Source organism: Arthrobacter sp. B1I2 (assembly GCF_030816485.1).
Classification (GTDB): Bacteria; Actinomycetota; Actinomycetes; order Actinomycetales; family Micrococcaceae; genus Arthrobacter.
The window spans coordinates 3,575,486-3,690,828 of the sequence record NZ_JAUSYC010000001.1; the positions used below are offsets into that span (position 1 = coordinate 3,575,486).

Below are 115,343 nucleotides of genomic sequence, written 5' to 3' on the forward strand. Positions count from 1 at the left end.
CGCCGTCGGACCCGGCAAACTCGTCCGCGAGGATGATCACCGGCCCCCTCGGGGCGTGGTGCGGGTACGTTCGCGGCTTCTCCCCCCGCGGCATGCTCCATCCGGTGACCTTGCGGCCGATCAGTTCCGCGACAAGCTGCGAAGTGTGTCCCCCACGGTTGCGGCGCACATCGACAATCAGGCCGTCAAGGGCTGTTTCCGTGTCAAGGTCGCGGTGCAGCTGCGCCCAGCCGTTGGCCATCATGTCCGGAATGTGCAGGTAACCGAACGTTCCGTTCGAGGCCTCCCGGACGGTCCGCCGGTTACCGGCGACCCATTCCTGGTAGCGCAGGCGCTCCTCATCCTTGACGGGCACGACGGCGACACGGCGCTGGGTGCCTTCAGCACCACCGTGTCCGGGGCCGTTGAGCAGCGTCAGCTCCACGGCGCGGCCTGCTGCCCCCACCAGCTGCATGGCCGGGGTGACGCCTTCGGAAAGCACGACGCCGTCGATGGCAAGCAGGATGTCTCCGGCCTTGGCACCGACGCCCGGCCTGGTGAGCGGGGAGGTGGCCAGGGGGTCGGAAGACTCGCCGGCCAGGATGCGGGTGATTTCCCAGCCCCGGGCGGTGTGCGCGAGGTCCGCGCCGAGCCTGCCCTGCCCACGGCTGCCGCGTTCGGCGACAGGCGCGGGTCGCACGTAGGCGTGGGACGTCCCCAGCTCGCCGTGCAGTTCCCACAGAAGGTCCACCAGGTCATCATGCGAACCGAGCCGTTCAACCAGCGGACGGTAGCGGGCATGGATGGAGTCCCAGTCCTGCCCCGCCATGTCCTCGGTCCAGAAGAAGTCACGCTGCAGGCGCCACGCTTCGTCGAACGCCTGTCCCCAGACGCTGAGCGGGTCCATCAGGACGCGGATGCGGCCAAGATCCACCTTGACCACCTTGCCGGAGTCCTCGTCCGCCTTGGCGTCCGACGGCACCACCGTAACCTGCTTGTCAGAAACCAGCACGACTTTGCTGCGGTCACCGGACAAGCGGTAGCTGTCCACCGCATCCACCAGGGTGGCCTGCTTGCGCCGCGCGATGTCATAACGGACCAGGCTCGGACGGGCGTCCTTGTCCTCCTGGCTGGCCTTTCCGTCGCCGGTCACGCCGGCCAGGGCCGAATCGAGCCAGAGGAGCGCGCCGTCTACGGCTTCCAGTGCGCTGTAGTTACCCTGCGGGACGGGAACAGCGATCACTCGGTGCGCCAGGCCCTCCGCATCCACACGCACGGCCGGCACGGCATTGTCGCGGGCATCACCGGTGGCCGTGGCCTCCAGGTCTGTGTGGGCCTCCGGCTCACCGCCCGCCGGATCAACGGAAGGGCCAAAGGGCGACGGCGTCTCGGCCGCGAGTGCCACCAGGTACGGCTTGATGGGGCTGGGGAAGGAGAGGTCGAATGAATGTCCGTCGTACACAGGGTCGAAACTGCGGTTGGACAGGAAGGCAAGGAACTTGCCGTCCGGAGTGAAGGCCGGAGATGCGTCGCGGAAGCGGCCGTCGGTAACGTCCACCGGCTCGGCGTCGAGCTTGTCCACGGTGGCCAGCCGCAGCCGGCTGCGCGAACCAAAGGACGTGACCGGCTCCGACCATGCCAGCCAGCGCGAGTCCGCGGACCACGCCAGTTCCGAGATGCTGCCTTCGCCGATGCTGGCCACCTGCGAGAGGTCTCCGCTGCGGGTATCCACGACGTGCACGTCGCCAAAGGAGGTCCCCAAGGCAATCCAGCGGCCGTCGGGGCTTGCTTCCAGTGAACTGGCGCGTGACGGCGTCGCGACGCTGATGCCTGCCTGTGCCGCGGGTGCCTGGGCGTCAGCTGCGGGAGGTGCGGCCGACGGTGCAACGTCTGCCTGCTGCTCGTCGTCTGCGGCAACGTGGGACGCGCCAGCCAGCACTGCCGCGCCGGATGCGGGAACAGGCTGCGGCAGGGTGACCGTTTCCGGCCCCGCCGCGGCGGCGGCCGGAGGTGCCTCATCCGACAGCCTGCCCGCTCCTGTGTCCTTGCCGGCCGGCGGCTTCACTTCACCGCTGTGCGCAACAGGTGCGGCGATGTCCTTGATGTGCAGTGCTTCGACACCGTCGTGGTCGGCGATGTAGGCGATACGGCCGTCCCCCAGGGGCCTGGGCAGCCGGCCGCGAACCCCCGGCGTAGCCTCGATGATGCGGGACGGGCCGTCCTTGTGCCGCAGCCAGTGGATGGTCCCGTGCGACTCCACGGCACTGGCGGCACCTGCCACATCCGGCGCCACCGAACCGAGGTGCTTGACGGCATCAAGGAGCGCGGGACGCCTGGTCTGCGAGGCGGAGCCAAGGGTGATGTCCAGCTTGACGGCATCCGAGCCAAGGTCATGGAGGACCCAGAGTCCGCCGGCGGATTCGAAGATGACCCGCTTGCCGTCCGTGGCGGCATGCCGGATGTAGAAGTCCTGGTGGTCGGTGTGGCGGCGCAGGTCCTTTCCGTTGGGAAGGACCGAGTACAGGTTGCCGTAGCCCTCGTGATCGGACAGGAAGGCGATCCGCCCGTCCACCCACAGGGGATCGGTGAGGTTGCCGTCCAGGTCCGGCAGCAGGCGCTCAAACTCACCGTTGCCGTCGCGGTCGATCCACAGCTTTCCGGCGGTACCGCCGCGGTACCGCTTCCACCACGCCGGTTCGCGGGACAACACGCTCGCCAGCACCACGGGGCGTTCATCGCCCACTTCGGGACCGAAGGCAACGGACTCCACCGGTCCGTAGGGGAGCTCCTGCGCCCAGCCACCTTCGAGGGGGACGCTGTAGGCGTGGGTGTGCCGGCTTTCGGCCTGGCGGAAGGCGCTGGTGACCAGCACGGATCCGCCGCTGGTGAATCCCTTGACCTTTGTGGTGCCGTGGCCAAAGTAGGTGAGCTGCCGGTACCCGCCGCCGTCGACCTGTGCCGACACAACTTCCGGAGCCGTTCCCTGCACCACTGTCCACACCAGGCGCTTGCCGTCCGGGGTGAAACGCGGGTTGCGGGCAGGAAGCTGGAGCGACGAGACACGCCAGGCCCGGCCGCCGTCCAGGGGCGCAATCCACACGTCATCCTCGGCCACGAAAGTGACCAGATCGCCGTGCAAATGCGGGAAACGGAAGTAGCTCGAAGAGGTCATCGTTCGATCATAGTCAACCCCTTCCCTGCGCCGCGGGAGGCACACAACCCGCGCTGCCATGGTGAGATGGACCATGCATATCGTCATGGCCGGCGCCTCCGGGCTCCTCGGCACCTCCATGTCCGCAGCCTTCCGCAGCGCCGGCCACTCGGTGGTGACCCTGGTCCGCCGGCCGCCCGCCAACGCCGCCGAAATCCGCTGGGACCCGGCGGCCGGCGTCCTGGATCCCGGCGCGCTTGCCGGCGCCGACGCCGTCGTCAACCTTTCCGGTGCCGGCATCGGGGACAAACCCTGGACGCGGAAGCGGGTGGAGGAGCTGTTCAGTTCCCGGCTGGGACCGACCAGGACGCTGGTGCAGGCCATGGAGCAACTGGATACGCCGCCGGCAACGTTCATCAGCCAGTCAGGTTCAAACTACTACGGCGATGCGGGCAATACGGTCCTGCGGGAGGACGCACCGCGAGGCACCGGAACCCTGGCGCAGATCTGCGTTGAGTGGGAGCAGACTGCCCTGATGGCGCCGGCAGGGGTACGCGTTGTGACACCCCGGACCGGAGTGGTGTTCAGCCGTTCCGGTGGCGCACTGGGAAAGCTGCTCCCGCTGCTGCGCCTGGGCGTTGGCGGTCCGTTCGGCAACGGCCGCCAGTTCTGGCCCTGGGTGACGCTTCCGGACGTTTCCGCCGCCTTCCTGTTCCTCCTCGAGTCCCCGGTCTCCGGCCCGGTCAACGTGGCTGCGCTGGAGCAGTCGGACGTCAACACCATCGTTTCAGCACTGGGCCACGCCGTGCACCGCCCCGCGGTACTGCGGGTGCCGGCGCCTGTGCTGCGCACCCTGATGCCCGGCCTCGCCGAGGAGCTTCTGCTTTCAAGCCAGCGGATGGAGCCGGCGATCCTGTCATCTGCCGGGTTCCAGTGGCAGCACGGACGCTTGGCAGACGCTGTCCGCTGGGTAACCCGCAAGGAAGGCTCCGCTTAGCCGGACCCGTGGACCGCAAGGATGTCGCTGACCCGCCACTGGCCATCCACCGACACCAGGACCAGCCGAAGCGGCTGTGGCCGGCTGGGAGCCCCGGCACCCAGCACAGCACCGTCCGTGTCTACCATCTGGTAGCCGGTGGTGGCTGACACTACCCGTACCACCGCGTTGACCGGCGTTGCGCCTTCCTCCACTGCCACCTCGGACAGGGTGCTGCGGAATCCGGCAAGGCGGTGCCCGGAGGGGCGGAGCGGGCCGGCGGTGCGCTCGTCAGCGGCAGCTGCAGAGGAACCGGGGGCGTTCACGTCCGCCAGCAGCTCCAGGCTGCCGCTGCTGAAGGCATGATCCCGCAAGGCCGCCAGGCCTTGTACGGCTACGACGGGATCAGCTGCCCGCGCCCGCTTTCGTGCTTCGTCAACAGGAACCTCCCCTCCCGTCCCACCGCCGGCAACGGCCACCGATGGGTCGATGGAAACCGGCGGCGACCCGGTTGCAGCGTTCCCGGGCCACAGCCCCTGCCCGGGGGCCGCCGAGAGCCACCAAATTCCGGCTGCGGCTGCGGCAACGGCCGGCAGGACGGCATGAAGCAGCACCCTCCTCCCGTAGGTAACAGCAGGCCCGTCCACGTGTTTCCCGCGGGACGCCGCCGTGGTTTCTGCTTGCGGCAGGGTTCTTTTCCACGCTGGTGCCGGCTGCTGGGACCAGCGGGACGTTGCCGCCCGGCGGCGCAGGCTTTGGAGTCTCATCCTGACGCCGTTGCCTTTCGACGCAGCGGGAACGTGACGCCGCGTCAACAGCTCGGGCATGACGGTGGGATGGACGGCATCGGAGAGGTCCACGGGCTGCGGTTCCGCGCTGCGATAAACGGCTGCGGGCCAGCGCCAGCGCGTCAGGGCGCAGCCGCCGGTCCTCGTTCAGTCCTGCTTCCAGGGCGGCCGCGAGCTCTTTGGGGACGCCGGGAACCAGGAGGGACAACGGCGGTCGGTCGGAGGTGCGCCCGGGCGCTTCCCCTGTGAGGCAGAACCAGCCCAGGGCAGCTGCCGAGTAAACGTCGCGTCCCGGCTGGAGGCCGGCGCGGACGGCATCAACCGGTGACGGATCCAGGAAACCGCCCGTTCCGGCGGTGCCCGCGCCATCCGGGTCGCCGAGCATCCTCGCAACACCAAGGTCGGACAACATGGGTTTCCCCTGCCCGGTGAACAGCACGTTCCCCGGGGAGACATCCGAGTGCGTGAACCCTTTCCCGTGCAGGTAGCCCAGGGCCTGGGCGATGGGCGTCAGGACTGTGACTGTCTCCCCCACGCTGAGCCTGCCCCGTACCGCCACCAGCTGTGCCAGGGAGCCGCCGGCGGCGTAGTCCATGGTCAAGGCTGCCCCGCTGCCGGAGCCCGCCACGCGCACCGCGTCGTGGGCCCTGATGAGGTGCTGGTGGTCCAGGACGGACAGGATCCGGATCTCCCGCCGCACGTCCTCCTCACTGATGACTGCGTCACTTATGACTGCGCCGCCGGCCGTCGTGCTGCCCGGGGTGCGGAAGCACTTGAGCGCGAATTCCCTGCCGGTCCGTTGGTCCCTGGCCAGCCACACGTCGGCGCTGCCGCCCCGGCCAAGCAACCGGCCGATGTCGTAGCCGGCAACCTCCGGCACCTGTGCAACATCCATAGTCCATGTCTAGCCGAGATCGGGCTGCGCTGCAGAAGTTATCCACAGCCTTGGCTGCTGCGGTCATTAACGGTGGCCCCGGTGAGATTGGACACTAAAACAGGGCGGCGCGGCTGCGGGGTCTAAGCTGGATGCCATGACTCTTGAGTTTTCACAGCTGGGTCTTGCCCCTGACTTCATTGGTTACATGGAAGGCTGGGATGCCCAGCGCGAACTCCATGAGAAGGTTGTCGCCGGGGATGCCCCCAGCACTGTCCTGCTCCTGGAGCACGCCGCCGTCTACACGGCAGGCAAGCTTACCGAGGACCATGAGCGGCCCTCTGACGGTACGCCGGTCGTCCCGGTGGACCGCGGGGGCAAGCTCACCTGGCATGGGCCCGGCCAGCTGGTTGCCTACCCCATCCTGAAGCTGAAGAACCGCGCCGGAATCCGGGATTACGTGGATCGCCTTGAAGAGATCATGATCACCGTCATGGCGGACTACGGCATCAAGGCCGAACGCATCAAGGGGCGCGCAGGCGTGTGGATCAAGGCTGACTCCAAAGGGCCCGACCGCAAGATCGCTGCTATCGGCATCCGCGTCCTGAACGGCGTCACCATGCACGGCATCGCCATTAACTGCAGCAATGACCTGGCGCCCTACGGCCAGATCATTGCCTGCGGCATCACCGACGCGGGAGTGACCAGCATGTCCCTGGAGACGGGCCGGGAGATCCGGCCCGCGGATATCGCGGACCGGGTCGTGGAGGAATTCCGCAAACATGAAGAAGCATTGGTTTCGAGCCCTGAAGGAGCTCTACTGTGACATTGGCACCTGAAGGCCGGAAGATGCTGCGGATCGAGCAGCGCAACGCTGCGGTCCCGGTGGAGCGCAAACCGGAATGGATCAAGGCCAAGGTCCAGATGGGCCCGGAGTTCGTCGGGCTGAAGAACCTGGTGAAAAAGGAAGGCCTGCACACCGTCTGCGAAGAAGCCGGCTGCCCCAACATCTTTGAGTGCTGGGAAGACAAGGAAGCCACGTTCCTGATCGGCGGCTCCGAATGCACCCGCCGGTGCGACTTCTGCCAGATCGACACCGGCAAGCCCTCACCCCTGGACCGGTTCGAACCCACGAAGGTGGCCCGCTCCGTCCAAGCGATGCAGCTGCGCTACGCCACCGTCACCGGTGTGGCCCGCGACGACCTCGAAGACGAGGGCGTCTGGCTCTACGCCGAAACGGTCCGCAAGATCCACGAACTGAACCCCGGCACCGGCGTGGAACTGCTGATCCCGGACTTCTCCGGCAAACCCGACCACATCAAGGCGATCTGCGACTCCGCCCCCGAAGTCTTCGCGCACAACGTCGAAACCGTCCCCAGGATCTTCAAGCGGATCCGCCCCGCGTTCCGCTACGAACGCTCCCTGGACGTCATCACCCAGGGCCGGAACCTGGGCATGGTCACCAAGTCCAACCTCATCCTGGGCATGGGCGAAACCCGCGAAGAAATTTCCGAAGCCCTCCGCGACCTCCACGAAGCAGGCTGCGACCTGATCACCATCACCCAGTACCTGCGCCCCTCCGAACGGCACCTGCCCGTGGACCGCTGGGTCAAACCCCAGGAATTCGTGGACCTCCAGCACGAAGCCCAGGAGATCGGCTTCCTCGGCGTCATGAGCGGACCCCTGGTCCGCTCCTCCTACCGCGCCGGCCGCCTCTGGGCCACCGCCATGCGCAAAAAGGGCCGCGACATCCCCGCCGAACTCGCCCACATCGCCGACGGCATCCAGGACTCCGGCACCACCCGCCAGGAAGCCGCCACCCTCCTCGCAGCCCATTCCTGACCTCCCCTTCGTGAAGTGCCCAAAGGCCGGACGCCGGAAGATTCCAGCGTCCGGCCTTTGGCTTTAAGTCACGTAGAATTGAGGCACTATGGCTAAATCCCCTGACTCCAGCAACTCCACCCCGGCGGGCTCAAGCGCGGTGAAGCGCGGCCTGTTCACGCGCAAGCCGAAGGAAGCAAAGGCCAAGAAGCCCAGCAGGCTTAAGCAGATCGGCGAGGTCTTCACCATGACCCGCCGCCATGACCCCATGGTTCCGTGGCTGATGCTGCTGGTGTTCCTGGGCGTTGTAGCCGTGAGCTTCCTGGTGGGCTTTTGGCTGGACAACTGGATCACGGGCCTGATCATCGGCATTCCGCTTGGCCTGCTGGCGGCCACCTTCATCCTGTCCCGCCGTGCCGAACGTGCTGCGTTCGCCCAGATTGAAAACCAGCCGGGCGCCTCCGGCGCTGCCCTGGGCACGCTCCGCCGTGGCTGGATCACCGAGGAACAGCCTGTGGCTGTCAACCCGCGCACGCAGGATGCCGTGTTCCGCGCTGTTGGGCGTCCCGGCGTCGTCCTTGTCAGTGAAGGCCCCTCCCACCGCGTGAAGCCGCTGCTCGATGCTGAGCGCAAGCGCCTGGCGCGCATCCTGCCCAACGTTCCCGTCCACACCATCCAGACCGGGCGCGGCGAAGGCCAGGTGCCGCTGGGCCAGGTGGCCAAGAAGATGGGCAAGATGAAGAACGAGCTGACCAAGCTGGAGGTCAGCACCGTATCCAAGCGCATTGCCTCGATGGGCACGAGGCTCCCCATTCCCAAGGGCATCGACCCCTACAAGGCCCGTCCCAACCGCGGACGCTAGCTGGTGGAACGCCCCGGTACCGGCCCTGCCGGCCGGGGCGTTTTTTCTTGCGCCTGAACCGCTCGCCCCCGAACGGCATCCGCAATGGCTGACAACAACCACCGGACCCGTGCCTCAAACCTGCGTCAGGAGATGACCATGCCCCTCAGGACAACAGTGATCCGCGCCTTCCGCATCCTTGCCGTGGCCGAAGCCTTCAGTTGGGCGGCGCTCCTGGCCGGGATGTACTTCAAGTGGATTGCCGGCACCACGGAGCTCGGCGTCCAAGTGGCGGGACCTGCGCACGGTGCGCTGTTCGTCGGCTACGGGGTGGCCGCGCTCATGCTGTGGCGCGTGCAGCGCTGGCCGTTCCTGGTGGCCGTGCTGGCCGGTTTCTCCGCCGTGTTCCCGTTCGCCACCCTCCTGTTCGAGCGGTGGGCAGGGCGGCGCGGCTACCTTAGCGCCCCGAAGGTAGAAGTGCCTGCCGGTGAACTTGAGTCCAGCCGGGCATAGGCGAACGTCAGTAACCGTGGAATCCGTTGATGCAGACCCGACATCGCAGACGTCATTCAAGGAACAACCGTCAGCCGGACGTGCCCAGGGCCGCAAACGGATGGTCGCGCTCCTTTCCCTGCTGGGGGCAACGCTGTTCTGGGCCGGCAACTATGTCGTGGGCGCGGGCGCTGTCCAAAGCATCGATCCGCTGAGCCTGGTGGTCCTGCGGTGGGCCATCGCGCTGGTGCCGCTGCTGGTGATAGCCCAGCTGGTGGAGCGGCCCTGCTGGCGGTCGGTCCTCGCCGCGTGGCCGTGGCTGCTCGCGTTGAGCGTGTGCGGGCTGCTCGGCTACAACCTTTTGCTGTACTTCGCCCTGGAGCACACCGATGCCTTCAACGCGTCCCTGATCAACGCTTTCAATCCTGCCCTCATCACGCTGGCTGCCGCGCTCTTCCTGCGGGAACGGCTGACGCCATTGTCGATCGCCGGGGTGCTGACGGCCCTGGCGGGCGTCCTCATCGTCATCAGCGGAGGGGATGCCGGCAGGCTGGTCACCACCGGGTTCGGCACCGGCGAGGTGCTGATGGTTGGTGCCGTGATTGTCTGGACGGCGTACACGGTCATCGGCCGACTGGCCCCAAAAATCCCGCCGATCACAGCCACGGCGGTCCAGGCAGCGGTGGCAGTGGCCCTGCTGGCCCCGGTCCGCTTCGCCACCGGCGGGCTGGCCCTTCCGTCAACGGGCAGTGCACTGGCGTCACTGCTGTTCATCGCCATCTTCCCGTCGGTGCTGTCCTACCTGCTGTGGAACCGCGCCCTGACGGTCCTGCCCGCCGGTGGTGCAGGGGTCTTCCTCAACCTCATCACCGTCTTCACCGCGGTCCTGACGATCCTTGCGGGGCACGTGCATACAACCGCGCAACTGATGGGCGGCGCCATTGTGATCGGCGGCGTGGTCATCACCAATGCGCCATCCTTCCGGCGGCAGCGCCAGGCCCGGGAAATGTCCGACGCGCGGAACGGGACCTCCAGCGCTTGACGGCGGATAGCGCTGCAGTAGACAGCGGTCAGCGGTGGACGGCGCTCAGCGGCGGACGAGGAGGGTGTTCATGGCCTTGTCGTGAAGGCCGCGCTGGTCCGGATCGAAGATCACGGCGGGCACCACCAGGCAGAGCAGCACGGCCCTCACCAGGGCCGCGAGCGGTCCCGGCGTGCCGCCACCGGGCTTCACCACGGCGATGCCCATAACGCGGTGGCCAATACTGTATCCCAGGGTCCCCACCAGCAGGATCTGCTCCACTGCGAAGACCGCCAACGTGGCCCAGGAGTCGCCGCCGAACGCGAAGTTGCTGATCAGCAGTGCGATCCCCCAATCGATGCATATGGCCGCGATGCGCCGGCCCGCCCGGGCAATGGAGCCCGGTCCGGACTCCGGCAGGCCCAGGCGCTCCCCCGGATACTTGGAGATGCCGGAGGTGTCCGGTCCGCTGAGCCAGGACCCAATATCTTTGCGATCTACCACCGTCCAAGCTTACCGATCCCCGGCGCGGCGGCGCGCCCACACTGTGGATAGGACTCGACCACAGTGTGGACGGACGATACCGTGTTCATAGCAGGGCATTCTGTAACCTGCCCGAAACAATGCGGACACGGACGGGAAATGCCGCATCCATAGTCTGTTAGCAGTTTCAGCAATCCCCGGCAGGTACCCAGCAGGGAAAACCGTGCGTTCTCCCTGCTTTTGGATTGCGCTGGATCAGATGGCTTCCATGCCAGATATTCACATATGCGTTAGGAGCATAGATGTTCAAGACTGCGGACGAAGTCCTCAAGTTCATCAAGGACGAAGATGTAAAGTTCGTCGATATCCGCTTCACCGATCTTCCGGGCGTCCAGCAGCACTTCAACGTCCCCGCCAAGAGTGTTGACGCTGATTTCTTCGTCAACGGCCAGCTCTTCGACGGTTCCTCCATCCGTGGCTTCCAGGGCATCGCAGAGTCTGACATGCAGCTGATCCCGGACGTCACCACCGCGTTCCTGGACACCTTCCGCATGGAGAAGACCCTCGCGCTGAACTTCTCGATCGTCAACCCCCGCACGGGTGACCCCTACCACCGCGACCCCCGCGGCGTGGCCGAGAAGGCCGAAGCCTACCTGGCCTCCACGGGCATCGCCGACACCGCGTTCTTCGCTCCCGAAGCCGAGTTCTTCGTGTTCGACAACGTCCAGTACCAGTCCTCCCCGCAGGGCAGCTTCTACAAGATCGACTCCGAGGAAGCGCACTGGAACACCGGGCGCGAGGAAGAAGGCGGCAACCTGGGCTACAAGACCCCCGTCAAGGGCGGTTACTTCCCGGTCTCCCCCACCGACAAGCAGGCTGACCTGCGCGACGCCATGTGTGTTGCCCTGGACGAAGCCGGCCTCGAGGTCGAACGCAGCCACCACGAAGTTGGATCCGCCGGCCAGGCCGAGATCAACTACAAGTTCACCACCCTGACCCACGCTGCCGATGACCTGCAGAAGTTCAAGTACGTCATCAAGAACACCGCTGACGCCTGGGGCAAGTCCGTGACCTTCATGCCCAAGCCGGTCTTCGGCGACAACGGCTCCGGCATGCACTGCCACCAGTCGCTGTGGAATGGCGGCGAGCCGCTGTTCTACGACGAGAAGGGCTACGCCGGCCTGTCCGACACCGCCCGTTGGTACATCGGCGGCCTGCTCACGCACTCTTCCGCCGTCCTGGCCTTCACCAACCCCACGGTGAACTCCTACCGCCGCCTGGTCAAGGGCTTCGAAGCTCCGGTCAACATGGTTTACTCGCAGGGCAACCGCTCCGCCGGTATCCGCATCCCCATCACCGGTTCCAACCCGAAGGCCAAGCGCATTGAATTCCGCGCTCCGGACCCCTCCTCCAACCCGTACCTGGCGTTCGCTGCCCAACTGATGGCCGGCATCGACGGCATCCGCAACCGCATCGAGCCCCCGGCTCCGATCGACAAGGACCTCTACGAGCTCCCGGCGGAGGAAGCCAAGGACATCCCCAAGGCTCCGGGCACCCTGGAGGAAGCACTGGAGGCCCTGCGCGAGGACAACGAGTTCCTGCAGGCCGGTGGCGTCTTCACCCAGGACCTGATCGACACCTGGATCGAGTACAAGTACGAAAACGAGATCCGCCCGCTGTCCCTGCGCCCGAACCCCTACGAGTTCGAGCTCTACTACGGCGTCTAGCTGGATCATGCGGCAGAAGCGGGCATAGTCCGCCAGCAGTCCGCGGGAATTTTAATACAGGAAAGGCCGGCCTCACGCTTTGAGGCCGGCCTTACTGCTGTCCGGATCCGCCAGGACGGCTGCTGCCTGTCCCGGCAGCGCGGCCTCAACGTGCCGGCCGTGCTTCTTGTTCATCACCCATACCCGATGGCTGTACGGCGACCCGGGTGAACTCCACGGGCAGTTCGGCGTCGGAGGACGCGAGGATGACAGTGGTGCGCTCCGCTATGTCCACGTCATTTATCTCCGCGTTGATCAAATCATCGGCCTCACGCTTCAGCGCGGCACCTGACGCCTCGTCCAAAGCTCTGCCGTCCATGGACCATTTGTAATCGTAACTGTAGGTGGGTGCCCAGCTCTGGATGGCATCGGCAACAGTGGAGAACGTGAACTGACGTCCTTCTTCACTGAAGGCGGTAACCATGTACATGTTGACTGGCACCGCGCCCTTGCGGTTGTCTACGTCCGCTACGAGATATGAGACAGGCGCCGCTCCGACCTTGACCCTGTATGCCTCGATGGCCGCCACTGCAGCGTCGGCCGGAGGCGTGGGCAACGTGAAGGTTATTCCGGCACCCGACGCTGTAGTGAGCTTGTAGCGTCCTGCGGGCATTACTTCCCGCGCTGCCGTGGCTGAGGGCGAATCGGCGCTTGGGCCCGTGGCGCCCGCTGTCGGGACGTCCTGCGCGGGCGCAGGCCCTGAGCAGGCCGCGAGCATTAAGGCAAAGGCCGGCAGGACGATCCTGATTCGCTTCATGACTTCCCAAACTCCGTTAGCAAGGTGGGGGCCCGCCTCCAGACGTGCTGAGACCGGGAGCCGGACCCCCTGACGAATGCCCCCCGAGACGAAGACTGTCCAGCCTTCCCCCCAACAAGGTTGGAGAACACCGCCATTCCACATGATCGGGCAAACGCCTGCCAAGCGCAATGGCGGTCCGCCGCTTTACGCCGACGCCTTGGCGGAGAAGCTGCGGAACATGGTCCGCTGCGGACCGGCGGAGCCGCCAAGATAAGGCCCCGAATCGATGAAACCCGCTCGGCGGTAGGCGGACAGGCCGGCAGAGTTTTCCTGGTTGACGGACAGTACGACGCCGGACTCGCCACTTTGGTGCCGCGCGGTCAGCTTGCGCGCTGCTTCCACGGCGGCGGCAGCCGCGAGGGTGCCCAGCCCCCTGCCCTGGTGCTCCCGGTCGACGAGGAACCCGCGCAACAGCCAGGCTGACTGGTCGTCAGGCCAGCCGGCAAGCCCTGCCGCGCCCTCCTGCAGGGTCAACATGCCAACGGCGTTGCCTCCCGCTTCGACCACGTACGGCCGACGCGATTCTTCTGCCAGTCCTGCGAGGGCCATCCGCAGCGGGTCGCCCACAAAACGATCCTGGCCAGGCACCAGCGACATGTTTGCGATGGCGCCGAGCTGGATGGCGCGGGCGTCGGGGTCCAGGTCGCGCAGCGGAATGAGCCAGACCCACCCTTCATTCCTAGTGGCCATAGAAGACACGCTCAAAGACCGCCCTGGCCCGGCGGCTCACCCTCAGGTAGTCCTCCTCCAGCGCGGCGGCGTGCCCCGGCTCGTAGCCGCACCAGCGCGCCACAGCCTCGAGGTCCCGGCGCGAGGAGGGCAGCAGGTCCGAGGCTTTGCCGTTCCAGATGACATTGGCGGACCGGATCCGGCTGGCCAGCCGCCAGGCCTCGGCAAGGAGTCCGGCGTCCGCCTGATCCAGCAGACCCAGCTCCGAAGCGGCCGCCAGGGCCTCCAGCGTGGAGGTGGTCCGGAGCTCCGGATGTTTCCCGGCGTGCTGGAGCTGCAGCAGCTGCACCAGCCACTCGACGTCGCTGAGCCCTCCGCGGCCCAGTTTGAGGTGGCGTGCGGGGTCGGCGCCGCGGGGCAGCCGCTCGGATTCCACCCGCGCCTTGATCCGCCTGATCTCGCGCACGTCCTGTTCCGGGACGGACTCCGGGTACCGGATGGGGTCGATGAGCGTCAGGAAGTCGGCGGCCAGGGTGTCGTCGCCTGCCATGGGCCGGGCCCGCAGCAGGGCCTGCGCTTCCCAGATCAGAGACCACCGGCGGTAATACTCGGCGAAGGAATCCAGGGAGCGCACCATGGCCCCGTTCTTTCCCTCGGGCCGGAGGTCGGCGTCCATTTGGAGGACGCGTTCGGCCATGATGGCCGGTTTCAGCGGCTGGGTGAGCAGGCTGGAGACCTTGGCCACCATGCGGGAGGCCTGCTCCTGCGCCTCCGCTTCGGAGAAGCCCGGAAGTGCGCGGTGGACGTACATGACGTCGGCGTCAGAGCCGTAGCCGATTTCCCGGCCGCCCTGGCGGCCCATCGCCACCACCAGCACCGTGGTCTTGAGGGGTCCGCCCGCGGAAACGACTCCCTCCGCCACCCGCAGGGCACCCAAAACGGCGGCGCGGTCCGTGTCCGCCAGAGCCCTGCCCACCTGGTCCTGGTCCAGCAGGCCGGCGGAATCGGCGATGGCGATGCGCAGTATTTCCCGTCGCCGGATCAGCCGGATCAGGCGCATGGCGCTCTCCGGGTCCGCATGCCGGGACATCTTGGCAGTGATTTCCTGCCACTGGGCTTCGAAGTCCACTGGTGCCAGGTCCTTGTCCTGTCCCAGCCAGGCCACGGACTCCGGCGAGACTTCCAGGAGGTCGGAGATCAGCCGGGAGTTGGAGAGCATGTGGCACAGGCGTTCCGCGGCGGCGTTGGAGTCACGGAGCAGGCCCAGGTACCAGTGCGTGGTGCCCAGCGCCTCGCTGACGCGCCGGAACGCGAGGAGGCCGGCATCCGGGTCCACGCCTTCGGCGAGCCAGTCCAACAGGATGGGCAGGAGCTGCCTTTGCAGGGCGGCGCGGCGGCTCACCCCGGCAGTGAGCGCCTCGATGTGGCGCATGGCACCCTGCGGGTCCCGGTATCCCAGGGCCGCAAGCCGCCCCTGCGCTGCCTCCGGGGTCAGCTTTGCATCCTCGCTGCTGAGCTTGGCCGCCGTGTTCAGCAGCGGCCGGTAGAAGATCCGCTCGTGCAGCTCACGGACTGAGCGCTTGGTCCGGTGCCAGGCGGAGAGCAGCGAATCCGGGCTGGGCCGCTCATTGGAGAACGGTCCCAGCACGGCTTTGGCCAGTGAGCGCAGCGCCGGCTCCGCCACCGGCATCAGGTGGGTGCGGCGCAGCTGGAACAGCTGGATCCGGTGTTCCAGGAGCCGCAGGTACCGGTAGGCGTTATCGAACGCGGCGGCGTCCGAACGGCCAATGTAACCCCCTGCTGACAGCGCGGCGATCGCCGACGTGGTGTCCCGCCGTCGTAATGACTCATCCGCCTTGCCATGCACCAGCTGGAGCAGCTGCACGGTGAATTCTACGTCGCGCAGTCCGCCGCGCCCCAGCTTGATCTGGCGCTGCTCCTCGGCGGCAGGGATATGTTCGGTTACCCGGCGGCGCATGGCCTGCACGGACTCAACAAAGCCTTCGCGTCCGGCCGAGCTCCAGATCAGCGGTGCCACGGCTTCCTCGTAAGCGCGGCCCAGCGCGGCATCGCCGGCGATGGCCCGGGCCTTGAGGAGCGCCTGGAATTCCCAGCTTTCAGCCCACCTGGCGTAGTACGTCTCATGGGAAGCGAGGGTGCGCACCAGCGGCCCCGACTTGCCCTCCGGCCGCAGGTTGGCGTCCACCTCCCACAGGCCCGGTTCCCTGGCCACCGACGAGATGGCACGCGAAATGCCACTCGCCAGGGCCGTGCCGATGGTGTTGGCCTGCGCGTCCTCCAGGCTGCCGGCGTCCACCACGTAGATGACGTCGACGTCGGAGATGTAGTTCAGTTCCCGGGCTCCGCATTTGCCCATGCCGATCACTGCCAGGCCGACGTCGGCCACGTCGGCAGCGCTGTGCTGCTCCGCCGCCTCGGCACGGGAGACGGCGAGGGCAGCCTCGATGGCAGCGGCGGCCAAGTCTGCCAGTTCGCCGCCCACCGATGGCAGGAAGTCCAGCGGATCCGCGGCACAGAGGTCCTTGACGGCGAGGTCCACCAGTCCGCGACGGTAGGCGGTCCGCAGTGCGGCATAGGCCTCCACACCCGTGGCGGCGGCAACGGGACGTGCGGCACGGGGGTCGGCGCCGACGGACTGCAGGAGCGTGGCACGCAATCGGCCGGGGTCCGCAGGCAGGGGCTCGGGACTGGGCCGCACCCGGAAGGCCTCCAGGTGCCCGGGGTGACGGATAAGGAACTCCCCCAGCGCCTCCGAGGCGCCCAGGACCCGGTACATCGGCTCACTGGCCTCCGGGTCCGCGCCTGCCAGCTCCCGCAACTGCGGGTACTTTTCAATCAGCCGGACCAGTGACTGGAGTGCGGTGTCCGGGCTGGCTGCCAGCTGCAGCCCGGCAAAGAGCCTGTCCTGGTCCAGCCCCTCGAGCTCGCGCGCGGCCAGGAACCGTTCGCCCTTCTCAAGGTCGCTGAATCCGGCCGCGATGAGGCGGCGTGCCAGGCTCACGCCGGGCACCTAGAGAATGCCGAGGTTGCGCTGCAGCTCGTAGGGCGTCACCTGCAGCCGGTAGTCCTGCCATTCGGCACGCTTGTTGCGCAGGAAGTGCTCGTAGACCTGTTCGCCCAGGATCTGGGGCATCAGCTCAGAGTCCTCCATGGAGCGGATGGCGTCGTGCAGGCTTGCCGGGAGCGGATCGTGGCCCATGGCGCGCCGTTCGGCCGAGCTCAGCGACCAGACGTCGTCCTCGGCGGCCGCCGGCAGGTCGTATCCTTCCTCGATGCCCTTCAAACCGGCACCGAGCAGGACGGCGTAGGCCAGGTAGGGATTGGCCGCGGAGTCGATGCCGCGGTATTCGATGCGGGCGGACTGGCCCTTGCCCGGCTTGTACAGCGGCACCCGGACCAGGGCGGAGCGGTTGTTGTGCCCCCAGCTCAGGTAGCTGGGTGCCTCGCCGCCGCCCCACAGGCGCTTGTAGGAGTTGACGAACTGGTTGGTGACTGCCGTGAATTCAGGGGCGTGCTTGAGGATGCCGGCAATGAACTGCCTGGCCGTCCTGGACAGCTGGAACTCTGCGCCTGCCTCGAAGAACGCGTTGCTGTCGCCCTCGAACAGTGAGAAGTGCGTGTGCATGCCGGACCCGGGGTGGTCGGTGAACGGCTTGGGCATGAACGTGGCGTACGTGCCCTGCTGCAGCGCCACCTCCTTGATGACGGTCCGGAACGTCATGATGTTGTCGGCTGTCTGCAGCGCGTCAGCGTAGCGGAGGTCGATCTCGTTCTGGCCGGGACCGGCCTCGTGGTGGCTGAACTCCACGGAAATGCCCACGGATTCCAGCATGGTCACGGCCGTGCGGCGGAAGTCCTGCGCCACGCCGCCGGGAACATGGTCGAAGTAGCCGCCTTCGTCAACCGGCACCGGCGCGCCGTCCGGACCCGGCTCGTGCGACTTGAGCAGGTAGAACTCGATCTCCGGGTGCGTGTAGCAGGTGAAGCCCATGTCCGCGGCCTTGGCGAGGGTCCGCTTGAGCACGTTCCGCGGGTCAGCGGCAGAGGGCTCACCGTCGGGGGTAAGGATGTCGCAGAACATCCGCGAGGTCTGTTCGGTTTCGCCCCGCCACGGCAGGATCTGGAAGGTGGCAGGATCGGGCTGGGCCAGCATGTCCGATTCAAAGACCCGGGCCAGGCCTTCGATGGAGGAACCATCAAAGCCGAGGCCTTCCTCGAACGCTCCCTCGACCTCTGCCGGTGCCAGCGCCACGGACTTCAGCGAACCCACGACGTCGGTGAACCACAGGCGCACGAAACGTACGTCACGCTCTTCGATTGTGCGCAGGACAAACTCTTGCTGGCGGTCCATGATGGCCTCTTCTCCGATCAACGTCATGCTCCGGGGTCCGCGCAAAGGGGAAAGCCGGCAGCAGTTCATCAACACTGTACTAATCATTCGGCGCCGATGCTTGAGCCTGCGCCGTGCGTAACGCAGCATTAACCTGGCGGGCCACCCAGGCCGGCCCCGGATGGGGTTTTTCGTGCCCCCTGCCGCACTTCCAGGCCAGCCGCTATGACCCTAATCACCTTTGACCCGGGATACCCGCGGTAGCTAGTACGGCGGGTACCGCACTACGCTCATCCCATGGCCACCAGCAACAGCTCCGACTCCAGCGCGTCCGCAGAAGTACCCGCCCCCTACGGCAACGGCCCCGGCACACCCGCTGCGGCCGAACGGAAGCCGGCGAAGGTCCGGATCCACCACCTGCAGCAGGCCAAGCGCGACGGCACCAGGTTCGCCATGCTCACCGCGTACGAGCAGTACACGGCGGAGATTTTTGACGCCGCCGGCATCGAGGTGCTCCTGGTTGGGGATTCGGCATCCAACAACGTCTTTGGCAATGAGACCAGCCTTCCGGTGACCGTGGACGAACTGCTCCCGCTGTGCCGGGCCGTAGCCAGGTCCGCCAAGCGCGCCCTGGTGGTGGCGGATCTTCCGTTCGGCAGCTACGAGGTCAGCGCGGAGCAGGCCGTCGCCACGGGGGTCCGTTTCCTCAAGGAGGGGCTGGCCCACGCGGTGAAGATCGAGGGCGGGCAGTACTACGCACCGACGGTCCGGGCCATGGTCCAGGCAGGCATTCCGGTCATGGCCCACATCGGCTTCACCCCGCAGAGCGAACACGCCCTGGGCGGGTACCGCGTCCAGGGCCGCGGCGATGACGCCCGGAGATTGATTGACGACGCCGTGGCGCTGGCTGATGCGGGCGCCTTCAGTGTGCTGATGGAAATGGTTCCGGCGGAGACGGCGGCGGCAGTGGATGCGGCCGTCAGCGTTCCCACGGTGGGCATCGGCGCCGGGAAGGCGACCACGGGCCAAGTGCTGGTGTGGCAGGACATGGCCGGCCTGCGGGGTGGCCGGATGGCGAAGTTCGTCAAGCAGTACGCGGACCTGCGCAGCACGTTGCGTGACGCCGCCACCGCCTACGGTGAGGACGTCCGCTCCGGGCAGTTCCCCGGGCCGGAACATTCCTTCTAGGCCCGGCCAGCAACTGCGGAGCCGCCTACCGGCACTCCTCAGCGGACTGCCTCGGCCGCGGGCGGCGCCTCACCTTGACGTCCGCTTCCGGAGCACCGACAGGCGGCCGAAGCACCCAACTGTTCAGTCGTCGTCGTCCTTTTCCCAGGCCTCGTTGCGCGCCTGGACCTTCTCCAGGGCATGTTCGGCTTCGGCCCGTGTCTTGTACGGGCCAATGAGCTGGCTCCAGTCCGACAGCCGGTCCTCTTCCACCTCGTGGGTCTTGATGTTGAACCAGTATTCAGTCATCATTGCTCCTTGCTCCGGCGACAGCGAAAGCCGGGGGTGATCCACGTAACACAAACCCTTACGCGTGTCCTCCGCCGCTTGTCGGTTGTTGGGCGTTCTGCGCGGCCTTATATGATCAATCTATGCCTTCCCTTGCCTCGACTGCACCCATTGGCACCCTCACCCCGGGTACCGTGAGTCCGCAGCGTCCCGTCCCGGCGTCCATCCCCCGCCCGGAGTACGTCGGCAAGCCTGCGCCGGCCAAATTCACCGGCTCCGAGGTCAAGTCCGCGGAGACCATCGAGAAGATCCGGATCGCCGGGAAGATCGCCGCCCAGGCCATCGTGGAAGTAGGCAGGCACATCCGGCCGGGCGTCACCACTGATGAACTGGACCAGGTGGGCCACGAATTCCTGCTGGACCACCAGGCCTACCCGTCCACCCTCGGATACCGCGGGTTTCCCAAATCGCTGTGCTCCTCGTTGAACGAGGTCATCTGCCACGGCATCCCGGACAGCACGGTGGTCCAGGACGGCGACATCCTGAACATCGACATCACGGCCTACATCAATGGAGTCCATGGAGACACCAACCACACCTTCCTGGTGGGGGACGTGGACGAGGACTCCCGGCTGCTGGTGGAGCGAACCCGGGAGTCGCTGAACCGGGCCATCAAGGCGGTGGCGCCGGGACGCGAAATCAACGTCATTGGCCGGGCCATCCAGTCCTATGCCAAGCGTTTTGGCTACGGAGTGGTCCGCGACTTCACGGGCCACGGGGTCGGCGAGGCATTCCACACCGGGCTCATCATTCCGCACTACGATGCCGCTCCGGCATACAACACGGTGATCGAGACCGGGATGGTGTTCACCATCGAGCCGATGCTCACCCTGGGCACCGTGGAGTGGGACATGTGGAGCGACGACTGGACAGTGGTCACCAGGGACCACAAACGCAGCGCCCAGTTCGAGCACACCCTGCTGGTCACCGAGACCGGCGCCGAAATCCTCACCCTGCCGTAGCCTGCCACATGCCCGCCCAGGGCATGTGCCGGTGCAGACCGGACACCTGTTACAGGCCGCCGAAAGCTGCCCCTTTTCCTGCCCGCCCCTGTCAAGAACGGAATCCCATTGGCCAAGAAGGACGAAAAACCGCACAAGAACGCACCGCTGATCGGCATCGACATCGGTGGTACGGGCATCAAGGGCGGCATCGTCGACCTGAAGAAGGGCAAGCTCCTCGGTGATCGCTTCCGGGTGCCCACCCCGCAGCCTGCCACCCCGGAGGCCGTCGCCGAGGCCGTGGCCCTGGTGGTGGCCGAACTGTCCGCTCGCCCCGAGGCCCCGGAAGCCGGCTCCCCCGTGGGTGTGACCTTCCCGGGGATCATCCAGCACGGTGTGGTCCACTCCGCGGCGAACGTGGACAAGAGCTGGCTGGAGACCGACATCGACGCCCTCCTGACCGCCCGGCTGGGCCGTCCCGTGGAGGTCATCAACGACGCCGACGCCGCCGGCCTGGCCGAAGCCCGTTACGGTGCCGGCGCCGGCGTCTCCGGCACCGTCCTGGTCATCACCCTGGGCACCGGGATCGGTTCCGCTTTCATCTTCGACGGCAAGCTGGTTCCCAACGCGGAACTGGGCCACCTGGAAATTGACGGCTTTGACGCCGAATCGAAGGCATCCGCCGTGGCCCGCGAGCGGGACGGTTTGTCATGGGCCGAGTACAGCGTGCTGCTGCAGCGCTACTTCTCCCATGTGGAGTTCCTGTTCTCGCCGGAGTTGTTCATCGTGGGCGGCGGGATCTCGAAACGCGCGGACGAGTACCTTCCCAACCTCAAGCTCCGCACCCCGATTGTGCCGGCTGTCCTGCGCAACGAGGCAGGTATTGTGGGCGCGGCGCTGGAAATCGCCCTGCAGCACAAGCTGGCCAAGTAGGCATTGGTGCCGGTGGCGGCCGCGGCTTCCCCTCCGCTGCCGCCACCGGAGTCTAGAGGGGGCTCTTCTCGGAGCTCTTGGCGCTGCCGGCCGCGCCCTTGGCGTCTTCCTCGGCCTCGTGGCGGAGCAGGGCAATAGCGGTTTCAAAATCCTCGAGGGACTCGAACGCCTGGTAGACGCTGGCAAAGCGCAGGTACGCCACCTTGTCCAGTTTCTGCAGCGGCCCGAGGATCACCAGGCCCACCTCGTGGGCGTCGATTTCGGCTGCACCGGACGACCGGATCTGCTCTTCCACTTCCTGGGCCAGCAGGGCGAGGTCATCCTCGCTCACCGGCCGGCCCTGGCAGGCCTTGCGCACCCCGTTGATGACTTTGCTGCGGCTGAAGGGCTCGCCCACGCCGGAACGCTTGATCACGGAGAGGCTGGTGGTTTCCACCGTAGTGAACCGGCGGCCGCATTCAGGGCACTGCCGGCGCCGGCGGATGGCCGAACCGTCATCCGCCATCCTGCTGTCCACCACACGGGAATCGGGGTTGCGGCAGAACGGACAGTACATGGCGTTCCCCCTTTTCGCTTGTGGTGTGCACGGGCTTGGAAGCCAGCAGCACCGCCGGGGGGCGATGCCGTGGCGCCTCCCAGTTTACGGGCATATGTGGGGTAATAACAATCCTGTAATTACTACATGTAGTGGTGTCGCCCTCAGCCGGGGAAACGGACCGTAACGGCGTCCCCGTGGGCCGGAAGGTCCTCGGCCCGGGACAGGCTCACGATGTGTCCGCTGACCGCCGCCAGGGCTTCCCGGCTGTAATTGACCACTTGGATGGCACGCAGGAAGGTAGTGACATTCAGGCCCGACGAAAAAGCCGCCGTGCCACTGGTGGGCAGCACGTGGTTGGAGCCGGCGCAGTAGTCGCCAAGGCTCACCGGGCTGTAGTCGCCAACGAAAATCGCGCCCGCATTCCGGATCCGTGCGGCCACTGCTGCCGCGTCCCGGGTCATGATCTCCAGGTGCTCGGCCGCGTAGGCGTCACAGGCGGCAATCCCCTGCTCCAGGCCGTCCACCAGCACGACGCCGGACTGCGGGCCCGACAGCGCCTCCTGCACCCTGGTTGAGTGCTTGGTTGCCGCGGCCTGCAGTTCCAGTTCAGCCCGGACGGCAGTGGCCAGGTCTTCGGAATCAGTAATCAGCACCGATGCCGCCTTGGGGTCGTGCTCGGCCTGGCTGAGCAGGTCGGCGGCAACCAGCGCCGGCTGGGCGGAGTCGTCGGCCAGGATGGCAATCTCCGTGGTTCCCGCCTCGGAGTCAATGCCCACAACACCCTTGACCAGCCGTTTGGCCGTGGCAACGAAAATGTTCCCGGGCCCGGTCACCACGTCCACGGGCTCCAGCGCGGGACCGGCCGGGGTGGCCTCGATGCCATAGGCGAAGGCGGCGATGGCCTGGGCCCCGCCAATGGCATAAACCTCGGTGATGCCCAGCAGGGCTGCTGCCGCGAGGATGGTGGGGTGCGGCAGTCCGCCGAACTCCTTCTGCGGCGGTGAGGCCAAGGCAATGGACTCCACGCCGGCCGCGAGTGCGGGCACAACGTTCATGATCACCGATGACGGGTACACGGCAAGGCCGCCGGGAACGTACAGCCCCACGCGCGCCACAGGTACCCAGTTCTGGCTGACCACAGCGCCGTCGCCGAGTTCAACGTCCACGTTGCGCGGGCGCTGGGCGTCAGCGAATTTCCGGGCCCGGCTGATGGATTCCTCCAGCGCGGCCCGCACCGCCGGGTCCAGCTGGTCCAGCGCTGCGTCAATCGCTTCCCTGGGGACCAGCGGGTGGTCCTGGGCTACGCCATCGAACTTTGCGGCCAGCTCCGCCAGCGCCGCAAAGCCGCGCTGCCGGACAGTGGAGATAATCTCCAGGACCTTTTCCTCGGCGTCGGCCACGGTCTGGCCTTGGGCGCGGGGAACGGCGGCGCGCAGGGCCGCGAGCGTCAGGTTGCGGCCACGAAGGTCCACGGTGCGGAAATCGACGGCGGCTGTCGCAGGGGCGGGGAACTCCGGGAAAGTGGTCACCGGACTATTTTACGGCGCTGAACCCGCCGGACGTTCCGGCGCCGCGGGCGTCGGGCCTTCTGCCGGTCATGCCCACCAGCTCCAGCACGAAGACCGACACGGCCGTGGCGGCGGGCCAGAGCAGCAGGACCGGCCACGCCCGAAGGGAAAATGCGATGCTGGCGTTGGCCGAGGCATCCACAGCAGGACCGAACAGCCGGGCCGCCAGGATCCCTGTCCCCCAGGCCACGACGCTTCCCGCCAGCGCTCCGGCCAGCCCCGCCAGCAGTGCCGCCTGCGGATCCGGACGTTTGCCGTCGGCCAGGAAAACGGCCAGCAGGCAGCCGGCCAGGACCAGGATGCCCGCGAGGGTGAGGTCGCGCGGCAGCCACACCAGCGGGACAGTACCCGACGCCAGGGCGGGATCCCGCGTGATCAGGTTCAACCCGCCCGGCGCCAGGAGCCACCACAGGATGCCTGCCGGAATTCCCGCCGCGGGGACCAGCACCAGGGACCAGGGCAGCAGCCGCCTGGCGGGGCGGGCAGAGTTTGTCATGCAACACACCTTAACAAAGGTTCCTGCGAGGTCATCCGGCCTGGTGTCGCCGCTGCCTGTTTTCCCGCCACGACCGCGGGCCAATACGCTTGGGGAAAGAGTTAGACCACTTAGTGCAGGAGTTCCGGTGACCGACTACAGCGAGCCGTTCGAGCAGACGTTCAGGGAGATGTTCCGCCGGCACGCCGCCGGCGTCGCCATCATCACCGTGAACTACCAGGACGAGCCCTACGGCTTCACCGCCACCTCGGTGGCGTCGCTGTCCGCCAAGCCGCCCCGGTTCACGTTCAACATGGCGCGCAGTTCCAGGTCCTGGCCCGCTGTGGCCAATACGCAGTACCTGGGCGTCCACATGCTGGGCCTGGAGAACCAGGAGCTGGCCGCCCGTTTTGCCCGCCCGGGCAACCGCTTCGAAGGCAACCACTGGGAGGTCGGGCCGCACGGTGTGCCCATCCTGAAAGATGTTGCCGGGTGGCTGGTCGGCGAGGTGCAGATGCGGCTGTCTTTCGAGAACAACGCGGTGGTGGTGGTCCAGGTGGTGGACGGCCAGGTGGGCGGCGACGGAGCACCCCTGCTCTACCATGGCGGTGCCTACGGGCAGCCCGTGCCGCTGGACTACGAGATCTAGCCAGGCACGAAGCCGGTGGCCTCAAAAGCGGCGGCCAACGGCGGGAGGTGCTTCCCGCCGTCGGCCGCTCCTTATTAAGTCATCCAGTCCGTGTCAGGCGCCCGGGTATTGCTAGGCGTCCAGGCAGGCCGGGCCCAGCAGGACTTTCAGGTCGCCAAACAGCGACGGGCTGGGGTTCACGCGGAGGTGGACCGGCAGGCCCATGATTTCCGTGCGGGTGTCGCCCTGCAGGTGCAGCCGGACTTCCGAGTTGCCCCGGTGGGTGCGCAGCACATCGCCCAGCTCGGTGACCACGGCCTCGGTGGCCTTGTGGGTGGGCATGGTGATCACCAGGGGTCCGTGCAGCCCTTCGCTGAGGTCCGGAACGGACAGCTCCATGCAGTTCAGGGTGATGGCGCCGTCGTCGCGCTTCTGCAGCCGGCCCTTGACCACCACGATCAGGTCCTCCGCAAGAACGGAGGCGATGGGCCCGTAGACCTGGCCGAAGAACATGACTTCGATGGAACCGCCCAAATCCTCCACTTCGGCGCGGGCATAAGCATTGCCGCTGGCTTTGGCGATGCGGCGGCTCAGCGAGGTGATCATGCCGGCGATGGTGATGATGGCGCCGTCCTGCGGGCCGTCCTCGCCCAGGATGGAGGTGATGCTCATTTCCGCGTGCTGGCTCAGGAGGCCTTCAAGGCCCTGCAGCGGGTGGTCCGAGACGTACAGGCCGAGCATGTCCCGTTCGAAGGAGAGCTTGTCCTTCTTCTCCCACTCAGGCAGGTCGGGGATCTCGATGCTGAGGGACGCCTCGGATTCGGCCTCCTCGAAACCGGCGAAGAGGTCGAACTGGCCGATCGCCTCGTTCCGCTTGAGCGTGATGACGGAGTCGATGGCCTCTTCGTGGATCATGGCCAGGGCCCGGCGGTGGTGGCCCAGTGAGTCGAAGGCGCCCGACTTGATGAGGGACTCGATGGTCCGCTTGTTGCAGACCACGGCAGGGACCTTCATCAGATAGTCCTTGAAGGACGTGAACGCGCCCTCGCTTTCGCGGGCGGCCACCATGGCCTCCACCGCGTTGGCACCCACGTTGCGGATGGCACCCATGCCAAAGCGGATGTCGTTCCCCACAGGGGTGAAGTTCAGCGCGGACTCATTGACGTCCGGCGGAAGCACCGTGATGCCCATGCGCCGGCACTCGTTGAGGTAGATGGCGGACTTGTCCTTGTCGTCGCCCACCGAGGTCAGCAGCGCCGCCATGTATTCGGGGGCGTAGTGCGCCTTGAGGTAGGCAGTCCAGTAGGAGATGACACCATAGGCGGCCGAGTGGGCTTTGTTGAAGGCGTAGTCGGAGAAGGGCAGCAGGATGTCCCAGAGCGTTTTGACGGCCTCCATGGAGTAGCCGTTGTCCTGCATTCCCTGGGAGAAGCCGGCGAACTGTTTGTCCAGCTCCGACTTCTTCTTCTTGCCCATGGCGCGCCGCAGGATGTCTGCCTGGCCCAGCGAGTAGCCGGCCAGCTTCTGCGCCACGGCCATGACCTGCTCCTGGTACACGATCAGGCCATACGTGCCGCCGAGGATCTCCTTGAGGGGTTCTTCCAGCTCCGGGTGGATCGGAATGACTTCCTGGATCCCGTTCTTGCGCAGCGCGTAATCGGTGTGGGCGTTGGCGCCCATGGGACCCGGACGGTAAAGCGCCAGCACGGCGGAGATGTCTTCGAAGTTGTCAGGCTTCATGAGCTTGAGCAGCGACCGCATGGGACCGCCGTCGAGCTGGAAGACACCCAGGGTGTCGCCGCGGGCCAGGAGTTCGTAGGACGCTGCATCGTCCAGCTCAAGGTTTTCCAGGTCCAGGTCGACGCCCCGGTTCATCTTGATGTTCTCAAGGGCATCGGAAATGATGGTCAGGTTCCGCAGGCCCAGGAAGTCCATCTTGATCAGGCCAAGGCCCTCGGACGTGGGGTAATCGAACTGGGTGATCACCTGGCCGTCCTGGAAGCGGCGCATGATCGGGATGACGTCGATGATCGGGTCCGAGGACATGATGACGCCGGCGGCGTGCACGCCCCACTGGCGCTTCAGGCCTTCGATGCCCAGCGCGGTCTCGAAGACCTTGGCGGCCTCCGGGTCTGTGGCGATCAGCTGCCGGAAGTCACCCGCCTCGCTGTAGCGCTTGGCTTCCGGGTTTTGGATGTCTGCCAGCGGAATGTCCTTGGCCATCACCGCTGGCGGCAGGGCCTTTGTCAGCTGCTCACCCATGCTGAAGGGGTAGCCGAGGACGCGGGAGGAGTCCTTGAGGGCCTGCTTGGTCTTGATGGTGCCGTAGGTGACGATCATGGCAACGCGCTCGTCGCCGTATTTCCGCGTCACATAATCGATGACCTCGGAGGCGGCGCCGGTCATCGAAGTCGACGTCGAAGTCGGGCATGGAGACGCGGTCCGGGTTGAGGAACCGTTCGAAGATCAGCCCGTGGCGCAGGGGGTCGAGGTCGGTGATGCGCATGGCGTAGGCCACCATGGAGCCTGCACCCGAGCCACGGCCGGGGCCTACGCGGATGCCGTTGTTCTTGGCCCAGTTGATGAAGTCGGCAACCACCAGGAAGTAGCCCGGGAAGCCCATGGAGGTGATGACGCCAAGCTCGTAGTCGGCCTGCTTGCGGACCTCGTCCGGGATGCCGCCGGGGTACCGGTACTTCAGGCCCTTGTCCACTTCCTTGACCAGCCAGGAAGTTTCGTCCTCGCCGGGCGGGCAGGGGAACCGTGGCATGAAGTTGGCGTCCGTGTTGAAGGACACCTCGCAGCGCTCGGCGATGAGCAGGGTGTTGTCGCAGGCCTCCGGGTGGTCACGGAACAACTCCCGCATCTCCTGCGGGGATTTGAGGTAATAGCCGCTGCCGGAGAACGCAAACCGCGAGCCGCCGTTGTCATAGGTGGGTTCCAGCAGCGTGGAGCCGGACTGGATGGCCAGCAGGGCCTCGTGTGCCTTGGCGTCATGCTCGTGCGTGTAGTGGAGGTCGTTGGTGGCAACCAGCGGCAGGTTCAGGTCCTTGGCAAGCCGCAGCAGGTCACCGGTGACCCGCCGTTCAATGTCCAGCCCATGGTCCATCAGTTCACAGAAGTAGTTGTCCGCGCCGAAGATGTCCCGGAACTCTGCCGCTGCTTCCAGGGCTTCGCGGTACTGGCCAAGCCGGAGCCGGGTCTGGACCTCGCCCGAGGGGCAGCCGGTGGTGGCAATGAGCCCTTCAGAGTAGGTGTTGAGCAGTTCGCGGTCCAGCCGCGGCCATTTGCCGAACACGGAATCAAGGGAAGCGATGGACGAGGCGCGGAAGAGGTTCCGCATGCCCACGTTGTTGTAGCTCAGGAGCGTCATGTGGGTGTAGGACCCACCGCCGGAGACGTCGTCCTTGCGCTGGGATTCATCGCCCCACCGGACGCGTTCCTTGTCCGTCCGGGCGGTGCCGGGAGTCACATAGGCTTCAACGCCGATGATCGGCTTGATGCCCTTGTCTGTGGCCTTGCGCCAAAAATCAAAGGCACCGAACAGGTAGCCGTGGTCGGTCGTGGCGAGGGCCGGCATGCCCAGGCGCTCGGTTTCATCGAACAGCTCCCCCAGCCGGGCAGCTCCATCCAGCATGGAATATTCGGTGTGGGTGTGCAGGTGGACAAACGAATCTTTGCTGGAACTCACCGCACCATTCTATGCGTTGCCGCCCTGCTGCCCTGCCAGGAGGTCCGTGTCAGGCCTGGCCCGATTCGAGCACTTCCAGGGCGTACGCCAGGTCCTGCGGGTAGTCGCTGGTGACCGTGACGCGTTCGCCCGTCACAGGGTGGTCAAAGGCCAGTTCGCGGGCGTGCAGCCACTGCCGGGTGAGTCCCAAATTGGCGGCAAGGCGCGGATCGGCGCCGTAGGTCAGGTCGCCGGCGCAGGGGTGGCGGAGGGCGGAGAAGTGGACCCGGATCTGGTGCGTACGGCCGGTTTCCAGGTGCACTTCCACCAGGCTGGCCTTGCCGAACGCCTCCAGGACTTCATAATGGGTCACTGAGGGGCGGCCGTCCTCGATGACGGCAAAACGCCAGTCGTGCCCCGGGTGGCGCCCGATGGGAGCGTCAATGGTCCCCGTCAGGGGATCGGGAAGGCCCTGCACCACCGCATGGTAGACCTTATCCACCGTGCGCTCCTTGAAGGCCCGTTTGAGGGACGTGTAAGCCCGTTCGGACTTCGCCACTACCATCACGCCGGAGGTGCCTACGTCGAGCCGGTGGACGATTCCCGCCCGCTCGGGCGCACCCGAGGTGGAGATGCGGTAGCCGGCGGCGGCCAGGCCGCCCACTACGGTGGGCCCCACCCAGCCGGGCGAGGGGTGGGCCGCAACGCCAACGGGTTTGTCGACGACGACGAAATCGTCATCGTCGAGCAGGATATTCAGGCCTTCCACAACTTCCTCCACGACTTCCAGCGGGTCCCGCCGTTCCGGGACGGTGACATCGAGGACGTCCCCGGCCGCGAGTTTCGCCGACTTGCCCAATGCTTTGCCCCGGTTCAGGACGTGGCCCTCGGCGAGCAGGGACGCGGCGATGGAGCGGGACACCCCCAGGATGCCGGCCAGGCCGGCGTCGGCCCGCGTCCCGCCGTACTCTTCGGCGACGACGATGCGCTCAGTCATGGCCGGGCTTGTCCTTGGGCCCGTTGCCCAGCCGCGTGCCGTCCAGGGCGATCCCCCGGATGGTCAGGATGCAGATAATGGCGACGGCGGACACCACGGCCGAGTCTGCAATGTTGAAGATCGCGAAGTTGGGAAGCTGGATGAAATCCACCACATGCCCCATGCCGAAGGAGGGCTCACGGAAGAGCCGGTCGGTGAGGTTTCCCAGGGCCCCGCCGAGCAGCAGGCCCAAGGCAAGGGACCACCAGGCCGAGCCCAGCCTGCGCACCTGGAAAAGGATCGCGACGGCGACAGCGGCCATGATGATGGAGAACACCCAGGTGACGTTCTCGCCAATCGAGAACGCCGCACCCGAGTTCCGGATGAAGTACCAGTGCAGGATCGGCGGCAGAACGGGGATCCGCTCCCCCTCCACCATGGTGGCCGTGACCCAGAGTTTCGTCAGCTGGTCCAGGACATAGGCGAAAACCGCGAACCCGGCGAACAGGGACAGCAGCGCTGCCCGGCGGGGGCGCGGTGAGGGTGGGACAGGGCGTGCCGCGTCGGCGGCAAGTTCGTCAGTCATGGTGCTTTCAATTCGTGGAGCTGGGTCTCAATGCCAAAAGCCGGTGGCCGAGGAATCCTCAGCCACCGGCTTTCAGAATACGTGCTGCCAGACTTAGTTGGCTTCGCTGACTTCCGGCGTCGCAACGGAGCCGCGGGCATCCAGGTCGCGGAGCTGGCCTTCGATGTAGGCCTTCAGGCGTGAACGGTAGTCGCGTTCGAAGCCGCGAAGCTGCTCCACCTTGCGTTCCAGGACGGAGCGCTGCTGCTCCAGGGCGCCGAGGATCTTGCGGGACTTCTCCTGGGCGTCGTTGACGAGGCTGCTGGCTTCGATCTGCGCTTCGGCGATGATCTTGTCCTTCTGGGCCTGGCCGTCCGCGACGTGGCGGTCGTGCATCTGCTGCGCCATGGCCAGCAGGCCGGCAGCGGATTCGGCGGAAGGAGTGGCGACAGCTGCGGGCGCAGCCGGTGCGGCGGCAGCCGGGGCAGCCGGCTGGACGTCCTTCTTCTTGTTGGCTTCGGCAGCCTTCGCCTCGGCCTCAGCTTTCTCGCGGGCCTCGTCCTTGTCGGCCTTAACCGGCGCGGGGACCTTCTCCACCACGGGGGCGGCAGCGGAGCTTGCCGGAACGCTGGAACCTGCTTCGGCGAGCTTCTTGCGGAGCTCATCGTTTTCCTGGTTCAGGCGGCGGAGTTCAACGACGATTTCGTCCAGGAAGTCGTCAACCTCGTCCTGGTCATAGCCCTCGCGGAACTTGGTGGGCTGAAAGCGCTTGTTGACAACGTCTTCTGGCGTCAAAGCCATCTGGTCACCTCACTGGTCTGGTTAGTCAGTAGGCCTTCCGGCCGTCAAAACTACGGTACCTAAATTTGGTCTGCTTCCTCTAATTCAACACTGCGGTGTCAAACGGGAGGTTTCTTCGCTTTACAGTAGCTGTTCCGGGAGGGATCAGACTGCACTGCTGGGTCTAGTCGGTAAATCAGGCAAGGCCCCTGGTGACGTTCATGGCGATACTGACGCCGATGAACAGGATCAGGAAGCCCAGGTCCAGGGAGATGCCGCCGAGCCGGAGCGGCGGAATCATCCGCCGCAGTCCATTGAGCGGCGGATCGGTGATGGAGTACACGGCGTGCGCCACCACCAGGGCCGCGCCCCGGGGCCGCCACTCCCTCGCAAACATCTGCACCCAGTCGAACACCAGGCGGATGATGAGGGCGACGAAGAACAGCAGCAGCGCGAGATAGAGAAGTCCGAAAACAATTCCCATGACTATTCCATATCTCCATATTCGTGGGCACATCCATTACGGAGGCCACTGTCGTACTGCCGTTGTCTTGTCTATTTCAGCACAGATGCCAGACAGGTGTCCCTGCCTGGCATCCGGATGCAGCCTTGGTGCTCAGCTTTGGTTGAAAAAACTGGCCGTGGTTTCGCTGGCCTTCTTGTCGTCACCAATCACTTCGACGTAGGACGGTGAGAGCAGGAACACCTTATTGGTCACCCGCTCGATGCTCCCCCGAAGGCCAAAGACCAGGCCGGCCGAGAAGTCGACCAGGCGTTTGGCATCAGCCTCGCCCATGTCCGTAACGTTCATGATCACCGGAATACCGTCCCGGAAGCTCTCACCGATGAGCTTGGCATCGTTGTAGGAGCGCGGGTGGATGGTAGTGATCTGGCGGAGACCGGTGTTCTCTTCGCGGCTCGAAGCCGCACGCTTAATGGGGGTCACAGGGGCGCGGTATTCCTCTTCAGGGGCGTAGGACGCCTCGCGGCTGACTTCGCGCACCGGCGCCGGAGCGCGGCGTTCCTCGCGGTCAACTTCCATCGGTTCGTCCTCATCCTTACGTGTGGTCTGTTGCTCGGACTCGTAATGCTCATCGCCGTCGGCGAGCCCAAGATAGATCATTGTCTTGCGCAGAGCGCCGGCCATGGTCGACTCCTAATCGTGTCCCGTAAGCGGGCCGCCCAATGATTTGACAGCACTGGAGTCCCCCGCCCATCACTTCCAACAGGTCCGACGCTACCCCACCGCGGGACGGGAACCGAGTACATCGGAACCGATTCGCAGGTGTGTCGCTCCGAACTTGATCGCGGCCTCGAGGTCCTGGCTCATTCCCGCGGAGATGGCGGTGGCGGCAGGGTGGGCCGCGACAAGCCGGGCGGAAATCCCTGCAAGTTTTTCGAACGCCGGTTCCGGTGGGGCGCCCAGCGGTGCAACCGCCATCACGCCGGCCAGGTTCAGGCCCTCCGACCCGGCGATCCGCTCTGCCAGAAGGGGCACATCGCCGGGGACCGCCCCGCCGCGGTGCGTGCCGCCGTCGTTATGGTTGCCCTCCTCAAGGCTGACCTGGATGAAGCAGTCCAGCGGCGCCCGCCCGCTGCCGTCCATCTCATGGCGCACCGCCTTGGCCAGGGCATCCACGAGCTGGGGCCGGTCTACTGAATGGACCGCGGAGGCGTAGCGCGCCACAGACTTGGCCTTCTTGGTCTGCAGCTGGCCAACGAAATGCCAGGTCAGGGCAAGGTCCGCGAGCTCGAGGGCCTTCGCGGCGGCCTCCTGGTCCCGGTTCTCGCCCACGTCCGTAATTCCAAGGGCGGCCAGGCGCCGGATGTCCTCGGCGGGGTGGAACTTGGTGACCACGATCAGGACCGGCAGCCGACCGCCGCGGCCGGCCTCCCCTGCCGCCGCTGCGATCCGTTTCCGCACCGCGGCAAGCCGCGCGGCAAGTTCGGCGCTGCGGGGATCATCCCGCTGGCCCGGCCCGGTGCCTGCCCGCTCAGTCATGGCACTCAATCATGGATCCAGACCAATCCGGCGAACCGGCCGGTGTTCCGGTCCCGGCGGTACGAATAAAGCGTTTCCGTTTCCAGGGTGCAGGCACCGGCGTATTCCACTGAAACGCCCGCAGCCTCAAGCTGGCTCCGGGCCCCGGCGGGAAGGTCCAGGGCGGGAGTTCCCCAGGACGTTGTGCTCCGGGCGGACGGGACCACGGCGGCCACCTCGTCGCGCAGCGCCGCGGGGACTTCGTAGCAGGACCCGCAGATCGAGGGCCCCAGCCAGGCCCGGATCCGGGACGCGCCCAGGGACAACATAGTGTCCACGGCCGCTGGAAGGACACCGTTTGCGACGCCGGGGCGGCCGGCATGCACGGCGGCAAGCACCGGCCCGGTCCCGGACTCCCCCGCGAGCAGCACCGGAATGCAGTCCGCAACCATGACGGCCAGGGGAAGCCCGCGGGACACCATGGCGTCGGCCTCAGGGGCAGGCGACCCAGCGTCCATCATGGCCACGGTGGTGCCGTGGACCTGGTTCATGAAGCGCAATGACTGCGGACCGACGCCGATGGACTGCTCCAGGCGTGCCCGGCGCTCCTGGACCGCAAGGGGATCGTCACCCACATGAAGGGCCAGGTTTCCCGCACGGGCATCGGTGAACGCGGCCGACACCCCGGGCAGGATGTCGGCGCGCCAATGGAACAAACCGATGCCTACTTCAGGAAGTCGGGGACATCCAGGTCATCCGGGTGGCTGCCGGTCAGGTCCGGCTCCACGACGGAGGGCAGGTCGACGTCGAAGCCTGAGTCGGCAGGGACGGCCGTGGGGCGCTGCTGCCCCCAGTTGCTCAGTCCCGCAGCGCCGACGCCGGCGTGGATCGGCTGGACGTTCTGCTGGTGGTTTCCGTTGCCCTGGTGGTTTCCGCCCTGGGGGTGTGCCGAGGCGGGTGCGGCGGCAGGGGCCGCGGGCCGCTGCGGGGCTGTCTGCGGCTGGGACTGGTCCATGGAGGGCGAGGTGGCCTTGACGTCGTCAAATCCGGCGGCGATCACCGTTACGCGTGCTTCATCACCCAGGGCGTCGTCGATGACGGCACCGAAGATGATATTCGCCTCGGGGTGGGCCACTTCCTGGACCAGCCGCGCGGCTTCGTTGATCTCGAACAGGCCGAGGTCCGAGCCGCCCTGGATGGACAGCAGCACGCCGTGGGCGCCGTCGATGGATGCTTCCAGCAGCGGCGAGGCGATGGCCAGTTCGGCCGCCTTGACGGCGCGGTCTTCACCCCGGGCGGAACCGATGCCCATGAGGGCCGAGCCGGCACCCTGCATGACGGATTTGACGTCCGCGAAGTCCAGGTTGATCAGGCCCGGCGTGGTGATGAGGTCGGTGATGCCCTGGACACCGGACAGCAGGACCTGGTCGGCGGAGCGGAAGGCGTCGAGGACAGACACGTTGCGGTCGCTGATGGAGAGCAAGCGGTCGTTGGGGATCACAATGAGGGTGTCCACTTCGTCGCGCAGCGCGTCGATGCCGGCCTCGGCGGATCCGGCACGGCGGCGGCCCTCGAAGGTGAACGGGCGGGTGACCACGCCGATGGTCAGGGCACCGAGCGAGCGGGCGATCCGGGCGACGACGGGCGCGCCGCCGGTACCGGTGCCGCCGCCTTCGCCTGCGGTGACGAAGACCATGTCGGCGCCACGCAGGACTTCCTCGATTTCGTCCGCGTGGTCCTCGGCAGCCTGCTTGCCCACCTCGGGGTTCGCGCCGGCGCCCAGGCCCCTGGTCAGCTCGCGTCCGACGTCGAGCTTCACGTCGGCGTCGCTCATGAGCAGGGCCTGGGCGTCGGTGTTGATGGCGATGAATTCGACACCCCTGAGGCCGACCTCGATCATGCGGTTGACTGCGTTCACGCCACCGCCGCCGATGCCGACGACTTTGATGACGGCCAAGTAATTCTGCGGAGCTGCCACGTTACGTGTCCCTTGTTCGTGTCTTATTGCGAAAACTGATGGAGAGCTTGAAGCCTGAAACCTTAACCTTCGAGTTGAAGGTTATAGTTATGTCAAGTAACTCTTGTCTGTGACGGTATTTCCTCTGGTTCCGACATTCAATAACCGGGTCCGCGTGTCGGATTAATACCGGAAAAGAAAGCGCTCAGCGCGTCACGGGGTGCCGGGGCACACTGACATCGTAGACCCTGACCGGATTCTTGGGATCCGCCGGAACCTTAAGGAGTGCGGCCAGCACCTTGGCCTTGAGCTCCTTCTCCGAGGCGTTGCCCCACACGATCGTCTGGCCGTCCACCAGCTTGAGTTCCACCGCATCCACGGACTGCGCGGATGCGTTCGACAGCTTCGCCAGCACGTCGGCCGGCAGGGCACCCAGGACCGCGGCGGTGGCGCGGAACAGGTCCTGGCCGATCGCACCGGCACCGCCGTCGATGACCGGCAGTGACGCCGAGGCCGGATCATCGGTGGTTGCCAGTTGCACGCCGTCGACGTCCACCAGCTGGTACTGCTCCCCCTGCTTGACCAGGGCCACCGGCACCCGCTCATGCACGGCGACGGCAAGGGTGGACGGCGGCCGTGCCTCCACGGAAACGGATTTGACCTGCACCAGGGAGCCGAGGAGCCCCCGTACCTCGTCGTCGCTGATCTGGGGCAGCGGCTTGCCCCGCAGGGGTTCCAGCTGGGCCTGCACCTGGGCGGGCGTAATGAGCTTCGTGCCCGTGACCGAGATGGTCTGCAGGGCAAGGACAGGAGAGTAGACGGCGGCCGCCAGCAGCCCGGCCACCAGCACGAGCACCGTTCCCGCCACGAGCAGGACCTTCTTCCGGCGGCGCCGGCCTTTCGGCTCAGGGAAGGCAAGGACCGTCGCGCCGGTGGGCTTCTCCTCCTTCGCCGGCTTCGGCGAGGCCTGGTCCGGCAAGCTGCGCGATGCCGTAATGACGTCACTACTGCCGGTGCCCGGCGCTCCTGGGGAGTGGGTTCCCTTTTCGGCGCGCTTGTCAGCGCCCCCTCCGGATCCGGTGTCAGGGCGCCTGTTCCGGCCGGCCGGGGCGTAGGTGGGGCGGCGGGAGCTAGGCACGCAGGGCCTCCACGATCCTTGGGCCGTACGCTGTGACATCGCCGGCGCCCACGGTAAGGACAACGTCCCCGTCCGCAGCAACTCCGGCCAGGGTGTCCACGGCGTCTGCGGCACTGACCAGCCGCCCGCCTCCTGTGAGGTGGTCGGCGATCAGCTGGCTCGTGACGCCGGGAATGGGGTCCTCCCTGGCGGGGTAGATGTCCAGGACCAGGGCGGTATCGGCCAGGTTGAGGGCATCGGCGAAGTCCGCCGCGAATTCGCGCGTGCGGGAGAACAGGTGCGGCTGGAACAGGACATGGACCCGGTGGCCGCCTGCCACTGAACGGGCTGCGGTGAGGGCCGCGCGGACCTCCGTGGGGTGGTGGGCGTAGTCGTCGAACACCCGCACTCCCCCCGCTTCGCCTTTGAGTTCGAAGCGGCGGGATGCGCCGGCGAAGCGGGCCAGGCCGGTGGCCGCCGCGTCCGCTTCCACGCCGAGCTCCAGGGCCACCGCGAAGGCGGCTGCGGCGTTCAGGGCGTTGTGCCGTCCGGGTACCTGCAGGGACAATCCGTACCGTGCACCGCCGGTGGATATGGCAGCCTGTCCCGGGCCGCCGTCGTCAAGCCTGATGTCCGCCGCCTCGCCGGTGCCGTAGAGGACCACCCGCGTGTTTCCCCGCGCCCTGGTCCGCTCCGCCAGGGCCAGCGCACCGGCGTCGTCGGCGCAGGCCACCAGGAGTCCGTCCGCGGGCAGCAGGGCGGTGAAGCGGTCGAACGACTCGTAGACGGCTTCGGCAGTGCCATAGTAGTCAAGGTGGTCAGGCTCCACGTTGGTGACGACGGCGATGCGGGGCCGGTAGTTCAGGAAGGAGCCGTCGGATTCGTCCGCCTCGGCAATGAAGATGCCGGATGTCCCGTTCGCGGCGTTCACGCCGAGTGCGGGAATGTTGGCCCCGACGGCGAACGAGGGATCCAGGCCCGCCTCACGGAGCAGCACCGTGACCATCGAGGTCGTGGTGGACTTGCCGTGCGTTCCGGCCACCGTCACCACCGTGTCACCGCCCATGGTGGCTGCCAGCGCCTGGGACCGGTGGAGCACCGGCAGCCCTGCCTCCCGCGCCGCCGCCAGTTCGGGGTTGTCCTCCCGGATCGCCGAGCCCGCAACAACGGTCTGCGCGTCCGCCAGGTTGCCGGCCGAGTAGCCGACAGCGATGCGCGCACCGGCCGCCGCAAGGTCGGCCATGACGGGGAGGTCCTTGGCGTCGGAGCCGCTGACCGGGACGCCCCGGGCCACCATGATGCGGGCCACGGCGGACATGCCCACTCCCCCGATGCCGATGAAGTGCACCTTGCCAAGGGATTCCAGCTGGTGGATGTTGTGGGGGCTCATGCGGATACCGCTTCCAGGACAAGACCAGCCATGCGCTGGTCGGCGTTTCGGATTCCGAGCCGGTAGGACTTGGCTTCCATGGCCGCAAGCCGGGCTTTGTCGGTGATCAGGGGAATCAGCTCGCGGGCAACCCATTCCGCAGTGAAATCGCGGTCAGCCACCAGCAGTGCTCCGCCTGCGGCGACCAGGCCGGCTGCGTTCAGCGCCTGTTCCCCGTTTCCGATAGGCAGGGGCACCAGGACCGCAGGGACGCCGACGGCGGCCACCTCGCATACCGTGGCCGCCCCCGACCGCGCCAGAATCAGGTCCGCCGCAGCATAGGCAAGCTCCATGCCGTCGATGTACTCCACCTGCCGGTAGCCCTCAGCAATGAGGGGCCGGCCGGCCTGGTCCAGGACGGTCTTGCCGCGGCCGGTGATGTGGAGGGTCTGGATGCCGGCTTCCGCAAGCTGGGCAACAGCCCCGGCGATGGTCCGGTTGATGCTCTGCGCGCCGGAGGAACCGCCGGTGACGATCAGGGTTGGCTGGTGGGGATCGAGTCCAAGTGCCTCCCGGGCGGCCGTGCGCGCGGACTTCCGGTCCAGGCCGGAAATCTCCTTGCGCATGGGCATGCCCACATGCACGGCATCGCGCAGCGGGGTGCCCTCGAAAGCCACAGCAACCCGGCCTTTGAGGAAGGCCCCTACGCGGTTGGCCAGTCCCGGGCGGGCGTTCGCCTCATGGATCACTATGGGGGTGCCGCGCTTCCGGGCCGCCAGGTACATGGGAGTGCAGACGTACCCGCCCACGCCCACCAGCACATCGGCCTGCGCCTGGTCGAGGATGGCGCCGGCCTGGCGGACCGCGCCGGCCAGCCTGGCGGGCAGGCGGAGCAGGTCTGCGGACGGCCTGCGCGGAAGCGGCACGCGGTCGATCGTGGCAAGCTCGACGCCGGCTGCGGGAACCAGCCGGGTTTCCATGCCCGAGGGCGTTCCGACCGCCAGGATTGAGGCGTCCGGGGCTTCGCTCCGGAGGGCGGCGGCGATGGCGAGCAACGGGCTGATATGGCCTGCTGTTCCGCCGCCGGCCAGGACGATGGAAGGTTTTGTCGAAGTCATCTCGGGTTCAGGCACGCTTTCTGGAATTCTTTGGTTGTTTCTTGTCCCGCCCGGGCCGGGCCTTGAACTTCAGCATCCGCTTGGGCCGTATGGCCGGAGCCATCTGTTCCCGGGCCAGCGAGAGGACCACCCCGACGGCACACAGTGACATCAGCAGCGCGGAGCCGCCGTAGGAAATGAACGGCAGCGGCACGCCGATGACGGGCATCAGGCCGGTGACCACGGACATGTTTACGGTCGCCTGGCCCAGCAGCCAGACCATGATGGTGCCGGCCAGGACCCGGTGGAACATGTCCTCCTGTGCCACCACCACGCGGTAAATGGCAGCGCCAAGGATGGCGAAAAGGACCAGGACGACGACGGTCCCCACCAGGCCGAGTTCCTCGCCAATGATGGCGAAGATGAAGTCGTTGTGGGCTTCGGGGATCCAGCTGTACTTCTGCCGGCTCTGCCCCAGGCCCACCCCAAGCCAGCCTCCGGAGGCAAGGCCGTACATGCCGTTGGTGGCCTGGTAGTTGGCATCGATGCCGTCGGCGCAGGACTGCCCTGTCCACCAGGAGGTGATCCGGCACATGCGGTTGGAACTGGTGACGGCCATGACAGCGGTGCCGGCAGCGGCGAGGATGCCTGCGATGCCGAAGAGGTAGAGCGGCACGCCGGCGAAGAACAGGGCCGCGGCCATGATCATCATGATGATCATGGCGGTGCCGAGGTCGTTGCCCACGAGGATCAGCACGATGATGATGGCCGCCATGGGCACGGCCGGGACCAGCACGTGCTGCCACCGGCTGAGCAGCCTGCCTTTCCTGGCCAGCACCGTGGCCAGCCACAGGGCAAGCGCCAGCTTGGCCGCCTCGGAAGGCTGGAAGGTGATTCCGCCCAGGTCGATCCAGTTCCGATTGCCGTTGATCTCGTCTCCCACCACCTGCACCAGGACCAGGAGCACCACGGCAACCCCAACAGCGGGCCATGCGAGGCGCTTCAGCCACACGACGTTGATGCGGGAGAGCACGAACATGGTGAAGATGCCGAGCGCGGCGAACACGCCCTGCTTCAGGGCGTCGCCGTAAGGGGACTTCCCGGCAGCGATCGATTCGACGCTGGAGGCCGAGAGGACCATCATGATTCCGATAGCCGTCAAAGCCAGCGTGGCGCCAAGGATGAGGTAGTAGGTGGAGCCGTTGCGGGACGTGCCCGTGCCCTCCAGGGCGGACCAGAACCGGTGATAGATGGTCCGCAGTTTCGCACCCGCCGAAGCAGGCTGCCGGGTGGCCGTGGAGCCGGGGCGCGGCTTGCCCTGCGGTTTGCCACCCTGGGGCCGGGTAGGCGTGCTGACCATTGTTACTCCTCGCCGGTCTGGGCCTGCCCTTCCACCAGCTCGCGGACAGCGTCGATGAAAGTACCACCACGGTGAGCGTAGGAAGAGAACTGATCCATGGAAGCAGCTGCCGGCGCCATCAGCACGGTATCGCCGGGTCCGGCAAGCTGTGCTGCTGACGCTACGGCCCGGGACATCACCAGTTCTCCGTTGCCGGGGGAACCGGCGGGCGTGCCACCGGGCGCCGAAGCAGTCTGCACTCCTTCAGTGTCACCTGCCTCCGGCTCGATCACCGGGACATCGGGCGCGTGTCGCCGGAGGGCGTCCCGGAGCGGGGAGGTGTCCGTGCCGATCAGTACCACGGCCTTGAGCCGCGCCGCGTGTTCCCTGACCAGGTCCTCGTAGCTCACGCCCTTTGACAGGCCGCCGGCAATCCAGACCACGTTCGTGAACGCCGACAGGGAAGCGGAGGCGGCGTGCGGGTTGGTAGCTTTGGAGTCATTGACCCACAGGACGCCGTCCAGCCGGGCCACAGGCTGGATGCGGTGGTCGCCTGGAACGTAATCCAGGATGCCTTGGCGGACAGCCTTGGCCTCCACTCCGTAGGCGCGCACCAGGCCGGCGGCGGCGAGGGCGTTGGCCACCATGTGGCGCGGAGCAAGCGGGCCAAGATCTGCCATCGAGGCCAGTTCCGCGGCGCTGTTCCGGCGTTCCTCAATGAACGCCCGGTCCACCAGCAGCCCTTCCACCACTCCGAGCATGCTGACCGCGGGTGTGACGGTGGTGAAGCCGACGGCGCGGCAGCCCTCCACTACATCGGCGTTTTCCACCATCCGCTCGGTTTCCACCTGCTCCGCGTTATAGATGCAGGCCTTCTGGGTTCGCTCGTAAACCTTGGCTTTGTCCGCCAGATAGGAGTCGTAGGAACCGTGCCAGTCGACGTGGTCCTCGGCCACATTGAGGCAGACGCTGGCCACAGGCGAGACGGACTCCGCCCAGTGCAGCTGGAAGCTGGAGAGCTCGACGGCGAAGACGTCGTACTCCACCGGGTCGCGAAGGGCGTCCAGGATGGGGGTGCCTACGTTTCCGACGGCGACCGCCTTGAGTCCGGCGGCACGCAGCATCGATTCGGTGAGCCCCACCGTGGTGGTTTTTCCGTTGGTGCCCGTGATGGCAAGCCAGTCGGCCGTCTTCCGGCCTTCCCTGATTCGTACCCGCCAGGCAAGTTCGACGTCGCCCCAGACGGGAAGGTGTGCCCGGGCCGCTGCAGCGAGCAGGGCCTGGTCCGGGCGCCATCCGGGTGAGGTCACGATCAGTTCCGGGAGCTCGCCGTCGATGCGCGGGATGTGCGTGACGGCGTCCGGTCCCAGGAGCACGTCGGCGGCGCCCACGATCTTGAGGGTGTCGGCATGCGCCCGCGCGGTGTCACTGGTGGCAGCATCGACCACCACCACGCGGGCACCGAGTTCGACCAGGGTGTCTGCCGCGGCGAAGCCGGACACTCCGATGCCGGTCACGACCACGCGCAGGCCGGCCCAGTCGGAGTCCCAGGAGACGAGGTTTGCCAGGCGGGGGGAAACGGTCACAGCAGTACGACCCATTCAGCGTAGAAGATGCCAAGGCCCACGGCGACGAAGAGACCGCCCAGGATCCAGAACCGGACGACGACGGTCACTTCGGCCCACCCCTTCAGCTCGAAGTGGTGCTGCAGCGGCGCCATCTTGAAGACGCGCTTTCCGCCGGTGGCTTTAAAGTAACCCACCTGGATGATGACGGACAGGGTGATCAGCACGAAGAGGCCGCCCACGATGCCCAGCAAAAGCTCGGTCCGGGAGAGGATGGCAAAACCAGCCACCGCACCCCCAATGGCCAGTGAACCGGTGTCGCCCATGAAGATCTTGGCCGGCGAGGTGTTCCACCACAGGAAGCCCACCAGCGCGGCACTCAGGATCGCCGCGAGCAGCGCCAGGTCCAGGGGATCCCGGACCGAGTAGCAGCCGCTGCCGGTTTCCCGGGGGGAACCGCAGGCCTGGTTGCTCTGCCAGATGCCCATGAGTGTGTACGCGCCGAACACCATGATGGCTGCCCCCGCGGCGAGGCCGTCCAGGCCGTCGGTGAGGTTAACACCGTTGGTGGCGGCGGTGACGATCAGGTTGGACCAGATCACGAACAGGATCGCGCCGAGGACCGTGCCGCCGAAGGCGAGGTCGAGCCAGGGCAGGTCGCGGACCAGGGAAATCTTCGTTGAGGCGGGCGTCAGCCCGGCACTGTTGGGGAAGTTCAAGGCCAGGACGGCGAAGATAATGCCGACCGCTGCCTGGAGGATGAGCTTGGCTTTGGCATTGAGGCCCAGGCTCCGCTGCCGCGAGATTTTGATGAAGTCGTCCAGGAAGCCCACCAGGCCCATGCCGACCATGAGGAACAGCAGGATGAGGGCTGAGGCGGAAGGCCCGGGAGAGTCGGGGTTCATCATCAGCATGATGAGGTGCGTGAGACCGTAGCTCAGCAGGACGGCGGCCACGACGACGGTTCCGCCCATGGTGGGCGTTCCGCGTTTAGTGTGGTGCGACGTCGGTCCGTCGTCACGGATGAACTGGCCGTAGCCGCGGTGAACCAGGAGACGGATGAAAAGCGGGGTGCCCACCAGGGCGCACAGCAGGGCCAGGCCTGCGCCGATCAGCAGAGCAATCACAGCAGAGTGCTCCTTTCGTCGGCAGGGGTCGGGGTTGGGGGTAATGCTATCCGATCGCCCAAATGGCGAAGCCCCACGCTGTTGGAGGACTTGAACAGCACCAGGTCGCCCGGCTGGAGCTCGGTGTCCAGGATGTCGTAGGCCTCATCCACGGTCTCGGCAAAGAGGCACTCGTCCCCCCAGGAACCTTCCTGCACCGCGGAGACGTACAGGGCGCGCGCTTCCCGGCCCACCACCAGCAGCCGGGAGATGTTGAGGCGGACCACCTGGGTGCCCACGGCGGTGTGCTCCCGGATGGAGTCCCCGCCCAGTTCCAGCATGGCCCCGAGGACCGCCCACGTGCGGCGGCCGCGGCCAAGGTCCGCCAGCGTGCGGAGGGCAGCCCGCATGGACTCGGGGTTGGCGTTGTAGGCATCGTTGATGATGGTGACGCCGTCCGGCCGCTCGCTGCGTTCCATGCGCCAGCGGCTGGCAGCGGCCTGGCTGCTGAGCGAAGCCGCAATGTGCTCCCCCGGCACGCCCGCAGCCCATGCGGCTGCCGCGGCCGCCAGGAGGTTTCCCACGTGGTGGGCTCCAATGAGCCGGCTGCTTACATGCCGGGGGGCATCGCCGTCGGGCAGCTGGAGGTCGAATTCGGGGCTGCCCCCGGCATTGGTGTCAACGTTGAGTGCCTGCACCCGGGCGTCCTGGCGTGCATCTGCGGAAAAGCCCAGGACCTTTGCCGTGGTACGGCTGCGCATGGCGGCGACGCGTTCGTCGTCGAGATTGATGACGGCGGTACCGGCAGCGGAAAGGCCTTCGACCATCTCGCCCTTGGCCACTGCAATGTTCTCCACGCCCCCGAACTCGCCGGCATGGGCGGTTCCCACGGCCAGGACCACCCCGATGTCCGGCTTGACCATCTCCGCCAGGTAGCGGATGTGGCCAATGCCCGTTGCCCCCATCTCAATGATTAGGTAGCGGGTGTCGGCGCCTGCACCGAAGACGGTCAGCGGAACACCCACCTCGCCGTTGTAGGAACCCTGGGGCGCGACGGTGTTGCCTTGGGTGGACAGGATGCCCGCGAGCAGGTCCTTGGTGGTGGTCTTGCCGGCTGACCCGGTGATGCCAACGACCGTCAGGTGGTCGCCCGCTTCTGCACGGACCGCGCGGATCCGGCGGACGGCCTCGGCGGCAAGGGCGCCCATTGCCAGGACGGCGTCCGGAACCACGATCGACGGGTAGGCGGAGCCTTCCGGGGCTGTCACCGGACGCTCAACGAGTGCCAGGACGGCCCCGGAGGCAAAGGCGGCGTCAATGAAGTCGTGGCCGTCGGCGTGCTCGCCCGGCTTTGCGACGTAAAGCGAACCGGGGGTGGCTTCGCGTGAATCCGTCACCACCGAGAGGGGCGTAATTCCGGGATCGGCGTCCAGGCGCCCGCTGGTGATTTCGGCGATTTCCGCCGCAGTAAATGCAATCATCTCGGTCTAGGACTCTATCCGGTCGTCATGGAGAACGTTGAATCCCCTGGCTGTCAAGGCGTTGCGCAGCTCCACCCTGTCGTCCAGGGCAAGGTTGACGCCTTTCACCTCCTGCCAGACCTCGTGGCCGCGGCCCGCCACGAGGATGGTGTCCTGCGGGCGTGCCAGGGCCACGGCGTGCCGGATGGCTTCGTCCCGGGGGAAGACCTCCAGCAGGTCGGCGTGCAGGGACTCCTTTTCCAGGGCCTCCCGGGCGCCGGCAAGCACACCGGCGCGGATCGCTGCCGGGTCCTCGTCGTGCGGGTCGTCGTCGGTGATGATCACGGTGTCAGCGAGCCGGGCGGCGATGGCACCCATCGCCGGACGTTTGCCCTGGTCCCGCTGTCCCGTGGCGCCGAAAACGACGATCAGGCGGGAGTCGGGTTCCGGCGACCGGACTGCTTCCAGGGCCCGCGCGAGGGCGTCGGTGTTGTGGGCGAAGTCCACCACGGCGGCGGGCTGTTCAGCGATCAGCTGCATCCGTCCGGGCACGGCCACGGTGAACGGGTCGGCGCTGTCCAGGGCGGCCTGCAGGTCGGTCGCGTCCACCCCGGACGTGAGGACCATGAGCGCCGCCAGGGCGGCGTTGGCGACGTTGAAGCTTCCGGGCAGCCCGGTGTGGATGTTAAGGACGGCACCGGCGGGTCCAGTCAGGGTGAAGTCGGTACCGAGCCCGCGCGGGGAGGCCGTGGTCACGGTCCAGTCCGCGGGGGTCCGGCCGCTCGTGCTGAGCGTGGTGACCGGCACCTGCGTGCTGCCGGCCAGGCGGAGTCCCCACTCGTCGTCGACCGTGACAACGGCCCTGCGGGCCCGCCCCGCTGTGAAAAGTTCTGCCTTGGTGGCGAAGTAGCCATCCATGGTGTGGTGCAGGTCCAGGTGGTCCTGGGTGAGGTTGGTGAATCCCGCGACGTCGAAAAGCAGGCCGTCCACCCGCTGGTAGGAGATGGCGTGGGAGGACACTTCCATGGCTGCGGCGTCGAGCCCGCGCTCGTGCATGAGGGCGAGGAGGCCGTGGACCTCGGGCGATTCCGGCGTGGTGAGGAGGCTGGGGATCGGCTCCCCGCCGGCCAGGATTTCGATGGTCCCGATCAGGCCGGTCCGCTGTTCCAGCGCGCGCAGCAGCGAGGTGATGAAGTAGGTGGTGGTGGTTTTCCCGTTGGTCCCGGTGACGCCGAAAAGCCGCATCGGGCGGCCGCCGGCAGACTGGCTCCGGTAGATCATGGCGGAGAGCGGTCCCACCTCATTGCGCGGCTTGTCGACGACGAGCACGGGCACGGGCGTGTCCGCGGACAGCGCAAGCAGGCGCGCGCCGGCGTCGTCCGTGAGAACGGCTGCCGCCCCGGCCAGGATGGCGTCCGCGGCGAAGTCAGCCCCGTGCCTGCTGGCCCCGGGCAGGGCCACATACAGGTCGCCGGACTCCACGGTGCGCGAATTGATCGAGATACCCGTGATTTCCACGTCGGCGGCAGGAGCCGGTACAGCTACGCCAAGGGCCTGCCCGACGGCGGCCAGCGGGACGGCCGCTACGGCCGCGGGCCGGAAACGGGCCGGACTTTCATCCCGGGCCGTGTCGGGGCCGGGCGTGGTGAACTCTGACAAGGGGATCTCCGATGGTGCTAGTGCGTGCCCGCCATGGTTCGCGCCGGGCACTGTAAGGCGCTGGATGCTGCTGGTACTGCCGGCACGCCGCAGCGGCTACTTGGCGTACTGCGGCATTCTGGCCGGCTGGCCGGTTGAAGGCTGGACGTTGTAGGTCCGCAGCGTCTGGCTCATGACGGACCGGAACACCGGTCCGTTGGTGATGCCGTAAATGCTGCCCTTCGGCCGCTGGAGCACCACCTCCACAATAAACCGCGGATCATCCATCGGCGCCATTCCCACGATGGAGGCGGTGTAGCCGCAGTAGCCCGACTTGCCGTCGTCGCACGGTGATTCGGACGTGCCGGTCTTGGCCCCCACCCGGTAGCCGTCAATGCCGGCATCCTTGATTTCGCCTTCGGTGACGGCACTTTCAAGGATGTCCTGGACCTGCTGGGCCGTACTCTCAGAGACGATCTGCTGCGATGGCTGGGCGGGTACTTTCTCTTCCGCCCCGTCGGGGGAAATGTACGAATCAATCAGCCGCGGCTGCAGCATGACGCCGTTATTGGCGATGCTTTGGTAGGCACGGACCGTCTGAAGCGTGGACTGGGAAACACCCTGCCCGAACAGGACCGTGTACTGCTGGCGTCCGTCCCACTGGTCCGGGGGCGTGAGGATGCCCGATGCCATGGCGGGAAGCCCGATGTCCGGCGCCTCGCCGATACCGAACTTCTTCAGCCAGTCATAGCGCTGTTCCTTGCTGAGCCGCTGGCCTGCCATGACCGTTCCGGTGTTCATCGAGTAGCCGATGATCCCCGCCAGCGTCCGTTCCTCGGTGCCGTGGGTAAACGCGTCGCTGAACGTCTGGCCATCAACGGTGTAGGTGGGCGGAATGGTGAAGCGGTCCAGCGGACTGGCAAGGCCTTCCTCGATCACGGCTGCGGCCGTCATCATCTTCTCCACCGACCCGGGCTCATAGGCAGCCGTCACCGAGCGGACGCCCCGGTCCTTGGCTGCCACCAACCCCGGGTTGTTGGGATCCGGGGAGTTGGTGTCGGCCAGTGCGAGCAGGTTCCCGGTCTTGGCGTCCATCACGATGATGACGCCCCATTCAGCGCTGAGCTTGTCCGCCTGGCTCTGGATGGCCTGCTGGGCAAAGTACTGAAGATCCGAGTTGAGCGTAAGTTTGACGTCCTTGCCGTTTTGCGGCGGGGTCAGCTGGTCGAGACCCACCGGGATGCGGAGCCCGTCCGCGCCGATCTCGAACAGGCGCTTGCCGTCCTTGCCCTTGAGCTGGTCGTCCTGCGTCTGCTCGATGCCGGCCTGTCCGGTGGTGCCGTCCTGGAGGAAACCCACCACTCCGCCGGCCACTGCTCCGTTGGGGTAGACGCGTTTGCTGACGCCCTCGGCAACAATGCCGGGGACCTGGAGCTTGGAGATGCGGTCCTCGACGTCGGGCTTTACGTCCTTGGCCACAATGTAGTAGGGCTGTTCCCCGGTCACGGCGTCCCGGACGGCACTGGTGTCCATGCCCAGGGCCGCGGCAAGTTCGGAGATTGCCTGGTCGCGGCTGACATCCACCAGCTTGTCGTGCCCGTCAGCGTGGGGCTCGAGCCGTTTGTAGGTCTCGGTTTTGGTGTTGACGCGCTGGTCAACCACGATGTTGTAGCGGATCACGCTGTTGGCCAGGACGGTGCCGCGGGAATCCAGGATACTCCCCCGCTCGGCCGGCAGGACTGCTGACGTCATCCGGCTGTTCAGCGCTGCTTCGGCCATGCCGCCGACGTCGAGCCCCTGGACCAGGAAGAGCTTACCGCCCACCACCAGCAGGAGCGTGAGCATGACGCCCAGTCCCAGGCGCAAGCGCTTGGTGGCGTTGGGTGCCTTGCCTTTTCCTGCCTTGCCGGTCGTCTCCGCCACCGTGATATTCCTTGCTGCTCGACGCTGCTGCCTGTACTGCCTGCCGTCTACTGTCCGGGGGCCTTCTGCTGGGGTGCAGGAACCGAACCGCCGTGAAGCTCGGGGGCCGGAGTCGCGGCAGCTGCAGCCTGGGCCGCAGCGGCCTGCGCGGCGTCGGCGGCGGGTGCCGCAGCAGCAGCCTTGCCGGCGTCCGGAGCCGTGGCCTTATCCGCAGCTGCATCCTTGGACGCGGGCGGAACGATGAACTGGCCTGCCACCGCAGGCGACGGGATAACGGCTCCTGCCGCTGCGCCCTTGACTGCGGGGGTGGCCTTCCCCGTTACCGACAGCGTGGACAGGTCGATCTGGCCTTTCACGGTGGAGGCCACCATGCCCAGCTCGCTGGCCTTGGCCGCCAGGTTCTGCGGGGCCTCGAAATTCTGCACCTGCTGGGTAAGGTCCTGGTTCGTCTTGGTCAGGGTGCTCTGCTTGGCGCGCAGCTCCACCAGCTCGTACTGCGCGGTGGACACCGAGATGTTCAGGACCAGCACGGCAATCAACGCCACGGCGAGCATGGCAAAGCACATGACCACGAAGGGGGCCCGGCGCTTACGCGGCTCCGTGCGGACCACGGAAAGCGGGGTACGGCCCTTCCGGCCCGGCCCCGGTTCACCTGCCGGCCTGGTGTCGGCCGCCGAACTGCCGGAAACAATGGGAAAATTCTTGACGGCGGCGGTACTCATGCAGCTCTCCTGGCTCTGATTCGTTCTGCCGCGCGGAGCCTGGCGGAGGCGGCGCGAGGATTTTCGGCAATTTCGACGGCGGTGGGCACCTCAGTGCCTTTGGTCAGGGTCTTAAGTTCGGGCTTGTGCTCTTCCAGCTCAACGGGGAAGCCAAGGGGAGCAGAAGATTTGGACCGGGACTGGAGCACGCTTTTGACGATCTTGTCCTCCAGGGAGTGATAGGACATGACCACGATGCGGCCGCCGAGCGCCAGGGAATCGACGGCTGCCGGTACGGCCCGTTCCAGGACGTCGAGCTCCTCGTTGACCTCGATCCTCAAGGCCTGGAAAGTCCGCTTGGCAGGATGTCCACCGGACCTGGCGGCAGTGGCGGGAACCACCGAGCGGATCTGCTCCACGAGTTCGCCGGTGGTGGTGAATTTCTTGACCGCACGGGCTGCGACGATCCTGTTGGCAATCCGTCCGGCGAATTTTTCCTCGCCCCACTTGCGGATGATCCGGACCAGGTCTTCTTCGCTGTAGGTATTGACCACGTCGGCCGCGGTCTGGCCCCGGCTGGTGTCCATCCGCATGTCCAGTGGCGCATCAAAAGAGTAGGCGAAGCCGCGCTCACGCTCGTCCAGCTGCAGGGAGGAGACGCCGAGGTCCATCAGGATCCCGTGCACCTCAGCCACTCCGAGGTCTTCCAGGACGTCCTGGATCTCGTCGTACACCGCGTGGACCAGATCCGTCCGGGCTGCGAAGGGAGCCAGCCGTTCACCCGCCAGGGCCAACGCCTCCTCGTCACGGTCAATGCCGATGAGGTGGAGGTCGGGGAACCGCTGGAGCATTGCCTCGGAGTGACCGCCCATGCCCAGGGTTGCGTCCACTGCAATGGGGATTTCGCCTCGGAGTCTTGCTGCTTCAAATCCCGGTGCCAACAAATTGATGCACCGGTCGCGAAGGACCGGCACATGGCGTTCGGACGTGGGCTTGGGTTGATCGGTCATGCCTGGTCCTTTCCCGCCGTCGTTGTCACCTGCTGCTTCTGGGACCAGATCCCCATCCGCGCCTACCGTTCCGCCCGCCTGGCTCCGGGGAAGGTGAGCCAGGTTGGCAGCCGGTGGGCCGGCTGGAGATCTCATCCAAGAAACCACCTGCTGCCCCGCTCCGGGATTCAGAGAATGCCCGGAATGGGATCGTCAGTTTCGGAGAAGGCCGTCTCCTTCTCCGCAAGGTATTCATTCCAAGCCTGGGCGTCCCAGATCTCGGCGCGGGTTCCGGCGCCGATGACGGCAAGTTCCCTCCCGAGTCCTGCATACTCCCGGAGCGCCGGTGGAATGGTCACGCGCCCCTGCTTGTCAGGTACCTCGTCCGAGGCTCCAGAGAGAAATACGCGGATGTAGTCACGTGCCTGCTTGGAGGAGATTGGCGCCTCCCGCATTTGCTCGTGGACCCGTGCAAATTCCTTCTCACTGAAGACGTAGATGCAACGTTCCTGGCCCCTTGTGAGCACCAGACCGCTGGCAAGCTCCTCACGGAACTTGGCGGGGAGAATGATCCGTCCCTTTTCATCCAGACGCGGCGAGTGAGTGCCCAGAAACACTGGCCCACCGCCTGTCCGCTTTCAGGAACTGCACATCCCCTATGTTGCAACCACCCTCTTATGTCCTCCACATTACTCCACTTTCCACCACAGTCAACGCAAAGCGGCCTCCTGAGCAGCCTAGTTATGGGAAACGACCCTTGAAATTCGGCGGATTCCCGCCCGTGGTGGAAAGTGGAGGATTTTTCCTTCTGGTGGCGGCCCATCCAGTTCCACCAAACGTGCCTGGTACGGAAGGGCAGAAGTGAATTGCCCTTAAACGCCAAAAGACCCGCCGAAGCGGGTCTTTTGGTGCGGTCCCCTACTGCCAGGGGAGCCAAGTGGAGGAGCCTGGCACCGAAGGGGGGCGGAACCGCTTACGGTTCACCCCTGCGGCGTTCGTCCCAGCGCTCTTCGAGGCTGCTCATGAACGAACTCCTCTGCTTGCCGGGCTTTCCCCCGCCGGACTTGGATCCGGGCGTCCCGCGGGAACTTCGCATAGTAGCGAAGTACACTCCACCGCCCATGACCACGAAGCCCAATACGCCGACAAAGATGTTCTGGAGGGTGACACCGACCAGCAACAGGAAGACGCCGGCAAGTGCGCTGAGGACCCCAATGACAACATGCCTTGTGGACCAGGAACGCCCCGGGTCCGAACCCATTGAGTTCGCGAACTTCGGGTCGTCCTCGTGAAGCTGCTTCTCAAGCTGCTCAAGCAGCTTCTGTTCGTGCTCCGACAGCGGCATCACGACCTCCTTTTGTAGGCCAACGTCCGGGCTGATCCCAGCCACTACTTCTACTCCCCTAGAACGCCTGCTGTTGCTGGAAAGTTCCCGTCCCGCCGGCAGTGGCGGGAACAGGAATTCAGCATGCGTACGCGGGAGCGGGAGCATGTCCAAGAGGGTCCGGCAGTAAGTCCATTCACTCGAAAACTATGTATCTCCAAGGATAGATTGTTGAAGGCTGATCTGAAAGACGGCAACGACTTTGGGCTGGCCCTCAGGCGGGCCGCTGCGAACCGTCCGCGGGCCGGCTCTCCGGCTCCATCAGGCGGGCCGGCAGGACGGACTTGTTGCCGAATTTGCGCGTCACCTCGTCCAGCGCCTGCTCGGCCGCCCGCCAGTTCTCATCCCTGCGGTCAATGCTTAGCTGGAGCGATGTACGGGCCGCTTCCTCCAGCTGCTCGGCCCTGACCCCCACCAGCCGCACGGCCATGGCCCTGGTCCCGAGCGACTCCAGGAGCTGGAGTGCCACTGCGTAGATGAGCTGGGCACTGTCCACCGGGGTCTGGACTGTCCTGCTGCGGGTGATGGTGGAGAAGTCGGCGAAGCGCAGCTTCAGTGCCACGGTCCGGGCCACCATCCCGGAGCTCCGGAGGCGGGCCGCTGTGCGGTGGGAGAGCCGCAGCAGTTCCCGGCGAAGCAGGGCTTCATCGGCGGTATCAGCAGCAAATGTCTCTTCTGCGCCAATGCTCTTTTCAAGCCGCACCGGGGTAACGGGGCGCGGATCGATACCCCAGGAAAGCTGGTGCACGTGCTCCCCCGTGGCGCCCAGGACCTTCTTCAGGGAGGACACGGGGGTCGCCGCCACGTCCGCCACAGTCCTGATTCCCATCTTCGCCAGGACCTCGCCGGTCTTGGCGCCGACACCCCAAAGGGCACCCACAGGGAGGCTGTGAAGATAAGGCACGGTTTCATCCGGCCCAATGAGCAGCAGGCCGTCGGGCTTGCACCGGGTGGACGCGATCTTGGCTACGAACTTGGTTTCCGCGATTCCGACCGAGGCAGTGATGCCCAGCTCCGCTGCCACCCGCCGCCGGATAAGCTCTCCGATTCCCCTGGGCGGCCCCAGCCGGCGCAGTGCTCCGGTGACGTCCAGGAAGGCCTCGTCAACGCTGAGCGGCTCAACGAGTCCTGTGATGGATTCGAAGATGGCCATGAGCTGGCCGGACACCTCGTAGTACAGCTTGTGCCGCGGTTCGATCACCGCGGCCTGCGGACACATACGCATTGCGACGGCCATGGGCATTGCGGACTTTACGCCAAAGGCGCGGGCCTCGTAGGACCCCGAGAGGACCACCGAACGTTCGCCCGGGAAGCCGACGATCACGGGTTTGCCGCGAAGTTCAGGGCGCGTCCGGAGCTCCACCGAGACAAAGAATGCGTCCATGTCCACGTGCATGATGCAGGTGGGCCGACGGCCCGGCAGGCGCGCGGCGGATGGCTGGTTCATAGCTGCGGGCCCCACGGATGCAATCCTAGCGGTTTGTCTGCGCTGCAGAGTTTCCTGGACTGCACACTCTGTGGGGACCGCGCAGCTTGCCAGGAGTGCCCAGTTTGTCAGGAGTGCCTGGCGGGCTGGCTAAACTGGAGGCTGGTTCCGCCAACAACACCAGGAGGAAAGTCTCTGTGACGGCTATTGGAAACTTCAAGCAAGCTGGCCTGGCCGCACTTGCCGCCATTGGGGTGCTGGCCCTGGCGGCATGCAGCCAAACCCCGTCCGGGCAGGCAGAGCCATCCCAGTCCGCCTCCGTTGCTGCTTCCCAAGCCACCCTGACGGCCTCCCCCAGCCCCTCGGCGTCGCCCAACACCTCCGCAACGGTGGGGGCCGTGGTGGCGGGTTTCCCGCAGCAACTTCTGCCCCTGATGACGGGGGCAACGGTAGTTTCCAGCAGCATTGACAAGGCCTCTGCGCCCGCAACGGCCGCACTCGTGGGGACTGTCACCGCCCCCACTGCTTCCGTTATCGACTTCTATACCAAGGCTTTGGAAGGCCAGGGTTTCAAGGCCGTTCCCGGTGACAACGTGGGCGGGGTGGCTTCCAAGGATTTCGTCCGCGGTGACAACGAGACCGTTAACCTCTCGGTGGTCGAAGCCGCAGGCGTTTCCACCTTCACCATCGGTGCCAATGTGGCAGCTGAGTCGGCCAAGTGACGGCCGCCGAACAGTTGAGGAATGAGCAGGCCGACTTTGTGGCAGGGGTTGCCGGCGAGCTGACTGGTTTCCTGACCGAACGGCAGGCCGTGATGTCCGGCATTTCGCCCGATATTGAGCCCATCATGGGTTCGATCTCCAATCTGGTCACCGGCGGCAAGCGCCTCCGTGCCCTGATGTGCTACTGGGGCTGGCGGGGTGCAGGCGGCGAGGCCGGAGCGGGCCAGGTGGTCACGGCCGGTGCTGCGCTTGAGCTGTTCCAGGCGGCCGCCCTGATCCACGACGACATCATCGACCGTTCGGATACCCGGCGGGGCGGTCCCAGCGTGCACCGCCGCTTCAGCCAGCTGCACACCTCCCAGGGCTGGGCACTGGACAGCGAACGGTTTGGCCAGGCGGCAGCCATCCTTGCTGGCGACCTTTGCCTGTCCTTCAGCGAGGAGGCGTTCACCGATATCGGCGACCGGGCTGCGTCAGGGAGCAGGGCCAGGCTCATCTTCAACCTCATGCGCGCAGAGGTAATGGCCGGCCAGTACCTGGACATCCTGGAAGAAGTGGCGGGTCCGGTCCGGGACCGCGCCGGCGCCGTGGGCAGGGCACAGTCGATTATCAGGTTCAAGAGCGCCAAGTACTCGACCGAACACCCGCTCGCCCTGGGCGGAGCCCTTGCTGGGGCTTCCAATGAATTGCTCCGCGGCTATTCCGCGTTCGCCCTTCCGCTCGGGGAAGCCTTCCAGCTCCGCGATGACGTCCTGGGCGTGTTCGGTGATCCGCTCACCACGGGCAAGCCGGCGGGCGACGATTTGCGCGAAGGAAAGCGGACCGTTCTGGTGGCCCTTGCTCTGGACCAGGCCTCGCCGGAGGAGTCCGCGTTTATCGACGCCAGGCTGGGCACGCCCGACCTGTCTGAATCTGACATCGTCGAAATTCGACGGATTATTGAAGATTCCGGAGCGCTGCAGGCCACCGAGGTCCTTATTTCTGAATTCGGGGCTGCAGCATTCGACGCCCTTGACGGGCTTCCGTTGGACGAGTTGCCCAAGACCGCCCTGCGGAGGCTGGCTGAAGCGACCGTCAGCCGAGCCTCCTAAAAGCGGCAATCACCAGGCCAGAGTCTGGGCCCTGCGCCTGATTTCGGTCTTGCGGCCTTCCCGCAGGGCATCAATAGGGCGGCCGCGCAGTGACTCGTCGGCCGTAAACAGCCACCTAATAAGGTCTTCGTCCGAGTAACCGGCATCCGCCAGCACCACGATGGTCCCCTTAAGGCTGTCCACTACCTGGCCGTCCTGGATAAATTCCGCGGGAACGGACCGGATCTTCCGCTCTCCCACGCGCAATGCGGCCAGGGCGTGCTCGTCGATCAGGCTGTGGACCTTGGTTACTGAAACATCCAACAAACGGGCGACGTCGGGCAGCGGCAGCCACTCGCCCACCAGGTTTTCTACGTTATTCACGGATCAAGGTTGCCACGCTGCCCGCCCCGGCGCCTAGTCGAGGCAATTCGTTCGGCTCCTGGCTTGCGGACACTCCCAAAAAGCCGCCATTGCATGGAATCCCAAATTTCTTGTGCTAAACGCAAATCCGTGAGAGATTCACATTTATAACAGTTGTAACACTAATAACTTGAGTCACAGTAGTATCAAGATTGACAGCGGCATCCCCGTCCGCGTCCGCACCCGCAGTTGAGAAGAGGATTCCTTCCGATGACGATGTCCCGCTCGCCCAAGCAGCCCCCCAAGCCGAGTCTGCCAATGATTGCCGCCACCACTGCGGCCCTGCCAGCGGTCATATTGTCATCCTTGGCCCTCGCGCAGCCCGCCGCCGCCCAGCAGCCTGCTCGGAACATCCCCAACAGCCTGGCAGCGGCCATGAAGGCCCAGGCCGCTGCGAAGGCGGCCGGCACGGTCATTCCCGCTGCTGTTGTCTCCACCACCGTTCCGGCGGCTTTCCAACCCGCGCAGCCGGCGGCACCGGCCGAGTACACGATTGCCCGCGGCGATACCGTCAGCGCGATCGCCGGCCGCTTCGGCCTGGACACGGGGGAAATCCTCAAGCTGAACAACCTGCAGGCCAGCACCATCATTTACCCGGGACAGAAACTCAAGCTGTCCGGCACAGCCCAGCCAGCCGCTGCTGCACCGGCCGCCGCCCCGGCAGCGCCCGCCCCCGCCGGTGGGGCAACCTACACGGTGAAGCCGGGTGACACCCTGGGTGCCATCGCAGCAAAGCACAACGTGGCCCTTTCCGATGTCTTCGCCTGGAACAACCTCTCCATGCGTTCCATCATCTACCCCGGCCAGAAGGTCAAGGTGGGTGGCGGCGGCTCCGCGCCCGCCCCTGCGGCCCCTGCCCCGGCCCCGGCCGCTCCGGCACCTGCACCTGCGCTGGCAGCCACCTCAGCGCCGGCAACCGGTTCGTACACCATCAAAGCCGGAGATACGTTGTCGGCCATTGCGTCCCGGCACGGGGTGAAGTTGTCAGACCTCCTCTCCACGAACAAGCTGGGCATGAACTCTGTTATCTACCCCGGCAGCAAACTGGTCATTCCCGGCAGCTCAGGCCAGCCGGCTCCGCAGCCCGCGGCGGCAGCGCCGCAGCCCGGTGCCGCTCCCCTGGTGCCCAGTTCCTTCCTGGGTTTCAGCTACCCGGCCGCCGTCGTCAGCTCCGCGAACGAAAACAAGGCCCTGCTGAATGCTTCGCCCGTTCCCTCCCGGGACGAAATGAAGAACATCGTTGCGGACACTGCACGCCGCATGGGTGTGGACCCCTCCCTGGCCCTTGCTTTCGCATTCCAGGAATCCGGCTTCAACCAGCGCGCTGTGTCACCGGCCAACGCCATCGGCACCATGCAGGTCATTCCCAGCTCGGGGCAGTGGGCGTCCGACTTGGTGGGACGGAAGCTGAACCTGCTGGATCCGTATGACAACGCCGCAGCCGGTGTGGCCATCATCCGCCAGCTGCTGGCTACCAGCAAGGACCAGGACACCGCTATCGCCGGTTACTACCAGGGCCAGTACTCGGTGAGCAAATACGGCATGTATGACGACACCAAGGCGTACGTGGCTGCCATCAGGGCGCACCAGAAAAACTTCCGCTGAGTCCCCGGCCACTGGCCGGTGCATCAGCGCGGGTCCGAACCGTTACCGGTTCGGACCCGTTTTCGTTTCGGACGCGTTTCTCTGCGGGATTAGGATCGTAAGGTGCAGGAACACGTGTCAGACCCAGTTGTAGGAACGCTGGTGGACAACCGCTACGCAGTCACCTCCAGGCTTGCCCGTGGCGGAATGTCCACTGTCTACCTGGCCGTAGACCAAAGACTGGACCGTGAGGTGGCACTGAAGGTGCTGCACCCCCACCTCGCTGCTGACGAAAACTTCCTGGGCAGGCTGGGCCGCGAAGCAAAAGCGGCTGCCCGGCTCTCGCATCCGCACGTGGTGGGTGTCCTGGACCAGGGAAACGACGGCAATACCGCTTATCTCGTGATGGAGTACATCAAGGGCCACACGCTGAGGGATGTCCTCAGGGACAGGGGCGCCCTGCCGCCCCGGCTGGCGCTGGCGCTGATCGATCCAGTAGTGGAGGGGCTGGGCGCGGCACACGCTGCCGGTTTTATCCACCGGGACGTGAAGCCCGAAAACGTCCTGATCGCCGATGATGGCAGGATCAAGATCGGCGACTTTGGACTGGCCCGTGCCGTCACCAGCTCAACCAGTACCGGGGCGCTGATCGGGACGGTGGCCTACATCTCTCCGGAGCTGGTGCTGGGCAGGCCGGCGGACGCACGCAGCGACGTGTATTCCGTGGGCATCATGCTGTACGAAATGCTGACCGGCAGGCAGCCGTTCGAGGGCGAAGTGCCCATCCAGGTGGCCTACCAGCACGTCAACGGAACGGTGGGGCCGCCGTCGGACCTGGTGCCGCGGCTGGCCGCCGAAGTGGACGAACTGGTGCAGTGGTGTACAGCCAACGATCCGGAGAACCGGCCGGTGGACGGCAACGCCCTGCTCCAGGAACTGCGGCACATCCGGACCAACCTCAGCGATGCCGAGCTGGACCTGCAGCCTCCCGCGGCCGCTGCCGCGGCGTCCCGGCACCAGACCGAGGTCCTGGCCCGCGGCAGCAACCCAACAACCCTGATGCCTCCGTCCCGGCCGGCTGCGCCCGGCCACCCGCCCGGACATAGCCTCCGGGCTCAGGAGCGGGTGCAGGACCGGGCGGGACAGGCGGCCCCAGCTGCCCAGGTGGCATACCAACAGCGTCCCGGACTTGCACTGCCCGACGACGACGATGCCGACAGCGGTTGGTCTCCCCCGCCGCCGCGGCTGGGCAAGCGGGCCCAGCGCCGGGCGGACAAGGAAAACGAGAAACTTCGCGCGCTGGCTGCCGCCACTCCGGTACGTACGCTTCGGGAAGGTAATCCGCGCCGCCGCGGCATTCTTTGGGTCCTGGTGCTGGTCATCGCTGCACTCCTGGCAACGGGCGCGGGCTGGTTTTTCGGAATGGGCCCGGGCGCTGCGGCCGCCGTGCCGGCCGTCGCCAACAAGACAGTGGCGCAGGCCCAGCAACTGCTGGGCGCAGTGGGCTTCCGGTCCACCACGAGCGACGTCTTCGACGATGAAGTGCCGACGGGACTGGTGGTAGGCAGCGAGCCCGCCGCAGGGACGGAAATCCGGAAGTTCCAGCCGGTTTCCCTTCTGGTTTCAAAAGGTCCCCAGCTCTTCCCTCTGCCGAAACTAACAGGCGGAACCCTGGCCGAGGCGAAGAACTCCCTCAACGCCGGCGAAATGGCTCTGGGCACTGTTACCGAACGGTTCGATGAACAAGCGGCAGCCGGAACTGTCCTGGCACAGGATCCCGCTGCCGGCACCCCCGCCCGTCACGGCACTCCGGTCACGGTTGTCGTTTCAAAGGGCCCGCAGCCGATTCCCGTTCCTTCGGTAGTGGGGAAGACCGAGAAGGAGGCAGTCGCCGCGGTGAAGGCAGCAGGCCTCACAGCAGAAGTAGCCCGTGATGAGGTGTTCGACCGGAACATTCCGGAGGGGGCTGTCGTCAGTCAATCCCCCGCCAGTGGCACGCTGACCCGGGGCGGCACTGTCACGTTGACCATTTCCAAGGGCCCCAAAATGGTCAAGGTCCCCAGCTACGTCGGCAAGCAGGCATCAGACGCGCGCAAGGCGCTGGAGGCCCTGGGGTTCCAGGTAAAGGTGAACAACATTTTGGGCGGCTTCTTCGGTACGGTCCGCGACCAGTCACCGGTGAACAAGGAGGTCCCGGAGGGCTCGGTCATCACCATCACGGTGGTGTAGCCGAAGGTGGGCCGGCCGTGCCGGCCCACCGCCAGTCCTAGTGTTTGGCGAGGGCGCCGGCCACCAGGAAAGCCATTTCGAGTGACTGCATGTGGTTGAGGCGGGGATCGCAGACAGACTCGTAACGGTCCAGGAAGGCCTCCTGGTCGATCGGGTCCGCGCCGCCCAGGCACTCGGCCACGTCGTCGCCGGTCATCTCAACATGCAGGCCGCCCGGCACCGTTCCCAGTCCGTGGTGTACCTCGAAGAAGCCGCGCACCTCGTCGATGACATCATCGAAATTGCGCGTCTTGTAGCCGTTGGGCGACGTGACGGTATTGCCGTGCATGGGATCCGTGACCCACAGGACCTGGGCCCCGGACGCGGTCACCTTTTCGACGACGGCCGGCAGCTTTTCGCGGATGTTGCCGGCGCCCATGCGGGTGATGAAAGTAAGGCGGCCGGGCTCGCGGTCCGGGTCCAGCTTGTCGATCAGGCGCAGCGCGTCATCACCGGTGGTGGACGGGCCGAGCTTGACGCCGATGGGGTTGCGCACGCGTGAGAGGAAGTCGACGTGGGCGTGGTCCAGCTCCCGGGTGCGCTCCCCAATCCAGAGGAAGTGGGCGGAGGTGTCGTAGGGGAAACCGGTCCGGGAGTCGATGCGGGTCAGGGCGCGTTCGTAGTCCAGCAGCAGGGCCTCGTGGCTTGCGAAGAACTCCACCCGCTTGAGTGCTTCGAAATCGGCGCCGCAGGAAGCCATGAACTTGATGGCACGGTCGATGTCCCGGGCCAGCGACTCGTAGCGGGCGTGGGCCGGGTTCTCGGTGAACCCCTTGTTCCACTGGTGCACCGAGCGCAGGTCTGCGAAGCCGCCCTGGGTAAAGGCCCGGATGAGGTTCAACGTGGAAGCAGAGGTGTGGTACGCCCGCAGCATGCGCGCGGCGTCGTGGCCGCGTGACTCGGGGGTGAAGTCGTAGCCGTTGACAATGTCGCCGCGGTAGGCGGGGAGGGTAACCCCGTCACGGGTTTCGTCGTTGGAGGAGCGCGGCTTGGCGAACTGGCCTGCCATCCGGCCCATCTTGATCACGGGCATCGCGGCGCCGTAGGTGAGCACCACCGCCATCTGGAGGATGGTCTTGACCCGGGCGCTGATCTTGTCCGCCGTGGCGGCCTCGAAGGTTTCGGCGCAATCGCCGCCCTGCAGCAGGAACGCTTTGCCCTGGGCGGCAGCAGCCAGCCGCTCACGCAGCACGTCCACTTCGCCGGCGAACACCAGCGGCGGGAGGACGGACAATTCCTTCACCGAAGCCTCGAAAACCTTCGGGTCCTGCCAGCTGGGCTGCTGGGAGATGGGAAGGTCCCGCCAGTGGTCCAGTCCGGGATAATTGGCCGCGCCGCTCTGGGCGGTGCTGGACAGCGAAAAGGCGGGTTTTGCAGATAGCTCAGTCACCCTCTAAGACTAACGGCAGTCCAAGAGCGGTGGACACCGGGCCGTCACGCTGCCTGCTTGCCCCGTCACAACCGCTGTGCGTTGCGCCGGAAGGTTCCGCTACCCCGCCGCTGATGTGCCGGCGTCGTCAGTTACATCGGGGCGCCCGGACGCCGGACTGCCGGGGCCGGAACCACTGTCCTGGACAAATCCGCCGTGGGAGGCAAGCGGCTCGGCCGCGGCATCCGGTTCCCCGGGACCGCCGGCGAGCCGGAGCTTCACGACGGCGGCGTATTCGTCCACATATTCCTGCCCGGAGAGCCGCAGCAGTTGGGACATGATCTCGTCCGTGACCTTGCGCTGGACCGTCCTGTCCTCTGCCTGCTCCCGGTACTGGCTGAAGTCCAGCGGCTCACCAAAGATCATCCCGATCCTGCGGATGTTTGGCAGCCGCTTGCCGATGGGCTGGACCTTGTCAGTGCCGATCATGGCAACCGGAATCACGGGGACGCCAGCCTGCAGAGCGAGTCTGGCAACGCCCACCTTGCCCCGGTACAAGCGCCCGTCGGGACTTCGCGTGCCCTCCGGGTAGATGCCCAGCAGGCCGCCTGCGTTCAGCACGTCCATCCCGGCGGTGAGGGACGCGGCCGATGCAGCACCACCGGACCGGTCCATGGGCAACTGGTTGGTGAGCCGGAAGAACGCGGCCGTCAGCCTGCCTTTGACTCCCGTGCCCGTGAAGTATTCGGACTTGGCCAGGAAGACCACGGGCCGCCGCACCATGAGCGGCATGAAAATGGAATCAGAAAATGAAAGATGGTTGGAGGCGATGATGGCCGCCCCCTGCGCCGGAATGTTGTCCAGGCCCTTCACCCAGGGCCGGAACAGCAGCTTGAGCACCGGACCGAGGAAGATCCTTTTCATGACCCAATAGAACACGTGGTGAACCTCTCCGGAAGGCAGCCCCCAGGCCCTGCATCGGGCCTGGCCAGCGATTCAATGCAACCCTACTCTAGTGAGATTTGGCTGGAACAGTGACACGATGGAGACATGACTGAAAGCAGCATTCCGTCCCGTCCGGCCGCTTTCAGCTATCCAGGCCACGGCGCCAACGCCCGCACCGGAGTGGCAATTTGCCACGGATTCACGGGCAGCCCGCTGAGCGTCATGCCGTGGGCCCGGCACCTGGCAGAGCTGGGGTACGCGGTGTCCGTCCCCCTGCTGCCGGGGCATGGAACAGACTGGCGCCAGCTTGCGCAGACAGGCTGGCAGGACTGGTACGGCAGCTACGAAAAGGCTTTCCTCGACCTCGCCGGGCGGACGGACGCCTGTTTCACCGCGGGCCTGTCGATGGGCGGTGCCATCGCACTGCTCGCGGCATCCCGCCATCAGGTGGCAGGGGTCAGCGTGGTTAACCCGGGGCTGAGCTTCTATGACCGGCGGGTGCGGATCATCGGCCTGCTCAAATACTTCCAGCGGACCACTGTTCCCATCCAGGAGGACCAGCCCACGGCGCCAGCGACGGATGACGGCGACTACTCACTGACCCCCCTGGCTGCTGTGCATGAACTCAAGAAACTGTTCGGCGCAGCCGTGCGCGGCCTGCCCCGGGTGGACGCCCCCGTCCAGGTCTTCAAGTCGCGCACCGATGCTGTAGTCCCGCCTACGTCGCTGGCGCTGCTGCGTAAAGGGCTGGGCGGCCACCTCACGGAAGTGACGGACCTTGCCAGCAGCGGTCATGTGGCTACTCTGGACGTTGACGCGCCCGCGATTTTCGCCAGGTCGGGAGAGTTCGTCGCCGCCCACACCCGCCGCATCAGCACTTTGGAGACGCCATGACGTCCGGTCCGGACCACAGCCCGTTCACCAGCGCCTTCAGCGGTGAAGGCGCCCGCACGGGGGTGGTACTGTCCCACGGCTTCACGGGAAGCCCCCATGGCCTGCGTGCCTGGGCTACGGCATTCGCCGCGGCCGGTTTCGCCGTCCGGATGCCGCTGCTGCCGGGGCATGGGACCACATGGCAGGACCTTGCCCGGACCCGCTGGCAGCAATGGCACGGCGCCCTGGACGATGCCTTCCAGGAACTGGACGCCGAGTGCGACCAGGTCTTTGTGGCAGGCCTGAGCATGGGCGGCGCCCTGGCCCTGCGCCTCGCCGCCACCCGTCCCGTCTCCGGAGTGCTGCTGGTCAACCCCGGCCTGGTGGTAGACGATCCCCGGGCGCCGCTGGCCGGAATCCTCAAGCTGGTGCTGAAGAGCACCCCGTCCATTGGCAATGACATCCTCAAGGCAGGCGTGGACGAGGGCGCGTATGCCCGCACGCCCGTGGCCGCGGCCCATGAACTTAATAAGATGTTCAAGGACACGGTCCGGCTCCTCCCCCGGATCACCGCACCCGTCCAGGTGTACCGCTCCACCGTGGACCACGTGGTGTCCGATGCGAGCATGGACGTCCTGCGGCGCGGGCTGGCACACGCGCCCCTCGAAGTGGTCCGGCTGGAGAACAGCTACCACGTGGCCACCCTGGATAACGACGCCGACCGTATCTTCGAGGGGTCGGTGGACTTTATCCGGCGGGTGCTGGCGGCAGGCCCGGACAGCCCCACAGCACCGGGACAGGAGGAGGTCCGCAGTGAACAGGCCTGACTCCGGGCAGCCGGACCAGGGCGCCAACCAGGACGACGCCGTGTGGCTGGACCTGGTGGCACGGCTCGAATCGGACACCGTGGCGATCCGCCCCGAGTCCCCGGCACCCGGGGAACAACTGCCCACCGGGACGGCAGCCGCTGCGCCGGAGGCGCCGGAGCGCTCCTCCTTCCGCGACTTCGATCCCCTGGGACTGGCGGGGGCGCCGCCCGCCGAACTCTCTGCGGCGGAGCGCCAGGGGGCGGCAGGCGGTCAGGACAACCTTGGTGCGGGCGAATCTCCGGAGGATCCGCGGGACTATTCCCCGGAGGGACCGCGGGATTATGAGGTGGACGACGGCGATGCGGAGTTCGTGCCGGAGGAACCCCCCAGCCTGGCCGGCACCGATCCCCTGACGATGCTGGCCTGGCTTGGGGCCGTGGGGGGACCTGTGGCGCTGCTGATGTCGGCGATGTTCTGGCGCTCGGCACCCCTGCTGGCCATCATCGGCATTGTTGCAGCGTTCGTCCTGGGGACGGTGTTCCTGATCATGAAGCTCCCCCAGGACAAGAACGGTGACGACGACGGCGCCAGGGTCTAGCTTCCTGGCCGCAGCCCTGCCGCCCCTTGTTCCGGCGTCGTCAACTGCGGACGCGGCTGCTGACGCGCGAAAGATCCGCGGCGCCGATGAGGCCCGCATTGGGACCAAGGGCCGCCAACTCAATCCCGGCGGCGGGGCGGAAGCCGCGGCCCGTCAGGTTCCGTGCGAACGCCTTGCGGGCCGGCTCCACCAGCAGGTCCCCCGCTGAGCACAATCCCCCGCCGATAACGAAAAGACCGGGGTCCAGCGCTGCTGCCAGGTTGGCAAGCCCAAGGCCGAGCCACTCGCCGACTTCCTCGATCAGTTCCCGCGAGGCGCGGTCGCCGGCCAGGGCCAGTTCCGTCACAATGGCTCCGGTGATGTCCTCGGGATGTCCGCCCACGGCTGCCAGCAGGTCCTGGGCCACCGGAGAATTGGACCGGGCCAGGAGCCTGGCCTCCCGGCCCAGTGCGTTGCCGGAAGCGTACTGTTCCCAGCATCCCCGGTTGCCGCATTCGCACCGGTGTCCGCCCGGCATGATGATCTGGTGGCCGAACTCCCCTGCCACGCCGAACCGGCCGCGTTCCACCCTGCCGTCCAACACCATGGCACCGCCGATGCCGGTGCCCAGCGTGATGCAGACCAGCCGGTCTTCCCCCTGGCCGGCACCGAAGCGCCACTCAGCCCAGGCCGCGGCGTCGGCGTCGTTGGTCAGCAGCACCGGGCGGCGGAGCAGCCGCTGGAGGTTCTCACGCAACGGCTCGTTGCGCCAGGCCAGGTGCGGGCTGAAAAGCACGGTTCCACCGGCCAGGTCCATCCAGCCTGCAGCACCGATGCCGACTGACCAGATGCGGTGCCCCCGGCCCAACTCCTCCACCAGCTCCACGATGACCTGCTCCACGGCCCGGGGATCGGTTCCCGGGGTGGATCGGCGTGCCTCGCTGAGGATCCTGCCTTCAGCGTCCACCACGCCGGCGGCTACCTTGGTTCCCCCAATGTCTATCCCGATGGCAAGTCCCTTGCGGCCCAGGCGCAGGTGCCCGCCGACACCCCCGTGCAGTTGACCCGCGCGGTGCGAGGCGGGACGGCGGCGCCAAGGGGCCGGTCTTCTGAGGGGGCCGGCCTGGTCGCCGGGCAACGGTCCGTACATAGTGCACCATTCTAGGCGGGCGGAAGGATTGTCTTGACATACAGGGGCCCATGCCGCGCCCGTTGACGTCTAAGTTACTCGCCAGTAGGTTTATGTACTGCACGGTTCCGCCGGTGGTACTAGTCTTTAGGCAAACCCCTGCGCGGGACTTCAGATATCAAAGGAGCTATAGTGCGCGAATTCAGTGTTCCGCCCCTGGTTGTTGTCCCACCGGAAACCAACATCACGGATCTGGTGTTGCGGCAGGCGGGCAAGGCCAGCAACCCTGCACTGTTTTCCCGCCTGGACTCCGCAGGTTCCTGGCGCGACGTGTCCGCCACAGACTTCCTTGCAGACGTGAAGGTCCTCGCCAAGGGACTCATCGCCAGTGGAGTGGGCGCAGGTGACCGTGTTGGCATCATGTCCCGCACCCGTTACGAGTGGGCACTCGTGGACTTCTCCATCTGGTTCGCCGGAGGGGTTTCCGTTCCCATTTACGAAACCTCCTCCCCTTCCCAGGTTGCCTGGAACCTGGGGGACTCCGGTGCGGTGGCCGCGTTCGGCGAGTCCGCCCACCACGAGAACGTCATCCGCCAGGCCGTCACAGCCGAAGGGCTCACGGCAGTGCAACACGTGTGGCAGCTCGACGGCCAGGGCCTTGACGGCCTTCGCGAGGCGGGCCGCGATGTCAGCGACGAAGAACTGGAGTCCCGCCGCAGTGCAGCCGGACTCCACGACGTTGCCACCATCATCTACACCTCGGGCACCACGGGACGCCCCAAAGGCTGCGAACTCACGCACGGCAACTTCGTGGAACTCTCGGACAATGCGCTGGCAATCATCGGCGACATCGTCCACGAGAACGCCAAGACCATCATGTTCCTGCCGCTGGCGCATGTGTTCGCCCGCTTCATCTCGGTCCTTGCCATGGCTGCCGGCACCACCGTTGCCCACACCCCGGACATCAAGAACCTCCTGGCGGACCTGCAAAGCTACGAGCCCACCTTCATTCTTGCGGTGCCCCGCGTCTTCGAAAAGGTCTACAACTCTGCGCTGACCAAGGCTGAGGACGGCGGGAAGGGCGCCATTTTCCACCGGGCTGCCGACACTGCCATTGCATTTTCCAAGGCGCGCCAGGACGGCAAGGTGGGACTGGGCCTGAAACTCCGGCACGCCTTGTTCGACAAGCTGGTCTACGGCAAGCTGCGCGCGGCCATGGGTGGACACGTTGCCCACGCGGTGTCCGGCGGCGGCCCGCTGGGCGAGCGGCTGGGGCACTTCTTCCAGGGCATCGGGCTGCAGGTGCTGGAGGGGTACGGCCTCACCGAAACCACGGCCCCCATCACGGTCAACACCCCGTCACGGATCAAGATCGGCTCGGTGGGCAAGCCCCTTCCGGGAAACGCCGTGAAGATTGCCGACGACGGCGAGATCCTGGCCAAGGGAGTCTGCGTCATGCGCGGCTACTACAGGCGGGACGACCTCTCAGCAGAAGCATTCACGGACGGCTGGTTCCACACCGGGGACATCGGCCGGCTGGACGACGAAGGTTTTGTCTGGATCACCGGGCGCAAGAAGGAGATCATCGTCACCGCCGGCGGCAAGAACGTCATTCCCGCGTTGCTTGAGGACCAGATCCGCGCCGACGCCCTGGTGTCGCAGGTCCTGGTAGTAGGCGACAACAGGCCCTTCATCGGGGCCCTGGTGACCCTCGACCAGGAAGCGCTGCCGGGCTGGCTCCAGCGGCACGGCCTTCCAGCCAACACGAGCCTGGACGACGCAGCGGCGAATCCAGTAGTGAAGGCGGCGGTCCAGGACCTGGTCACCGCAGCAAATACGTCCGTTTCCCAGGCCGAGGCCATCAAGTCCTTCCGTATCGTTCCGGCAGACTTCACCGAAGCCTCCGGGCATCTGACCCCCTCCATGAAGGTGAAGCGGGCACAGGTGATGAAGGACTTCGAAACCGTGATCGAGGAGATGTACTCCGCCCCGCGTTCCTGACGCCCGCAACGACGAAAGGGTCCTTCACGATGTGAAGGACCCTTTCGTCGTCTTGCCGGCTGTTACTGCTCGATGACCAGCAGCAGGTCCCCGCCCTGGACCTGCTCCACGGCGGAGATGGCGAGGCGGGAAACCTTGCCGCCTACCGGCGTCGTAATGGACGCCTCCATCTTCATGGCCTCAATGGTTGCCACGGTGTCTCCTGCCTTGACCGTATCGCCGGGCTTGACCGTGACGGTGACGGCGCCTGCGAACGGGGCGGCCACCTGGCCGGGCTGGGCGGGATCGGCTTTCTCAGCGGCCTTGACGTTGCTGACCACCGAACGGTCGCGCACCATCACGGGCCGGGACTGGCCATTGAGGGTGCACATGACGGTGCGCATGCCCTTTTCATCCGGCTCCGAGACGGCCTCCAGGGACGCGATCAGCCGGACACCGCGCTCCAGCTGGATCTCGTGCTCGGTGCCGCGCTGCAGCCCGTAAAGGTAGTCGCGGGTATCCAGGACGGAAATGTTGCCGTACGTCTCCACGCTCTTCAGGTAGTCCTTGGTGGGCCCGTCGAAGAGCAGCCGGTTAAGCGTATGCTGGCGGGTCTTGGAGTCGGACTTCAGTGCGGCGCTGTCCTCGGCGCTGAGCTCCACGTCACGGACCTTTACGCTCCGGCCCTGCAGGGCCTTGGTGCGGAAGGGCTCGGGCCAGCCGCCGGGAGGATCACCGAGCTCGCCGGAAAGGAACCCGATCACGGAGTCCGGGATGTCGTAGTTTTGCGGGTTCGCCTCGAAATCGGCGGGATCGGCATTGAGGCCCACCAGGTGCAGGGCGAGGTCGCCCACCACCTTGGAGGACGGTGTCACTTTCACCAGGTGGCCCAGGATGCGGTCCGCTGCCGTGTACATATCCTCGATGGCTTCGAAGCGCTCCCCCAGTCCCAGGGCCATGGCCTGCTGGCGCAGGTTGGACAGCTGGCCGCCGGGGATCTCGTGCTTGTAGACGCGGCCGGTGGGGCCCGGCAGGCCGGACTCGAACGGCGCGTAGACGCGGCGGACGGCCTCCCAGTACGGCTCGAGCGAGCTGACAGCGTCCAGGCTGAGGCCGGTGTCCCGTGGCGTGTGGGCCAGGGCTGCAACAAGGGCCGACGCCGAGGGCTGGCTGGTGGTGCCGGCCAGCGAGGCGGACGCGACGTCCACAGCGTCAACACCTGCGTCGACGGCCGCCAGCAGGGTGGCCAACTGCCCGCCCGCGGTGTCATGGGTATGCAGGTGGACCGGCAGGTCGAAGCGCTCCCGCAGGGCCGCCACCAGCTTGGCCGCAGCGGCCGGCCGCAGCAGGCCCGCCATGTCCTTAATAGCCAGGATGTGGGCTCCGGCGTCGACGATCTTCTGCGCCAGCCCCAGGTAGTAGTCCAGGGTGTAGAGCTTCTCTTCCGGGTCCAGCATGTCCCCTGTGTAGCAGAGCGCCACTTCGGCGACCGCGGTGCCGGTGGCCCGGACCGCGCGGATGGCGGGGGCCATCTGGCTGACGTCGTTCAAGGCGTCGAAGATACGGAAGATGTCGATGCCCGTGGCTGCGGCCTCGTTCACGAAGGCCTCGGTGACCTCTTCCGGGTAGGGCGTGTAGCCCACGGTGTTCCGGCCCCGCAGCAGCATCTGGATGCAGACGTTCGGCATGGCCTTGCGCAGGGAAGCGAGCCTGTCCCAGGGGTCCTCCCCCAGGAAGCGCAATGCGACGTCGTAGGTGGCTCCACCCCACGCCTCGACGGAGAGCAGCTGCGGAAGGAGTGCCGTGACGGCAGGGCCCGCGGCAACCAGGTCGCGGGTGCGGACACGGGTGGCCAGCAGGGACTGGTGCGCGTCACGGAAGGTGGTGTCGGTGACGGCGACGGGGTTCTGCTCGCGCAGCGCCCTCGCGAAGCCTTCCGGACCCAGCTCCAGGAGTCTCTGGCGTGAACCCGGCGCTACCTGCATGCCCTTGACGTCAGGCAGCTTGTTGGAGGGATCGGAGTGCACGGTCAGTTCACCGTTGGGCTTGTTAACAGTGATGTCAGCCAGCCAGGTCAGGAGCTTGGTGCCGCGGTCGGCCGAGACGCGCGCCTTGAGCAGTTCCGGGCGCTGGTCAATGAAGTTGGTGGCCACGTCCCCGGCGATAAAGTCCGGGTCATCCAGCACAGCCTGGAGGAAGGCGATGTTCGTGGAGACTCCGCGGATGCGGAATTCGGCCAGGGCCCGGCGGGCGCGGGCAACAGCGGCCGGGTAGTCCCTGCCGCGGCAGGTGAGCTTGACCAGCATGGAGTCGAAATGGGGGCTGATTTCTGCGCCGGAGTAGACCGTGCCGCCGTCCAGCCGCACGCCGGCGCCGCCGGCCGAGCGGTAACCGGTGATCTTTCCGACGTCGGGGCGGAAACCGTTGGCCGGATCTTCCGTGGTGATGCGGCTCTGCAGCGCGGCGCCGCGAAGCTTGACGGTGTCCTGTGAGAGTCCAAGGTCGGCGAGGGTCTCGCCGGAGGCGATCCGCATCTGGGCCTGGACCAGGTCCACGTCCGTGACTTCCTCGGTGACCGTGTGCTCCACCTGGATACGCGGGTTCATTTCGATGAAGACGTGCTGGCCTGCCCGTTCGCCCTCGGTATCCACCAGGAACTCGACCGTACCGGCGTTGACGTAATTCAATGCCTTGGCGAACTTCACCGCATCGCGGTAAAGCGCCTGGCGGATCCCCTCGTCCAGGTTGGGGGCCGGGGCGATCTCGATGACCTTCTGGTGCCGCCGCTGGATGGAACAGTCACGCTCGAAAAGGTGCATGACGTTGCCTTCGGCGTCCGCAAGGATCTGCACTTCGATGTGCCGCGGGCGGAGGACCGCCTGTTCCAGGAACATGGTGGGGTCACCGAAGGCCGCGTCCGCTTCGCGCATGGCCGATTTCAGGGCCTCGGGCAGAGCCTCGCGGGTATCCACCCGGCGCATGCCGCGGCCGCCGCCGCCTGCCACAGCCTTGGCAAAGATGGGGAAACCGATCTCATCGGCAGCAGCCAGGAGCTCGTCCAGGTCCTTGGACGGCTCACTGGACTTCAGGACCGGGACGCCGGCCTCGCGGGCCGCCTTCAGGGCGGCGACTTTGTTGCCTGCAAGCTCCAGCACCTCGGCCGGCGGGCCCACAAAAGTAATGCCGGCTTCCTTTGCCGCACGGGCCAGCTCCGGGTTTTCGGACAGGAAGCCGTAGCCCGGGTAGATGGCGTCCGCGCCGGACTCCCTGGCAACCCGTACCACCTCCGCCACGTCCAGGTACGCCCGGACGGGATGCCCTTCCTCGCCAATCAGGTACGCCTCGTCCGCTTTCTGGCGGTGGATCGAGTTTCGGTCCTCTTGGGGAAAAACGGCTACGGTCTTGGCGCCCAGCTCGTAGCCGGCGCGGAAGGCCCTGATCGCGATTTCACCGCGGTTGGCCACCAGAATTTTGGAAAACATGCTTCTCCTGCATCTTTGCGGGTGGATCGATGAGTGGTCACAGTGTCTAGGAGCCACAAGGGCAAACACAAATCTTTGTGGCAACAGTCACAGATTTTCCCGTCATGTCCCGATCGCTTTTCAGCCTGGCTGGCTGAAACCGCCCCGGGAGCACAGTCGGTGCCATGCCGACGCCCGGGAAGGCAGGATTCGCCGACGCATCAACATATGATGAGTAGGGCGGCAGGACCGTCCGGCTTCGGCTCTGCCGAGGCAAACATTACCCCCAACACGGCATCCGGCGTTAGGTTTTGGTCTCTCAAGTGCAAGTAGTCAGCATCAGCAGCCTCAAGGGTGGAGTCGGCAAGACTTCCGTCACCACAGGATTGGCGTCTGCGGCGCTGGCCGCGGGAGTACGCACGCTCGTGGTGGACCTGGATCCGCACGCCGACGCCACCACGGCCCTCGGCGTACAGCCCGGCGACCAGCTGGATATTGGCCGGATGCTCAAGAGTCCGCGCAGGGCGAAACTGGCGGAGAACGTGGTGCGCAGCAGCTGGGCCGACCGCACCCCATCCAACGGCTCCGGGCCCGCCGTGCTGGATGTCGCCGTCGGCTCTGCCTACACCGGAATCTACGACCGGCCGGACCTTGGCCGCCGTGACCTGCGCAGGCTTTCCACCGTGCTTGCCGCCACCGGTGATTACCAGCTTGTCCTGATCGATTGCCCGCCGTCGCTCAACGGCCTGACGCGCATGGCGTGGGCGGCCAGCGACAAGGTGGCCCTGGTCGCCGAACCGGGCCTGTTCTCGGTAGCCGGCACCGAACGCACCATGCGGGCCATCCAGCTGTTTAGGCAGGAGTTTGCGCCCAATCTGTCACCCGCAGGCATCGTGGCCAACCGCGTCCGGAGCGGCTCCTCCGAACACACCTACCGCCTGGCGGAGATGGAATCCATGTTCGGCGACCTCCTGCTCAGCCCCCGCATTCCCGAGCAGGCCAACTGGCAACAGATCCAGGGCGCGGCCCACCCGGTCCACCACTGGCCCGGGGACTCGGCCAAGTCCGCGGCCGGGCTGTTTGACGACCTGCTGTCCAACCTGATGGCAGCCGGCAAGGGCCTGCGCAGCCGCGCGCGCTGAGCCCGCTTCAACAAGGCAGGACACAAAAGGGCCGCCCTCCAACTGGAGGGCGGCCCTTTTGTGTTAAGTATGTGTACGGGTCAGCTGATCTTCCGGGCTGCCCGCCGCTTGCTCAATTCGTCGTCGGGAAAGGACTGCTCGGCGGCGTGCTCGCTGGGCAGGGAGGCGAGGCTGCCTTCCACCTCACGCCAGACGCGTCCCACGGCGATGCCGAAAACGCCCTGGCCGCCCTGGACCAGGTCAATGACCTCATCGGCGGACGTGCACTCGTAGACGCTGGCGCCGTCGCTCATGAGTGTGATCTGGGCCAGATCCTCAACGCCGCGCTCCCGCAGGTGTTCGACAGCGGTGCGGATCTGCTGGAGGGATACCCCGGTGTCGAGGAGCCGTTTGACCACCTTGAGCACCAGGATGTCGCGGAACCCGTACAGCCGCTGCGAGCCGGATCCTGCGGCGCCGCGGACGGCCGGCTCCACCAGGCCCGTGCGGGCCCAGTAATCAAGCTGGCGGTAGGTAATCCCTGCTGCCTTGCAGGCCGTCGGACCACGGTAGCCGGCGTCCTCGTCCAGTACTGGAAGATCCTCGGTGAACAGGAGGCCCTGGGCACCGCTCGCTGGCACAGCAACACCAGCCGTGGGCTGCTTCAGCCCGCCTGCTTCGCCTTTGGGACTCACCTGGATCCTCCTTGTCGTACGCTCCCGGGAACTGATACGGCAGCCTTGGCATGAAGACCATGCGTGTAATTATTCCGCGGGGCGCACTTTCCAGTGTGACCTGCGCGGCTGCCGTAAGCAAGGGAACTTGATACTTCGACGTTAGGCCTGGCGGGTCCCCAGGTCAAAGACCTACGGGGCTTGGAGAAGGCGTGTCGAAACTTTCAGGCTTAACTTTAACCTTAACGTGACCTTAGCCGTCGAAATCCTCGGGTTCCACGTCGTCAAGGAACTCACGGAAGCGGCGCAGTTCGCGTTCCTCATCCACGGTGGGGCCGGGCTCGGCGTCTTCACCCTCGTCGTGCTCAGTGATGCGGACACCGGCCTCATCCATCACCGAATCGGCGCACCAGATCCGGCATTTTGCGCGGAGGGCGACGGCAAGGGCGTCGGACGCCCGGGAGCTCACCGTGGTTCCGTTTTCGAACTGCAGCTGCCCGTAGAAGATGTTGTCCTCCACGGCGACAATGTTGACACTGACCACGGAGTGGCCCAGGGACTCCACAACGTCCACCAGGAGATCATGCGTCATGGGCCGGGGCGGGACCACGCCCTGCTGGGCGAGGGCGATGGCGCTGGCTTCCGGGGTGCCGATCCAAATGGGGACATGGCGTTCGCCGTGCATCTCCTTGAGCAGGACCAGCGGCTGGTTGGAAGGCAGTTCGATCCGAACGCCTACAATCTCGACTTCGATCATCAGATGTCCATGCGTGAGATGTGGTCCTGCACCAGGGCCCGGTGCAGGGTGAGGCAGAGGTCACTGATCTCGCGGGCGGCCTCCGCCGCGCGTGCTTGTGAAGCCGAGTCCTTGCGCGAGGCGAGCGGCGCAACGGCGCGTTCCACCAGGCCGAATTCCCGTTCGGCCGCTGCCTGGAAGGGCCGCAGGTGCCGGGGTTCCAGGCCGTGGCTCTCCAACTGCACACAGGCACGCGCAACCTGGAGGGCATGCTCGTCGAACTGGCCGTTGCTGTGGCTGATCAGGCCAAAGCTCAGGAGTGACTGCAGCAGGGGCACGCTGGCACCGGATTCGGTGCGGAGCTGCTCCTCGCTCAGTTTCCGGCCGCGGTTCTGCAATTCGGCGGCCAGTTCATCAGAGACAATGCGCGGGGAAACCACGACGCCGGGCGGCAGGTTCTCCGGCCGCTCTCCCCTGTCGATGGCGTCAAGGTAGTCCTTGATGACTTTCAGGGGCAGGTACTGGTCCCGCTGCAGAGCCAGCACGAAGCGCAGCCGCTCCACGTCGCCGTCGGAATACTGCCGGTAGCCTGCCGGGGTCCGCCGGGGGTTGATGAGTCCCTTTTCCTCAAGGAACCGTATCTTCGAGGCAGTCATCCCCGGGAAGTCGGCGCTCAGCTGGGCGAGGACCTCGCCAATGTTCAAGACCTGGGGGCCCCGGCGTTCCGGTTGTGCCATTGCCACAGGCAGCGGTCCCCGGTTCAGCTGCGGCCTGCCGCCGTGGCAGGGCTCAGGTAGAAGGTGAGGCGGAACTTGCCGATCTGGACTTCGCTGCCGGACTTCAACTCCACGCGGTCCACCCGGTCATGGTTGACGTAGGTGCCGTTGAGGCTGTTCTTGTCCACCACCTCGAAGCTGCGGGCCGTGCGCCGGAATTCGACGTGGCGGCGTGAAACCGTGACGTCGTCCAGGAAGATATCCGCATCCGGGTGCCGTCCCGCGGTGGTCACGTCCGAGTCAAGCAGGAACCGGGCACCGGCGTTCGGGCCGCTGTGGGCCACGAGGAGCGCCGAACCGGCAGGCAGTGCTTCCACCCAGTTGCGTTCCTCGGAGGACAGCTTGGGAGCGATGGTGGGTGCATCGGTGATGGGAGTGAGATGGATCGAGGTGGTCTCCGACGCCTTAGCCGCACCCGTGCCGTATTCCCCCTCGGCAGGGTTGTGTCTGTGGCCAGCCATGGATTCCTCCTCTTTGACGTTGCAGGCATTAAACCCGCAACCAACGTTTACTCTCCGGCCCTGCCCGGCAGGTCCGGCACCGGCTCCCGATCCCGGCGTTGACGTGCGAAGACGCCTGGCCTGCAGGGCGGGGCCGGACCGGAATTACCGGTTAGCTTTAGCCTACCTGTTGTTCGTACTCGGATGCACTGAGCAGGGACTCAACGGCGTCAGGTTCGGCGAGTTTGACCTCGATGAGCCAGCCGTCGCCGTACGGGTCCGTGTTGATCAGGGCCGAATCGCTCTCCAGGGAGTCGTTCCGGGCCACCACTTCGCCGGAAACGGGTGCGTAGATGTCGCTCACGCTCTTGGTGGACTCAACCTCGCCCACCACTTCGTTTGCCGTAATCTTCGTGCCGACCTCGGGCATCTGGGCGTAAACGACATCCCCAAGCGCGTCCTGGGCAAAGTCGGTGATTCCCACGCGCACCACGCCGTCGGCATTCGGGGCGGTGACCCACTCATGTTCGGCGGTGTAGGACAGGTCTTCGGGAATGTTGCTCATGGGGGGCCTTTCATCGGGGTACGCGCCAATGTCAAAAGGGGCCCGCACATCGGGCCGCCGCTGAAAGTATAGGCACAACTGCCGGGGCCGGCGCGGGCCTTTCTGACAAGATGGGACCCATGAGTGCAAGCACCGGTGCAGCATTGACGGGGCAGGGCAGGTAAGCCATGCCGGAACTGCCGGAAGTCGCCGGCCTGGCCGCGTTCCTTGACGAACAGCTGCGGGGCTGCGCGGTCACCAAACTGCAGATTGTCTCCTTCGCCGTGCTCAAGACGGCTGACCCGCCCTTCACCGCCCTCGAGGGCCGCACCGTGTCCGGCGTCCGCCGGTTCGGGAAGTTCATCAGCATTGACACGGACGGCTTGTCCCTGGTGTTCCACTTGGCACGCGCAGGCTGGATGCGCTTCACGGACTCCCCCGCCGGCAACCAGCTCCGGATGGGCAAGGGCTTGATCGCGGTCCGCGCTGCTTTCTCCGGTCCGGACGGTCAACGCGGCCTCGACCTGACGGAAGCGGGCACCAAGAAAAGCCTGGCCGTCTACGTGGTGCGTGATCCGCAGGAGGTGCCGGGCATTGCCACGCTGGGCCCGGATCCCTTCACCGAGGCATTCGACGCCGACATGCTGGCGGAGATCCTTGCCAACAGTCCCCAGCAGATCAAGGGACTCCTGCGCAGCCAGAGCGTTATTGCCGGCATCGGCAACGCCTACAGTGACGAGATCCTGCACGCCGCCCGGATCTCACCGTTCGCCATTGCGAAGTCCCTGGACCGGGAGACCGTGCAGGTGCTGTATGACTCCATCCACGGTGTGCTGGGCGAAGCGCTGGCGGAGGCGGCCGGCAAGCCGCCCAAGGACCTGAAGGACGTCAAACGCAGCCACATGCGGGTGCATGCTCGCACCGGCCAGGCCTGCCCCGTCTGTGGTGACACGGTGCGGGAAGTCTCCTTCGCGGACACGGCCCTGCAGTACTGCCCCACCTGCCAGACCAAGGGCAAGACTCTGGCGGACCGGAGGACGTCGAAGTTCCTGAAGTAAGCCTTGGGTTTGATTCCAAATTACAGGCAAGCCCCTGAATTCAACCTGAAGACGCGGAAATGCCATGTCGCAACTGATGATCCAATTCGACTCGCATATATGCGCCGCGCAAATGCATATGCGCGTCGATGGGGATCAAGCCAAAAAAGCGGAAAGCGCCGGAGAAGTTCTCCGGCGCTTTCCGCTTTGTGGTCGGGCTGACAGGATTTGAACCTGCGACCCCTTGACCCCCAGTCAAGTGCGCTACCAAGCTGCGCTACAGCCCGCTGGTTCCGCCGTTCTCCGCTGAACCAAACCCGAAGGTTTTCATCAGCAGTCCGGCCGAACCACCTAGAAGAGCTTACACGATCCGGAGGGGTGCCAGTGACGCTTTCCCGTGATCAGCTCCAGGGTGTGTCGCAATTAACGCTTGCGGCCGCGCTTCTCACGCACGCGCATGCTGACCTCGATCGGGGTGCCCTCGAATCCGAAGGTCTCGCGCAGCCGGCGGGTGATGAACCGGCGGTATCCGGGGTCCAGGAAGCCCGTGGTGAACAGGACGAACTTCGGCGGCCGGCTGGAGGCCTGGGTGCCGAAGAGGATGCGGGGCTGCTTGCCGCCGCGGACCGGGTGGGGGTGGGCGGCCACGAGTTCGCCGAGGAAGGCGTTGAGGCGGCCGGTCGCGATGCGCTTGTCCCAGTTCTCCAGGGCCAGGTCCAGCGCAGGCACCAGGCGGTCCTTATGCCAGCCGGTCTTGGCCGAGATGTTCACGCGTGGCGCCCACTCGACGTGCGCCAGGTCCTGTTCGATCTCGCGCTCCAGGTAACGGCGGCGTTCGTCGTCAAGCAGGTCCCACTTGTTGAAGGCCAGGACCAGGGCGCGGCCGGATTCGATGGCCAGCTGGAGGATGCGGACATCCTGCTCGCTGAGAACCTCATCCACGGCAAGGAGCACGACGGCGACCTCCGCCTTTTCGAGCGCGGCCTGCGTCCGCAGCGAGGCGTAGTAGTCCGCGCCCTGGGCCATGTGCTGGCGGCGGCGGATGCCCGCGGTGTCGACGAAGCGCCAGGTGCGGCCGCCGAGTTCAATGAATTCGTCCACGGGGTCACGGGTGGTTCCGGCGGTGTTGTCCACCACTACGCGTTCGGAGCCTGCAAGCTTGTTCAGCAGCGAAGACTTGCCCACGTTGGGCCGGCCGATGAGGGCAATGCGGCGCGGGCCGCCGGAGCGGTCCGTTCCCTCAATGGTGGAGAACTCCGGCAGCACGTCCATGACGTGGTCCAGGAGGTCAGCGACACCACGGCCGTGCAGTGCCGAGACGGGGTACGGTTCACCGAAACCGAGGCCCCACAGCGCGGCACTGTCCGCTTCCTGCGCGAAGTCGTCCACTTTGTTGGCCACCATGATGACCGGCTTCTTGCTGCGGCGCAGCATCTTCATGACGCCTTCATCCGTGGCAGTGGCGCCCACCGCCGAGTCCACCACAAAAAGCACGGCGTCGGCGAGTTCCACGGCCATCTCGGCCTGTTCGGCAACCCGGGCGTGGATGCCGCGGGCGTCGTGTTCCCACCCGCCGGTGTCCACCAGGGTGAAGTTGCGGCCGTTCCAGTTGGCCGAATACATGACACGGTCACGGGTGACGCCGGGGGTGTCCTCCACCACGGCTTCCCGCCGTCCCAGGATGCGGTTTACCAGCGTGGATTTCCCCACGTTGGGCCGGCCGATGATGGCCAGGACGGGATCGAGCTTGACCGGACCATCAAAGTCCTCGTCGCCGTATTCCCCGCTCAGCAGGGCGGCGTCATCCTCGTCGAGCTCGTAGTCCGCCAGGCCGGCCCGGAGGGAGGCGGCACGCAGCTCCGCTTCGTCGTCGTCAATGGCTGCCAGGCGTTCGGCAACCTGGTCGCTGCCCGTCGGGGTGTACTCGTCGTCGCCGGCGCCGGAGGGCCCGGAAGTCTGGGTGGTGTCGCTCATTGCACTGTCCTTAGTGGTCATCTGCCGGCGTCCCCGGCTACTGCTGTCAAGTCTTTATGGTCAGCGAAGGGCAAGGGCTGCCCGCTGATTTGTATGGCGTCCTGGACGTGCCCCGCCAGCGCTGTACGGATGTCCTGCGCCGCCCTGTCCATTGAAGCACGCCCGCTTTCGCCGGCCCGGCGGGCCAGGGTCAGGGCTGATCCGAAGCTGACGTGGAAGCGCCGCCCGGGCCGTGGAACGAAGTCCAGGTGCTCATCGCCCCGGCGCGTTCCCAGGATGGCGACCGGAACAACCGGGGCCCCCGAGTTCAGCGCCAGCCAGGCCACGCCCCCGTTGATGTCCGCTGCTGCCCCGCTCCCCCGCGTCCCCTCGGGAAGGATCCCAACGCAACGTCCGGCGTCGAGAACCTCCTTGCAGCGCTGCAGCGCAGCCCGGTCCCCCCGCCGGTCCACCGGGAGCTGTCCGGAAGCGGTGAGCACCCGGCCCAGGAAACCCTTGAACATCTCCTGCTTCACCAGGATGTGCATGGGCCTCGGTGCCGCGCCGAACATCACCGGGCCGTCGAGGAAGCTGATGTGGTTGGCTGCGAAGATAACGGGCCCGCCGGTGGGGACGTTGCTCCGGCCGGTCACGGTGGTCCGGTACACCAGGTGGTCCAGGATCCAGCCCACCGGCCTGCTCCACGCCGTGGTCAGGCCGGACGGCAGGCCCGTCCCGGCGTCAGTCACGGTTGAGGACCTTGGTGACGATCACGAGAGCGGCATTCACGGTCTGCTCGAAGTCCAGGTCCGAGGAGTCCAGCGTGACTACGCCGGACGCGGCCTGGGTGAAGTTCACCACGGTGGAGTCCCTGGCATCCCGGCGGGTCACCTGGGCTGCCAGCTGTTCGGCGTTCTGCGTCCCGCCCAGCTGGATGCCGCGCCGGCGCAGGCGGGCTTCCTCGCTTGCGGTGAGGAGCATGCGCACCTCTGCCCCGGGCGCGACGACGGTGGTGATGTCCCTGCCTTCCACCACCATGCGGCGGTGGTGCTTTTCGATGAGGTCCCGCTGCCGGCGGATCAGTTCGGTCCGCGCACCGAGCGTGGTGGCCACGGCACTGACCGCGGATGAAATTGAAGGCTCACGGATGGCGTCGGTGACGTCCACGTCGCCAACCCGCACATATTCCTCCTGTGGGCTGGTACTCAGTTCCAGCACAAAATCCCGGGAGGCCTGCTCCACGGCCGGTGCGTCGTCAAGGTCTATCCCTTGGCTCAGGCAGTACCAGGTCAGGGCGCGGTACATCGCTCCGGTGTCCAGGTAGGCCAGCCGCAGCCTGCGGGCAACCTCCTTGCTCACACTGGATTTACCGGAGCCTGACGGGCCGTCGATGGCAACCACCAGCGGCCGGCCGATGCGCAGCGCGCGCATGGTTTCGAGAAGTTCCTGTGTCATTACTGAAGTACCCGCCATCCGCGGTCGTTGAGAGCTTCGATCAGGTGGTCGTGCTTGTTCGGCAACACAGACAATTCCACCATGCCAACGTTCTGTCCGGAGGAATGATCAAGCCGGAGATCCTCGACGTTCACGCCGATTTCTCCGATCTCGGTAAGCAGCTGTGCGATCTGGCCGGGCTTGTCATCCACCAGGACGGTGAGCCAGGAGTATGCCTGCGGCGGGCCGCCGTGCTTGCCGGGAATCCGGGCCTGGCCGGCGTTGCCCTCACTGATGAGCTGTGCCAGATCGAGCCGGGCTCCGGGGGCGGTGGGCTGCTCCAGGGTTCCGATGAGTCGGTTCAGGTCCTCGCGGACGCCGTGAAGGATCGCCACGACTTTGGCCGCATTCCCGCCCAGGATCTGCACCCAGAGTGTCGGATCGCTGGCCGCGATCCGGGTCACGTCCCGCAGCCCGTTTCCGGCCAGCGACAGGGCGTGCAGCGGCGTTCCCTGCAGCCGGCTGGCCAGCAGGGAGGACATGACCTGCGGCAGGTGCGAAACCAGGGCAACCGCCTCGTCATGTTCGTCCGCTGTGAACTGAGAGACCACCGCTCCGAGGTCCGAGGCGAGCGAACGGGCCACCTGCAAGGCAGCGCCCGAGGTCTCCTCCGACGGGCAGAGCACCCATGGCATGGAGGTGAACAGCTCGCCGCGGGCCGCTACGGGACCTGATTTTTCCCGTCCGGCCATGGGGTGGGTGCCCACGTAGCGCGAGAGGTCGGCGCCGAGGCTGCGAAGCCGGGACAGGATGCCCGCCTTGACGCTGGCAATGTCCACCACGACGGCGTCGGGGTAGTCAGCCAGCGCCTGGCACACGACGTCGGCCGTAACATCCGGCGGCGCGGCAACCACCACGAGTTGGGGCGCGCCGCCGGCCAGTTCAGGCAAGGGCCGCCCGGCACCAATGTCCACCGCCACCGCCTGGTTGGTGGGCGACGGATCGGAAAGGAACACCGGTACGCCACGCCCCCGCAGGCCCAGCCCGATGCTGGTGCCGAGCAGTCCGGTACCAATCACCACTACCGGGCCATCCAGGTGGCCACGGCCCTGGCTTTTGAACGCGGACATGCGTCAGAGCCCTACGGATGCCAGCAGGTGGCCGACTTCCTGCTTGCCCAGGTTGCGGATGCTGCCCTGGCGCTGGTCACCGAGGCCGATGGGACCCACCTTGACGCGGACCAGCCGCTGGACCGGGAAGCCGACGGCATCAAAGAGGCGGCGGACAATGCGGTTCTTGCCCGAGTGGAGCACAACCTCGATCAGCACGTGGCCCGGAGTGGAGTCCACCAAGCGGAAGGAGTCAACGGATGCGAAGCCGTCCTCCAGTTCCACTCCGGACTTCAACTGGGCGCCGACACCCTGCGGGAACGGCCCGCGCACCTGCACCAGGTAAGTCTTGGGGACCTCGTAGGACGGGTGGGTCAGCCGATTGGCGAGTTCGCCGTCGTTAGTGAGCAGCAGCAGGCCTTCGGTGGCGACGTCCAGCCGGCCCACGTGGAAGAGCCGTTCGCCGGTGTTCTTGTTGCTCTTGAGGAAGTCGCTGATGCAGGGCCTTCCCTCGGGATCCTCCATGGTGGACACCACGCCCTTGGGCTTGTTGAACACCATGTAGACCAGGTTCTCGTCCAGCTGGATCCGGAGGCCGTCAACATGGATGACGGCGGTTTTGGGATCGACGCGCATGCCGAGTTCCGTGACCACCTGGCCGTCCACCTCAACGCGGCCTTCGGCGATCATCTCTTCGCAGACGCGCCGGGACGCGACTCCTGCGGATGCCATCACTTTCTGGAGGCGCACGCCGTCGGCATCGTGGAGTTCGGACTGCGGAACGTTGCCGCGGGGGCCCTTCTTGCGGCCGGGCTTGCGGACCGGACCCAGGTTCTGGCCGAAGCGTTCGCTGCCGAATGCTCGGGAAGCGGCCGCACCGGGAGTGCCCGTGCGTGGCTTGGGCTTGGGGGCGCCGGGGGTTCCGGGGGCCTTCTTGGCGCCGGGCTTGCGGGCAGCGGGCTTGCGCGACGACGGCTTGGCGTCACGGGCACCCTCAGCTGCACGTCCCTGCTGGTCCCCCGCGAGATCGGGGTCGATGAAGCGTTCCTCGCGCGGCTTGGGGGCGCGGTGCGGCCGGTCCCCGCCGAATCCTGCGCCCCGCTTGCCTGCTCCGCCGCGGGAGCCTCCGCTGAAGCCGCCGCCCTGTGCGCTGCGCTGCTGGGAATTGTTGCGTTCGTTGCCGCCGCGTCCCGAACCGTTACGTGGTGAACCCTGGCGTCCCGCCTGTGTCATGACCCGTCCTTCAATGTGTTTTGGCCGGCAGAGATGTCCAAGGACAACCCTAGCCAGCCGTGCAGACTTCGTCTGCCCTGATAAAAAACCTGATAAATAAACCTGCTGATGGGAACGGTGCCGGCAGGGGTCCTGCCTACATCGTCCCGGCGTCGTAGAACTCTGCGATCCCGTCGAGCCCCGGAAGGTGCGGCGACAGCTGGGGCAGGTCCTCCACTGAACCGATTCCCATCCGTTCGAGGAAATAGGAGGTGGTCCGGTAGAGGATCGCGCCGGACTCGGGATCCGTTCCCGCGTCCTCGATCAGCCCGCGCTGGGCCAGCGTCCGTACGACGGAATCAACATTGACACCGCGAATTGCAGACACACGCGCCCGGGAAACGGGCTGGCGGTACGCAATGACTGCCAGTGTTTCCAACGCCGCCTGGGTAAGCCTGGCAGTCTGGCCCTCAAGCACATACTTGCCAACAATGTCGGCAAACTCCGTGCGCGAGTAGATCCGCCAGCCACCGGCGATGTTCCGCAATTCAAAACCCCGGGGGCTGGAGCCAAGGCCAGCGTGGCTGGCACTCTCCATATCCGGGGCTTTAACAGTATAACCGTTATACTCGCGCTGCAGTTCTGCCAGCATGGAGCGGACGGCATCGACCGTGAGGCCCACCCCTGCGGCCAGTTCCTCCTCCGTGGCGGGTTCGTCCAGGACCATGAGCACCGCTTCAAGGGCAGCCTTGGCACCGCCGGGCAGGTGGTCAAAGATGGCGCCGTGATCGACCTCCTCCTGCGGCACCCTGTCTTCCCGGTCGGTGTCCTGCGGGGTGGAATTCACAGTTGCTCCTCATACTCTTCGCTCAGGTCTTCCGCTGACCATTCCCGGCCCTCGGCTGTCCAGTGGATGGCAAGCTCCGCCAGCGGGGACAGTTGGTCGAATGAGACGGCCCGGTCCCGGAAAAGTTCCAGGAGGGCCAGGAACCGGGCCACCACCACCAGGGTTGAGTCGGCGTCGGCAATCAGGGAACGGAAGGTCTGCGGCGACTCCTGCTGAAGGCGAAGCCCCAGCATCCTGGCCTGTTCCTTGACGCTGACGTTGCTGCCATGCAGGTGGCCGAGCGCCACCTGCGGTGGCTGCGCCGGTGCTTTGGGCCGGAGCGCGGCCTCGGCCAGCGCGGCGAACTGTTGGGGTGTGTGTTTCCAGACCAGTTCGGGAAGCATCGCTGCGAAGTGCCCTTCCAGGGCCACCTGGCGCGGAAAGCGCCGGCCTTCCTGGTGCAAAGTTTCACCCAGGATGCCTGCCACCTGTTTGAAAGCCTTGTACTGGAGCAGCCGGGCAAAAAGGAGGTCGCGTGCCTCCAGCAGGGCAATGTCCTCGTCATTCTCCACTTCACCGGCGGGGAGGAGCCGCGCGGCCTTAAGGTCAAGCAGCGTGGCGGCAATCACCAGGAACTCGCTCGCCTCGTCCAGGGCCCATTCTTCACCGAGCTGCTGCAGCTTCCGGATGTACTTGATGAACTCATCGGTGACCGTGGCGATGGCCACTTCGGTGATATCCAGCTGGTGCTTGGCGATCAGTCCCAGGAGGAGGTCGAACGGACCCGTGAAGTTGGCCAGCCGCACCTCGAAGCCGGGTTTGGATTCGGCCACGGGGTGGTTAGGGTGCGCCGCCGCGGGAAATCAGCTCCTTGGCCAGCCGGCGGTAGGCGTCCGCGCCCACGTGGTTTCCGGCATAGCTGGTGATGGGCTCCGCGGCCACGGTGGCATCTGCAAACTTGATGGAGCGCTTGATGACGGTTTCGAAAACCTTGTCACCGAAGGCCTCCACCAGCCGGGTGATCACTTCGCGGCTGTGCAGCGTCCGTGCGTCATACATGGTGGCCAGCACGCCGTCCACCTGCAACCGGGGATTCAGCCGGTCCTGGACCTTGTCGATGGTTTCGACCAGGAGCGCCACGGCGCGGAGGGCGAAGAACTCGCAAATAAGCGGGATGATGACCCCGTGGGCCGCTGTCAGTGCGTTGACGGTCAGCAGGCCCAGGGAAGGCTGGCAGTCGATGAGGACGACGTCGTAATCGTCTTCGACTTTCTTGAGCGCACGGTCCAGGACCTGTTCACGCGCGACCTCGTTGACTAGCTGCACCTCGGCAGCGGAGAGGTCGATGTTAGCCGGCAGCAGGTCGACGTTCTCGACTCCGGTCTGGTGGATGGCGTCGCGGATGTTCACCTTGCGGTCCATCAGGACGTTGTACACCGTGAGGTCCAGCTCATGCGGGTTGACGCCCAGGCCGGCAGACAGCGCACCCTGCGGATCGAAGTCCACCAGCAGGACACGGCGGCCGTACTCAGCGAGCGCGGCGGCAAGGTTAATGGTGGAAGTGGTCTTCCCCACGCCACCCTTCTGGTTGACCATGGCGATCACCCGGGCCGGACCGTGGGAGGACAGCGGCGCGGGTTCCGGGAACTCCCGGTATGGGCGCCCGGTGGGCCCCATCACCGCGTTTTCCAGGTCGAATTCCGTGCCCTCCAGAGTTGCTGAACCCTGTTCGCTGCTCACGTATCTGTCCACACTTTCGATGACGGTGATTTCCTGCCGCTGGCTCACCAGCGCCGTTCGTTCTGCTCCCTAGGTTACAGCGCCCGACACGGTATTCGACGGAACTTGACTTTCCGCGAATGTTGAGCCTTGACCCTCTAGCTGAGGTCGAAGGTTGAAGCGAGGGGGAATGCGAAACCGCCCCCGCAGCGTGGCTGCAGGGGCGGTTTAGCGGGGTTGCACCGATCAGGACTAGGCCTTGGCGGCCTGGAGTGCGCCCTCTTCCTTCGGTGCCATCTCGCCGTGTCCGGGAATCATGGTCTGCTCGTCGAAGGGGACTTCGCCGGAGAGAACGCGGGTGACCTGTCCGCCGTCGATCTCCTTGACCCAGGTGCCGATCAGGACCGTTGCCACGGCGTTGCCGGTGAAGTTGGTCAGCGCGCGGGCTTCGGACATGAAGCGGTCGATGCCAACGATCATGCCCACGCCGCCCAGCAGTTCGGGCCTGTGGGCCTGCAGGCCTGCTGCGAGGGTGGCCAGGCCTGCGCCGGTCACGCCGGCGGCGCCCTTGGAAGCGATGATCATGAAGATCAGCAGGGAGATCTGGGCGCCGAGGTCCAGCGGGGTTCCCATGGCGTTGGCCACGAAGAGCGATGCCATGGTCAGGTAGATGGCCGTGCCGTCCAGGTTGAAGGAGTAGCCGGTGGGAACGGTCACGCCGACGACCGGCTTGGAGACGCCCAGGTGTTCCATCTTTGCGATCAGTCGCGGCAGTGCGGCCTCGGAGGACGAGGTGGAGAAGATCAGGAGGTATTCGCGGGCCAGGTACTTCATCAGCTTGAAGATGTTGACGCCGGCCACCACCTGCAGGAGTCCGCCGAGGATAACCACGATGAAGAGTGCGCAGGTGATGTAGAAGGCAATCATGAGGGTGAACATGCTGATGATTGCCTGGAAGCCGGTTGCGCCCACGACGGCGGCGATGGCACCGAAGGCGCCTACCGGAGCCAGCCACATGATCATGATCAGGATGCGGAACACGAGGGCCTGGCCGTGGCCGACGGCCTTGAGGATCGGCGCGCCCTGGGCGCCCATCTTCTGCAGCGCGAAGCCAACCAGGATAGCTGCCAGCAGGGTGGGCAGGACGGGAACGTCACCGGGGATGATTCCCAGCAGGAAGTCCACGGTGCTGTCCGTGGCGGCCTTTTTGTTCGGGTCGTACGGAGTCAGCTTCAGGCCCTCACCCGGGTGGATGATGTTTCCCACGACAAGGCCGATGGCCAGGGCGAAGGTTGACATGACGATGAAGTAGCCGAGCGCCAGGCCGCCGACCTTACCGACGGTGGCCGCCTTGGCGATGGAGCCGATGCCCAGGACGATGGTGCAGAAGATGACCGGCGCGATCATCATCTTGATGAGTTTGATGAAGCCGTCGCCCAGGGGCTTGAGGGACTTGCCCACCTCCGGGAACAGCAGGCCAACGGCCGCACCCAGAATCACGGCGACGATGACGGCAATGTAAAGGTAGTGCGATTTGTCCAGGCCTTTGCGCCGCGTCTTCACGGTGTCAAGGGACTCTCCTCGTTGAGAAGCCATGATGTGTCTCCTTATGGATAATCTGATAGACGCTGGCGCACAGTCTCTGGGCTCATCACGTCCTTGCGGTGTGATATCCATCATTGGGTACGCCGTGATCCAGCTCACCGTTGCGTTCATATTGGTCGCGGCACATACAGGGTCAAAGGGAGGCAGCCATGATCCACCGCTGGAGTATCGCCCGCCGGCTCTTCCTGGCGAACCTGCTGATCGTCGTGTCCTTTATAGCCATCGTGGGAACCGCCGCCTATGTGGATGCGCGGGACAGGACATATGACGAGGCCGGCCGCCGGATGGAAGGGGTGGCCGCCTCCATCGCCGCCAATCCCCTGGTGCTGGAGGCAGCTGCCACGCCGGACCCGTCCGCCCTCCTGCAGCCCTACGCCAGGGATGTCACCGCCGCAGCCGGCGTTGACTTCATTACCATCATGGCTCCCGACCGGACCCGCTGGACGCATCCCCGGGGTGAGGAGCTGGGCCGGCCCTATATAGGCTCCATCGACGAAGCGCTGCGCGGCCATGCCTTCACCGAAGTCACGGCAGGGACCCTGGGCCCCTCCGTCCGGACCATAGTCCCCGTCAAGGATTCCGCGGGCACGGTGAAGGCGCTGGTGGCGGTAGGTGTCACCGTCCGCAGCATCGATATCGCATTCGCCGGACGCCTCCCTGTCCTGCTGGCCGTCGGCATAGCCCTTCTGGTGGGCGGGTCCCTCGCGTCGTGGCTGCTCGGCAGGTACCTGCGGCGGGTAACCAGAGGGTGGGGTCCGGAACAGCTGGCGCAATTGTTCGCCTACTACGAATCGGTGCTGCACTCGGTCCGGGAAGGCCTCATCCTCATCGATGCCAGGAAGCGTGTGGTGATGTACAACGACCAGGCCGCCGAGCTGCTGGGCCTGCCCGAGACCGGCAGCAATGATCCCACCCGGCCACCGTCGCTGGCAGACCTTCCCCTGGACACCGAACTGCGCCGCCTGTTCGATTCCGGACGAACCACCAAGGACGAGATGGTCCTGACCGGCTCCCGCGTGCTGGTGGTCAACCAGGGACCGGCCAGGGGTCCTGAGTCCCCGGGGATGCGCGGGAAGGTCCCTGTATACGGAACGGTGGCCACCCTCCGGGACCGGACGGAGATCGAGGCGCTGGGCAACGAACTGCAGACCATGCGGACCCTTTCCGACGCGCTGCGTGCCCAGACCCACGAACACGCCAACCGGCTGCACACGATGGTTTCGCTGCTGGAACTGGGCCGGACCGGGGAAGCCCTCGACTTTGCCACCCAGGACCTGGCGCTGAGCCAGCGGCTGACGGATGACATGGTGAGCTCGATCGATGAACCGGTGGTTGGCGCACTGGTGATGGGGAAGGTGGCCGAGGCCCACGAACGCGGCGTCCAGCTGGATGTGTCCACCCTGGGCTCGGGCACGGCGCCCGGGTTGGCCGTCCAGGACCTGGTGACAATCCTGGGGAACCTGCTGGACAACGCCATCGACGCTGCCGCCGATGCCCCGCCTCCCCGGAATGTGGTTTTGGCGCTGGAGGCGGATGAGGAAGGACTGGACATCGCCGTGTCCGATTCCGGCACACCCATCGACGCGGCCGACGCAGAAAAGATCTTCCGGCACGGATTCAGCACCAAGCCTGCGGGGGCCGGGGGCCGCGGCATTGGCCTGGCACTGGTCCGGCAGGCCGTGCAGCGTTTGGGCGGTACGCTGGCCATCAATGGCCGGCGGGGTGCCAAGTTCGAAGTATTCCTGCCCGCAGCGGTGTCCGCGGAGAAGGAGCACAGACAGTGAGCAACATCCGGGTCCTCGTCGTCGAAGACGAGGCCATCGCCTCGGCAGCCCATGCGGCGTACGTGGCGCGGCTGGACGGATTCGAGCTCGCCGGGACAGCTCCCGACGGCCAGTCGGCGCTGCGGCTGCTGAATGAATTCATGGCTGCGGGAGAGCCGGTGGAACTGGTCCTGCTGGACATGAACCTGCCCGACCTGCACGGGCTGGACATAGCCCGGCGGATGCGTTCGGCGGGGATCCTGGCGGACATTATCGCCATCACCGCCGTGCGCGAACTGGCAATCGTCCGCAGCGCCGTGGCGATCGGCGTAGTCCAGTACCTGATCAAGCCCTTCACGTTCGCCACATTCTCCGACAAGCTGGAAAACTACCGCCAGTTCCGGCAGCAACTGGCGGGTTCGAGTGCTGGTGGAGGCAAGGGGGGTGCATCCCAAAGCGAGGTGGACCGGGCCTTTGCCAGCCTCCGGGCACCGTCCGAACTCCCGCTCCCCAAGGGCCTTTCCACCTCGACGCTCGATTCCGTCCAGGAGTTTCTCCGCCGGCAACCCGAAGCCGTGTCCGCCACCGAGGTCATGGACGCCCTGGGGATGTCGCGGGTAACGGCGCGGCGCTACCTCGAATACCTTGCCGATGCCGGCACTGTCTCCCGGACCGCCCGCTACGGCACCCCCGGCAGGCCCGAGAACGAGTACCGCTGGAACGCCCGCTGAGCCGCTGCGGGGTTGAACGCCCAGGCTGTGCCCTCAGCCGGCTTCTGCTTTGCTGACCCGAAGCGCTCCGATGAGCTGGTCGATGACCCCCGGATCTTCGATCGTGGAGGGCACCGTGTACTCCTCGCCGTCCGCTATCTGGCGCATGGTCTTGCGGAGGATCTTGCCGGAACGTGTCTTGGGCAGGGCCTCCACCACCGTCACCTGCTTGAAGTCGGCAACCGCACCAATGTCCCGCCGGACCAATGCCACCAGGTCCTTGGCCAGGAGGTCTTCGGGGATGTCGACGCCGGATTTGAGCACCACATAGCCGCTGGGTCGCTGGCCCTTGAGGGAATCGGCGAGGCCGACCACCGCGCACTCGGCCACTGCCGGATGCTGGCCAATCACCTGTTCGATGGCGCCAGTGGAGAGCCGGTGTCCTGCAACGTTGATGATGTCGTCGGTGCGGCCCATGACAAACAGGTACCCGTCCTCATCGCGGAATCCGGAGTCGCCGGTGGCGTAGCAGCCCTCGAAGGCCTGCAGGTAGGAGGAAATAAAGCGTTCGTCGTTTCTCCAAAGCGTGGTGAGGGTGCCGGGCGGCAGCGGCAGTCCCAGCACGATGTTGCCCTCGGCGCCGGGTGCCACCTCCCCGCCCGCGCCGTCGAGAATCTGCAGCCTGTATCCGGGCATTGGAACGGTCGGGGAGCCGGCTTTGATGGGCAGCTGCTCCAGGCCGCGCGGGTTGGCGCAGATGGCCCAGCCGGTCTCGGTCTGCCACCAGTGGTCAACCACCGGCACTCCGAGGACCCGGGATGCCCAGTGGAACGTGTCCGTGTCCAGCCGCTCCCCTGCCGTGAACAGGGTCCGCAGGCTGGAGACGTCGTAGTTTTCCAGATGCGACGCCTCCGGATCAGCCTTGCGGATGGCCCGCAGCGCCGTGGGGGCGGTGAACAGAACGTTCACCTTGTGGTCCTGGACCACGCGCCAGAACGCGCCGGCGTCGGGCGTGCCAACGGGTTTTCCTTCGTACATCACCGTAGTGGCGCCGGCGAGCAGCGGCCCGTACACGATGTACGAATGTCCCACCACCCAGCCCACGTCCGAGGCGGTCCACATCACGTCCCCGGGACCGACGTCGTAGATGTTCTCCAGCGTCCAGCGCAGGGCGACGGCGTGGCCGCCGTTGTCCCGCACCACCCCTTTGGGCGTGCCCGTGGTTCCGGAGGTGTAGAGGATGTAGAGCGGGTCCGTGGCCTTCACGTCAACAGGAGCTGCAGGCTCTGCGGCGGCTATTGCCGCGTCCCAGTCCAGCCAGCCGGGGTGGTCCGCCGCCCCCGACGCGAAGCCGGCCCGCTCCTTGACCAGCACGGGGATGTCCGGGCTGCCTGCCAGCTTGAGCGCCTCGGCGACGGCGGGCAGGTACTCGATCCGGCGGGAGGGCTCGATTCCGCCGGACGCGGTGACCACCGCGGCGGGTGCTGCGTCCCGGATCCGGGCCGCGAGCTCCTTGGGCGCAAAGCCCCCGAAGACCACAGAATGGATGGCGCCGAGCCGGGCCGTGGCCAACATGGCGATCGCGGCTTCCGGGATCATCGGCATGTAGATCACCACCCGGTCCCCCTTGCCCACGCCGTGGCTGCGCAGCACACCGGCAAAGCGCGCCACTATGTCAGTGAGCTGGGAGTACGTGTAGCGCTGCCGGGTTCCCAGCATGGCGGAGTCATGGATCAGGGCATCCTGCTCCCCCCGGCCTTCGGCGACGTGCCGGTCCAGGGCGTTGTAGCAGGTGTTCAGTACCCCGTCCGGAAACCAGCTGTAAAGCGGAGCCCGGCTGGAATCCAGTGCCCGGCCCGGCGGCGAGCTCCAGTGGATCTTTTCAGCCGCTTCCAGCCAAAAGCCCTCGGGCTGTTCAACACTGCGCTGGTAGCTGTCCCGGTAGCTGTTGCTGGCCATAGCATGATCCCGTCCACGACGTTGTGATGCAGCTCATGGTAGCGGGAGCCGCAGCCGCCCACAAGAGCGGATGTATACAAGAAAGGCACCAGGACCGTCCCTCATTGCGATTCTTCCCTATGTAGGCGAGTCTATGTATACACTGGTGCAGTCAGCCGAGGAAGGAGACCGCCGTGCGCGCCAGCGACAAGGCATATGCCGCCCTGCGCGACGACATCATTGAATGGCGCCTGGCGCCCGGGACGGTCCTTGCGGAGGTGGAACAGTCCGAGCGCCTCGGCGTCTCTCGCACGCCGCTCCGGGAAGCCCTGGGCCGCCTCACCGCGGAAGGGCTCACGACGGCGGGCGGCCGCGGCGTCGTCGTCAGCGGCATCTCCCTTGACGACATCGACGAACTGTTCGAACTCCGGGAAACCCTCGAAGGCAGGGCGGCGGCGTTGGCCGCCAGGCGCGGCGACCCCGCCACGTTCGAGTGCCTGCAGCGCGAACTGCTCCGGGCTCCGGAACTGATCAGCGGCGGCGACCCAGCCCTCCATGAGTACTACGAACTGGTGGGCCGGCTGGACTCAGCCATCGACGCCGCTATTTCCAACTCCTACCTCGCCCAGGCCATGCGGAGCCTGCGCGTGCATCTGGTCCGGATCCGCCGGCTTGCGGCCGACGACGCCTGCCGCCTCACTGCCGCAGCCGCCGAGCATGCCGCCATCGCGGAGGCCATCGCGGCCGGCAATCCGAAGCTCGCCGAGGCGGCCACCATCGTCCACCTGCACCGAAGCCTCTCCCACATCAAAGCAACCCACGAATCCCACCAAAAGGAGCACCATGGTTAAGGAACACCACGTCCGCGTTTACAAGAGCGAAGAAAACCTGGCCCGTGAGGACCAGCTCGCCTACAAGATCGCGCAGGTTGCGGCGGACCCTGTGGCTGTGTCTGACGAAGTGACTGACATGGTGATCAACCGCGTCATCGACAATGCCTCGGTGGCCATCGCCTCCCTCAACCGGGGTCCCATCGTCGCAGCCCGCGCCCAGGCACTGACCCATGGTCCCAGCACCGGGGGCAAGGGATCCAAGGTCTTCGGCATCGAGGAACGCGTGGCACCGGAATGGGCGGCCTGGGCCAACGGCGTGGCCGTCCGCGAGCTCGACTACCACGACACCTTCCTCGCCGCCGATTACTCCCATCCCGGCGACAACATTCCCCCGATTCTGGCGGTCGCCCAGCACGTCGGCGCCAGCGGCAACGACCTGGTCCGCGGCATCGCCACCGGGTACGAGATCCAGGTCAACCTGGTCAAGGCCATCTGCCTGCACAAGCACAAGATCGACCATGTGGCGCACCTGGGCCCCTCGGCCGCCGCCGGGATCGGCACCCTGCTGGGCCTCGACGTCGAAACCATCTTCCAGTCCGTGGGTCAGGCGCTGCACACCACCACCGCCACCCGGCAGTCCCGCAAGGGCGAGATCTCCACCTGGAAGGCCCATGCCCCGGCGTTTGCCGGCAAGATGGCCATCGAATCCGCGGACCGGGCCATGCGCGGGCAGACCTCCCCGGTGCCGATCTATGAGGGCGAAGACGGCGTCATCGCCTGGATGCTCGACGGCCCGGACGCGTCCTACCTGGTCCCGCTCCCCACGCCCGGCGAAGCCAAGCGCGCCATCCTGGACACGTACACCAAGGAACACTCGGCCGAATACCAGGCCCAGGCCTGGATCGACCTGGCCCGCAAGCTGCACCGCGAACACCCTGAGGTCACCAACCCGGCCAACGTCGAATCCGTGTTGATCAAGACCAGCCACCACACGCACTACGTGATCGGCTCCGGGGCCAACGACCCCCAGAAATACAGCCCCACCGCCTCCCGGGAGACCCTGGACCACTCCATCCCGTACATCTTCACCGTGGCCCTGCAGGACGGGGCCTGGCACCACGTGGACTCCTACGCCCCGGCACGCGCCGGACGCCCGGACACCGTCGAGCTGTGGCACAAGGTGAGCACCGTGGAAGATCCGGAATGGACCCGCCGCTACCACTCCGTGGACATCGCCGAGAAGGCCTTCGGCGGCTCGGTGGAAATCACGCTCAAGGACGGCACCGTCATTACCGACCAGATCGCCGTCGCGGACGCCCACCCCTTGGGCGCCCGGCCCTTCGCCCGCGAACAGTACGTCAACAAGTTCCGTACCCTGGCCGCGGGGCTCGTGGAGGAAGCTGAAATCGAACGGTTCCTCGCCGCCGTCGAACGCCTCCCCCACCTCGCCGCCGGGGAACTGGACCAGCTCAACATCACCGCCGCCCCCGGCGTCATCGACCCCGCGGCGGCACCGAAGGGACTCTTCTGATGCTGTACTCGAAGACCACACCGGAGCAGAAGCGGATCCGATTCCGGGAACTGCTGTCCTCAGGGACCATCCAGCAGTTCCCCGGCGCGTTCAACCCGCTCTCGGCCCGGCTGATCGAGGAAAAAGGCTTCGCCGGCGTCTACATCTCCGGCGCCGTCCTGGCCAACGACCTCGGCCTGCCGGACATCGGCCTGACCACGCTCACGGAGGTGGCTACCCGCGCCGGGCAGATCGCCCGCATGACGGACCTGCCCTCGATCGTTGACGCGGATACCGGCTTCGGTGAACCCATGAACGTGGCGCGGACCGTCCAGGAGCTCGAAAACGCGGGCCTTGCCGGCTGCCATATCGAGGACCAGTTCAACCCCAAGCGCTGCGGCCACCTGGACGGCAAGAATGTGGTGGACCTCGACACCGCCACCAAACGCATCCGCGCCGCAGCGGACGCCCGGCGGGACCCCAACTTCCTGATCATGGCACGCACCGATATCCGCGCTACGGACGGGCTGGAAGCCGCGCAACAGCGCGCCAAGGCCCTCGTTGAAGCCGGCGCGGACGCGATCTTCCCGGAAGCCATGAAGGACCTCACTGAATTTCAGGCCATCCGGGACGCGGTGGACGTGCCGATCCTGGCCAACATGACCGAATTCGGCAAAAGCGACCTCTTCACGGTGGATGAGCTGGCCGACGTCGGGGTGAACATGGTGATCTATCCGGTGACGCTGCTCCGTAGTGCCATGGGCGCTGCTGAGCGTACTCTGGAATCGATCAAATCCGACGGCTCCCAGGAGGCACAGGTTCCAAGCATGCTGACCCGTGCCAGGCTCTACGACCTCGTTGACTATGAGGCCTACAACCGCTTTGACACTGGCGTGTTCAATTTCCAAATCCCCGGAACGTGACAGCCGGCACCTGCCATCCAACCGGAAAGCCGGCCGCGGCCGGATAAACAGGCTTTAGGAACAAAGGAGTTTCAGCATGGCTGAAAATGAGATCAAAAAGGGACTTGCCGGCGTCGTGGTGGACTACACCGCCGTCTCCAAGGTCAACCCGGACACCAACTCCCTGCTCTACCGCGGCTACCCTGTCCAGGAGCTCGCCGCGAGGTGCAGCTTCGAGGAAGTGGCCTACCTCCTCTGGAACGGCGAACTTCCCACCAGGGAGCAACTGGCGGAGTTCACCGCGAAGGAGCGCGCCGGCCGCGCCCTCGATCCGGTGGTCAAGCAGGTAATTGATGCCCTGCCCGTGACCGCGCACCCCATGGATGTGTGCCGGACCGCAGCCTCCGTCATGGGTGCCCGGCACCCGTTGGCCGGGGACTCCACCCGGGAAGCCAACATGGCCAAGGCCGTGGACCTGTTCGCTGCCATGCCCGCGGTAGTGGCCTACGACCAGCGCCGCCGCCACGGACAGGAGCTTGTGGAGCCCCGCGAAGACCTGGGCTACTCGGCAAACTTCCTGTGGATGACCTTCGGCGAGGAACAGGTCCCGGAGGTGGTGGATGCCTTCAACGTCTCGATGATCCTCTACGCCGAGCACTCCTTCAACGCGTCCACCTTCACCGCCCGGGTGATCACCTCCACGCTCTCGGACCTGCATTCGGCGGTCACCGGGGCCATCGGAGCCCTCAAGGGCCCGCTGCACGGCGGCGCGAACGAGGCCGTGATGCACACCTTCGACGAGATCGGCATCCGGCAGGAGGAGTCCCTGGAAGAAGCGGCAGCCCGGGCAAAGGCCTGGATGGAGGATGCCCTGGCGCAGAAGAAGAAGGTCATGGGCTTCGGCCACCGGGTCTATAAGCACGGCGACTCCCGGGTCCCCACCATGAAGGCCGCGCTGGACAAGATGATCGCCCACTACGGCCGGCCCGAGCTGCTGGGGCTCTACAACGGTCTCGAGACGGCGATGGACGAGGCAAAGGCGATCAAGCCCAACCTCGACTACCCGGCCGGACCCACCTACCACCTGATGGGTTTTGATACGCCCACATTCACTCCCCTGTTCGTGGCCAGCCGGATCACCGGCTGGACGGCGCACATCATGGAGCAATTGGACGCGAACTCGCTCATCAGGCCGCTGAGCGAGTACATCGGCCCGGAGGAACGGCACCTTCCCTAGCATTTGGCGGGAACGTCCGACGGCGGCGCGGCACCCTGGTGCGAATTCCACCTTGGTGCCGGGCCGCCGTCGTTCGACTACTGCCTGCTTAGGACGATCCGCAGTGACGTCAGCATTCGTTTGGCCTTGATGTACTCCGGCGTCAGCATGTACGCACGCGCTTCATTCAGCGAGCTGAAAATCTTGCTGTTTGTACTCTGGGCACCGCCGGCTGAGACCTGGAAATTGTCCGCAAAGGAATACAACGTTGACTCCGGGGGACCGCTGACTACGTTGTAGAACATGCACGCCTTTCCGTCCTTTCCGGCTGAGCTGCTGGTAATACCGAAGGAGGCCGTAACCCTGTCTGCTTCAAGCAGGACGCGGTATGCAAATCTCGGCGGGATGACATCGGATGCGGAAGCGTTGTATGGCAGCGGGAGTTCCACAGAATCCAGCACCTCGTAAGGCACGGGCGAAGCACATGCACCGCCGATACCCCCCGAGGCGCCATAGTGGAGTGATGCGATTCTCTTTCCCTCCTTATCGTTGATATCCAGGTCTACCGCTGGGTACTCCGGGTTCTCCGGCCTTCGCAGGACCGTCCAGTCCCCGGGATGGTCAAAGCTGACCTTGCCGTTGGCACTGGTGTACGTTAGCCATTCGTCGGCAAGTGGAACAGAAGTGGCGGCGGTAGACGCCGGTGGTTCCGGAGCCGGCGTTGCGGTTGGGCTTGGAGCCGAGGTAGGCCGCGTGCTCGCTGTGGAGAAGGGAGTGGCCTCCGCGGTGGAGGTCGCGGCCGGGGAAGGCGCGGTTGCCAGGGGGCCGAGGTTCATGGTGAGCAGGACACCGGTCGTCACTGCCGCAGCTGCGACTGCGAGGACTCCCGCAATCCTGGCCCGGCGTTCCCTCCGTTCAGTGAGGGTGGGTACATTGACGTGCACCCGATCCACAAAGACCTCCGGCCGCGAAAAAACATCCGCCAGCACCCTCGCTCCGTCTGGAACGTCAGCGTCCCTTCCGATCGGGTCCACGCCCGAGACGAGATACTTGATGGCATCCATGGCTAAGCCTCCACTTTTTGGTCGATTGAAGTGCAGAGGGCTGGCAAGAGGCTACGGAATGCTTCTCTGGCCCGGTGCAGGCGCACTTTTGCCGCCGACTGGGAACACTGAAGAACCTTGGCGATCTCCGTGATGGTCAGCTCATCCCAGTAGGCCAGCTGCAGAACGTCGCGGTCCTTCTCACGCAGCGCCGACAGGGCTGACTCCACCAGGGAGTTGTCGCTGTCCGGGGCACTGCCATCGGCTGGGAAAGCCTGGAGCCGCTGCTGAAGGGCGCGCCGCCTGTCGAGCCCACGGTAGGCGTTGCCAATCACGTTGCGGGCAACCGCAAACAACCACGCGATCTCCACGTTGGGGCCGCCGTCCCACTTCTGCCAGGCTATGCGGAATACGTCGGCAGCCAGTTCCTGGGCCAGCTCCGAATCATCAACGCGCCGATGTACGAATTTGTGAATGCGCGGATAGCTGTCTTTGTACAAGGCGATAAACGCCAACTCGCGCTCTGAAAGCACGGTTCCCCCCGAAGAATGCGTAGTGTCCTGACGTGCAGGCTAACTGTATAGTTTCCGGTTACCGCCGGGATGGTTACACGGGTTCGACAAGTATTTCGTCCGGCCCTGCGCCATTGCCCCCGCGACCGCCGACCACAGCCTAAGAGCTCTGACTCCGGGGCTAGGGCAGGAGGCTTTCGGACGACGCCACGGATTCGTTGTCCGTGTCCATGGTGACGACGACATTCACCCTGCCACCTTCCAGTACCACGGGCAGCCAGTGGTCCGCGTCCTGCCACATCCGGTCCACAGGCAGCGTGTCCACACGGAACCATTCAGGCAGGATCTCCTCGCTGGGCGCCGGCTCGCCTTGCCAGGTCCGGGCAGTGAAGAGCTTGGTCCGCATATTCCATTCCGGGCGGGCGGGAAAGACGAAATGGACCGATCCGGCGTCCGCCAGGTCCTGCACCTGAAGCACCACCCCGGTTTCCTCCAGGACTTCCCGGACTACGGCCTGCGCGTCGCTCTCCCCCGGCTCCACGTGCCCGCCGATGCCCACAATCTTGCCCTTGCCAAATCCGGTTTGCTTCAGCCCAAGGAGGACCTCCGCACCGTTGGCACCTTCCCGGAGGAGGAAGCAGAGGGTGACGTGCGGGGATCTCATGGGCTCCACCCTATAGCTGCGGGCAGCCGTTGCTATCCGGCGGCCGGTCCATCGCCAACAAGTTCCGGACGAAGTTCCACCGGAAGTCCTTTCTGCTCGAATTCCTTGTCCATCGCCTGTTGGGGTGTCAGGCCCTGGTTGTTCATCGCCTGGAACTCCCAGTTGAAGACGCTGGAGTAGACCTGCTGGAAGTCGCAGAGAAACCTCCCGTCCTGCAATTTGGCAAGCTGGTACCACGCGTTGCCGCCGTCGAGCTGGAGGGCTCTGGCTCCCTGTTCGGAGATGGAAAAGGCGAGCCAGCCGCCGGCACAGCCCAGAACGGTGTAGTACTGCTGTTGGTCGGCGGGGATCGGCAGGATGGCACGTTGCTGGTCGCTGCGCTGCAGGTCGACGTTGGCCATGGAGCAGGCGACACCGCCCGTGCTCAACGCTGGCGCTGCCGTGCCGGCAGGAGCTGTGGTGGCGGGTTCTGTGGCTGGCGTGCTGGGGGTGGAGGAGTCTGTGGGGCCAGCAGACATGCCCGGCGCGGTGCCGGTTTGGGCAGGTCCTGGCGCGGGATGCGGCAGGATGGTGCCGCCTACCACCACAGCTCCCGCCACCGCCGCGGCAGCGAGGACAGTTGCGGCGGCGGTCCGTACCGCGGTTCGTCGTGCTGGAGTGCGTCCTGCCGGAGTGCTCCCGGCCAAGAAGACCATATCCGGGTCCTGGGAATGGACAATCCCGCGCGCGGCGTTGCTGCCGGGAGCCAACCCCGGCACTCCGGCATGGGGCTTTGCGGCTTTCATCAGCTGTTCGATGCGGTCCATTGCTAGTCCTTCCTTGCGGTCATGAGGTGTGCGGGCGCCGCCTTCGCGAAGGCCCGGCGGGCCCGGTGCAGCCGGACCGCTGCCGTGGAGGGAGAGCACTCCAGGGCCTGGCCGAGTTCGGGGATAGTGAGATCGTCCCAGTAGCTGAGCATGAGGACCTCCCGGTCCCTCTCCCTCAGCCGCCCGAGCACGGCAGCGACGGCGTCCTGTTCCTCTGCGTTCGCTTCGAGGGTTTGGCCTGCTGCCTCTTCCTTAAGCCGGTCGATAAGCTCCTGCCGGCGGCGGCGGCCCCTGTACTCGTTGCCAAGCAAGTGCCGGGCCGTGGCGAGCAGCCAGCCGATGCCGGGTGGCTCCGGCAGTTGTTTTTCCCAGGCGATCCGGAACACATCGGCGGCCAGCTCCTCGGCCCGGGACGTATCGCTGATGCGGCACGCAATGTACCGGAAGACCCGCCCCGAATGCTGGGAATGCAGATCGATGAATGCCTGCTCTTCGGGTGCCAACATAGTATTTCCCCCCGGACACGTGATGACTTCTTCCTGAAGACTAAGTGTCCCGGGCCGGGCCGATTCTTACAGTCGCGGGAAGAATCTATTCGCGGAGTGGTTCAAACTCCAGCGGCAGGAGCCCCGGCGCTCACCCCAGCGCCCTCGGATGGGCCGCGGCATAGATCTCGCGCAGTGTATCGGCCGTGACCAGGGTGTACACCTGAGTGGTGGTCACGGAGGCGTGGCCCAGGAGTTCCTGCACCACGCGGACATCAGCGCCGCCTTCAAGCAGGTGGGTGGCGAAGGAATGCCGGAGGGTGTGGGGCGACACATCGCGGGTGATGTTGGCCTTCTCCGCCGCCGCCTTCAGGATGGTCCAGGCGCTCTGCCGGCTGATCCTGCCGCCGCGGGCATTCAGGAACAGCGCGGGCGTGCCCTTGCCTTTGGCGGCGAGCAGCGGCCGGCCCCGGACCAGGTACGCGTCGAGCGCACGTGCCCCGTAGGAGCCCAGCGGCACCAGCCGTTCCTTCGATCCCTTGCCGAACAGACGGACAATGGCTGGCCCGGATTCCGGTTCCGCAAGGGAGATGTCGTCAACATCCAGTCCCACCGCTTCGCTGATCCTGGCGCCGGTGGAGTACAGGAACTCGAGCAGGGCGCGGTCCCGCAAGCCCGTGGCGGTGTCCGTTCCTGCAGCTTCGAGGATGCGGGTCACCTCGTCCACGCTGATGGCCTTGGGCAGGCGCTTGCCGGCCATGGGCGGATGGACCTCGCTGGCCGGATCGGCAGGTGTGTAGCCCTCAAGGGCCCAGAACTTGTGCAGCCCGCGCACCGCCACCACCGTCCGTGCCGCGGACCGGAGACCCAGCGTGGAGCCGCCGTCGGAACCGTCCGAAAGGGCGCGGACGAAACCCGTGACGTGGTGCCGGGTGATGTCCTCGGGCCGGCTGCAGCCGGCAGCGGCGAGGTAGCGGGCGTAGCGGGCGAGGTCGCGCCGGTACGCTGCCAACGTGTTCGCTGCCAGTCCCCGCTCCACGCCCATGTGCTGGAGGTATTCGGTGATTGCACGCTCGATGGCGGCAGGGACGTGTGCCGGGGCAGCCACAGGCACAGTCGCTACCGCACCCGGAGCCGGCTCGACAGACGGTGCCGCTTCAGTCGAAGGACCCGCGCCTACCGAAGGACCCGCGCCTACCGAAGGACCCGCGCTTACCGAAGGACCGGCCATCAGCGCTGGCTGGGGTGTGCGGGCCAGGGGGCGTCGGCGGGGCGGAGCCCTTCATAGTTGGCGGCCCGGGCGGCCGCGGCGGCAAGGATCCCGACGACGGCGGACGGGTTGTGCAGGCGGCCGGCCAGGACAGACGCCACGGCATCATCCAGGCCTATCCAGTGGAACTCGATCTCCGCTTCCTCGTCGGTCCGTTCGTGGCGTTCGTGGTGCGGTACCTCGGTGAGGTCGCGGGCCAGGTAGATGCGGATGGCCTCGCTGGAGGATCCCGGGGAATTGAAGACGTCGGCCAGCACGTTCCAGGTCCCGGCTGCCAGGTCCGCTTCCTCGGCGAGTTCACGGGCTGCCCCCACCACAAAGTCTTCGCCTTCGATGTCCAGCAGGCCCGCGGGCACCTCCCAGAGGTCCATGCCCACCGGGTGCCGGTACTGCTTCAAGAGCAGGACCTGGCCTTCTCCATTCATGGGCAGGACCGCGACCGCGCCGGGGTGGTCGATGTAATCGCGGGTGAGGGCGTCACCGGACTCGGAAAGCTGGAAGGTGTCGCTGACGACGTCCCAGATCCGGCCCTGGTAGACCTTCTCGGTGGACAAAAGACGGCGCGGGCTTGGTGCATCCGAAACCTGTTTTGCAGGGGTGGCTTCAGGTGTACCAGGCATCGCGCCGTCCTTTTTGTTCTCTTGACTATTTAGCGGTAACGGTACCCGATGCTGCAGGCTCCCCGGCCGCGGGTACAGCCGTGTCGGCTGCGCCCTGGTAGTTTGCGCCCTGGTGGTCAAGGGCAGCTTTGACCAGGCCGGCGAACAGCGGGTGCGGGCGGGTGGGCCGCGAGCTCAGCTCGGGGTGCGCCTGCGTGGCCACGTAGTAGGGGTGGACGTCGGCGGGCAGCTCAACGAATTCCACCAGCTTGCCGTCCGGGGAGGTCCCGGAGAAGACCAGGCCCTTGTCGGCAATCTGCTGGCGGTACTTGTTGTTGACCTCGTAGCGGTGCCGGTGGCGTTCGCTGACGGTGGTCTTGCCGTAGGTTCCGGCGATAACCGAGCCTTCATCAAGCTTGGCCTCGTAGAGTCCAAGGCGCATGGTGCCGCCGAGGTCGCCGCGGCCTTCAACGTACTCCAGCTGCTCTTCCATGGTGGCGATGACCGGGTACTTGGAGTCCGGCTCGAACTCGCTGGAGGAAGCGCCCTCCAGGCCCACTACGTTGCGGGCGTACTCGATGACCATGCACTGCAGGCCAAGGCACAGGCCCAGCACGGGCAGTTTGGTTTCGCGGGCAAACTTCAGTGCGCCGAGCTTGCCTTCGAGTCCGCGGATGCCGAAACCGCCGGGCACGCAGATGCCAGTCCACGCCGTCGAGCGCCTTGATGGCACCTTCCCGGGTCTCGCAATCGTCGGACGGGACCCAGCGGATCTTGACCTTGGTGTCGTTGGCGAAGCCGCCGGCGCGCAGCGCTTCCGTGACCGAGAGGTAGGCGTCGGGAAGGTCGATGTATTTGCCCACCAGGGCAATCTCGACGTGGTGCTTGGGATTGTGGACGGCTTCAAGCAGTTTGTCCCAGCTGGTCCAGTCCACGTCCTTGAAGGGCAGGTCCAGGGCCCGGACGATGTAGGAGTCCAGTCCCTGGCTATGCAGAGTTTTGGGGATGTCGTAGATGCTGGGGGCGTCGGCGGCGTTGACCACCGCGTCGATGTCGACGTCGCACATGCGGCCGATCTTTTCCCGCATGGCCTCGGGCACTTCCCGGTCCGAGCGGATGACGATTGCCTCCGGCTGGATGCCGATGGAGCGCAGCGCGGCAACGGAGTGCTGCGTGGGCTTGGTCTTCAGTTCCTGCGACGGGCCGATGTACGGCACCAGGGAGACGTGGAGGAAGAAGACATTTCCGCGGCCAATGTCCTGGCGGACCTGGCGGGCGGATTCGAGGAACGGCTGGGACTCAATGTCGCCTACGGTGCCGCCGATTTCGGTGATGATGACGTCGGGGGCGTTCTTGACCTCGGCAGGCAGGCGCATGCGGCGCTTGATTTCATCCGTGATGTGCGGGATGACCTGGACCGTGTCACCGAGGTATTCGCCGCGGCGTTCCTTCGCGATAACCGTGGAGTACACCTGGCCGGTGGTCACGTTGGCGGAACCTTCAAGGTTCTCGTCGAGGAAGCGCTCGTAGTGCCCGATGTCGAGGTCAGTTTCGGCGCCGTCGTCGGTGACGAAGACCTCACCGTGCTGGAAGGGGTTCATTGTGCCCGGATCCACGTTCAGGTAGGGATCGAGCTTCTGCATCGTCACGGACAGGCCGCGTGCCCGGAGCAGATGACCAAGGCTGGAGGCCGTTAGTCCCTTACCGAGCGAGGACGCCACACCGCCGGTGACAAAGATGTGCTTCGTCGTCTTGGAGGAGCCCGGGAACCGGGAATTTACACGGGAATTTGATCGCTGCACCACGGAATTCGAGCCTATCATCAATTCAGCCTTTCCGTGGTTGTCCCCGTCAGGCCCGCTGGGGCAGGAGCCTGGCGTCATCCAGCAGTTCCCGGGCGTGTGCCTGGGCCGATTCGGAGTCTTCCTGGCCTGCCAGCATGCGGGCCAGTTCACGCACCCGTTCCGGGCCGTCAAGGAGGCGGACGTCACTGGAGGTGAACCCGGTGGCGGTGCCGCCGTCGGCTCCCCTGACGGAGGTTTTGGTCACCGTGATGTGCTGGTCCGCGAAGGCGGCCACCTGCGGAAGGTGCGTGACTACCAGCACCTGCACGTGGCGTGCCAGCATGGCCAGCCTGCGGCCGATCTCGACGGCGGCACGGCCGCCAACGCCCGCGTCCACCTCGTCGAAGACGAATGTGGGGACGGGATCGACGGCGGCAAGCACCACTTCGATGGCCAGCATCACGCGGGACAGTTCGCCGCCGGACGCGCCCTTGCCCAGCGGCCGGGCCGGGGCACCGGAATGCGGCCGCAGCAGGAAGCTGATCTCGTCGGCACCGTGCGGGCCCAGCTGGCCAGCCGGCTCCAGGTTGATCACCAGCGTGGCGTCGGCCATGGCCAGGGCCTTGAGCTCCGCGCTGACGCGGCCGGACAGGTCCTTCGCAGCCTTGGCGCGGATCTTGCTGATGGCCGCTGACTGCTTCTTCAGTTCTGCTTCGGCGCGCACCACATCTGCATCCAGGGCCTCGATGCGGGAGGAATCGTCCTGCAGCTCGTCGAACCGGACGCGGGCCTTGTCCGCCCACTCCAGCACTTCGTCGATGGTGGGGGCGTATTTGCGGACCAGCCTGGCCAGGGCGGCGCGCCGGTCCTCGATTTCGGCCAGGCGTTCCGGGCCTTCGGAGTCCAGGCTGGCCTGGTAGCTGGCCAGCTCGGTGGCGATGTCATTGAGCAGGAAGCCCACCTCGGCCAGCCGGGCGGCAGCGGAGCCCAGCTGCGCATCATGCTCCGCCACATGTTCCAGGGTCCGTTTGGCGGAATCCACCAGTGTGGTGGCGTCCCCGGTGTCGCCGAAGTCCTCGGCAATGAGTGCCTGGTGTGCGGTGCTCGCAGCGATCCGCAGTTCCTCCACGTTGGCAAGCTTCACGGCCTCGGCCTTCAGCAGCTCGTCCTCCCCCGGCTGCGGATCAACCTCATCGATCTCGGCGAGGGCTGCCTCCAGGGATTCGGCCTCGCGGAGCCTGTCGCGGGCGGCGTTGCGCAGGTTGTCCAGTTCGGCCTGGCTGGACTTCCATCGGCCGTACAGCTCCTGGTACGCGGCCAGCGGACCGGCCAGGTTGCCGCCGGCGAACTTGTCCAGGGCTTCGCGCTGCGCTGCAGCGCTCTTGAGCCGGATCTGGTCGGACTGGCCGTGCACCACCACCAGGGACTCACCGATCTCGGCCAGCACGCCCACCGGCGCCGCCCGGCCGCCCAGGAACGCGCGGCTGCGTCCATCCGCACCCAGGCGCCGGGCCAGGATCAGCTCAGCGCCGCCGTCGACCTCCTCCGCTTCGGCGCCGGCCTCAAGGGCACGGGCAATGGCGGGATGCCCGGCGTCGAGCTTCAGCACCGCCTCGGCGGTGGCGCTCTTGGCGCCGGTGCGGACGGCCCCGGCATCCGAACGGGCGCCCAGCAGCAGCCCGACGGCGGTCACCACCATGGTCTTGCCCGCACCGGTTTCGCCGGTCACGACGCTCAGTCCCGGGCCGAGCGGAAGGGTTGCGTCGGTGATGACGCCGAGATCGCGGATTCTCAGTTCTTCAAGCATGGATTCACTTTGCAGTCGACGGATCGGGATCGCTGTCCGGATTTTCCGCATGCGGTACAGGCAACGGCGGCATGGGCCGTGGCGTCCGCACAATGGGGATGGGGCCGGTGTGCACGGCATCGGACTTGGGTACCGGTCCGCGCCAGCCGTGGATAGGCAGCTCGAACTTGCGGACCAGGCGGGCGGAGAACGGCGTCTGGTGGGTGCGGGCCAGCCGGACGGGAGTGGCGGACTTGGTCACTTCCACGCGGGCGCCGGGCGGCAGGTCCACGGAGCGCCGGCCATCGCACCACAGCACGCCCTGGGCGTCGGTGCGGCTCAGTACCTCCACGGCGAGCTTCGACCGCGGTGACACGACGAGGGGTTTGGCGAAGAGCGCATGGGCGCTGATGGGGACAATCACCAGGGCCTCCACCTCCGGCCAGACCACCGGTCCACCCGCGGAGAACGCATAGGCCGTGGACCCGGTGGGGGTGGCCAGCACGATGCCATCGGAGCCGAAGGACGTCAACGGGCGCTGGTCCACCTCGGTGACCACTTCGAGCATCCGTTCCCGGTTGGCCTTCTCGATGGCGGCCTCGTTGAGCGCCCATGTGTGCCAAATCTTCTGGCCGCGGACCCACACCTGGACATCGATGGTCATCCGCTCTTCAACCGTGTACTCGCGGCTGGCGATCCACTCGACGGTCTGGGCAAGGTCCGCCCGCTCGCTTTCGGCAAGGAAACCCACGTGGCCCAGATTGACGCCCAGCAGCGGCACATCCACCTCGCGGACCAGTTCGGCGGCCCGCAGGATGGTTCCGTCGCCGCCGAGGACCATGACGAGTTCGACGTCAGGCAGCTGGACGTGGTCGTGGAGGACCTCCACGGGCTGGGCAAGGTGCCCGAAGAACCGTTCCATGTCCCCCAGCTCGGACTCCTGCATCACGGGGACCATGCCCGAAGCGTGCAGCAGGGCGCAGGCTTCCCAGGCCGCTTTCAGTGACTCCTCGCGGCCGGTGTGGGCAAGGACCAGTACACGCCTGCTCATCAGGTTCCGCTCTCTAGTGGTTCGGCCAGATTTGTCCGAGCAAGGCAGCGGCTGCTGCCTCTCGCTCTTCGATCTTAGGCAAGTCTTTGCTGATCCTGCGTCTTATCCACAGGAAGTATTCGACGTTTCCGTCCTGGCCCGGCAGCGGGCTCTGCGCGAGGCCGCGCAGGTCGAGGCCTGCCTCGAGCGCTGCCCGGGCCACTTTCTCCACGGCCATCCGCCGCTCGCGCTCAGACGTGACCACGCCGGTGCGGCCCAGGCGGTCCTTGCCGATCTCGAACTGCGGCTTGACCATCAGCACCAGATCGCCGCCGGGTTCGGTGCAGTCCGCCAGCGGCTGCACTACGAGGGTGAGGGAGATAAACGACAGGTCTGCGACCGTCAGTGCCGCCGGCCCGCCTATGTCCTCCGGGGCCATGTACCGCACGTTCATGCCCTCGTGGACTGCCACGCGCGGATCGTCGCGGAGGTGGGCCACCAGCTGGCCGTGACCGACGTCGACCGCCACCACGTGCGCGGCACCCCGCCGAAGCAGGACGTCGGTGAAGCCCCCGGTGGAGGCACCGGCGTCAAGGCACCTTTTGCCCTGCGCCGAAACCTCGGGGAAGGCGTCGAGGGCCCCGGCCAGCTTGTGGCCCGCCCGGCTGGCGTAAGTGTCCTGGTCATCGTGTTCGACGGCGAGGTCCCGGCTGTCGTCCACCTGCAGGGAGGCTTTAGCGAGGACCTGGCCGCCGGAACTGACCTTGCCGTCGGCGATCAGCGACGCGGCGTGCGTACGCGACCTCGCAAGCCCGCGCGCCACCAGTGCCTGGTCGAGGCGCACCGGCATCAGGCTGCACCGCCGACGGGATTGGTCCCGGAGGGGTCGCCGTCTGGGGGATCGCTGTTGAGGGCGGCCAGCAGTTCATCGTGGAGCCCGTTATAGACGCTTTCGTGATCCGCGGCAGGCAGACCTGGTATGTCGGGAAGCGTGGCCAGGGCCTGCGCCACCTGCGGATCGGTGATGACCTGTGCACCTGGCTGCGGCCATTCCGGGGCCGGCTGTGCTGTCGCGTCGTCCGGTTCGGTCAGCTCAGTCATTGAACCAGTCTAGTGATCCAGCCACACCAGCTTGGGCGACTTCGGGGCTGCGGTGTCCGGCGTCTCAGCCCACCAGGCTGCACAGGCAGCCCGCCAGGAGTCAAGGTCGTCCTGCCTGCCAATGATGCCCACCGCTCCGTTGGCCACGCGCGCCGTCGACTGGCCGCACGTGTAGGTGCCGTCGTCGTTCGTCACTTCGGGGTAGGGGCGGTGCAGGCCCGTCAGGTTTTCGATGATGTAGTTGGGCCGTTCGGCAGACCGCGCGGCCAGGATGGTTTCGCGTGTGTCGACGCCGGTCAGGACCGCCACGGTGGCGAAGCCGGCATTGTTGCCGCCCAGGATGTCCGTGTCCAGCCGGTCACCCACCACCAGGGGGCGCTCGGCACCGAGTCGCTTGGCTGCCGAATGGAACAGCGGTGCCTCGGGCTTGCCCGCTACCCTGGGCTGATGACCTGTGGCGGCGGCAACGGCGGCAACAAGGGTGCCGTTCCCTGGGGCGATGCCGCGCGCCTGGGGAATGGACATGTCCGTGTTGGTGGCCACCCAGAGGGCACCGGCGGACACCACGTACGTGGCTTCCGCCAGGTCCTTCCACCCGATGGCGGGGCTGAAGCCCTGGACCACCGCTACCGGTTCCTCGGCCTGGCTGCCCACGGGCACCAGGCCCACCAGCTCAATTTCCCGGGCAAGTGCCGGGCTGCCGGTGATGAGGATCCTTGCGCCGGGTGCCAGCAGCGAGGCGAGCAGCTCGGCCGCGGCCTGGGAGGAACTGACCACCTGGTTGTCCTCGGCGGGCGCACCGAGCTCACGCAGATGGGCTGCAACCTCTGCCGGGGAGCGGGAGGCGTTGTTGGTCACATAGCCCAGACCGATACCCAGGCCGGAGAGCTGCTTCAGCGAATCCACGGCTCCGGGAATGGCATGCGGCCCGGCGTAGACCACGCCGTCCAGGTCGGCGAGGAGCGCATCGAAGCGGGAGACCAGTGAAACGTCATTCATGCCTGCTCAGTCTTCCCGGCGTTCTTCGTCGTGCCGGACGTCTGCGTTGTCCTGCGCGTCGGACTCCCCGGCAGCTGCGGAATCGAGCTCGTCAGGTTCCACCGAGTCCTGGTCCGATTCGGCGTCGTCCGAGACGAAGTAGTCGGCGTCCTGGTCGTCGAGGTTGCTGTCCTGGGCTGCGTTCGCTTCGGTGGCGTTGCCACTTTCCGCTTCAGCCGCTGGGGAACCGCCGGCAAGGGTTTCGGCGGGGGTTTCTTCGGTCTCGGCGGGGGTTTCGGTCTCGGCGGCCCTGGAGGAACGCTCCAGCATCCTGCGACGTTCAGCCTCTTCCCGTGCCTCTTCTTCCTCGTCCCAGCCGAGGTCGATGATTTCGGGCTCCTGGTCAGCGCCTTGGCCCAGGGCGTTCTCTGCCACCACGGCCTGGCGGCTCCACTTTTCCGACTCTTCCTGGCGTCCCACCGCTGCAAGTGCATCGGCGTAGGCGCGGAAAAGGCGCGGGCTGTAGGAGAAGGCACGGTTGATGTCCAGCTGCGGGATTTCAAGTTCTGCTACTGCCGCGTCCAGCTGGCCGAGATCGGTCCGTGCACCGGCTGCAACGATTGCCAGTTCCACCTTGCCGGGAGCGTCAAGGTCCTGGGCTTCCTCGGAGCGCGCAACATCGAGGGCACGGTCGGGGCGCCCCAGGCCACGCTCGCAGTCAGCCATCACGGGCAGGTGCACGTTCGAACCGCTGATCCGGCGGAAGGTGCGGAACTCGCGGAGTGCCTCACCGTAGTGGCCGGCAGCGTAGGCAGTCAGACCAACGGCCTCGCGGACGGCTGCGAGCCGTCCACCACGACGGCTGGCGGCAAGCGCATGCTGGAAGGCAAGCTCGGGCTCGTCATCGATGAGGCGGCCGGCCATCACCAGGTGGCGGGCCACCCACTCGGCGCTCTTCGGCTCCAGGGTCTTGATCTGGTGCCCGGTGGCGCGGTCCAGTTCCTTGCCCGTGACATCCTCATCGATCTCGGGCGAGCGTTCACGGTCAGGACGGTTGGCGCTGCGAAGGTCGGCGGCGTTGGGAACGCGGGCAGGGCGCTCCTCCTGGCGGTCGCGGCCAAAGCCGCGGGGGCCGGAGTCGGCACGGTCACCGCGATCGAAGCCGCGCGGTGCCCGTTCTTGCCGGTCCCCGAACGGCTTGCGGTTCTCGCCGCCGAAACCGCGTCGGTCACCTTCGCCCTCACGACGGGGACGGTCACCAAACGGCTTACGGTCACGGTCGCCGAAAGGCTTACGGTCACGGTCGCCGGCACCGCCGCTAAAACCGCGGCGGTCACCTTCGCCGTCACGGCGCGGACGGTCACCAAACGGCTTACGGTCGCGGTCGCCGAACTGCCGACGCTCACCACCGGCGCCGCCACCCTCGCCGTCACGGCGCGGACGGTCACCAAACGGCTTACGGTCACGGTCGCCGAACTGCCGACGCTCACCACCGGCGCCGCCACCCTCGCCGTCACGGCGCGGACGGTCACCAAACGGCTTACGATCACGATCACCAAAAGGCTTACGGTCACGATCACCGAACTGCCGACGCTCACCGCCAGCGCCAGCACCCTCGCCATCACGGCGCGGACGGTCACCAAACGGCTTACGATCACGATCACCAAAAGGCTTCCGCTCACCGCCGCCGGCAGAGCCACCACGCGTGGAGCTGTTGCCGTCGCGGTCCGACCGAGACCGGAATCCGCGGGGATCCCCGCCGGAATTGTTGTTGCCGCGGAACGCGCCACGGTCATTACCGCGGTTGCCGCCGTTGTGCTCGGCCATATGGATTCCTCCTGTTGTGAGCCGCCACTGGCGCAACTGCAGCCGCTCGTTTCGTTTCCTACGCAACCCGAAATCAAGCGCTTCGAAGTCCGTACATCTTCATCAATTCTAGTGGAGCCACCAAATCTCCCGGGACAGCGGGACCCCTGGCAGCGGTATCGTGGCCATCTTCACAGCCGGCGCCCGCGCAGGTCCTGCCTGGGTTTTTGTGTTGCTCTATCAGGTGTGGTCCTTATCTGGTGGGTTTAGGGGCCATAGGTGATGGAGCAACTGGGGTGGCGCGGCGGGGCACGGGGCTGCGGGTCCGGGGGCTGCGGGTCTGTTCTTGGTGGTGGTGGTTGTTTAAATGTGGGAGGCCCCAACCGTGTGGTTGGGGCCTCGACCGTAATGGTTGTCCGGCGGTGACCTACTCTCCCACACCCTCCCGGGTGCAGTACCATCGGCGCTGTGGGTCTTAGCTTCCGGGTTCGGAATGGGACCGGGCGTTTCCCCCACGCTATGACCGCCGTAACCCTTGCTCCCGCGCACCCGTGGTGTTGGCCTGGGTGGGGGGAAATCTGTGGTTACAACATTGTGGTGTTGTGTATTCAGTTGTTGGTTCCTGTTCAACAGTTGTCCCGTTGGGCGGGGTTGTTGGTTGGGAACCACATAGTGGACGCAAGCAGAATTTGTATGTTCTGTGTGGTGTAAGTTGTTGGCCTATTAGTACCGGTCAGCTTCACGAGTCGTTAGTCCTCGCTTCCACATCCGGCCTATCAACCCAGTGGTCTGGCTGGGGGCCTCTCACACATGAATGTGTATGGAAATCTCATCTTGAAGCGAGCTTCCCGCTTAGATGCTTTCAGCGGTTATCCCATCCGAACGTAGCTAATCAGCGGTGCACTTGGCAGTACAACTGACACACCAGAGGTTCGTCCGTCCCGGTCCTCTCGTACTAAGGACAGCCCTTCTCAAATTTCCTGCGCGCGCAGCGGATAGGGACCGAACTGTCTCACGACGTTCTAAACCCAGCTCGCGTACCGCTTTAATGGGCGAACAGCCCAACCCTTGGGACCTACTCCAGCCCCAGGATGCGACGAGCCGACATCGAGGTGCCAAACCATGCCGTCGATATGGACTCTTGGGCAAGATCAGCCTGTTATCCCCGAGGTACCTTTTATCCGTTGAGCGACGGCCATTCCACAATGTACCGCCGGATCACTAGTCCCGACTTTCGTCCCTGCTCGAGATGTCTCTCTCACAGTCAAGCTCCCTTGTGCACTTACACTCGACACCTGATTGCCAACCAGGCTGAGGGAACCTTTGGGCGCCTCCGTTACTTTTTAGGAGGCAACCGCCCCAGTTAAACTACCCATCAGGCACTGTCCCTGACCCGGATTACGGGCCGAAGTTAGATGTCCAAAGTGACCAGAGTGGTATTTCAACGATGACTCCACCCGAACTGGCGTCCGGGCTTCAACGTCTCCCACCTATCCTACACAAGCCACTCCGAACACCAATACCAAACTATAGTAAAGGTCTCGGGGTCTTTCCGTCCTGCTGCGCGTAACGAGCATCTTTACTCGTACTGCAATTTCGCCGAGTTTATGGTTGAGACAGCGGGGAAGTCGTTACTCCATTCGTGCAGGTCGGAACTTACCCGACAAGGAATTTCGCTACCTTAGGATGGTTATAGTTACCACCGCCGTTTACTGGGGCTTAAATTCTCAGCTTCGCCTTGCGGCTAACCGGTCCTCTTAACCTTCCAGCACCGGGCAGGAGTCAGTCCGTATACATCGTCTTGCGACTTCGCACGGACCTGTGTTTTTAGTAAACAGTCGCTTCCCCCTGGTCTCTGCGGCCCCGATCCCCTCCGGACAGCAAGTGTCCATCAAGGTTGGGGCCCCCCTTCTCCCGAAGTTACGGGGGCATTTTGCCGAGTTCCTTAACCATAATTCTCTCGATCGCCTTGGTATTCTCTACCTGATCACCTGTGTCGGTTTGGGGTACGGGCGGCTAAAACCTCGCGTCGATGCTTTTCTCGGCAGCATAGGATCACCAAATCCCCCCAAACGGGGGTCCCATCAGATCTCAGGCTTATATGAGTGGCGGATTTGCCTACCACTCGCCCTACATCCTTAGACCGGGACAACCATCGCCCGGCTCGGCTACCTTCCTGCGTCACACCTGTTAATACGCTTGCCTCCCGGGATCAGGTCCTGCGCTCCACCAAAACCCGCACACCACAAGGGTGATTGGGCAGGCTTCGGGCAGTTAGTATCCCCCGCTCAGCATGGGCGGTTTTTCGCCGGTACGGGAATATCAACCCGTTGTCCATCGACTACGCCTGTCGGCCTCGCCTTAGGTCCCGACTTACCCAGGGCAGATTAGCTTGACCCTGGAACCCTTGATCATTCGGCGGACGGGTTTCTCACCCGTCTTTCGCTACTCATGCCTGCATTCTCACTCGTGTAGGCTCCACCGCTGGTTTACACCGCGACTTCACCGCCCACACGACGCTCCCCTACCACTCCAAACGCCTGAACCAGCCCAACAAGTGGGCGGCTTGGCTACTATTTGAAATCCACAACTTCGGCGGTGTACTTGAGCCCCGCTACATTGTCGGCGCGGAATCACTTGACCAGTGAGCTATTACGCACTCTTTTAAGGGTGGCTGCTTCTAAGCCAACCTCCTGGTTGTCTTCGCAACTCCACATCCTTTCCCACTTAGCACACGCTTAGGGGCCTTAGTTGGTGGTCTGGGCTGTTTCCCTCTCGACTATGAAGCTTATCCCCCACAGTCTCACTGCTGCGCTCTCACTTACCGGCATTCGGAGTTTGGCTGACGTCAGTAACCTTGTAGGGCCCATTAGCCATCCAGTAGCTCTACCTCCAGCAAGAAACACGCAACGCTGCACCTAAATGCATTTCGGGGAGAACCAGCTATCACGAAGTTTGATTGGCCTTTCACCCCTACCCACAGCTCATCCCCTCCATTTTCAACTGAAGTGGGTTCGGTCCTCCACGACGTCTTACCGTCGCTTCAACCTGGCCATGGGTAGATCACTTCGCTTCGGGTCTAGATCACGCCACTCACTCGCCCTGTTCAGACTCGCTTTCGCTACGGCTGCCCCACACGGGTTAACCTCGCGACGTAACACTAACTCGCAGGCTCATTCTTCAAAAGGCACGCCGTCACCAGAATCAGACTGGCTCCGACGGATTGTAAGCACACGGTTTCAGGTACTGTTTCACTCCCCTCCCGGGGTACTTTTCACCTTTCCCTCACGGTACTGGTCCGCTATCGGTCATTAGGGAGTATTTAGGCTTATCAGGTGGTCCTGACAGATTCGCACGGGATTTCTCGGGCCCCGTACTACTTGGGATACTCTCACAGGCGGTACAAACACATTACGGTTACGGGACTAACACCCTCTCTGGCCGGCCTTTCAAAACCGTTCACCTATGCGCGCACATCACACCCCACTGTCCCGGCAGAGACAGTACGGAAAGTCCCACAACCCCGACCATGCAACGCCCGCCGGCTATCACACATGGAACGGTTTAGCCTGATCCGCGTTCGCTCGCCACTACTAACGGAATCACTATTGTTTTCTCTTCCTGCGGGTACTGAGATGTTTCACTTCCCCGCGTTCCCCCCACGCACCCTATGTGTTCAGGTACGGGTCACCAAGTCACTCGCGCGCTCAGCGGGGTTTCCCCATTCGGACACCCTGGGATCACAGTCCGGTTATCGACTCCCCCAGGCTTATCGCAGATTCCTACGTCCTTCTTCGGCTCCTAATGCCAAGGCATCCACCGTGTGCTCTTAAAAACTTGACCACAAAGATCAAAAACTAATTTCGAGAGAACCACGGAAACCACTGCTCCACCCCAAAAGGCAGAACAACAGATCCAGGTTCATATATCTTGGAAATTGCTTCTTATACAAGATGCTCGCGTCCACTATGTAGTTCTCAAACAACAACCCCAAACCACACACCCCACACACACTCGTGTGTGATCGGCGCGGCCAGGAAAACCAGAAACAAAGTCCCGCACAGCCGCCCCCCACCCCCGAAAGGGAAAGGGAAGAAACCCGCGGTCCTGTTGCCTCAGGACCCAACAGTGTGCCAAACACTAAACCATGCCATCACTCCCCCACCGTTCCAGAACCATCACTGGCTCGTACTGGGACAAGGAAACAACACCACAGCCGCTATTTGTTGATATTCCACCCTTGAGCACCCGCCACGGAACGAACGTCCATGCAACGGGCCTTTACTCCTGACAACCCCCACACCCCGGCATACACCAGGACAGGAACGGTTGTAGGTGCTCCTTAGAAAGGAGGTGATCCAGCCGCACCTTCCGGTACGGCTACCTTGTTACGACTTAGTCCCAATCGCCAGTCCCACCTTCGACAGCTCCCTCCCACAAGGGGTTAGGCCACCGGCTTCGGGTGTTACCAACTTTCGTGACTTGACGGGCGGTGTGTACAAGGCCCGGGAACGTATTCACCGCAGCGTTGCTGATCTGCGATTACTAGCGACTCCGACTTCATGGGGTCGAGTTGCAGACCCCAATCCGAACTGAGACCGGCTTTTTGGGATTAGCTCCACCTCACAGTATCGCAACCCTTTGTACCGGCCATTGTAGCATGCGTGAAGCCCAAGACATAAGGGGCATGATGATTTGACGTCGTCCCCACCTTCCTCCGAGTTGACCCCGGCAGTCTCCTATGAGTCCCCACCATCACGTGCTGGCAACATAGAACGAGGGTTGCGCTCGTTGCGGGACTTAACCCAACATCTCACGACACGAGCTGACGACAACCATGCACCACCTGTAAACCAGCCACAAAGTGGGGGACGCATTTCTGCGCCTTACTGGTTCATGTCAAGCCTTGGTAAGGTTCTTCGCGTTGCATCGAATTAATCCGCATGCTCCGCCGCTTGTGCGGGCCCCCGTCAATTCCTTTGAGTTTTAGCCTTGCGGCCGTACTCCCCAGGCGGGGCACTTAATGCGTTAGCTACGGCGCGGAAAACGTGGAATGTCCCCCACACCTAGTGCCCAACGTTTACGGCATGGACTACCAGGGTATCTAATCCTGTTCGCTCCCCATGCTTTCGCTCCTCAGCGTCAGTTAATGCCCAGAGACCTGCCTTCGCCATCGGTGTTCCTCCTGATATCTGCGCATTTCACCGCTACACCAGGAATTCCAGTCTCCCCTACATCACTCTAGTCTGCCCGTACCCACCGCAGATCCGGAGTTGAGCCCCGGACTTTCACGGCAGACGCGACAAACCGCCTACGAGCTCTTTACGCCCAATAATTCCGGATAACGCTTGCGCCCTACGTATTACCGCGGCTGCTGGCACGTAGTTAGCCGGCGCTTCTTCTGCAGGTACCGTCACTTTCGCTTCTTCCCTACTGAAAGAGGTTTACAACCCGAAGGCCGTCATCCCTCACGCGGCGTCGCTGCATCAGGCTTGCGCCCATTGTGCAATATTCCCCACTGCTGCCTCCCGTAGGAGTCTGGGCCGTGTCTCAGTCCCAGTGTGGCCGGTCACCCTCTCAGGCCGGCTACCCGTCGTCGCCTTGGTAGGCCATTACCCCACCAACAAGCTGATAGGCCGCGAGTCCATCCAAAACCACAAAAGCTTTCCACCAACCACCATGCGGCGGCCGGTCATATCCGGTATTAGACCCAGTTTCCCAGGCTTATCCCAGAGTCAAGGGCAGGTTACTCACGTGTTACTCACCCGTTCGCCACTAATCCCCGGTGCAAGCACCGGATCATCGTTCGACTTGCATGTGTTAAGCACGCCGCCAGCGTTCATCCTGAGCCAGGATCAAACTCTCCGTTGAAGTAAAACAGACACAACCGCAACCACCGGAAATAACGGCGGAAACGGCTGCACAAAATTTGAAACCAGCTAAAAACACCATGCCAACCACGGAGGTGGCGGCACAGCACAATCAACCAATTCATAAAACAATTGGTATCAACAAACTTGGCACACTATTGAGTTCTCAAACAACAGACACATTCGAATATTCCCGGAACAATTCACCAAATGAATTTCTGTTCCGTATTTCTTCGCTGCGATGTTTCAATCTTATTTCATTCATATTCACTTTCGCAAATCCGGTCATTTTCCCGGAATTCACTTGGTGGAATGAATCCGCCCAGCAAAACAAGCAGCAATTTCTCCAAATCCACGCTGTGCGCGGCAAGAATTGCTTCTCATCAGTTGGGGGTTTGTCGCCACTCAGCGGCGGCGACTCAGAAAACAATACACGCCCCCCAACAGCCGTGCAAATCGGCTGCCGGAAGGCGTGCATGCAGGACCCGGAGGTGCTAGGGAACCAGCACTTCAACAGTTGCCAGGTTCTTCTTGCCCCTGCGCAGGAGCAGGTACTGACCGTGCAGAAGTTCGGACTCGGAGATCACAGCCTCGGGATCGGACACCTTCTCGTTGTTGACGTAGGCGCCGCCTTCGCCCACTGTCCGCCGGGCGGCTGACTTGCTTTCGGAAAGACCGGACGCCACCAGCAGGTCGATAATCCCCATCCCATCGACCTGCACCATTGTGGAAGGAAGTTCCGACGTCGCCGCCTGCAGGGTTGCCTTGTCCAATGCGGCCAGGTCCCCGTTCCCAAAAAGTGCCGCGGAAGCAGCAATCACCTTTTCGGTGGCGTCAACCCCGTGCACCAGTGAAGTCACTTCAAAGGCGAGCTTCCGCTGGCCCTCGCGGGCGAACGGACGCTCGGCCACAGAGACGGCAATCTCTTCAATTTCGGCGCGTGTCAGGAACGTGAACACCTTGAGCCGGTCCACCACGTCGGCATCGGCGGTGTTGAGCCAGAACTGGTAGAAGGCGTACGGGCTGCACATGCCGGCGTCCAGCCAGATGGCGTTGCCCTCGCTCTTGCCGAACTTGGTTCCGTCAGAGTTGGTGATGAGCGGCGTTCCCAGGGCGTGGACGCTCTTGCCCTCCACCTTGCGGATCAGTTCCGTACCGCTGGTGAGGTTGCCCCACTGGTCCGAGCCGCCGGTCTGCAGGACGCAGCCGTAGTCGCGGTAGAGCTGGAGGTAGTCCATGCCCTGCAGGATCTGGTAGCTGAACTCGGTGTAGCTGATGCCTTCGTCCGAGTTCAGGCGGGATGCCACGGCGTCCTTGCGCAACATCGTTCCAACGCGGAAGTGCTTGCCCACTTCACGCAGGAAGTCGATGGCACTCAGGGGTGCGGTCCAGTCCAGGTTGTTTACCATCCTGGCGGCGTTATCCCCCTCGAAGCTGAGGAACCGGCTGACCTGGGCCTGAAGGTAGCCCACCCATTCAGCCACCGTTTCCTTGGTGTTGAGGGTGCGCTCCGCTGTGGGGCGGGGATCGCCGATCATGCCGGTGGAGCCGCCCACCAGTCCAAGCGGTTTATGCCCGGCCAGCTGAAGACGCCGCATGACCAGGAGCTGGACAAGGTTCCCCAGGTGCAGGCTCGGCGCGGTGGGATCGAACCCGCAATAGTACGTGACCGGCCCATTGGCGAGGAGCTTTTCGAGCTCTCCTTCGTCGGTGGAGACATGGACCAGCCCACGCCACTTCAGTTCCTGCCAAATGTTGGGGAAAGTGGGGTCGTTGCGCTGCGGTTCGAGGTTGTTCAGTTCTGGCACGCTTCCTAAGTTAGCAGTAACGCCCAACGCCCGGTCAGCCGGCAATGCCGGCCGGCACGGGTTGCGCCGCAATCAGCCGCAGCCGCTGCGTGGCGCGGGTCATGGCCACGTACAGGTCCCCCACCTTGCCGTGCTCGTGGTTGAGCATGACGGACGGTTCCAGGACCACGACGCCGTCGAATTCCAGGCCCTTTGCCTCGCGCGGGCTGATCACCACGATGTCCTGTTCGTAGCTGCCGGCACCCGTTCCGATCCGGCGCCCGTACGCGGCACGCAGGGCGGACGTGGCCTCGGGCAGGAGGTCACCGTCGGCAATCACGGCGAGCAGGCCGCCGTCGAGCGCCTTAAGTTCCTCTGGGATGACCTCGACAAGCCGGCTGACCACCCCGTCTGGCGCCACTTCGTCGATGATGGGCGCCCAGCGCCCTTCGCGCACGGCCTTGGGCGCGGAAACCACAAGGCCGGCGGCGTTGGCCATCCTGACAGCGGCTTCGGCGATCTGCGACGGCGTGCGGTAGTTGACGGTCAGCTCCTCCAGCTGCCAGCGGTCACCGAACATCGGGGCCAGCGCCCCTTGCCAGGAGTTGGCACCTGCCACGGAACTGGTCTGCGCGATGTCGCCCACAATGGTGAAGGACTTCAGCGGGCAGCGCCGGACCAGCAACCGCCATTGCATGGGTGAGAGTTCCTGCGCTTCGTCCACCACGATGTGCCCGAAGGCCCAGGTGCGGTCGGTCGTTGCGCGTTCGGCAGCCGTCTGCCGGGTTTCCTGTTCCCGGTTCTGCTCGGCGAGTTCCTCCGCCGACATCAACGGGTCCACACCGGCAACCTGCATATTGACGAGGGTCTGCTTGGCGTTGGCGAGGTCGCGGGCACGGTCA

The 115,343-nt window shown here is 65.6% G+C and carries 96 protein-coding genes, 1 tRNA gene, 3 rRNA genes and 3 pseudogenes (2 of these 103 running past the window's edge); 28 read left to right on the forward strand and 75 right to left on the reverse strand.

Going from position 1 to position 115,343, the window contains the following annotated elements; translation table 11 throughout:
• On the reverse strand, positions 1-3,151 hold the 5' portion of the coding sequence (locus QFZ57_RS16665) for a S41 family peptidase (protein ID WP_306631625.1). 371 nt of this gene lie to the left of the window's left edge; only the first 3,151 of its 3,522 coding nucleotides appear in the window; it begins with the start codon at positions 3,149-3,151; the stop codon falls past the left edge of the window.
• A gap of 73 nt (positions 3,152-3,224) precedes the next feature.
• Here QFZ57_RS16665 and QFZ57_RS16670 point away from each other — a divergent pair, with 73 nt between their 5' ends.
• Positions 3,225-4,127 (forward strand): TIGR01777 family oxidoreductase, encoded by a 903-nt coding sequence (locus QFZ57_RS16670; RefSeq protein WP_306900999.1) that lies wholly within the window; start codon positions 3,225-3,227, stop codon positions 4,125-4,127.
• Here QFZ57_RS16670 and QFZ57_RS16675 read toward each other — a convergent pair.
• Both QFZ57_RS16675 and QFZ57_RS16680 read right to left on the reverse strand, forming a co-directional pair.
• Complete coding sequence (locus QFZ57_RS16675; RefSeq protein WP_306901000.1) at positions 4,124-4,480, reverse strand: hypothetical protein; 357 nt, start codon at positions 4,478-4,480, stop codon at positions 4,124-4,126. The two genes, QFZ57_RS16670 and QFZ57_RS16675, sit on opposite strands and share 4 nt — an antisense overlap.
• Positions 4,481-4,541: 61 nt before the next feature.
• Positions 4,542-5,789 (reverse strand): serine/threonine-protein kinase, encoded by a 1,248-nt coding sequence (locus tag QFZ57_RS16680; protein ID WP_306901001.1) that lies wholly within the window; start codon positions 5,787-5,789, stop codon positions 4,542-4,544.
• A gap of 127 nt (positions 5,790-5,916) precedes the next feature.
• On the opposite strand from QFZ57_RS16680, the gene lipB reads away from it, so the two are divergent.
• From lipB to QFZ57_RS16705, 5 genes are all read left to right on the forward strand, one after another.
• The gene (gene lipB, locus QFZ57_RS16685) at positions 5,917-6,594 is read left to right on the forward strand and encodes a lipoyl(octanoyl) transferase LipB (RefSeq protein ID WP_306901606.1); all 678 of its coding nucleotides are present in this window, start codon (positions 5,917-5,919) and stop codon (positions 6,592-6,594) included.
• Complete coding sequence (gene lipA / locus QFZ57_RS16690) at positions 6,591-7,610, forward strand: lipoyl synthase (protein WP_306631628.1); 1,020 nt, start codon at positions 6,591-6,593, stop codon at positions 7,608-7,610. The genes lipB and lipA overlap by 4 nt, the downstream gene beginning before the upstream one ends.
• A gap of 88 nt (positions 7,611-7,698) precedes the next feature.
• A complete protein-coding gene (locus QFZ57_RS16695; protein ID WP_306901002.1) occupies positions 7,699-8,451 on the forward strand; it encodes a DUF4191 domain-containing protein in 753 nt (250 codons plus the stop codon).
• A 138-nt stretch (positions 8,452-8,589) separates the two neighbouring features.
• Complete coding sequence (locus QFZ57_RS16700) at positions 8,590-8,943, forward strand: DUF3817 domain-containing protein (RefSeq protein WP_306901003.1); 354 nt, start codon at positions 8,590-8,592, stop codon at positions 8,941-8,943.
• A 16-nt stretch (positions 8,944-8,959) separates the two neighbouring features.
• The gene (locus QFZ57_RS16705) at positions 8,960-9,964 is read left to right on the forward strand and encodes a DMT family transporter (RefSeq protein WP_306901004.1); all 1,005 of its coding nucleotides are present in this window, start codon (positions 8,960-8,962) and stop codon (positions 9,962-9,964) included.
• Between the two features lie 45 nt (positions 9,965-10,009).
• Here QFZ57_RS16705 and QFZ57_RS16710 read toward each other — a convergent pair whose 3' ends face one another.
• Positions 10,010-10,447 carry an RDD family protein gene (locus QFZ57_RS16710; RefSeq protein WP_306631632.1) on the reverse strand — a complete coding sequence of 146 codons (438 nt, stop codon included), beginning with the start codon at positions 10,445-10,447 and terminating at the stop codon, positions 10,010-10,012.
• A 281-nt stretch (positions 10,448-10,728) separates the two neighbouring features.
• Here QFZ57_RS16710 and glnA (QFZ57_RS16715) point away from each other — a divergent pair, with 281 nt between their 5' ends.
• Positions 10,729-12,153 carry a type I glutamate--ammonia ligase gene (glnA, locus tag QFZ57_RS16715; protein ID WP_306631633.1) on the forward strand — a complete coding sequence of 475 codons (1,425 nt, stop codon included), beginning with the start codon at positions 10,729-10,731 and terminating at the stop codon, positions 12,151-12,153.
• A gap of 145 nt (positions 12,154-12,298) precedes the next feature.
• On the opposite strand, the gene QFZ57_RS16720 is transcribed toward glnA (QFZ57_RS16715), so the two are convergent.
• The 4 genes from QFZ57_RS16720 to glnA (QFZ57_RS16735) all read right to left on the reverse strand — a co-directional run bounded on the left by QFZ57_RS16720 (position 12,299) and on the right by glnA (QFZ57_RS16735) (position 18,032).
• Positions 12,299-12,949, reverse strand: coding sequence for a hypothetical protein (locus QFZ57_RS16720; protein ID WP_306901005.1), 651 nt, complete (start codon positions 12,947-12,949; stop codon positions 12,299-12,301).
• A 186-nt stretch (positions 12,950-13,135) separates the two neighbouring features.
• Positions 13,136-13,681 (reverse strand): GNAT family N-acetyltransferase, encoded by a 546-nt coding sequence (locus tag QFZ57_RS16725; protein WP_306901006.1) that lies wholly within the window; start codon positions 13,679-13,681, stop codon positions 13,136-13,138.
• Complete coding sequence (locus QFZ57_RS16730) at positions 13,671-16,682, reverse strand: bifunctional [glutamine synthetase] adenylyltransferase/[glutamine synthetase]-adenylyl-L-tyrosine phosphorylase (protein ID WP_306901007.1); 3,012 nt, start codon at positions 16,680-16,682, stop codon at positions 13,671-13,673. The genes QFZ57_RS16725 and QFZ57_RS16730 overlap by 11 nt, the downstream gene beginning before the upstream one ends.
• A gap of 9 nt (positions 16,683-16,691) precedes the next feature.
• The gene (gene glnA, locus QFZ57_RS16735; protein ID WP_306632547.1) at positions 16,692-18,032 is read right to left on the reverse strand and encodes a type I glutamate--ammonia ligase; all 1,341 of its coding nucleotides are present in this window, start codon (positions 18,030-18,032) and stop codon (positions 16,692-16,694) included.
• A gap of 276 nt (positions 18,033-18,308) precedes the next feature.
• On the opposite strand from glnA (QFZ57_RS16735), the gene panB reads away from it, so the two are divergent.
• Entirely contained in the window at positions 18,309-19,199 is an 891-nt protein-coding gene (panB, locus tag QFZ57_RS16740; RefSeq protein WP_306901008.1) for a 3-methyl-2-oxobutanoate hydroxymethyltransferase, read from the forward strand.
• 123 nt (positions 19,200-19,322) lie between these two features.
• Here the strand turns inward: panB and QFZ57_RS16745 are convergent, their stop codons facing one another.
• Positions 19,323-19,487 carry an SPOR domain-containing protein gene (locus tag QFZ57_RS16745; protein WP_306631638.1) on the reverse strand — a complete coding sequence of 55 codons (165 nt, stop codon included), beginning with the start codon at positions 19,485-19,487 and terminating at the stop codon, positions 19,323-19,325.
• A 122-nt stretch (positions 19,488-19,609) separates the two neighbouring features.
• Here QFZ57_RS16745 and map point away from each other — a divergent pair, with 122 nt between their 5' ends.
• Together map and ppgK are read left to right on the forward strand one after the other, a co-directional pair.
• Positions 19,610-20,488, forward strand: a complete 879-nt coding sequence (gene map / locus QFZ57_RS16750; RefSeq protein ID WP_306631639.1) for a type I methionyl aminopeptidase — start codon at positions 19,610-19,612, stop codon at positions 20,486-20,488.
• 108 nt (positions 20,489-20,596) lie between these two features.
• The gene (gene ppgK / locus QFZ57_RS16755; protein WP_306631640.1) at positions 20,597-21,400 is read left to right on the forward strand and encodes a polyphosphate--glucose phosphotransferase; all 804 of its coding nucleotides are present in this window, start codon (positions 20,597-20,599) and stop codon (positions 21,398-21,400) included.
• A 52-nt stretch (positions 21,401-21,452) separates the two neighbouring features.
• Here ppgK and nrdR read toward each other — a convergent pair whose 3' ends face one another.
• The 3 genes from nrdR to QFZ57_RS16770 form a co-directional block, all read right to left on the reverse strand.
• The gene (gene nrdR / locus QFZ57_RS16760) at positions 21,453-21,956 is read right to left on the reverse strand and encodes a transcriptional regulator NrdR (protein WP_306901009.1); all 504 of its coding nucleotides are present in this window, start codon (positions 21,954-21,956) and stop codon (positions 21,453-21,455) included.
• A gap of 143 nt (positions 21,957-22,099) precedes the next feature.
• A complete protein-coding gene (gene hisD / locus QFZ57_RS16765) occupies positions 22,100-23,467 on the reverse strand; it encodes a histidinol dehydrogenase (protein WP_306901010.1) in 1,368 nt (455 codons plus the stop codon).
• Positions 23,468-23,471: 4 nt separating this feature from the next.
• The gene (locus tag QFZ57_RS16770; protein ID WP_306901011.1) at positions 23,472-24,002 is read right to left on the reverse strand and encodes a hypothetical protein; all 531 of its coding nucleotides are present in this window, start codon (positions 24,000-24,002) and stop codon (positions 23,472-23,474) included.
• Between the two features lie 127 nt (positions 24,003-24,129).
• On the opposite strand from QFZ57_RS16770, the gene QFZ57_RS16775 reads away from it, so the two are divergent.
• On the forward strand, positions 24,130-24,630 hold the full coding sequence (locus QFZ57_RS16775) for a flavin reductase family protein (protein ID WP_306901012.1): 501 nt from the start codon (positions 24,130-24,132) through the stop codon (positions 24,628-24,630).
• 111 nt (positions 24,631-24,741) lie between these two features.
• Here QFZ57_RS16775 and dnaE read toward each other — a convergent pair.
• The 23 genes and pseudogenes from dnaE to dinB form a co-directional block, all read right to left on the reverse strand.
• Positions 24,742-28,300: pseudogene (gene dnaE, locus QFZ57_RS16780) on the reverse strand (DNA polymerase III subunit alpha).
• 49 nt (positions 28,301-28,349) lie between these two features.
• Positions 28,350-29,276, reverse strand: a complete 927-nt coding sequence (locus QFZ57_RS16785) for an RluA family pseudouridine synthase (protein WP_306631646.1) — start codon at positions 29,274-29,276, stop codon at positions 28,350-28,352.
• Positions 29,269-29,841 (reverse strand): signal peptidase II, encoded by a 573-nt coding sequence (gene lspA, locus QFZ57_RS16790; protein WP_306631647.1) that lies wholly within the window; start codon positions 29,839-29,841, stop codon positions 29,269-29,271. Before lspA ends, QFZ57_RS16785 begins: the two co-directional genes overlap by 8 nt.
• Positions 29,842-29,934: 93 nt before the next feature.
• Positions 29,935-30,621 (reverse strand): DivIVA domain-containing protein, encoded by a 687-nt coding sequence (locus QFZ57_RS16795; protein ID WP_056331667.1) that lies wholly within the window; start codon positions 30,619-30,621, stop codon positions 29,935-29,937.
• 175 nt (positions 30,622-30,796) lie between these two features.
• The gene (locus tag QFZ57_RS16800; protein ID WP_142030936.1) at positions 30,797-31,084 is read right to left on the reverse strand and encodes a YggT family protein; all 288 of its coding nucleotides are present in this window, start codon (positions 31,082-31,084) and stop codon (positions 30,797-30,799) included.
• A gap of 132 nt (positions 31,085-31,216) precedes the next feature.
• A complete protein-coding gene (locus QFZ57_RS16805) occupies positions 31,217-31,747 on the reverse strand; it encodes a cell division protein SepF (protein WP_306631648.1) in 531 nt (176 codons plus the stop codon).
• Positions 31,748-31,837: 90 nt separating this feature from the next.
• Positions 31,838-32,602 carry a YggS family pyridoxal phosphate-dependent enzyme gene (locus QFZ57_RS16810; RefSeq protein WP_306901013.1) on the reverse strand — a complete coding sequence of 255 codons (765 nt, stop codon included), beginning with the start codon at positions 32,600-32,602 and terminating at the stop codon, positions 31,838-31,840.
• Positions 32,603-32,607: 5 nt separating this feature from the next.
• Positions 32,608-33,297, reverse strand: a complete 690-nt coding sequence (gene pgeF, locus QFZ57_RS16815; RefSeq protein ID WP_306901014.1) for a peptidoglycan editing factor PgeF — start codon at positions 33,295-33,297, stop codon at positions 32,608-32,610.
• An 8-nt stretch (positions 33,298-33,305) separates the two neighbouring features.
• On the reverse strand, positions 33,306-34,559 hold the full coding sequence (gene ftsZ, locus QFZ57_RS16820; protein ID WP_306631651.1) for a cell division protein FtsZ: 1,254 nt from the start codon (positions 34,557-34,559) through the stop codon (positions 33,306-33,308).
• 184 nt (positions 34,560-34,743) lie between these two features.
• The gene (locus QFZ57_RS16825; RefSeq protein WP_306901015.1) at positions 34,744-35,676 is read right to left on the reverse strand and encodes a cell division protein FtsQ/DivIB; all 933 of its coding nucleotides are present in this window, start codon (positions 35,674-35,676) and stop codon (positions 34,744-34,746) included.
• Positions 35,669-37,045, reverse strand: coding sequence for a UDP-N-acetylmuramate--L-alanine ligase (murC, locus tag QFZ57_RS16830; RefSeq protein WP_306901016.1), 1,377 nt, complete (start codon positions 37,043-37,045; stop codon positions 35,669-35,671). The genes QFZ57_RS16825 and murC overlap by 8 nt, the downstream gene beginning before the upstream one ends.
• Positions 37,042-38,142: an undecaprenyldiphospho-muramoylpentapeptide beta-N-acetylglucosaminyltransferase gene (gene murG / locus QFZ57_RS16835; protein WP_306631654.1), complete on the reverse strand. Its 1,101-nt coding sequence runs from the start codon at positions 38,140-38,142 to the stop codon at positions 37,042-37,044. Before murG ends, murC begins: the two co-directional genes overlap by 4 nt.
• A gap of 7 nt (positions 38,143-38,149) precedes the next feature.
• Positions 38,150-39,481 carry a putative lipid II flippase FtsW gene (ftsW, locus tag QFZ57_RS16840; protein WP_306901017.1) on the reverse strand — a complete coding sequence of 444 codons (1,332 nt, stop codon included), beginning with the start codon at positions 39,479-39,481 and terminating at the stop codon, positions 38,150-38,152.
• Between the two features lie 2 nt (positions 39,482-39,483).
• Positions 39,484-41,061, reverse strand: a complete 1,578-nt coding sequence (murD, locus tag QFZ57_RS16845; protein WP_306901018.1) for a UDP-N-acetylmuramoyl-L-alanine--D-glutamate ligase — start codon at positions 41,059-41,061, stop codon at positions 39,484-39,486.
• Positions 41,043-42,152 carry a phospho-N-acetylmuramoyl-pentapeptide-transferase gene (mraY, locus tag QFZ57_RS16850; protein ID WP_306631657.1) on the reverse strand — a complete coding sequence of 370 codons (1,110 nt, stop codon included), beginning with the start codon at positions 42,150-42,152 and terminating at the stop codon, positions 41,043-41,045. Before mraY ends, murD begins: the two co-directional genes overlap by 19 nt.
• Complete coding sequence (locus QFZ57_RS16855) at positions 42,149-43,612, reverse strand: UDP-N-acetylmuramoyl-tripeptide--D-alanyl-D-alanine ligase (RefSeq protein ID WP_306901019.1); 1,464 nt, start codon at positions 43,610-43,612, stop codon at positions 42,149-42,151. The genes mraY and QFZ57_RS16855 overlap by 4 nt, the downstream gene beginning before the upstream one ends.
• 6 nt (positions 43,613-43,618) lie before the next feature.
• Positions 43,619-45,250, reverse strand: a complete 1,632-nt coding sequence (locus tag QFZ57_RS16860; RefSeq protein ID WP_306901020.1) for a UDP-N-acetylmuramoyl-L-alanyl-D-glutamate--2,6-diaminopimelate ligase — start codon at positions 45,248-45,250, stop codon at positions 43,619-43,621.
• Between the two features lie 96 nt (positions 45,251-45,346).
• Positions 45,347-47,152: a peptidoglycan D,D-transpeptidase FtsI family protein gene (locus QFZ57_RS16865; RefSeq protein WP_306631660.1), complete on the reverse strand. Its 1,806-nt coding sequence runs from the start codon at positions 47,150-47,152 to the stop codon at positions 45,347-45,349.
• Between the two features lie 47 nt (positions 47,153-47,199).
• A complete protein-coding gene (locus tag QFZ57_RS16870) occupies positions 47,200-47,874 on the reverse strand; it encodes a hypothetical protein (RefSeq protein WP_306901022.1) in 675 nt (224 codons plus the stop codon).
• A complete protein-coding gene (gene rsmH, locus QFZ57_RS16875; protein WP_306901023.1) occupies positions 47,871-48,863 on the reverse strand; it encodes a 16S rRNA (cytosine(1402)-N(4))-methyltransferase RsmH in 993 nt (330 codons plus the stop codon). The genes QFZ57_RS16870 and rsmH overlap by 4 nt, the downstream gene beginning before the upstream one ends.
• A gap of 167 nt (positions 48,864-49,030) precedes the next feature.
• Complete coding sequence (gene mraZ, locus QFZ57_RS16880; RefSeq protein ID WP_018763545.1) at positions 49,031-49,459, reverse strand: division/cell wall cluster transcriptional repressor MraZ; 429 nt, start codon at positions 49,457-49,459, stop codon at positions 49,031-49,033.
• A gap of 356 nt (positions 49,460-49,815) precedes the next feature.
• Positions 49,816-50,187, reverse strand: coding sequence for a DUF3040 domain-containing protein (locus tag QFZ57_RS16885; RefSeq protein WP_306631663.1), 372 nt, complete (start codon positions 50,185-50,187; stop codon positions 49,816-49,818).
• 253 nt (positions 50,188-50,440) lie between these two features.
• Positions 50,441-51,673: a DNA polymerase IV gene (dinB, locus tag QFZ57_RS16890; protein WP_306632548.1), complete on the reverse strand. Its 1,233-nt coding sequence runs from the start codon at positions 51,671-51,673 to the stop codon at positions 50,441-50,443.
• Positions 51,674-51,849: 176 nt separating this feature from the next.
• On the opposite strand from dinB, the gene QFZ57_RS16895 reads away from it, so the two are divergent.
• Both QFZ57_RS16895 and QFZ57_RS16900 read left to right on the forward strand, forming a co-directional pair.
• On the forward strand, positions 51,850-52,374 hold the full coding sequence (locus QFZ57_RS16895; protein ID WP_306901025.1) for a hypothetical protein: 525 nt from the start codon (positions 51,850-51,852) through the stop codon (positions 52,372-52,374).
• Positions 52,371-53,465 (forward strand): polyprenyl synthetase family protein, encoded by a 1,095-nt coding sequence (locus tag QFZ57_RS16900; protein ID WP_306631665.1) that lies wholly within the window; start codon positions 52,371-52,373, stop codon positions 53,463-53,465. Before QFZ57_RS16895 ends, QFZ57_RS16900 begins: the two co-directional genes overlap by 4 nt.
• 9 nt (positions 53,466-53,474) lie before the next feature.
• Here QFZ57_RS16900 and QFZ57_RS16905 read toward each other — a convergent pair whose 3' ends face one another.
• A complete protein-coding gene (locus QFZ57_RS16905) occupies positions 53,475-53,828 on the reverse strand; it encodes an Rv2175c family DNA-binding protein (protein WP_306631666.1) in 354 nt (117 codons plus the stop codon).
• Between the two features lie 249 nt (positions 53,829-54,077).
• Here QFZ57_RS16905 and QFZ57_RS16910 point away from each other — a divergent pair, with 249 nt between their 5' ends.
• A complete protein-coding gene (locus QFZ57_RS16910; protein ID WP_306901026.1) occupies positions 54,078-55,472 on the forward strand; it encodes a lytic transglycosylase domain-containing protein in 1,395 nt (464 codons plus the stop codon).
• Positions 55,473-55,574: 102 nt separating this feature from the next.
• Positions 55,575-57,680, forward strand: coding sequence for a Stk1 family PASTA domain-containing Ser/Thr kinase (gene pknB / locus QFZ57_RS16915; protein WP_306901027.1), 2,106 nt, complete (start codon positions 55,575-55,577; stop codon positions 57,678-57,680).
• 37 nt (positions 57,681-57,717) lie between these two features.
• On the opposite strand, the gene QFZ57_RS16920 is transcribed toward pknB, so the two are convergent.
• Both QFZ57_RS16920 and QFZ57_RS16925 read right to left on the reverse strand, forming a co-directional pair.
• A complete protein-coding gene (locus tag QFZ57_RS16920) occupies positions 57,718-59,109 on the reverse strand; it encodes a class II 3-deoxy-7-phosphoheptulonate synthase (protein ID WP_306631669.1) in 1,392 nt (463 codons plus the stop codon).
• Between the two features lie 99 nt (positions 59,110-59,208).
• The gene (locus QFZ57_RS16925; protein WP_306901028.1) at positions 59,209-60,027 is read right to left on the reverse strand and encodes a lysophospholipid acyltransferase family protein; all 819 of its coding nucleotides are present in this window, start codon (positions 60,025-60,027) and stop codon (positions 59,209-59,211) included.
• A 111-nt stretch (positions 60,028-60,138) separates the two neighbouring features.
• On the opposite strand from QFZ57_RS16925, the gene QFZ57_RS16930 reads away from it, so the two are divergent.
• Genes QFZ57_RS16930 through QFZ57_RS16940 form a run of 3 tightly spaced genes read left to right on the forward strand, consistent with a single transcriptional unit; the run spans position 60,139 to position 62,313 of the window.
• Positions 60,139-60,927 (forward strand): alpha/beta hydrolase, encoded by a 789-nt coding sequence (locus tag QFZ57_RS16930; protein WP_306631671.1) that lies wholly within the window; start codon positions 60,139-60,141, stop codon positions 60,925-60,927.
• Complete coding sequence (locus QFZ57_RS16935; RefSeq protein ID WP_306901029.1) at positions 60,924-61,733, forward strand: alpha/beta hydrolase; 810 nt, start codon at positions 60,924-60,926, stop codon at positions 61,731-61,733. Before QFZ57_RS16930 ends, QFZ57_RS16935 begins: the two co-directional genes overlap by 4 nt.
• Positions 61,720-62,313 (forward strand): hypothetical protein, encoded by a 594-nt coding sequence (locus tag QFZ57_RS16940; RefSeq protein WP_306901030.1) that lies wholly within the window; start codon positions 61,720-61,722, stop codon positions 62,311-62,313. Before QFZ57_RS16935 ends, QFZ57_RS16940 begins: the two co-directional genes overlap by 14 nt.
• Before the next feature lie 40 nt (positions 62,314-62,353).
• Here the strand turns inward: QFZ57_RS16940 and QFZ57_RS16945 are convergent, their stop codons facing one another.
• Positions 62,354-63,442, reverse strand: a complete 1,089-nt coding sequence (locus QFZ57_RS16945; protein WP_306631675.1) for an ROK family glucokinase — start codon at positions 63,440-63,442, stop codon at positions 62,354-62,356.
• A 171-nt stretch (positions 63,443-63,613) separates the two neighbouring features.
• Here QFZ57_RS16945 and QFZ57_RS16950 point away from each other — a divergent pair, with 171 nt between their 5' ends.
• Complete coding sequence (locus QFZ57_RS16950) at positions 63,614-65,422, forward strand: AMP-dependent synthetase/ligase (RefSeq protein WP_306901031.1); 1,809 nt, start codon at positions 63,614-63,616, stop codon at positions 65,420-65,422.
• Positions 65,423-65,484: 62 nt separating this feature from the next.
• On the opposite strand, the gene QFZ57_RS16955 is transcribed toward QFZ57_RS16950, so the two are convergent.
• Positions 65,485-68,883, reverse strand: coding sequence for a pyruvate carboxylase (locus QFZ57_RS16955; RefSeq protein ID WP_306901032.1), 3,399 nt, complete (start codon positions 68,881-68,883; stop codon positions 65,485-65,487).
• A gap of 302 nt (positions 68,884-69,185) precedes the next feature.
• On the opposite strand from QFZ57_RS16955, the gene QFZ57_RS16960 reads away from it, so the two are divergent.
• Entirely contained in the window at positions 69,186-70,004 is an 819-nt protein-coding gene (locus QFZ57_RS16960) for a ParA family protein (RefSeq protein ID WP_306631678.1), read from the forward strand.
• An 80-nt stretch (positions 70,005-70,084) separates the two neighbouring features.
• Here the strand turns inward: QFZ57_RS16960 and QFZ57_RS16965 are convergent, their stop codons facing one another.
• The 5 genes from QFZ57_RS16965 to gcvH form a co-directional block, all read right to left on the reverse strand.
• Positions 70,085-70,678, reverse strand: a complete 594-nt coding sequence (locus QFZ57_RS16965) for a MerR family transcriptional regulator (RefSeq protein ID WP_009358601.1) — start codon at positions 70,676-70,678, stop codon at positions 70,085-70,087.
• 232 nt (positions 70,679-70,910) lie between these two features.
• Positions 70,911-71,414 (reverse strand): bifunctional nuclease family protein, encoded by a 504-nt coding sequence (locus tag QFZ57_RS16970; RefSeq protein ID WP_056331728.1) that lies wholly within the window; start codon positions 71,412-71,414, stop codon positions 70,911-70,913.
• Complete coding sequence (gene ftsR / locus QFZ57_RS16975) at positions 71,414-72,130, reverse strand: transcriptional regulator FtsR (protein ID WP_018763526.1); 717 nt, start codon at positions 72,128-72,130, stop codon at positions 71,414-71,416. The genes QFZ57_RS16970 and ftsR overlap by 1 nt, the downstream gene beginning before the upstream one ends.
• A gap of 23 nt (positions 72,131-72,153) precedes the next feature.
• Complete coding sequence (locus QFZ57_RS16980; RefSeq protein WP_306631680.1) at positions 72,154-72,630, reverse strand: FHA domain-containing protein; 477 nt, start codon at positions 72,628-72,630, stop codon at positions 72,154-72,156.
• A gap of 157 nt (positions 72,631-72,787) precedes the next feature.
• Positions 72,788-73,174, reverse strand: a complete 387-nt coding sequence (gene gcvH / locus QFZ57_RS16985; RefSeq protein WP_306631681.1) for a glycine cleavage system protein GcvH — start codon at positions 73,172-73,174, stop codon at positions 72,788-72,790.
• Positions 73,175-73,341: 167 nt separating this feature from the next.
• On the opposite strand from gcvH, the gene QFZ57_RS16990 reads away from it, so the two are divergent.
• A complete protein-coding gene (locus QFZ57_RS16990) occupies positions 73,342-74,211 on the forward strand; it encodes an Fpg/Nei family DNA glycosylase (protein WP_306631682.1) in 870 nt (289 codons plus the stop codon).
• A 189-nt stretch (positions 74,212-74,400) separates the two neighbouring features.
• Here the strand turns inward: QFZ57_RS16990 and QFZ57_RS16995 are convergent.
• From QFZ57_RS16995 to QFZ57_RS17040, 10 genes and pseudogenes are all read right to left on the reverse strand, one after another.
• Positions 74,401-74,477, reverse strand: a tRNA-Pro gene (locus tag QFZ57_RS16995).
• Positions 74,478-74,613: 136 nt separating this feature from the next.
• Positions 74,614-76,164 (reverse strand): ribosome biogenesis GTPase Der, encoded by a 1,551-nt coding sequence (gene der, locus QFZ57_RS17000; protein WP_306631683.1) that lies wholly within the window; start codon positions 76,162-76,164, stop codon positions 74,614-74,616.
• A gap of 10 nt (positions 76,165-76,174) precedes the next feature.
• A pseudogene (locus QFZ57_RS17005) lies at positions 76,175-76,892 on the reverse strand (lysophospholipid acyltransferase family protein).
• Positions 76,885-77,598, reverse strand: a complete 714-nt coding sequence (gene cmk, locus QFZ57_RS17010; protein WP_306631685.1) for a (d)CMP kinase — start codon at positions 77,596-77,598, stop codon at positions 76,885-76,887. The pseudogene QFZ57_RS17005 and the gene cmk overlap by 8 nt, the downstream one beginning before the upstream one ends.
• Positions 77,598-78,707 (reverse strand): prephenate dehydrogenase, encoded by a 1,110-nt coding sequence (locus tag QFZ57_RS17015; protein WP_306901038.1) that lies wholly within the window; start codon positions 78,705-78,707, stop codon positions 77,598-77,600. The genes cmk and QFZ57_RS17015 overlap by 1 nt, the downstream gene beginning before the upstream one ends.
• Before the next feature lie 3 nt (positions 78,708-78,710).
• Entirely contained in the window at positions 78,711-79,919 is a 1,209-nt protein-coding gene (locus QFZ57_RS17020) for a pseudouridine synthase (protein WP_306901039.1), read from the reverse strand.
• A 136-nt stretch (positions 79,920-80,055) separates the two neighbouring features.
• Positions 80,056-80,706, reverse strand: coding sequence for an SMC-Scp complex subunit ScpB (gene scpB / locus QFZ57_RS17025; RefSeq protein WP_306632549.1), 651 nt, complete (start codon positions 80,704-80,706; stop codon positions 80,056-80,058).
• 35 nt (positions 80,707-80,741) lie between these two features.
• A complete protein-coding gene (locus QFZ57_RS17030) occupies positions 80,742-81,557 on the reverse strand; it encodes a segregation and condensation protein A (RefSeq protein ID WP_306631688.1) in 816 nt (271 codons plus the stop codon).
• A gap of 7 nt (positions 81,558-81,564) precedes the next feature.
• On the reverse strand, positions 81,565-82,464 hold the full coding sequence (locus QFZ57_RS17035) for a ParA family protein (RefSeq protein WP_306631689.1): 900 nt from the start codon (positions 82,462-82,464) through the stop codon (positions 81,565-81,567).
• A 231-nt stretch (positions 82,465-82,695) separates the two neighbouring features.
• Complete coding sequence (locus tag QFZ57_RS17040; protein WP_306631690.1) at positions 82,696-84,039, reverse strand: cation:dicarboxylate symporter family transporter; 1,344 nt, start codon at positions 84,037-84,039, stop codon at positions 82,696-82,698.
• 158 nt (positions 84,040-84,197) lie between these two features.
• On the opposite strand from QFZ57_RS17040, the gene QFZ57_RS17045 reads away from it, so the two are divergent.
• Together QFZ57_RS17045 and QFZ57_RS17050 are read left to right on the forward strand one after the other, a co-directional pair.
• A complete protein-coding gene (locus QFZ57_RS17045; RefSeq protein ID WP_306901041.1) occupies positions 84,198-85,832 on the forward strand; it encodes a sensor histidine kinase in 1,635 nt (544 codons plus the stop codon).
• A complete protein-coding gene (locus tag QFZ57_RS17050; RefSeq protein WP_306901042.1) occupies positions 85,829-86,542 on the forward strand; it encodes a response regulator in 714 nt (237 codons plus the stop codon). Before QFZ57_RS17045 ends, QFZ57_RS17050 begins: the two co-directional genes overlap by 4 nt.
• Positions 86,543-86,575: 33 nt before the next feature.
• On the opposite strand, the gene QFZ57_RS17055 is transcribed toward QFZ57_RS17050, so the two are convergent.
• Entirely contained in the window at positions 86,576-88,480 is a 1,905-nt protein-coding gene (locus tag QFZ57_RS17055) for a propionyl-CoA synthetase (RefSeq protein ID WP_306631692.1), read from the reverse strand.
• A gap of 173 nt (positions 88,481-88,653) precedes the next feature.
• Between QFZ57_RS17055 and QFZ57_RS17060 the strand changes: the two genes are divergently transcribed.
• The 4 genes from QFZ57_RS17060 (at position 88,654) to QFZ57_RS17075 (ending at position 92,941) form a co-directional block, all read left to right on the forward strand.
• Complete coding sequence (locus QFZ57_RS17060) at positions 88,654-89,310, forward strand: GntR family transcriptional regulator (RefSeq protein ID WP_306901044.1); 657 nt, start codon at positions 88,654-88,656, stop codon at positions 89,308-89,310.
• Positions 89,303-90,823, forward strand: coding sequence for an MmgE/PrpD family protein (locus QFZ57_RS17065; RefSeq protein ID WP_306901045.1), 1,521 nt, complete (start codon positions 89,303-89,305; stop codon positions 90,821-90,823). The genes QFZ57_RS17060 and QFZ57_RS17065 overlap by 8 nt, the downstream gene beginning before the upstream one ends.
• On the forward strand, positions 90,823-91,725 hold the full coding sequence (gene prpB / locus QFZ57_RS17070) for a methylisocitrate lyase (protein ID WP_306901046.1): 903 nt from the start codon (positions 90,823-90,825) through the stop codon (positions 91,723-91,725). Before QFZ57_RS17065 ends, prpB begins: the two co-directional genes overlap by 1 nt.
• 76 nt (positions 91,726-91,801) lie before the next feature.
• A complete protein-coding gene (locus QFZ57_RS17075) occupies positions 91,802-92,941 on the forward strand; it encodes a bifunctional 2-methylcitrate synthase/citrate synthase (protein ID WP_306631696.1) in 1,140 nt (379 codons plus the stop codon).
• A gap of 77 nt (positions 92,942-93,018) precedes the next feature.
• Here the strand turns inward: QFZ57_RS17075 and QFZ57_RS17080 are convergent, their stop codons facing one another.
• The 14 genes and pseudogenes from QFZ57_RS17080 to QFZ57_RS17145 all read right to left on the reverse strand — a co-directional run bounded on the left by QFZ57_RS17080 (position 93,019) and on the right by QFZ57_RS17145 (position 105,902).
• Complete coding sequence (locus tag QFZ57_RS17080) at positions 93,019-93,984, reverse strand: hypothetical protein (protein WP_306631697.1); 966 nt, start codon at positions 93,982-93,984, stop codon at positions 93,019-93,021.
• A 2-nt stretch (positions 93,985-93,986) separates the two neighbouring features.
• Entirely contained in the window at positions 93,987-94,496 is a 510-nt protein-coding gene (locus QFZ57_RS17085) for an RNA polymerase sigma factor (RefSeq protein ID WP_306631698.1), read from the reverse strand.
• A 160-nt stretch (positions 94,497-94,656) separates the two neighbouring features.
• Positions 94,657-95,139 (reverse strand): 8-oxo-dGTP diphosphatase, encoded by a 483-nt coding sequence (locus tag QFZ57_RS17090; RefSeq protein WP_306631699.1) that lies wholly within the window; start codon positions 95,137-95,139, stop codon positions 94,657-94,659.
• Between the two features lie 32 nt (positions 95,140-95,171).
• On the reverse strand, positions 95,172-95,945 hold the full coding sequence (locus QFZ57_RS17095; RefSeq protein WP_306901047.1) for a hypothetical protein: 774 nt from the start codon (positions 95,943-95,945) through the stop codon (positions 95,172-95,174).
• Between the two features lie 2 nt (positions 95,946-95,947).
• A complete protein-coding gene (locus tag QFZ57_RS17100) occupies positions 95,948-96,451 on the reverse strand; it encodes an RNA polymerase sigma factor (protein WP_306631701.1) in 504 nt (167 codons plus the stop codon).
• A 130-nt stretch (positions 96,452-96,581) separates the two neighbouring features.
• Complete coding sequence (xerD, locus tag QFZ57_RS17105) at positions 96,582-97,661, reverse strand: site-specific tyrosine recombinase XerD (RefSeq protein WP_306901048.1); 1,080 nt, start codon at positions 97,659-97,661, stop codon at positions 96,582-96,584.
• Entirely contained in the window at positions 97,661-98,320 is a 660-nt protein-coding gene (locus QFZ57_RS17110) for an NUDIX domain-containing protein (protein ID WP_306901049.1), read from the reverse strand. The genes xerD and QFZ57_RS17110 overlap by 1 nt, the downstream gene beginning before the upstream one ends.
• A 25-nt stretch (positions 98,321-98,345) precedes the next feature.
• Positions 98,346-100,122, reverse strand: a pseudogene (locus QFZ57_RS17115) (CTP synthase).
• Positions 100,123-100,150: 28 nt separating this feature from the next.
• Positions 100,151-101,890, reverse strand: a complete 1,740-nt coding sequence (gene recN / locus QFZ57_RS17120; RefSeq protein ID WP_306901051.1) for a DNA repair protein RecN — start codon at positions 101,888-101,890, stop codon at positions 100,151-100,153.
• Positions 101,891-101,894: 4 nt separating this feature from the next.
• Complete coding sequence (locus tag QFZ57_RS17125; RefSeq protein WP_306631706.1) at positions 101,895-102,920, reverse strand: NAD kinase; 1,026 nt, start codon at positions 102,918-102,920, stop codon at positions 101,895-101,897.
• 13 nt (positions 102,921-102,933) lie between these two features.
• A complete protein-coding gene (locus QFZ57_RS17130; protein WP_306901053.1) occupies positions 102,934-103,749 on the reverse strand; it encodes a TlyA family RNA methyltransferase in 816 nt (271 codons plus the stop codon).
• Positions 103,749-104,000, reverse strand: a complete 252-nt coding sequence (locus QFZ57_RS17135) for a hypothetical protein (protein WP_306901055.1) — start codon at positions 103,998-104,000, stop codon at positions 103,749-103,751. Before QFZ57_RS17135 ends, QFZ57_RS17130 begins: the two co-directional genes overlap by 1 nt.
• Positions 104,001-104,009: 9 nt before the next feature.
• Entirely contained in the window at positions 104,010-104,999 is a 990-nt protein-coding gene (locus QFZ57_RS17140; RefSeq protein WP_306901057.1) for an HAD-IIA family hydrolase, read from the reverse strand.
• Between the two features lie 6 nt (positions 105,000-105,005).
• Positions 105,006-105,902, reverse strand: a complete 897-nt coding sequence (locus QFZ57_RS17145; protein ID WP_306901058.1) for a hypothetical protein — start codon at positions 105,900-105,902, stop codon at positions 105,006-105,008.
• On the opposite strand from QFZ57_RS17145, the gene QFZ57_RS17150 reads away from it, so the two are divergent.
• Entirely contained in the window at positions 105,855-107,054 is a 1,200-nt protein-coding gene (locus QFZ57_RS17150) for a hypothetical protein (RefSeq protein ID WP_306901059.1), read from the forward strand. The two genes, QFZ57_RS17145 and QFZ57_RS17150, sit on opposite strands and share 48 nt — an antisense overlap.
• A gap of 144 nt (positions 107,055-107,198) precedes the next feature.
• Here QFZ57_RS17150 and rrf read toward each other — a convergent pair.
• From rrf to QFZ57_RS17175, 5 genes are all read right to left on the reverse strand, one after another.
• A 5S ribosomal RNA gene (gene rrf, locus QFZ57_RS17155) occupies positions 107,199-107,315 on the reverse strand.
• A 171-nt stretch (positions 107,316-107,486) separates the two neighbouring features.
• Positions 107,487-110,627, reverse strand: a 23S ribosomal RNA gene (locus QFZ57_RS17160).
• Positions 110,628-111,130: 503 nt separating this feature from the next.
• Positions 111,131-112,655, reverse strand: a 16S ribosomal RNA gene (locus tag QFZ57_RS17165).
• The 16S, 23S and 5S rRNA genes sit together here, the layout of an rRNA operon.
• Positions 112,656-113,148: 493 nt before the next feature.
• Positions 113,149-114,462, reverse strand: coding sequence for a tyrosine--tRNA ligase (gene tyrS, locus QFZ57_RS17170; RefSeq protein WP_306901060.1), 1,314 nt, complete (start codon positions 114,460-114,462; stop codon positions 113,149-113,151).
• 34 nt (positions 114,463-114,496) lie between these two features.
• Positions 114,497-115,343, reverse strand: the end of a protein-coding gene (locus QFZ57_RS17175) for a HelD family protein (protein WP_306901061.1). The gene runs 1,382 nt beyond the window's last position; the window shows 847 of its 2,229 coding nt (coding positions 1,383-2,229); the start codon falls outside the window, past its right edge; it ends in the stop codon at positions 114,497-114,499.

What these genes read in the sequence shown, in the direction of transcription:
- QFZ57_RS16800 (WP_142030936.1), bottom strand. Translation starts at nt 31,084, where the DNA reads ATGGGAATTGTTTTCGGACTTCTCTATCTCGCGCTGCTGCTGTTCTTC.
- QFZ57_RS16885 (WP_306631663.1), bottom strand. Translation starts at nt 50,187, where the DNA reads ATGCCGCTGTCGGAGCACGAACAGAAGCTGCTTGAGCAGCTTGAGAAG.
- xerD (WP_306901048.1), bottom strand. Translation starts at nt 97,661, where the DNA reads ATGGCCGGTCCTTCGGTAAGCGCGGGTCCTTCGGTAGGCGCGGGTCCT.
- QFZ57_RS17065 (WP_306901045.1), top strand. Translation starts at nt 89,303, where the DNA reads ATGGTTAAGGAACACCACGTCCGCGTTTACAAGAGCGAAGAAAACCTG.
- QFZ57_RS17125 (WP_306631706.1), bottom strand. Translation starts at nt 102,920, where the DNA reads ATGAGCAGGCGTGTACTGGTCCTTGCCCACACCGGCCGCGAGGAGTCA.
- QFZ57_RS17020 (WP_306901039.1), bottom strand. Translation starts at nt 79,919, where the DNA reads ATGACACAGGCGGGACGCCAGGGTTCACCACGTAACGGTTCGGGACGC.
- QFZ57_RS17095 (WP_306901047.1), bottom strand. Translation starts at nt 95,945, where the DNA reads ATGGACCGCATCGAACAGCTGATGAAAGCCGCAAAGCCCCATGCCGGA.
- QFZ57_RS16870 (WP_306901022.1), bottom strand. Translation starts at nt 47,874, where the DNA reads ATGAGTACCGCCGCCGTCAAGAATTTTCCCATTGTTTCCGGCAGTTCG.
- rsmH (WP_306901023.1), bottom strand. Translation starts at nt 48,863, where the DNA reads ATGACCGATCAACCCAAGCCCACGTCCGAACGCCATGTGCCGGTCCTT.
- recN (WP_306901051.1), bottom strand. Translation starts at nt 101,890, where the DNA reads ATGCTTGAAGAACTGAGAATCCGCGATCTCGGCGTCATCACCGACGCA.
- glnA (WP_306631633.1), top strand. Translation starts at nt 10,729, where the DNA reads ATGTTCAAGACTGCGGACGAAGTCCTCAAGTTCATCAAGGACGAAGAT.
- QFZ57_RS16700 (WP_306901003.1), top strand. Translation starts at nt 8,590, where the DNA reads ATGCCCCTCAGGACAACAGTGATCCGCGCCTTCCGCATCCTTGCCGTG.
- QFZ57_RS16855 (WP_306901019.1), bottom strand. Translation starts at nt 43,612, where the DNA reads ATGATTGCATTTACTGCGGCGGAAATCGCCGAAATCACCAGCGGGCGC.
- QFZ57_RS17140 (WP_306901057.1), bottom strand. Translation starts at nt 104,999, where the DNA reads ATGAATGACGTTTCACTGGTCTCCCGCTTCGATGCGCTCCTCGCCGAC.
- QFZ57_RS17045 (WP_306901041.1), top strand. Translation starts at nt 84,198, where the DNA reads ATGATCCACCGCTGGAGTATCGCCCGCCGGCTCTTCCTGGCGAACCTG.
- nrdR (WP_306901009.1), bottom strand. Translation starts at nt 21,956, where the DNA reads ATGTACTGTCCGTTCTGCCGCAACCCCGATTCCCGTGTGGTGGACAGC.
- QFZ57_RS17055 (WP_306631692.1), bottom strand. Translation starts at nt 88,480, where the DNA reads ATGGCCAGCAACAGCTACCGGGACAGCTACCAGCGCAGTGTTGAACAG.
- QFZ57_RS16945 (WP_306631675.1), bottom strand. Translation starts at nt 63,442, where the DNA reads ATGTACGGACCGTTGCCCGGCGACCAGGCCGGCCCCCTCAGAAGACCG.
- ftsW (WP_306901017.1), bottom strand. Translation starts at nt 39,481, where the DNA reads ATGGTCAGCACGCCTACCCGGCCCCAGGGTGGCAAACCGCAGGGCAAG.
- QFZ57_RS16745 (WP_306631638.1), bottom strand. Translation starts at nt 19,487, where the DNA reads ATGACTGAATACTGGTTCAACATCAAGACCCACGAGGTGGAAGAGGAC.
- QFZ57_RS17080 (WP_306631697.1), bottom strand. Translation starts at nt 93,984, where the DNA reads ATGGATGCCATCAAGTATCTCGTCTCGGGCGTGGACCCGATCGGAAGG.
- QFZ57_RS16935 (WP_306901029.1), top strand. Translation starts at nt 60,924, where the DNA reads ATGACGTCCGGTCCGGACCACAGCCCGTTCACCAGCGCCTTCAGCGGT.
- QFZ57_RS16930 (WP_306631671.1), top strand. Translation starts at nt 60,139, where the DNA reads ATGACTGAAAGCAGCATTCCGTCCCGTCCGGCCGCTTTCAGCTATCCA.
- QFZ57_RS16980 (WP_306631680.1), bottom strand. Translation starts at nt 72,630, where the DNA reads ATGGCTGGCCACAGACACAACCCTGCCGAGGGGGAATACGGCACGGGT.
- QFZ57_RS17130 (WP_306901053.1), bottom strand. Translation starts at nt 103,749, where the DNA reads ATGCCGGTGCGCCTCGACCAGGCACTGGTGGCGCGCGGGCTTGCGAGG.
- QFZ57_RS16955 (WP_306901032.1), bottom strand. Translation starts at nt 68,883, where the DNA reads ATGTTTTCCAAAATTCTGGTGGCCAACCGCGGTGAAATCGCGATCAGG.
- murD (WP_306901018.1), bottom strand. Translation starts at nt 41,061, where the DNA reads ATGGGTCGTACTGCTGTGACCGTTTCCCCCCGCCTGGCAAACCTCGTC.
- map (WP_306631639.1), top strand. Translation starts at nt 19,610, where the DNA reads ATGCCTTCCCTTGCCTCGACTGCACCCATTGGCACCCTCACCCCGGGT.
- murC (WP_306901016.1), bottom strand. Translation starts at nt 37,045, where the DNA reads ATGAGCCCCCACAACATCCACCAGCTGGAATCCCTTGGCAAGGTGCAC.
- QFZ57_RS17090 (WP_306631699.1), bottom strand. Translation starts at nt 95,139, where the DNA reads ATGAGATCCCCGCACGTCACCCTCTGCTTCCTCCTCCGGGAAGGTGCC.
- QFZ57_RS16785 (WP_306631646.1), bottom strand. Translation starts at nt 29,276, where the DNA reads ATGACTGAGCGCATCGTCGTCGCCGAAGAGTACGGCGGGACGCGGGCC.
- QFZ57_RS16720 (WP_306901005.1), bottom strand. Translation starts at nt 12,949, where the DNA reads ATGAAGCGAATCAGGATCGTCCTGCCGGCCTTTGCCTTAATGCTCGCG.
- QFZ57_RS16910 (WP_306901026.1), top strand. Translation starts at nt 54,078, where the DNA reads ATGACGATGTCCCGCTCGCCCAAGCAGCCCCCCAAGCCGAGTCTGCCA.
- QFZ57_RS17015 (WP_306901038.1), bottom strand. Translation starts at nt 78,707, where the DNA reads ATGTCCGCGTTCAAAAGCCAGGGCCGTGGCCACCTGGATGGCCCGGTA.
- cmk (WP_306631685.1), bottom strand. Translation starts at nt 77,598, where the DNA reads ATGACACAGGAACTTCTCGAAACCATGCGCGCGCTGCGCATCGGCCGG.
- QFZ57_RS16805 (WP_306631648.1), bottom strand. Translation starts at nt 31,747, where the DNA reads ATGGCCGGCGCTCTGCGCAAGACAATGATCTATCTTGGGCTCGCCGAC.
- QFZ57_RS16670 (WP_306900999.1), top strand. Translation starts at nt 3,225, where the DNA reads ATGCATATCGTCATGGCCGGCGCCTCCGGGCTCCTCGGCACCTCCATG.
- QFZ57_RS16695 (WP_306901002.1), top strand. Translation starts at nt 7,699, where the DNA reads ATGGCTAAATCCCCTGACTCCAGCAACTCCACCCCGGCGGGCTCAAGC.
- QFZ57_RS16810 (WP_306901013.1), bottom strand. Translation starts at nt 32,602, where the DNA reads ATGACTGAGCGGGCAGGCACCGGGCCGGGCCAGCGGGATGATCCCCGC.
- QFZ57_RS17040 (WP_306631690.1), bottom strand. Translation starts at nt 84,039, where the DNA reads ATGGCTTCTCAACGAGGAGAGTCCCTTGACACCGTGAAGACGCGGCGC.
- QFZ57_RS17110 (WP_306901049.1), bottom strand. Translation starts at nt 98,320, where the DNA reads ATGCCTGGTACACCTGAAGCCACCCCTGCAAAACAGGTTTCGGATGCA.
- QFZ57_RS17135 (WP_306901055.1), bottom strand. Translation starts at nt 104,000, where the DNA reads ATGACTGAGCTGACCGAACCGGACGACGCGACAGCACAGCCGGCCCCG.
- QFZ57_RS16680 (WP_306901001.1), bottom strand. Translation starts at nt 5,789, where the DNA reads ATGGATGTTGCACAGGTGCCGGAGGTTGCCGGCTACGACATCGGCCGG.
- der (WP_306631683.1), bottom strand. Translation starts at nt 76,164, where the DNA reads ATGAGCGACACCACCCAGACTTCCGGGCCCTCCGGCGCCGGCGACGAC.
- QFZ57_RS17145 (WP_306901058.1), bottom strand. Translation starts at nt 105,902, where the DNA reads ATGGCCGGCCGCCTCATCGATGACGAGCCCGAGCTTGCCTTCCAGCAT.
- glnA (WP_306632547.1), bottom strand. Translation starts at nt 18,032, where the DNA reads ATGGACCGCCAGCAAGAGTTTGTCCTGCGCACAATCGAAGAGCGTGAC.
- QFZ57_RS16970 (WP_056331728.1), bottom strand. Translation starts at nt 71,414, where the DNA reads ATGATCGAAGTCGAGATTGTAGGCGTTCGGATCGAACTGCCTTCCAAC.
- gcvH (WP_306631681.1), bottom strand. Translation starts at nt 73,174, where the DNA reads ATGAGCAACATTCCCGAAGACCTGTCCTACACCGCCGAACATGAGTGG.
- prpB (WP_306901046.1), top strand. Translation starts at nt 90,823, where the DNA reads ATGCTGTACTCGAAGACCACACCGGAGCAGAAGCGGATCCGATTCCGG.
- QFZ57_RS17100 (WP_306631701.1), bottom strand. Translation starts at nt 96,451, where the DNA reads ATGTTGGCACCCGAAGAGCAGGCATTCATCGATCTGCATTCCCAGCAT.
- QFZ57_RS16725 (WP_306901006.1), bottom strand. Translation starts at nt 13,681, where the DNA reads ATGGCCACTAGGAATGAAGGGTGGGTCTGGCTCATTCCGCTGCGCGAC.
- murG (WP_306631654.1), bottom strand. Translation starts at nt 38,142, where the DNA reads ATGACTTCGACAAAACCTTCCATCGTCCTGGCCGGCGGCGGAACAGCA.
- dinB (WP_306632548.1), bottom strand. Translation starts at nt 51,673, where the DNA reads ATGAACCAGCCATCCGCCGCGCGCCTGCCGGGCCGTCGGCCCACCTGC.
- QFZ57_RS17075 (WP_306631696.1), top strand. Translation starts at nt 91,802, where the DNA reads ATGGCTGAAAATGAGATCAAAAAGGGACTTGCCGGCGTCGTGGTGGAC.
- ftsR (WP_018763526.1), bottom strand. Translation starts at nt 72,130, where the DNA reads ATGGCACAACCGGAACGCCGGGGCCCCCAGGTCTTGAACATTGGCGAG.
- QFZ57_RS16795 (WP_056331667.1), bottom strand. Translation starts at nt 30,621, where the DNA reads ATGGCTTTGACGCCAGAAGACGTTGTCAACAAGCGCTTTCAGCCCACC.
- QFZ57_RS17150 (WP_306901059.1), top strand. Translation starts at nt 105,855, where the DNA reads ATGCTGGAAGGCAAGCTCGGGCTCGTCATCGATGAGGCGGCCGGCCAT.
- QFZ57_RS16770 (WP_306901011.1), bottom strand. Translation starts at nt 24,002, where the DNA reads ATGACAAACTCTGCCCGCCCCGCCAGGCGGCTGCTGCCCTGGTCCCTG.
- QFZ57_RS16990 (WP_306631682.1), top strand. Translation starts at nt 73,342, where the DNA reads ATGCCGGAACTGCCGGAAGTCGCCGGCCTGGCCGCGTTCCTTGACGAA.
- panB (WP_306901008.1), top strand. Translation starts at nt 18,309, where the DNA reads ATGGCCACCAGCAACAGCTCCGACTCCAGCGCGTCCGCAGAAGTACCC.
- lspA (WP_306631647.1), bottom strand. Translation starts at nt 29,841, where the DNA reads ATGACTGACGAACTTGCCGCCGACGCGGCACGCCCTGTCCCACCCTCA.